This window comes from Oceanimonas baumannii (assembly GCF_002245495.1).
GTDB lineage: Bacteria > Pseudomonadota > Gammaproteobacteria > Enterobacterales > Aeromonadaceae > Oceanimonas > Oceanimonas baumannii.
In genome coordinates, this window is sequence record NZ_NQJF01000014.1 from 1 (window position 1) to 115,343 (window position 115,343).

At 56.6% G+C, this 115,343-nt stretch carries 106 protein-coding genes, 4 tRNA genes and 3 pseudogenes (1 of these 113 running past the window's edge); 43 read left to right on the forward strand and 70 right to left on the reverse strand.

Translation table 11 applies throughout. From position 1 onward, the window contains the following. The 22 genes from B6S09_RS15150 to ribH form a co-directional block, all read right to left on the reverse strand. On the reverse strand, positions 1–550 hold a 550-nt coding region (locus B6S09_RS15150), incomplete at its 3' end, for an IS3 family transposase (protein WP_141201992.1). Continuing rightward, on the reverse strand, positions 502–843 hold the full coding sequence (locus B6S09_RS15155; RefSeq protein ID WP_094279341.1) for a transposase: 342 nt from the start codon (positions 841–843) through the stop codon (positions 502–504). The genes B6S09_RS15155 and B6S09_RS15150, both read right to left, overlap by 49 nt. Positions 844–917: 74 nt before the next feature. Then, the gene (locus B6S09_RS15160; protein WP_094279342.1) at positions 918–1,313 is read right to left on the reverse strand and encodes a hypothetical protein; all 396 of its coding nucleotides are present in this window, start codon (positions 1,311–1,313) and stop codon (positions 918–920) included. 595 nt (positions 1,314–1,908) lie between these two features. Further along, on the reverse strand, positions 1,909–2,388 hold the full coding sequence (locus B6S09_RS15165) for a group I truncated hemoglobin (RefSeq protein WP_208321771.1): 480 nt from the start codon (positions 2,386–2,388) through the stop codon (positions 1,909–1,911). A 109-nt stretch (positions 2,389–2,497) separates the two neighbouring features. Then, positions 2,498–3,340, reverse strand: coding sequence for a F0F1 ATP synthase subunit gamma (locus B6S09_RS15170; protein ID WP_094279343.1), 843 nt, complete (start codon positions 3,338–3,340; stop codon positions 2,498–2,500). Further along, entirely contained in the window at positions 3,337–4,815 is a 1,479-nt protein-coding gene (locus B6S09_RS15175; RefSeq protein ID WP_094279344.1) for a F0F1 ATP synthase subunit alpha, read from the reverse strand. The genes B6S09_RS15170 and B6S09_RS15175 overlap by 4 nt, the downstream gene beginning before the upstream one ends. Next, on the reverse strand, positions 4,808–5,554 hold the full coding sequence (locus B6S09_RS15180) for a F0F1 ATP synthase subunit delta (RefSeq protein ID WP_094279345.1): 747 nt from the start codon (positions 5,552–5,554) through the stop codon (positions 4,808–4,810). Before B6S09_RS15180 ends, B6S09_RS15175 begins: the two co-directional genes overlap by 8 nt. A gap of 32 nt (positions 5,555–5,586) precedes the next feature. Next, a complete protein-coding gene (locus B6S09_RS15185; RefSeq protein ID WP_094279346.1) occupies positions 5,587–5,850 on the reverse strand; it encodes an ATP synthase subunit C-like protein in 264 nt (87 codons plus the stop codon). A gap of 4 nt (positions 5,851–5,854) precedes the next feature. Beyond that, positions 5,855–6,535, reverse strand: a complete 681-nt coding sequence (locus tag B6S09_RS15190; RefSeq protein ID WP_094279347.1) for a F0F1 ATP synthase subunit A — start codon at positions 6,533–6,535, stop codon at positions 5,855–5,857. 4 nt (positions 6,536–6,539) lie between these two features. Then, positions 6,540–6,809: an AtpZ/AtpI family protein gene (locus tag B6S09_RS15195; protein WP_094279348.1), complete on the reverse strand. Its 270-nt coding sequence runs from the start codon at positions 6,807–6,809 to the stop codon at positions 6,540–6,542. Beyond that, positions 6,806–7,219: a F0F1 ATP synthase subunit delta/epsilon gene (locus B6S09_RS15200; protein ID WP_094279349.1), complete on the reverse strand. Its 414-nt coding sequence runs from the start codon at positions 7,217–7,219 to the stop codon at positions 6,806–6,808. The genes B6S09_RS15195 and B6S09_RS15200 overlap by 4 nt, the downstream gene beginning before the upstream one ends. After that, positions 7,216–8,607: a F0F1 ATP synthase subunit beta gene (atpD, locus tag B6S09_RS15205; RefSeq protein ID WP_094279350.1), complete on the reverse strand. Its 1,392-nt coding sequence runs from the start codon at positions 8,605–8,607 to the stop codon at positions 7,216–7,218. Before atpD ends, B6S09_RS15200 begins: the two co-directional genes overlap by 4 nt. A 156-nt stretch (positions 8,608–8,763) precedes the next feature. Further along, a complete protein-coding gene (fusA, locus tag B6S09_RS15210; RefSeq protein WP_094279351.1) occupies positions 8,764–10,857 on the reverse strand; it encodes an elongation factor G in 2,094 nt (697 codons plus the stop codon). A 404-nt stretch (positions 10,858–11,261) separates the two neighbouring features. Further along, positions 11,262–12,599: a hypothetical protein gene (locus B6S09_RS15215; protein ID WP_094279352.1), complete on the reverse strand. Its 1,338-nt coding sequence runs from the start codon at positions 12,597–12,599 to the stop codon at positions 11,262–11,264. A 262-nt stretch (positions 12,600–12,861) separates the two neighbouring features. Then, positions 12,862–13,797, reverse strand: a complete 936-nt coding sequence (locus tag B6S09_RS15220; RefSeq protein ID WP_094279353.1) for an ABC transporter permease — start codon at positions 13,795–13,797, stop codon at positions 12,862–12,864. A 4-nt stretch (positions 13,798–13,801) separates the two neighbouring features. Continuing rightward, positions 13,802–14,776, reverse strand: a complete 975-nt coding sequence (locus B6S09_RS15225; protein WP_094279354.1) for an ABC transporter permease — start codon at positions 14,774–14,776, stop codon at positions 13,802–13,804. Between the two features lie 55 nt (positions 14,777–14,831). Continuing rightward, positions 14,832–16,385 carry an ABC transporter substrate-binding protein gene (locus tag B6S09_RS15230; protein WP_094279355.1) on the reverse strand — a complete coding sequence of 518 codons (1,554 nt, stop codon included), beginning with the start codon at positions 16,383–16,385 and terminating at the stop codon, positions 14,832–14,834. A gap of 33 nt (positions 16,386–16,418) precedes the next feature. After that, positions 16,419–18,146: a dipeptide ABC transporter ATP-binding protein gene (locus tag B6S09_RS15235; protein ID WP_094279356.1), complete on the reverse strand. Its 1,728-nt coding sequence runs from the start codon at positions 18,144–18,146 to the stop codon at positions 16,419–16,421. Positions 18,147–18,543: 397 nt separating this feature from the next. After that, positions 18,544–19,023, reverse strand: a complete 480-nt coding sequence (gene pgpA, locus B6S09_RS15240; RefSeq protein ID WP_094279357.1) for a phosphatidylglycerophosphatase A — start codon at positions 19,021–19,023, stop codon at positions 18,544–18,546. After that, positions 19,020–19,988, reverse strand: a complete 969-nt coding sequence (thiL, locus tag B6S09_RS15245; RefSeq protein ID WP_094279358.1) for a thiamine-phosphate kinase — start codon at positions 19,986–19,988, stop codon at positions 19,020–19,022. Before thiL ends, pgpA begins: the two co-directional genes overlap by 4 nt. 47 nt (positions 19,989–20,035) lie before the next feature. After that, positions 20,036–20,446 carry a transcription antitermination factor NusB gene (nusB, locus tag B6S09_RS15250; RefSeq protein WP_094279359.1) on the reverse strand — a complete coding sequence of 137 codons (411 nt, stop codon included), beginning with the start codon at positions 20,444–20,446 and terminating at the stop codon, positions 20,036–20,038. Positions 20,447–20,459: 13 nt separating this feature from the next. Then, entirely contained in the window at positions 20,460–20,927 is a 468-nt protein-coding gene (gene ribH / locus B6S09_RS15255; protein WP_094279360.1) for a 6,7-dimethyl-8-ribityllumazine synthase, read from the reverse strand. A 253-nt stretch (positions 20,928–21,180) separates the two neighbouring features. On the opposite strand from ribH, the gene B6S09_RS15260 reads away from it, so the two are divergent. Continuing rightward, on the forward strand, positions 21,181–22,083 hold the full coding sequence (locus B6S09_RS15260; protein WP_094279361.1) for a DMT family transporter: 903 nt from the start codon (positions 21,181–21,183) through the stop codon (positions 22,081–22,083). Between the two features lie 413 nt (positions 22,084–22,496). On the opposite strand, the gene B6S09_RS15265 is transcribed toward B6S09_RS15260, so the two are convergent. The 11 genes from B6S09_RS15265 to glyA form a co-directional block, all read right to left on the reverse strand. Further along, on the reverse strand, positions 22,497–22,844 hold the full coding sequence (locus tag B6S09_RS15265; protein WP_094279362.1) for a HopJ type III effector protein: 348 nt from the start codon (positions 22,842–22,844) through the stop codon (positions 22,497–22,499). An 8-nt stretch (positions 22,845–22,852) separates the two neighbouring features. Next, positions 22,853–23,512 carry an alpha/beta hydrolase gene (locus B6S09_RS15270; RefSeq protein WP_094279363.1) on the reverse strand — a complete coding sequence of 220 codons (660 nt, stop codon included), beginning with the start codon at positions 23,510–23,512 and terminating at the stop codon, positions 22,853–22,855. Between the two features lie 23 nt (positions 23,513–23,535). Next, a complete protein-coding gene (gene siaD, locus B6S09_RS15275; RefSeq protein WP_094279364.1) occupies positions 23,536–24,324 on the reverse strand; it encodes a biofilm regulation diguanylate cyclase SiaD in 789 nt (262 codons plus the stop codon). Continuing rightward, positions 24,317–24,691, reverse strand: coding sequence for a biofilm regulation phosphoprotein SiaC (siaC, locus tag B6S09_RS15280; protein ID WP_094279365.1), 375 nt, complete (start codon positions 24,689–24,691; stop codon positions 24,317–24,319). The genes siaD and siaC overlap by 8 nt, the downstream gene beginning before the upstream one ends. A 20-nt stretch (positions 24,692–24,711) precedes the next feature. Then, positions 24,712–25,254: a biofilm regulation protein kinase SiaB gene (gene siaB / locus B6S09_RS15285; protein ID WP_094279366.1), complete on the reverse strand. Its 543-nt coding sequence runs from the start codon at positions 25,252–25,254 to the stop codon at positions 24,712–24,714. 10 nt (positions 25,255–25,264) lie between these two features. Beyond that, positions 25,265–27,262 carry a biofilm regulation protein phosphatase SiaA gene (gene siaA / locus B6S09_RS15290; RefSeq protein WP_094279367.1) on the reverse strand — a complete coding sequence of 666 codons (1,998 nt, stop codon included), beginning with the start codon at positions 27,260–27,262 and terminating at the stop codon, positions 25,265–25,267. Positions 27,263–27,414: 152 nt separating this feature from the next. Continuing rightward, complete coding sequence (ribBA, locus tag B6S09_RS15295) at positions 27,415–28,524, reverse strand: bifunctional 3,4-dihydroxy-2-butanone-4-phosphate synthase/GTP cyclohydrolase II (RefSeq protein ID WP_094279368.1); 1,110 nt, start codon at positions 28,522–28,524, stop codon at positions 27,415–27,417. Positions 28,525–28,554: 30 nt separating this feature from the next. Continuing rightward, positions 28,555–29,208, reverse strand: a complete 654-nt coding sequence (locus tag B6S09_RS15300; protein ID WP_094279369.1) for a riboflavin synthase — start codon at positions 29,206–29,208, stop codon at positions 28,555–28,557. Beyond that, positions 29,208–30,323 carry a bifunctional diaminohydroxyphosphoribosylaminopyrimidine deaminase/5-amino-6-(5-phosphoribosylamino)uracil reductase RibD gene (gene ribD / locus B6S09_RS15305; protein WP_094279370.1) on the reverse strand — a complete coding sequence of 372 codons (1,116 nt, stop codon included), beginning with the start codon at positions 30,321–30,323 and terminating at the stop codon, positions 29,208–29,210. The genes B6S09_RS15300 and ribD overlap by 1 nt, the downstream gene beginning before the upstream one ends. After that, positions 30,324–30,773 carry a transcriptional regulator NrdR gene (gene nrdR / locus B6S09_RS15310; protein ID WP_094279371.1) on the reverse strand — a complete coding sequence of 150 codons (450 nt, stop codon included), beginning with the start codon at positions 30,771–30,773 and terminating at the stop codon, positions 30,324–30,326. It abuts the gene before it with no gap. 234 nt (positions 30,774–31,007) lie between these two features. Then, positions 31,008–32,261 carry a serine hydroxymethyltransferase gene (gene glyA, locus B6S09_RS15315; RefSeq protein WP_094279372.1) on the reverse strand — a complete coding sequence of 418 codons (1,254 nt, stop codon included), beginning with the start codon at positions 32,259–32,261 and terminating at the stop codon, positions 31,008–31,010. Between the two features lie 246 nt (positions 32,262–32,507). Here glyA and B6S09_RS15320 point away from each other — a divergent pair, with 246 nt between their 5' ends. The 5 genes from B6S09_RS15320 to B6S09_RS15340 are packed head-to-tail and all read left to right on the forward strand — an operon-like array spanning position 32,508 to position 35,564. Continuing rightward, positions 32,508–33,128, forward strand: a complete 621-nt coding sequence (locus B6S09_RS15320; RefSeq protein ID WP_094279373.1) for a molecular chaperone TorD family protein — start codon at positions 32,508–32,510, stop codon at positions 33,126–33,128. A gap of 8 nt (positions 33,129–33,136) precedes the next feature. Beyond that, positions 33,137–33,475, forward strand: a complete 339-nt coding sequence (locus B6S09_RS15325) for a DUF2956 domain-containing protein (protein WP_094279374.1) — start codon at positions 33,137–33,139, stop codon at positions 33,473–33,475. 19 nt (positions 33,476–33,494) lie between these two features. Next, positions 33,495–34,463, forward strand: coding sequence for an amidoligase family protein (locus B6S09_RS15330; RefSeq protein WP_094279375.1), 969 nt, complete (start codon positions 33,495–33,497; stop codon positions 34,461–34,463). Then, positions 34,451–35,140 carry a gamma-glutamyl-gamma-aminobutyrate hydrolase family protein gene (locus B6S09_RS15335; protein ID WP_094279376.1) on the forward strand — a complete coding sequence of 230 codons (690 nt, stop codon included), beginning with the start codon at positions 34,451–34,453 and terminating at the stop codon, positions 35,138–35,140. The genes B6S09_RS15330 and B6S09_RS15335 overlap by 13 nt, the downstream gene beginning before the upstream one ends. Then, positions 35,133–35,564: a YqaA family protein gene (locus B6S09_RS15340; protein WP_094279377.1), complete on the forward strand. Its 432-nt coding sequence runs from the start codon at positions 35,133–35,135 to the stop codon at positions 35,562–35,564. Before B6S09_RS15335 ends, B6S09_RS15340 begins: the two co-directional genes overlap by 8 nt. Positions 35,565–35,567: 3 nt before the next feature. On the opposite strand, the pseudogene B6S09_RS18670 reads toward B6S09_RS15340, so the two are convergent. From B6S09_RS18670 to B6S09_RS15365, 5 genes and pseudogenes are all read right to left on the reverse strand, one after another. Next, positions 35,568–36,686 (reverse strand): annotated as a pseudogene (locus B6S09_RS18670) (toxic anion resistance protein). Continuing rightward, positions 36,625–37,335 (reverse strand): phospholipase D-like domain-containing protein, encoded by a 711-nt coding sequence (locus B6S09_RS15350; protein ID WP_094279378.1) that lies wholly within the window; start codon positions 37,333–37,335, stop codon positions 36,625–36,627. The pseudogene B6S09_RS18670 and the gene B6S09_RS15350 overlap by 62 nt, the downstream one beginning before the upstream one ends. Further along, a complete protein-coding gene (locus tag B6S09_RS15355) occupies positions 37,332–42,239 on the reverse strand; it encodes a DNA repair ATPase (protein ID WP_094279379.1) in 4,908 nt (1,635 codons plus the stop codon). The genes B6S09_RS15350 and B6S09_RS15355 overlap by 4 nt, the downstream gene beginning before the upstream one ends. A 65-nt stretch (positions 42,240–42,304) precedes the next feature. Continuing rightward, positions 42,305–44,044: a flotillin family protein gene (locus tag B6S09_RS15360; protein ID WP_094279380.1), complete on the reverse strand. Its 1,740-nt coding sequence runs from the start codon at positions 44,042–44,044 to the stop codon at positions 42,305–42,307. Between the two features lie 197 nt (positions 44,045–44,241). Then, on the reverse strand, positions 44,242–44,841 hold the full coding sequence (locus tag B6S09_RS15365) for a hypothetical protein (RefSeq protein WP_094279381.1): 600 nt from the start codon (positions 44,839–44,841) through the stop codon (positions 44,242–44,244). A 191-nt stretch (positions 44,842–45,032) separates the two neighbouring features. Between B6S09_RS15365 and B6S09_RS15370 the strand changes: the two genes are divergently transcribed. The 12 genes from B6S09_RS15370 to fis all read left to right on the forward strand — a co-directional run bounded on the left by B6S09_RS15370 (position 45,033) and on the right by fis (position 57,985). Further along, entirely contained in the window at positions 45,033–46,823 is a 1,791-nt protein-coding gene (locus tag B6S09_RS15370; RefSeq protein WP_094279441.1) for a putative nucleotidyltransferase substrate binding domain-containing protein, read from the forward strand. Between the two features lie 123 nt (positions 46,824–46,946). Next, positions 46,947–47,564: a 3'-5' exonuclease gene (locus B6S09_RS15375; RefSeq protein ID WP_094279382.1), complete on the forward strand. Its 618-nt coding sequence runs from the start codon at positions 46,947–46,949 to the stop codon at positions 47,562–47,564. Between the two features lie 171 nt (positions 47,565–47,735). Continuing rightward, the gene (gene acs / locus B6S09_RS15380; protein WP_094279383.1) at positions 47,736–49,685 is read left to right on the forward strand and encodes an acetate--CoA ligase; all 1,950 of its coding nucleotides are present in this window, start codon (positions 47,736–47,738) and stop codon (positions 49,683–49,685) included. A 325-nt stretch (positions 49,686–50,010) separates the two neighbouring features. Next, complete coding sequence (aroQ, locus tag B6S09_RS15385; protein WP_094279384.1) at positions 50,011–50,460, forward strand: type II 3-dehydroquinate dehydratase; 450 nt, start codon at positions 50,011–50,013, stop codon at positions 50,458–50,460. A gap of 32 nt (positions 50,461–50,492) precedes the next feature. Continuing rightward, positions 50,493–50,960 carry an acetyl-CoA carboxylase biotin carboxyl carrier protein gene (accB, locus tag B6S09_RS15390; RefSeq protein WP_094279385.1) on the forward strand — a complete coding sequence of 156 codons (468 nt, stop codon included), beginning with the start codon at positions 50,493–50,495 and terminating at the stop codon, positions 50,958–50,960. Between the two features lie 10 nt (positions 50,961–50,970). Then, positions 50,971–52,311: an acetyl-CoA carboxylase biotin carboxylase subunit gene (gene accC / locus B6S09_RS15395; RefSeq protein ID WP_094279386.1), complete on the forward strand. Its 1,341-nt coding sequence runs from the start codon at positions 50,971–50,973 to the stop codon at positions 52,309–52,311. Between the two features lie 477 nt (positions 52,312–52,788). Further along, positions 52,789–53,154, forward strand: a complete 366-nt coding sequence (locus B6S09_RS15400; RefSeq protein WP_094279387.1) for a RidA family protein — start codon at positions 52,789–52,791, stop codon at positions 53,152–53,154. A 209-nt stretch (positions 53,155–53,363) separates the two neighbouring features. Next, positions 53,364–53,606, forward strand: coding sequence for a DUF997 family protein (locus B6S09_RS15405; protein WP_094279388.1), 243 nt, complete (start codon positions 53,364–53,366; stop codon positions 53,604–53,606). Continuing rightward, positions 53,596–55,047, forward strand: a complete 1,452-nt coding sequence (panF, locus tag B6S09_RS15410; RefSeq protein WP_094279389.1) for a sodium/pantothenate symporter — start codon at positions 53,596–53,598, stop codon at positions 55,045–55,047. The genes B6S09_RS15405 and panF overlap by 11 nt, the downstream gene beginning before the upstream one ends. 52 nt (positions 55,048–55,099) lie before the next feature. Next, positions 55,100–55,975 carry a 50S ribosomal protein L11 methyltransferase gene (gene prmA / locus B6S09_RS15415; RefSeq protein WP_094279390.1) on the forward strand — a complete coding sequence of 292 codons (876 nt, stop codon included), beginning with the start codon at positions 55,100–55,102 and terminating at the stop codon, positions 55,973–55,975. 718 nt (positions 55,976–56,693) lie between these two features. After that, positions 56,694–57,683: a tRNA dihydrouridine synthase DusB gene (gene dusB, locus B6S09_RS15420; RefSeq protein WP_094279391.1), complete on the forward strand. Its 990-nt coding sequence runs from the start codon at positions 56,694–56,696 to the stop codon at positions 57,681–57,683. 2 nt (positions 57,684–57,685) lie between these two features. After that, the gene (gene fis / locus B6S09_RS15425; RefSeq protein ID WP_094279392.1) at positions 57,686–57,985 is read left to right on the forward strand and encodes a DNA-binding transcriptional regulator Fis; all 300 of its coding nucleotides are present in this window, start codon (positions 57,686–57,688) and stop codon (positions 57,983–57,985) included. Positions 57,986–58,091: 106 nt separating this feature from the next. Here fis and B6S09_RS15430 read toward each other — a convergent pair whose 3' ends face one another. After that, positions 58,092–58,799 carry an inorganic diphosphatase gene (locus B6S09_RS15430; RefSeq protein WP_094279393.1) on the reverse strand — a complete coding sequence of 236 codons (708 nt, stop codon included), beginning with the start codon at positions 58,797–58,799 and terminating at the stop codon, positions 58,092–58,094. A 198-nt stretch (positions 58,800–58,997) separates the two neighbouring features. Between B6S09_RS15430 and B6S09_RS15435 the strand changes: the two genes are divergently transcribed. After that, a complete protein-coding gene (locus tag B6S09_RS15435) occupies positions 58,998–60,659 on the forward strand; it encodes a VRR-NUC domain-containing protein (protein WP_094279394.1) in 1,662 nt (553 codons plus the stop codon). 18 nt (positions 60,660–60,677) lie between these two features. Here B6S09_RS15435 and B6S09_RS15440 read toward each other — a convergent pair whose 3' ends face one another. The 6 genes from B6S09_RS15440 to B6S09_RS15465 form a co-directional block, all read right to left on the reverse strand. Continuing rightward, a complete protein-coding gene (locus B6S09_RS15440; protein ID WP_094279395.1) occupies positions 60,678–61,118 on the reverse strand; it encodes a c-type cytochrome in 441 nt (146 codons plus the stop codon). A 264-nt stretch (positions 61,119–61,382) separates the two neighbouring features. Continuing rightward, the gene (locus tag B6S09_RS15445) at positions 61,383–62,213 is read right to left on the reverse strand and encodes a glycine betaine ABC transporter substrate-binding protein (protein WP_094279396.1); all 831 of its coding nucleotides are present in this window, start codon (positions 62,211–62,213) and stop codon (positions 61,383–61,385) included. A 210-nt stretch (positions 62,214–62,423) separates the two neighbouring features. Beyond that, the gene (locus tag B6S09_RS15450) at positions 62,424–63,866 is read right to left on the reverse strand and encodes an NAD-dependent succinate-semialdehyde dehydrogenase (RefSeq protein WP_094279397.1); all 1,443 of its coding nucleotides are present in this window, start codon (positions 63,864–63,866) and stop codon (positions 62,424–62,426) included. Positions 63,867–63,998: 132 nt separating this feature from the next. Then, positions 63,999–65,495, reverse strand: a complete 1,497-nt coding sequence (locus tag B6S09_RS15455; protein ID WP_094279398.1) for an alanine/glycine:cation symporter family protein — start codon at positions 65,493–65,495, stop codon at positions 63,999–64,001. Positions 65,496–66,142: 647 nt separating this feature from the next. Continuing rightward, positions 66,143–68,302, reverse strand: a complete 2,160-nt coding sequence (gene pta, locus B6S09_RS15460) for a phosphate acetyltransferase (RefSeq protein WP_094279399.1) — start codon at positions 68,300–68,302, stop codon at positions 66,143–66,145. Beyond that, a complete protein-coding gene (locus tag B6S09_RS15465; RefSeq protein WP_094279400.1) occupies positions 68,299–69,513 on the reverse strand; it encodes an acetate kinase in 1,215 nt (404 codons plus the stop codon). Before B6S09_RS15465 ends, pta begins: the two co-directional genes overlap by 4 nt. Positions 69,514–69,805: 292 nt before the next feature. Here B6S09_RS15465 and yfbV point away from each other — a divergent pair, with 292 nt between their 5' ends. Next, entirely contained in the window at positions 69,806–70,246 is a 441-nt protein-coding gene (gene yfbV, locus B6S09_RS15470; RefSeq protein WP_094279401.1) for a terminus macrodomain insulation protein YfbV, read from the forward strand. Here yfbV and frdD read toward each other — a convergent pair. Genes frdD through frdA form a run of 4 tightly spaced genes read right to left on the reverse strand, consistent with a single transcriptional unit; the run spans position 70,233 to position 73,503 of the window. Beyond that, entirely contained in the window at positions 70,233–70,604 is a 372-nt protein-coding gene (frdD, locus tag B6S09_RS15475; protein WP_094279402.1) for a fumarate reductase subunit FrdD, read from the reverse strand. The two genes, yfbV and frdD, sit on opposite strands and share 14 nt — an antisense overlap. Next, positions 70,601–70,996, reverse strand: coding sequence for a fumarate reductase subunit C (locus B6S09_RS15480; protein ID WP_094279403.1), 396 nt, complete (start codon positions 70,994–70,996; stop codon positions 70,601–70,603). The genes frdD and B6S09_RS15480 overlap by 4 nt, the downstream gene beginning before the upstream one ends. A 9-nt stretch (positions 70,997–71,005) precedes the next feature. Next, positions 71,006–71,731, reverse strand: a complete 726-nt coding sequence (locus tag B6S09_RS15485) for a succinate dehydrogenase/fumarate reductase iron-sulfur subunit (protein WP_094279404.1) — start codon at positions 71,729–71,731, stop codon at positions 71,006–71,008. After that, positions 71,728–73,503 carry a fumarate reductase (quinol) flavoprotein subunit gene (gene frdA / locus B6S09_RS15490; protein ID WP_094279405.1) on the reverse strand — a complete coding sequence of 592 codons (1,776 nt, stop codon included), beginning with the start codon at positions 73,501–73,503 and terminating at the stop codon, positions 71,728–71,730. Before frdA ends, B6S09_RS15485 begins: the two co-directional genes overlap by 4 nt. A 199-nt stretch (positions 73,504–73,702) precedes the next feature. On the opposite strand from frdA, the gene tpx reads away from it, so the two are divergent. Both tpx and B6S09_RS15500 read left to right on the forward strand, forming a co-directional pair. Beyond that, positions 73,703–74,203: a thiol peroxidase gene (tpx, locus tag B6S09_RS15495; RefSeq protein WP_094279406.1), complete on the forward strand. Its 501-nt coding sequence runs from the start codon at positions 73,703–73,705 to the stop codon at positions 74,201–74,203. A 151-nt stretch (positions 74,204–74,354) separates the two neighbouring features. Next, positions 74,355–75,260 carry a TIGR01777 family oxidoreductase gene (locus tag B6S09_RS15500; protein ID WP_094279407.1) on the forward strand — a complete coding sequence of 302 codons (906 nt, stop codon included), beginning with the start codon at positions 74,355–74,357 and terminating at the stop codon, positions 75,258–75,260. A gap of 60 nt (positions 75,261–75,320) precedes the next feature. Here the strand turns inward: B6S09_RS15500 and B6S09_RS15505 are convergent, their stop codons facing one another. Next, the gene (locus B6S09_RS15505; RefSeq protein ID WP_094279408.1) at positions 75,321–77,744 is read right to left on the reverse strand and encodes an ABC transporter permease; all 2,424 of its coding nucleotides are present in this window, start codon (positions 77,742–77,744) and stop codon (positions 75,321–75,323) included. Continuing rightward, positions 77,737–78,423 (reverse strand): ABC transporter ATP-binding protein, encoded by a 687-nt coding sequence (locus B6S09_RS15510; RefSeq protein ID WP_094279409.1) that lies wholly within the window; start codon positions 78,421–78,423, stop codon positions 77,737–77,739. The genes B6S09_RS15505 and B6S09_RS15510 overlap by 8 nt, the downstream gene beginning before the upstream one ends. Here B6S09_RS15510 and B6S09_RS15515 point away from each other — a divergent pair. Continuing rightward, positions 78,422–79,018, forward strand: a complete 597-nt coding sequence (locus B6S09_RS15515) for an arylesterase (RefSeq protein WP_094279410.1) — start codon at positions 78,422–78,424, stop codon at positions 79,016–79,018. The two genes, B6S09_RS15510 and B6S09_RS15515, sit on opposite strands and share 2 nt — an antisense overlap. On the opposite strand, the gene B6S09_RS15520 is transcribed toward B6S09_RS15515, so the two are convergent. The 6 genes from B6S09_RS15520 to gltX form a co-directional block, all read right to left on the reverse strand. Continuing rightward, on the reverse strand, positions 79,015–79,686 hold the full coding sequence (locus B6S09_RS15520; RefSeq protein WP_094279411.1) for a DNA-3-methyladenine glycosylase I: 672 nt from the start codon (positions 79,684–79,686) through the stop codon (positions 79,015–79,017). The two genes, B6S09_RS15515 and B6S09_RS15520, sit on opposite strands and share 4 nt — an antisense overlap. Positions 79,687–79,785: 99 nt before the next feature. Continuing rightward, positions 79,786–79,861, reverse strand: a tRNA-Ala gene (locus tag B6S09_RS15525). A 19-nt stretch (positions 79,862–79,880) separates the two neighbouring features. Next, a tRNA-Ala gene (locus B6S09_RS15530) sits at positions 79,881–79,956 on the reverse strand. A 37-nt stretch (positions 79,957–79,993) separates the two neighbouring features. Beyond that, positions 79,994–80,069, reverse strand: a tRNA-Ala gene (locus B6S09_RS15535). 28 nt (positions 80,070–80,097) lie between these two features. After that, positions 80,098–80,173: transfer RNA gene (locus B6S09_RS15540), tRNA-Ala, on the reverse strand. A 205-nt stretch (positions 80,174–80,378) separates the two neighbouring features. Continuing rightward, the gene (gene gltX, locus B6S09_RS15545; RefSeq protein WP_094279412.1) at positions 80,379–81,791 is read right to left on the reverse strand and encodes a glutamate--tRNA ligase; all 1,413 of its coding nucleotides are present in this window, start codon (positions 81,789–81,791) and stop codon (positions 80,379–80,381) included. Between the two features lie 212 nt (positions 81,792–82,003). Here gltX and B6S09_RS15550 point away from each other — a divergent pair, with 212 nt between their 5' ends. Both B6S09_RS15550 and pcaQ read left to right on the forward strand, forming a co-directional pair. Further along, positions 82,004–82,552, forward strand: a complete 549-nt coding sequence (locus B6S09_RS15550) for a LysM-like peptidoglycan-binding domain-containing protein (RefSeq protein ID WP_094279413.1) — start codon at positions 82,004–82,006, stop codon at positions 82,550–82,552. Between the two features lie 384 nt (positions 82,553–82,936). Then, complete coding sequence (pcaQ, locus tag B6S09_RS15555) at positions 82,937–83,866, forward strand: pca operon transcription factor PcaQ (RefSeq protein ID WP_094279414.1); 930 nt, start codon at positions 82,937–82,939, stop codon at positions 83,864–83,866. Between the two features lie 117 nt (positions 83,867–83,983). On the opposite strand, the gene B6S09_RS15560 is transcribed toward pcaQ, so the two are convergent. The 6 genes from B6S09_RS15560 to B6S09_RS15580 form a co-directional block, all read right to left on the reverse strand. Then, positions 83,984–84,784 carry an MBL fold metallo-hydrolase gene (locus B6S09_RS15560; protein WP_279586675.1) on the reverse strand — a complete coding sequence of 267 codons (801 nt, stop codon included), beginning with the start codon at positions 84,782–84,784 and terminating at the stop codon, positions 83,984–83,986. A 138-nt stretch (positions 84,785–84,922) separates the two neighbouring features. After that, positions 84,923–85,831 (reverse strand): FAD-linked oxidase C-terminal domain-containing protein, encoded by a 909-nt coding sequence (locus B6S09_RS18565; protein WP_208321767.1) that lies wholly within the window; start codon positions 85,829–85,831, stop codon positions 84,923–84,925. Positions 85,832–85,870: 39 nt separating this feature from the next. Next, positions 85,871–86,494 carry an FAD-binding oxidoreductase gene (locus B6S09_RS18570; RefSeq protein WP_208321766.1) on the reverse strand — a complete coding sequence of 208 codons (624 nt, stop codon included), beginning with the start codon at positions 86,492–86,494 and terminating at the stop codon, positions 85,871–85,873. 14 nt (positions 86,495–86,508) lie between these two features. Continuing rightward, positions 86,509–87,147 carry a hypothetical protein gene (locus tag B6S09_RS15570; protein ID WP_094279416.1) on the reverse strand — a complete coding sequence of 213 codons (639 nt, stop codon included), beginning with the start codon at positions 87,145–87,147 and terminating at the stop codon, positions 86,509–86,511. Positions 87,148–87,149: 2 nt separating this feature from the next. Then, the gene (locus B6S09_RS15575) at positions 87,150–87,479 is read right to left on the reverse strand and encodes a c-type cytochrome (RefSeq protein ID WP_094279417.1); all 330 of its coding nucleotides are present in this window, start codon (positions 87,477–87,479) and stop codon (positions 87,150–87,152) included. A gap of 77 nt (positions 87,480–87,556) precedes the next feature. Then, positions 87,557–89,026: an aldehyde dehydrogenase family protein gene (locus tag B6S09_RS15580; RefSeq protein WP_094279418.1), complete on the reverse strand. Its 1,470-nt coding sequence runs from the start codon at positions 89,024–89,026 to the stop codon at positions 87,557–87,559. Between the two features lie 431 nt (positions 89,027–89,457). Here B6S09_RS15580 and pcaDC point away from each other — a divergent pair, with 431 nt between their 5' ends. From pcaDC to B6S09_RS15625, 9 genes are all read left to right on the forward strand, one after another. Next, entirely contained in the window at positions 89,458–90,636 is a 1,179-nt protein-coding gene (gene pcaDC, locus B6S09_RS15585; protein WP_094279419.1) for a bifunctional 3-oxoadipate enol-lactonase/4-carboxymuconolactone decarboxylase PcaDC, read from the forward strand. Position 90,637: 1 nt separating this feature from the next. Beyond that, on the forward strand, positions 90,638–91,336 hold the full coding sequence (gene pcaH / locus B6S09_RS15590) for a protocatechuate 3,4-dioxygenase subunit beta (RefSeq protein ID WP_094279420.1): 699 nt from the start codon (positions 90,638–90,640) through the stop codon (positions 91,334–91,336). Positions 91,337–91,339: 3 nt separating this feature from the next. Continuing rightward, positions 91,340–91,939 carry a protocatechuate 3,4-dioxygenase subunit alpha gene (pcaG, locus tag B6S09_RS15595; protein ID WP_094279421.1) on the forward strand — a complete coding sequence of 200 codons (600 nt, stop codon included), beginning with the start codon at positions 91,340–91,342 and terminating at the stop codon, positions 91,937–91,939. A gap of 127 nt (positions 91,940–92,066) precedes the next feature. Beyond that, positions 92,067–93,395, forward strand: coding sequence for a 3-carboxy-cis,cis-muconate cycloisomerase (locus B6S09_RS15600; protein ID WP_094279422.1), 1,329 nt, complete (start codon positions 92,067–92,069; stop codon positions 93,393–93,395). Between the two features lie 120 nt (positions 93,396–93,515). Then, a complete protein-coding gene (locus tag B6S09_RS15605) occupies positions 93,516–94,448 on the forward strand; it encodes an AEC family transporter (protein WP_094279423.1) in 933 nt (310 codons plus the stop codon). A 179-nt stretch (positions 94,449–94,627) separates the two neighbouring features. Continuing rightward, complete coding sequence (locus B6S09_RS15610) at positions 94,628–95,623, forward strand: TRAP transporter substrate-binding protein (RefSeq protein WP_094279424.1); 996 nt, start codon at positions 94,628–94,630, stop codon at positions 95,621–95,623. Between the two features lie 17 nt (positions 95,624–95,640). After that, on the forward strand, positions 95,641–96,165 hold the full coding sequence (locus B6S09_RS15615) for a TRAP transporter small permease subunit (protein ID WP_094279425.1): 525 nt from the start codon (positions 95,641–95,643) through the stop codon (positions 96,163–96,165). Beyond that, positions 96,162–97,490 carry a TRAP transporter large permease gene (locus B6S09_RS15620; protein ID WP_094279426.1) on the forward strand — a complete coding sequence of 443 codons (1,329 nt, stop codon included), beginning with the start codon at positions 96,162–96,164 and terminating at the stop codon, positions 97,488–97,490. Before B6S09_RS15615 ends, B6S09_RS15620 begins: the two co-directional genes overlap by 4 nt. A gap of 15 nt (positions 97,491–97,505) precedes the next feature. Next, complete coding sequence (locus B6S09_RS15625; protein WP_094279427.1) at positions 97,506–98,411, forward strand: SphA family protein; 906 nt, start codon at positions 97,506–97,508, stop codon at positions 98,409–98,411. A 40-nt stretch (positions 98,412–98,451) separates the two neighbouring features. Here B6S09_RS15625 and B6S09_RS15630 read toward each other — a convergent pair whose 3' ends face one another. Continuing rightward, complete coding sequence (locus B6S09_RS15630) at positions 98,452–99,360, reverse strand: helix-turn-helix domain-containing protein (protein ID WP_094279428.1); 909 nt, start codon at positions 99,358–99,360, stop codon at positions 98,452–98,454. A gap of 131 nt (positions 99,361–99,491) precedes the next feature. On the opposite strand from B6S09_RS15630, the gene pobA reads away from it, so the two are divergent. From pobA to B6S09_RS15645, 3 genes and pseudogenes are all read left to right on the forward strand, one after another. Further along, the gene (pobA, locus tag B6S09_RS15635; RefSeq protein ID WP_094279442.1) at positions 99,492–100,676 is read left to right on the forward strand and encodes a 4-hydroxybenzoate 3-monooxygenase; all 1,185 of its coding nucleotides are present in this window, start codon (positions 99,492–99,494) and stop codon (positions 100,674–100,676) included. A gap of 161 nt (positions 100,677–100,837) precedes the next feature. Then, a pseudogene (gene tatA, locus B6S09_RS15640) lies at positions 100,838–100,972 on the forward strand (twin-arginine translocase TatA/TatE family subunit); the annotation flags it as partial. A 293-nt stretch (positions 100,973–101,265) separates the two neighbouring features. After that, positions 101,266–101,553, forward strand: a complete 288-nt coding sequence (locus B6S09_RS15645; protein WP_094279430.1) for a hypothetical protein — start codon at positions 101,266–101,268, stop codon at positions 101,551–101,553. A 247-nt stretch (positions 101,554–101,800) separates the two neighbouring features. On the opposite strand, the gene B6S09_RS15650 is transcribed toward B6S09_RS15645, so the two are convergent. The 5 genes from B6S09_RS15650 to B6S09_RS15670 all read right to left on the reverse strand — a co-directional run bounded on the left by B6S09_RS15650 (position 101,801) and on the right by B6S09_RS15670 (position 107,477). Next, positions 101,801–103,060 (reverse strand): Zn-dependent hydrolase, encoded by a 1,260-nt coding sequence (locus tag B6S09_RS15650; RefSeq protein ID WP_094279431.1) that lies wholly within the window; start codon positions 103,058–103,060, stop codon positions 101,801–101,803. A 43-nt stretch (positions 103,061–103,103) separates the two neighbouring features. Next, positions 103,104–103,919, reverse strand: coding sequence for a FadR/GntR family transcriptional regulator (locus B6S09_RS15655; protein WP_094279432.1), 816 nt, complete (start codon positions 103,917–103,919; stop codon positions 103,104–103,106). Positions 103,920–103,966: 47 nt separating this feature from the next. Continuing rightward, complete coding sequence (locus tag B6S09_RS15660; protein WP_094279433.1) at positions 103,967–105,493, reverse strand: sodium:solute symporter family protein; 1,527 nt, start codon at positions 105,491–105,493, stop codon at positions 103,967–103,969. Positions 105,494–105,505: 12 nt separating this feature from the next. Next, positions 105,506–105,745, reverse strand: coding sequence for a hypothetical protein (locus B6S09_RS15665; protein WP_094279434.1), 240 nt, complete (start codon positions 105,743–105,745; stop codon positions 105,506–105,508). 247 nt (positions 105,746–105,992) lie between these two features. After that, positions 105,993–107,477 (reverse strand): M81 family metallopeptidase, encoded by a 1,485-nt coding sequence (locus tag B6S09_RS15670; protein WP_094279435.1) that lies wholly within the window; start codon positions 107,475–107,477, stop codon positions 105,993–105,995. A 425-nt stretch (positions 107,478–107,902) separates the two neighbouring features. On the opposite strand from B6S09_RS15670, the gene B6S09_RS15675 reads away from it, so the two are divergent. From B6S09_RS15675 to gabD, 6 genes are all read left to right on the forward strand, one after another. Next, positions 107,903–108,709 carry a spermidine synthase gene (locus B6S09_RS15675; RefSeq protein ID WP_134113995.1) on the forward strand — a complete coding sequence of 269 codons (807 nt, stop codon included), beginning with the start codon at positions 107,903–107,905 and terminating at the stop codon, positions 108,707–108,709. 85 nt (positions 108,710–108,794) lie between these two features. Next, positions 108,795–110,285 (forward strand): PucR family transcriptional regulator, encoded by a 1,491-nt coding sequence (locus B6S09_RS15680; RefSeq protein WP_094279436.1) that lies wholly within the window; start codon positions 108,795–108,797, stop codon positions 110,283–110,285. Between the two features lie 203 nt (positions 110,286–110,488). Further along, positions 110,489–111,895 carry an NAD(P)/FAD-dependent oxidoreductase gene (locus B6S09_RS15685; protein ID WP_094279437.1) on the forward strand — a complete coding sequence of 469 codons (1,407 nt, stop codon included), beginning with the start codon at positions 110,489–110,491 and terminating at the stop codon, positions 111,893–111,895. A 21-nt stretch (positions 111,896–111,916) separates the two neighbouring features. Then, positions 111,917–112,261 (forward strand): cupin domain-containing protein, encoded by a 345-nt coding sequence (locus tag B6S09_RS15690; RefSeq protein WP_166670335.1) that lies wholly within the window; start codon positions 111,917–111,919, stop codon positions 112,259–112,261. A 42-nt stretch (positions 112,262–112,303) separates the two neighbouring features. Next, positions 112,304–113,563 (forward strand): aromatic amino acid transport family protein, encoded by a 1,260-nt coding sequence (locus tag B6S09_RS15695; RefSeq protein ID WP_208321765.1) that lies wholly within the window; start codon positions 112,304–112,306, stop codon positions 113,561–113,563. Between the two features lie 64 nt (positions 113,564–113,627). Further along, positions 113,628–115,082 carry an NADP-dependent succinate-semialdehyde dehydrogenase gene (gene gabD / locus B6S09_RS15700; RefSeq protein WP_094279439.1) on the forward strand — a complete coding sequence of 485 codons (1,455 nt, stop codon included), beginning with the start codon at positions 113,628–113,630 and terminating at the stop codon, positions 115,080–115,082. Positions 115,083–115,163: 81 nt separating this feature from the next. Here the strand turns inward: gabD and B6S09_RS18675 are convergent. Continuing rightward, a pseudogene (locus B6S09_RS18675) lies at positions 115,164–115,343 on the reverse strand (IS3 family transposase); its annotated part runs 257 nt beyond the window's last position; the annotation flags it as partial.

Here is a 115,343-nt window from a genome sequence, read left to right on the forward strand (position 1 = left end):
ATGCTTGCGTCAGAGATACCGTTTTACGCTTGCCCAGTGACCATCCCACGACACGGCGAGAATACAGGTCGATGACGGCGGCAAGGTATAGCCAGCGTGAACCGACCCGGATGTAGGTCAGATCCGCAGCCCAATGTTGATTGGGAGCTGTCGGCTTTGGCAGGTCTTTACGTAGATTCACCGACTTCTGATAAAAACGATGCAATCCAGCTACCTTGCGATACACCCGGGCGACGCGCGCTTTCAACCCGGCTTCCCGCATCAGCCGCTCAACACGCTTTCTGCCGACATGAATACCTTGTCGCTTCAGAGCTTGATGAACCCTGGGGCTACCATAGGTTTCTCTGCTTGCGGTGAAAGTCCGTTTTATTTGCTCTATCAGTTCCTCATTGGCCTGGTCACGCCGGCTCATTTTACGTTGTTGCCACGCATAGAAGCCGCTGGCGGACACGTTCAGAAAACGGCACAAACGTCGTACACCATAGTGAAAACGGTGCTGAGCTACAAACCGGAACCGTTCTTGCGTTCCTCCGCGAGAAACCGTTGCCACTTTTTTAGCAGGTCGTTTTCCTCCTTCAGCTCAGCAACCTGTTTTTCCAGGTTACGGATCCGTTCGTTTTCGCTCAGAGCTTTCGGCTTGCTTTCCGCTTTCCTGCGTTTGTCCGCCACGATCTTTCCTTCTCGATACTCTTTGCGCCATCGTGACAACATGAAGGGATGAATGTCCAGAGACTCCGCTACGCCCTTCACACTTCTCCCGCTCAGGTACGTCAGCTTAACGGCTCTGACCTTGAATTCATTCGTGTATTGCCGAGTCTTCTTCTGGTTCTTGTACGCTGGCATTTCTCACCTCGTCTTCGTTTGACTGAGGTGTCCACTAAAACGGGGGAACTACATTGGTCCCTTGCTTGTGCTTGTTATGCGCCGACAACCTCTGGATCTCCGCCTGTGTCAGGTATTAAAACTAAGGGCCCGCACTTATTACAAATTACAGCTAAAACCTGCTTTATCAGGTGATCATGACCTTTTTCAAACCATATTTCTTGTAGCTCATTGTCGCCCGAATAGTTGGTGATGTTGAGCAAAGTCCATAACTCATCTGGCTTTGACTCCGACTCCAACCAAGCCTGCCATGTTGCCCCGACACCATAGTCTCGAATAGTAACTTTGACACCGCTTAGCTCGGCTATCGCATCTTTAACTTCACGGCCAGTCGGGAATCTTGATGGTGTTTTTGGATAGGGCACCTCAAGGGAGTCAAGCCACTCCGTCATTTCATCGTTCAGAGGATACGTTGTCCAAAGTACACCCATTACTCGATTCCCGGTTCCGCATAACAGTTGTATATTGACCCGGCTCAATAACCCGCAGCCAGACACCACATAAAAATTAAGATTAACACTCTGATTTAAAAAACAAAAACAGTGCCCAGCACGCTATTTGCGTGTGTGAATTCAAGACATCTCAATAACTCCGGACACACGTCCTGAATTATTTCAAGACCTGTTTATAAGCATCTGATTTATATACGTTAACTTTTCAGATAACTGCCAATCGAGACATCGGATGAGCAAAAATGAGAACAAAAGTGCTCAAAGTGCGGTTATCACTGGCCGGATACACATAAAAACCACACATTTTGCTAAACGAACAGGCACGCTACCGCCCGGGCGTTACAGGCCGCCGCTCCTGCCACCACAGGGCTGAAAGCATCTATTCTGGCTATCGCCGGCCCGGGTTGCAATTGCAAAAAAGGCGAACAGCGGTGCAAATTGCCAGGCAGGACCAATATGCCGCAGCAGAGCCTGGAGCAGGAACTCCCGCTTAACGGCAAATCATGCCCGGGAGCATAAAACATGCCCCGCACTTGCGGGGCATGGGTAACTCGGAACCATAACGCCGGTCTGCTTACGGAGCCATGACAATCTCGCCCTTGGTAGAGGCAACAATATCCAGCAGCTCCTGTCGCTCACGGGCCGGCACCTGATGCTGGTCGAGCACACCTTCAAACAGGGCAACCATGTGTGCCCATTCCGCTTCGGTAATATTAAGGTGGCCGTGAGCCTCTTTCATTGAGCGGCCCAGGTACTGGCAGGGGCCACCGGTTACGTAGCAGACCTGCGCGGTCACCTGATAGCTGAGATAAGGTGCCGGCGCCCTGGTGCGCGCAGCCTTTACCGCCGGGTTGGCGTTAATTATGTCATCGTCCACCACCACATCAATAAAGTCACTCACCACCACCGAGATCGGCACCAGACCACCAAGGCGCTGATAGAGGGATTCCGTTTGCTCGCCGGCGCTCTCCTGAGCAGAGAGGCTCAGGCAGGTCAGCAGTGCCAGAATGGACAACAACGGGACATGAAGGGATCGCATTGCATGAAACTTCATCGTTAATACTCCTCTGCTGGAGTTTAAGAAGGCGGACACTCATGCGGGCGTTCGTCGTGCGGGTGTTCTTGTTAAGCATAGTGCGCTCAACGCTATTAATACTCAGCAATCACTGCCTCCCCCCTTCCAGATTGGCGGCATTCAGCAGGATCACTTCAATTTCTTCGGTGATCTCTTCCTGGCGCAGGGCGTTAAAACGCAGCTTCAGCCGCTCGGCTGCTTCATCCAGGTGATTTACCGCCCCCTCCATATGGGTTACACGCTGATGGTTTTCAGCATACAGCGAGCCACAGAGCATGGCGTGCAGCAGCGCAAACAGATAATGCTCCGAAAGACTCGCCAGCAACGTGACGGGGGCCAGGTTAATCACCGGGGGGAAGGCATTGCCACAGGCCGGAGTGATGCCGGTAAAGGGCGGCAGCAATTGCCGTTGCACCAGCTCGCCGCTGGCGTTGTGATACAAAGCGTGCAACGCGAACGCACCTTCCTGCTTGAGGCTGGTCAGCCCGGTTGTCAGCCGGGTCAGCACCGCGGGAATTTCATCCGCAGTACTGGCCCCCTCAAGGAAAATACCATCGTACTGCTCCTGCTCCAGCAGCATATTCAGCTTGCGCCCCACGGCCACCAGGTGCGGAATTCTCCCCTTATCTTCGTCCAGTACCGGTGGCAGCCGCGCCAGCAGGGCATGATTGAAATCGCCGCAAAAACCCCGTTCGCTGCCCACCAGCAACATGACCGAGGCAGAGGGAGCCATGGCTGGCAACACGCCGGGGTAGCCGGCCATCACTCTGGCGGTGGCCCCGGCCATGCTGGTCACCACCGTCTGCTGGGCTTCAATCAGCCGGGCCAGTTTGCGGGTTTCCATGTAGGCCAGGGTTTTCATGGAGTTCATGATCTCCCTTATCTCTCCCAGACTGTGGCGGTGGTGCTCCAGCTCCCGGCGCAGGCTCATCCCCCGGGCTCCCTGAAAACGGCCTTCACCAGCGCCTGCCACTGTTCACGCGGACTGTCGAGGGTGAGCTCGCCACCTTCAACCACCTGCAGCAGGGCGGCCAGCCGCTCCCGGGCCTGCTCCGGCCCGGTATGGTCGAACGTACCGTCGTTAAAAGCTACCAGCCAGGCCATCTGAGCTGTTACCGGCAAGGGAGAAAGCCTCTCCTGCTTGAGAATTTCCCGCAATATCCGTCCCCGGTGAATGGCCGCTTCCATCGAGGCCTCCAGCCGGGCACCAAAGCGGGTAAACACTTCCAGCTCCATAAACTGCAGATAATCGAGCTTCATGCGTCCGGCCTCCTGCTTGATGCAGGCATGCTGGGCCTGGCCGCCAATGCGCGACACCGAACGGCCAATGTCGATAGCCGGGCGAAAACCGCCGGCAAACAGGGTGCGATCCAGATACACCTGGCCGTCGGTAATGGATATCAGGTTAGTAGGAATGTAAGCGGCAATTTCGCCAAGTTGGGTTTCAATCACCGGCAGTGCCGTCATGCTGCCGCCGCCATAAGCGGCATTGAGGCAGGTGGCCCGCTCCAGCAGCCGGGCATGCACCGAAAAAATGTCACCGGGAAAGGCTTCCCGCCCCGGTGGCCGGCGCAGCAACAGCGACAACTCCCGGTAGGTTTTGGCATGGCTGGAAAGATCGTCATACACCACCAGCACATCCCTGCCCTGCTGCATCCAGTATTCGGCCAGGGCGCAACCGGCAAAGGGAGCCAGGTGTTGCAGGCCGGGCAACGCACTGGCTTCCGCCACCACCACCACGGTGTAATCCAGGGCACCCTGCTCCCGCAATATTTCAATGGTGTTCACCACGGTAGATCGCTTCTGGCCGATCAGCACATACACGCAGTAAACATTCTGCTCCCGCTGATTAATCACCGTGTCCAGCGCCAGCGAGCTGCGTCCCAGCCCTTCATCACCAATCAGCAACTGACGCTGACCCCGGCCGATGGGGATCATGGTGTCGATAATTTTAATGCCGGTATACAGCGGCTGGTGTACAAACTCCCGGGCAATAATCGGGGGGGACGGCGGTTCAAGGGGCTGACGCCGGGTGTTGCCCGGCGGCGGACGGTCGTCCTGCGGCACCCCCAGCGGATCCACAATACGCCCCAGCAGTTCATCGCCGGCGGCAATGCTCAGGGTATGCCCGCTGCCCCGCACGCCAATGCCGGCGGTCAGCGCCGGTGTATCACTCAGCAGCACGGCACCAATCATGCTGTCGGTAATGTCGAATACCATGGCCCGGCTGCCGTCGGCAAACAGCAGCAGTTCATCAATGGCCGCCGAAGACAACCCGGCTACCCAGGCGATGCCGTCACCTACCGAGACCACCCGGCCCAGCTCATTAACCCGGAGTGCGGGGCGGTAATGGCGCAGCCAGCGTGCCTGCCGCTCCAGCAGGGAGTGATTGGGGAAATCATTCATGGCGGGCCAGCTCCGCAAAGCCGTGCAGTTCGTCCTGCACATTGGCCCCCAGCTGCCAGGCACCTACGGTAATACGCACGCCTGCCAGCAGGGCCGGTTCGGTATCAAAACGAAGGGACGTTCCGGCGGGCAGCAGCCCGTTCAGGGCCAGCTCCAGCGCCTGACGCTGCTCAGCGGAGAGCGGCAGCGCGCTGTGGACTAGCGCATCCCCTTTGCTCTCACCGTATTGCTGGCGAATGGCTTTGGCTGTTTCGGGCGGAAGTTCGTTCAGTTCATCCAGCAGCAACTGCAGCAGCCGGCACTGGGTGTCAGCTCCGGCTCCCAGCCGCAGCAGCCTGGCAGCAAAGGCCGCCCCCTGCTGCAGAGCGGTCACCTCCATGGTGCGCCGGGCTTCTGCCAGCCGCCGGGCATCGGCAACCTCAGCCCGCTGACGGGCGGCGGCCAGCTCGGCTTCCAGCTTTTGCAGGCACTCGTGACGTTTCGCCTCCATTTCACTGTTCAGCGTATCCCGTGCGGCCTGGCGCTCCTGCTCCCACGCATCCAGCCGCCCTTCGTATTGCCGGCGCATATTGGCAGCTTCGGTTTTCAGGGTGCCGGCTTCGCTCAGCGTCCTGTCAATGGCGGCTTTCCGGCGGGCGATGATATCGAGCACCGGCCGGTACAGAAAATGTTTGAGGATCCACACCAGCACCACAAAATTGACGATCTCAAGAATAAAGGTGCTCCAGCTCACTTCCATGGGCTCGCCTCCTGCGCATGACTACCTGGCCATTACGGCAGCACATATTCCAGCAGCGGGTTGCGGAACATAATGATCAGCACCACTACCAGTACATAAATGGCCAGGGATTCAATCATCGCCAGGCCAATAAACAGGGTACGCATAATGGCTTTTTCCGCCTCGGGCTGGCGGGCCAGGGCATCCAGGGCACGGCTGATGGCCATGCCCATGGCAATGGCAGGCATCATCACTCCCAGGGCAATGCCAATGGCCGCCACCAGGGTAGACGCCAGGCTAAAGGTACTCACATCCATGGGCTTACTCCTCGGCTTGTAAGGATGGTCTGGACTGAATGCTGCCGGCCACGTAGATCAGCGCCAGCATGCCAAAAATATAGGCCTGAACCAGCGCCTCTATCACGTGCAACATCAGGATCGGCACCGGAGCCAGAAAGCCGGCCACCATCAAAATCAGCAGCGCCGCCATTTCCAGGCTCATCATGTTGCCAAACAGCCGCACCGCCAGCGCCACGGTACGGGTAAGCTCACTAATGATATGAAACGGCAGCAATATCGGACTGGGGGCCAGATAGTGGCGTAAATAGCCCAGCCCGCTGATACGAATGGCAACCCAATGAGTGAACACAAACACCAACAGCGCCAGGGCAGCGGTAGCCGACAGATCCCGGGTGGGCGAATGCACCCCCGGGATCAAACTGCACAGGTTGGCCACCACCAGAAAAATCCACAAGGTGCCAACAAAAGGCAGCAACACCCGGTAATGCTTTGGCTCCACCTCTGCAATGGCCGCTTCCATGACCGACACCACGCCTTCCAGGGCGGTTTGCAGCGGCCCGGGTTCCAGTCTCAGCCGGCGCGACATCAGCCAGGCGGCCAGTGCCAGCACCGCCATAATCACCCATGTGGTGATCACGGTGCCGGTAATGGCCAGTGGCCCCAGGGTCAATACCGGCTCAATGGCAAGTTCATTCGCGGCCATAGGCTCACCTTGTGATAAAGAGATAAATGTTCACTGCCCCCATCACCACGCCCAGCACTATCAGGCTTACGGTCCAGCGTACCGAGTAGCCTTCCGCCAGGCCGTCAAGCCAGTGCCCCAGAAAAGCACCGGCCACCACTGGCAGCACCATCAGCAGCCCCACCGTGCCCATGTAAATGGTCTGCCCCAGCAGGGTGGGCCTGTCGCGTTCGGCCTGCTTCATGCGTCTGGCCTGGCGCTCCACCCGCTTGCGCAGATCCTTATGCTCGTTCATGGCAGCGGACCTCCTCCGTGCCGGCTCAGCTCCCACATGCGCTGCAGGCATTCGTCTTCCAGCCGGCGCAGGCTTTCCTTCATGCCGTGCAGGGCTTCTTCTTCCGCCAGCAGCCGTTGCTGCAAAGCTTCACTGATGCGCTGATAGTCGTCATCCATCAGATAACGCCGGGTGCTCAGCGTCAGTACATTGTGCTCAAAAAGCAGCACCGCACCGGGCAGTGCCAGGTAATGCCAGAGCTCCTCGCCGGTACGAAACCGGGCCAGCCCCACGGCCAGTACGGTCACCATGGGGGCATGGTGTGCCAGCAACGAAAAACTGCCGGAGTCGTCTTCCCCCACAAAACCGGTGACGTCCTCAAAGGTCTCGTCGTGACTGGCGTCCTGTACTATCAGGGTAAAGGGAGTCATGCCGCACCAGCCGGCATGGTGCCACGCATATAGCAGCTGGCCTCGGGCACCTCGTCAAAGCGACCGAGTAAAAAACCTTCACAGTCGTCAATGGTGCCGGCCACCGGCACGGTGACGCCGTCGATACCGGTGTGGGTCGACGCCGCCCAGAACGGCTGGGTCAGATAGTGCTGCAGGCGACGTGCCCGGGTTACCACCAGCCGGTCCCGGTTCGACAATTCTTCCACCCCCAGCATGGTGATAATGTCTTCCAGCTCCCGGTAGCGGGCCAGGTGCTCGCGAACCCCTTCGGCTATGTCGTAGTGACGCGCCCCGAGCGTATGGCGGTCCATCAGCCGGCTGCTCGACTGCAAGGGATCAACGGCAGGATAAATACCCTTGCCCGCCTGCTCCCGGGACAGAATCACCGTGGTGTCGAGATGGCTGAGAATGGCGGTCACCGCCGGATCCGTCATGTCGTCGGCAGGTACATACACCGCCTGTACCGAGGTAATGGCACCGTGGGCGGTGGACAGAATGCGATCTTCCAGCTCTGCCACCTCGGTGATCAAGGTGGGCTGATAACCCACGGTGGCGGGCATACGTCCGAGCAGGCTGGACACCTCGCTGCCCGCCTGGACAAAACGGAACACGTTGTCCATTACGAACAGCACTTCCTTTTGCATGACGTCACGCAAATATTCGGCATAGGTCAGCGCTGCCAGCCCTACGCGAAAGCGTACGCCGGAAGGCTCATCCATCTGGCCAAACATCATCATGGTTTGCGGCAGCACACCGGCATGACGGAGCTCATGCCAGAGCTCGTGTCCCTCGCGAATCCGCTCGCCCACCCCGGCAAACACCGATACCCCCTGATGCAGGGTAGCCACGGCGTGCATAAACTCCATAATCAGTACGGTTTTCCCTACCCCGGCACCGCCAAACAGGCCGGTTTTACCGCCTTTGACGAAAGGACACAGCAAGTCGATCACCTTGATGCCGGTAGGCAGCACCTCGCCCACTCCCACCGATTCGGTAAGGGGCGGCAGGTGCTGATGAATATTACGGTAGTCGTCGGCAGGAAGTGGCTCGCCACCGTCCAGGGGCTCACCAAAGGTATTAAGCAATCGCCCCAGGCATAGCGGCGACACCGGCACATGCAGGGGAGCGCCGGTGTCGAAGACGGCCATCCCCCGATGCAGACCGCTGCTGCGATGCAGGGTCACCGCACGTACATGATGCTCATCGAGATGCTGGTGCACCTCAAACAGACAGTTTTCCCGGCCAATGCAGGCGTACAACGCCTGACGCAGCGGCGGCAAGCGCTCGCAGGCCACCACTGCCACAGGCCCGTGCACCTCGGTAATAAATCCCAGGGGATCCGGCTGAGTAATTTGTGACACTGCCATTCATGGCTCCTGCTGGTTCGGCCCGGATTTTCCGGACAACTCTTATCAGTCTGGACAGCAGGGTGAAAACCGTCCATTTCGGCAAGAAAACAGCAGGCATAAAAAAACCGCTGCCGGAGCAGCGGTTTTTATCGAAGTAACCGGGGTTAGCCGAACTTACTTCTTGGCTTCAGCAGCCTTGCGCTCTTTCACCTGAGCTACCACTTTCTCGGACACGTTGGCCGGGCAAGGAGCGTAGTGAGAGAATTCCATGGAGAACTGGCCACGGCCAGAAGTCATGGTACGCAGAGAACCGATGTAACCGAACATTTCGGACAGGGGTACGTCAGCCTTGATACGTACACCGGTCACGCCAGCGTTCTGATCCTTGATCATACCGCGACGACGGTTCAGGTCACCGATAACGTCACCCACGTGATCTTCCGGAGTGAACACGTCAACCTTCATGATCGGCTCCAGCAGCTGCGGGCTGGCCTTCGGCAGAGACTGACGGAAGGCACCCTTGGCGGCGATTTCGAACGCGATGGCAGAGGAGTCAACCGCGTGGTAGGCACCGTCGATCAGTTCGAACTCGATGTCCAGCACCGGGAAGCCGGCGATGGTACCGGTGTTCATCATGCTGGCAATACCCTTTTCAATGGCAGGCCAGAATTCCTTCGGTACGTTACCACCCACTACGGAAGACTTGAACACCAGACCGGTGTTCGGCTCACCCGGACGGATGATGTAGTCAATTTTACCGTACTGACCGGAACCACCAGACTGCTTCTTGTGGGTGTAGCTGTCTTCTACCTGAGCGGTGATGGTTTCGCGGTAGGCTACCTGCGGCTCACCTACAGTCAGCTCAACGCCGTAGGTACGCTTCAGGATGTCTACCTTGATGTCCAGGTGCAGTTCACCCATGCCTTTCAGGATGGTTTCACCGGAATCTTCGTCGGTTTCAACGCGGAAAGACGGATCTTCGGCAACCATTTTACCGATGGCCACGCCCATCTTCTCGGAACCGCCTTTGTCTTTCGGCGCAACAGCGATGGAGATTACCGGCTCGGGGAACACCATGGCTTCCAGGGTGCAGGGGTGCTTCACGTCACACAGGGTGTGACCGGTCTGCACGTTCTTCATGCCGATGATGGCGATGATGTCACCCGCCTGGGCAGAATCCAGCTCAGTACGCTCGTCAGCCTGCATTTCTACCATGCGGCCGATACGCTCGGTCTTGCCGGTAGCGCTGTTCAGGATGGTATCACCCTTCTTCAGACGGCCGGAGTAAATACGAACGAAGGTCAGGGCACCGAAACGGTCGTCCATGATCTTGAACGCCAGCGCTTTCAGCGGGGCGTCGGCGTCAACAATGGCGAACTCGCCGGTCTCGTTGCCTTCTTCGTCGGTCAGCGGCTGCGGATCAACTTCGGTCGGGCTCGGCAGGTAATCGTTCACGGCGTCCAGCACCAGCTGCATGCCCTTGTTCTTGAACGCAGAGCCACAGTAAGCCGGGAAGATGGCCATGGTGCGGGTACCCTTACGGATACAACGCTTGATGTCTTCGATGGAGGGCTCTTCACCTTCCATGTAGGCTTCCATCAGGTCGTCGTCTTGCTCAACGGCGCTTTCAACCAGCATTTCGCGGTATTCTTCAACCTGATCAACCATGTCGGCCGGTACGTCTTCAACAACGTAGTTGTCGGCATCACCGGAGTCGTCCCAGATGTAGGCCTTACGGGTCAGCAGGTCAACCACACCCTTGAACTCGTCTTCACGACCGATGGGCAGTACCATGACTACCGGGTTGGCGGCCAGTACGTCGCGGGTCTGCTGAACTACGCGCAGGAAGTCGGCACCCAGACGGTCCAGCTTGTTCACGAAGATGATACGGGCAACGCCGGATTCGTTGGCATAGCGCCAGTTGGTTTCGGACTGGGGCTCAACGCCGCCGGAACCACAGAATACGCCGATACCGCCGTCCAGTACTTTCAGTGAACGGTATACTTCAACGGTAAAGTCAACGTGTCCGGGAGTGTCGATAACGTTGAAACGGTGACCTTTCCAGAAGCAGCTTACAGCAGCAGACTGGATGGTAATACCACGCTCAGCTTCCTGCTCCATGAAGTCAGTGGTGGATTCACCGTCGTGGGTTTCGCCCGCTTTGTGAATTTTACCGGTCAGCTTGAGGATACGTTCGGTAGTGGTGGTCTTACCCGCGTCAACGTGAGCAAAAATACCGATGTTTCTGTAATGTGATAAGTCAGACATGATGCAACTTTATATGGTTGATTAAAGAAGTAGACGGAGCATGCGAAAGAGTACCAGCACACCGCACCTCAGATTTCGAGGCGCACATTATGCAGTAGAACCCGCCCCTGCGCAAATAGCCAGAGCGGGTTTGCGTGTGTTTTTTGTGCAGAATACTCTTTACACTCCGGCCCCGCATTTTCTGCCACACTTTCCTTGCCATACCGCACCTTCAGCAAGTGTCGGCGGCCAGACCAGTGCATTCAGATACCGCCGTTGGCGACCTTGTAATACACCCAGCCAAACAGGCCGGCAAAGATCACCACGGTCAGCAACACCTTAAGCCAGATAAATTTCACGTTTATCTCCTGCAGGCTCCAACACAGCCCGATCTTCAGAACAGGATTGTGACACCCCAGACAGGGTTATACCAGCCCGAGCAAGCCGGCAAGCACAAAAATTGCCGCAACGACCAGCACCGACATCGTCACCGCATACCCTAGGTTCCAGCGCATAATACGGAACGAGTCCAGTCCGTATCGCCCCTGAAACGCCAGATTAATCCCCGACAGCGGCCCGGTGGAAGTACCCACCGCCCAGGACGATAAAAACACCAGCGCCAGTAAAGTATGGTTGGGCTCAAGCGGCATTAACAGCGCTCCTGCCAGCGAAATGCAGATAATGGGATGAATGCCGAGCAGCGACAGCACGATAGTAGCCAGATAAGTCAGGCTTGCCTCCCAGGCGCCAAAGTGAGTCAGTGGCAGGCTGCCCCCCAGGCTGGCAAACAGAACCTCCAGACCATATCCCAGCACGCCGGCCGCCAGGAACAGCACCAGCTCGTTGCCCATTTGTGGCAACCGGTTTTTTATCAGTCCGCCCACCGAGGCGACAGGTTGTTGCCGTTTAAGGGCAAGAATAACCAGAGTCAGTGCCGGTGCCATCAAGGTGATCACTGCCAGAATGGATAAGGCCGGCTGCCACTGATGTAATGCCAGTACTGCTGCTGCCAGCAACCCCGGTAACAGTAAACCACCGGCGTGCAGCGGGTAGCCGGTAAAATCACTGACCGGTGCATTGTCTTCATTTACCGGCTGATAACTTAACTGCCAGCCGGTCAGTAACAAGCTGCATAACGCCAGCGGCATGCTGACCAGCCATAACGTAGCCAGCCGGGCCTCCGGGGCCACACTCAGTGAGACCGCCATGGCGGCAAAAAACGGTGACCAGAATGCCGCTGCGGTAAAGCCACGGATCAATACCAGTGCCTGTTCCCGGGTCACGCTGCCGCGCTTTGCCAGTCGATCACCGATAATAAATACCGACGACAGATTAATCACCGAGCCAAACAGATGGACTGCCGCCAGAGTGGACGCCAGCGCTTTTTTACCTTTGGGCGCACGCCCGTCTTCAGTTTGCGGCCGGCTTACCAGGCTTAAAAAACTGACCGCCACCAGCATGGAGAGCAGGCCGCTGTTGCCGGCTACCAAACGCTGCGCATCAATGCTGGCCCCCTGCCCCGCACTCCAGAGCAGGCAGCCTCCCCCCACCAGCAACAATACCAGTGCCTGTGTGCGGTTACGTTTGGCCAGCCCCGGCCACAGCAACGCCGCCGCACACCAGTACGCCAGCCCCGCCCAGTGTGGTGCCAGTGGCAGCCCCAGCAGACCGGCGGCAATCATCATCATGGCCGCCAGAGTAAGTACTCCGGCCAGTTGCCGGCGCAAAAGCGGAGAAAACAGCGAAAACAGGGCAGCGAGCAAGGTAAGCTCCGGACAAAGTGTGAATATGGAGAAGGATCATAACCATAAACACCGCGAGCTGTAAGCCGTCAGCTGTCAGCTGTAAGCAGGTGTTGTTTACCGATGCCGCTTTAGCTGGCGCAGAGCTATCGGTGACATCTGCAGCATGGATTCCGGATCAAGTCCGGAATGACAAACACAAAAAAGCCGGCAGGTACAACACAGTGCCTGCCGGCCATAACGAACAAACTTATCGCTTAAAGCTGACGGCTTACAGCCTGTTTTACCCCTTGTAAATTTTCGGGTTAAACACATCCCGCAGCCAGTCACCGAGCAGATTTATCACCAGTACCAGCACCACCAGATACATGCCGGGGAAGGCAGTAATCCACCAGGAGCCGGAAAAAATGTAATTAAACCCCATGCTGATCAGTGAGCCCAGTGAGGGCTTGTCTACCGGCATGCCAAGACCAAGGAAAGACAATGCGGCCTCACTCATGATGGCATTGGCCACCTGCACGGTAGAAATCACCAGAATCGGCGACAGGCAATTGGGCAGAATATGGCGGAACATAATCCGCACGGACTTAAAGCCCATGACCCTGGCAGCCTCCACATATTCTTTTTTCTTCTCCGCCAGCACGGTAGCGCGAATGGTACGGGCATACTGTGGCCATTCGGCCAGACCGATAATCACCACCAGCATCAGCACTGCATACTGAGCATAAAAGTCACTGCCCAACGTGGCCTGAAACACCGCCGACACAATAATGGCGACCATCATGGTGGAGAAGGACAACTGCACATCGGCAATACGCATCAGAAAGTTATCGATACGACCGCCAAAATAACCGGCGCTTAGCCCCACCACAATCCCGATAGCCAGTTGCAGTGCCACCGCCCCCAGACCAATGATCAGCGAGACTCTGGAGCCATAGAGAATCGTGCTGAGAATGTCCCGCCCCTGCACATCCGTACCCAGCAGAAAACGCTCATCTCCCATGTCCTGCCAGCTTGGCGGCAGTTCTGAGTCAAGAATATCAATCGTGGCCAGATCATAGGGATTATGCGGAGCAATCAGCGGTGACAGAAAAGCCGCCGCTACCAGCGCCACAAACACCGCAAAGCTGAACATGGCGACCTTGTCGCGCAGAAAATAATAAAGAAAGTCCGACTGGCGAAAACGGGCCCAGCGGCTTTGAGAAAGTTCGGAACTCATCGGCTTATCCCTTTGCTGCCAGGTTAACAGTGGGGTTTACCAGGCCGTAGATCAAATCAACGACGGTGTTGGTCACCACAAAGATAAAGCCCACAAAAATCACATACGTTGTGATAAGCGGCGTATCCACCCGGGTAATGGCTTCCAGAAACAAAAAGCCAATGCCCGGCCACTGAAATACTTTTTCGGTAAGAATGGTGTAGGCCACCATGGTACCGATCTGCACACCACCCACGGTGATCAGCGGCAGCAGGGTATTTTTCAGGGCATGCACAAACCAGATACGGTATTTTCCCAGCCCCTTGGCCCAGGCAAACTTCACATACTCCGAGCTGAGCTGCTCCAGCATCTCCGAGCGCACCAGACGAATAAACAGCGGCAGCATAATGGAAGACAATGCAATGCTCGGCAAAATCAGGTTACGGAACCCTTGCCAGTTGAACAGGCCCGACTGCCAGCCCAGCGGACTGGTAAGCTCCCCCCGGCCATAGGCAGGCAGCCAGCCGAGCTCAATGGAAAATACATACATCAGCAAAATAGCGGTCAGAAATACCGGCACCGATATCCCGACAATACTGGTGCCCATAATCACTCTGGACAGCACAGCTCTGGGCTTGATCGCCGAATACACGCCCAGCGGTATGCTGAGTGCAACAATAAGGATACTGGCGCAGAAGACCAGTTCGAGAGTGGCCGGCAGTTTGTCGAAGATAACTTCCAGTGTCGGCTGCTTAAAGAAATAAGAAGTGCCAAAGTCTCCCTGCAGCGCATTGCCTACAAAGCGACCGTATTTCACCAGAAAAGGATCATTCAGACCCATTTCATCGCGCATCTGCTGACGCACATCTTCCGATACCGACTGACCCACCAGCTCACGCAGGGGATCCCCCAGGTTGTCCTGTATCGAAAAGGCAACCAGGCTGATGACAAACATCACCACCAGGGCCTGGAACACCCGCTTAAGTAAAAAAGTAAACATTCTGTCAGTTCCCACTGTGGGACCGGGGCTTATCCCCGGTCCCTAAGCCCCGGTTTTACTCGATGACCAGATCACCCAGATAAGGGAAGTCCATGGCGTTAACAATGGGCTCGGCCTTCACATTATTGCGGGCACCCCAGGCCAGGTCCTGCCAGTGCAGGGGCACAAAGGCGGCATCGTCATAAAGTATTTTCTCGGCCTTTTGCAGCATGACTTCACGCTTTGCGCCGTCGGTTTCAATATTGGCGGCTTCAATCAGCTGATCCAGCTCCGGGTTGGAATAATGGCCACAGTTGTACTGCCCCCGGCCGGTTTCCTCATTGCGGGTCATGGTGAGGAATTCCGAGAAGTTGGCGGTGTCTTCGGTATCGGCGTGCCAGCCAATCATCAGCATGTCACCGGCACACTTGTCGAATTCGGGCCAGTACTGAGCCACCGGCATGGTCTTGAGCTCCACATCAATGTTGATGCGCGCCAGCATGGCTTTTACCGCTTCGGCAATACGATAGTCGTTCACATAGCGGTTGTTGGGCGCAATCATGCTGATCTTGAAACCATCCTGATAACCGGCTTCCGCCATCAGCGCCTTGGCCTTGTCCAGATCATAGAGAGGCACCAGATCCGGGTTGTGACCTACATAGCCCGCCGGAGCCTGCTGGCCGGCGGTGGTGCCAAAACCACGCATAATGCGCTTGACGATCCCTTCCTGGTTAACGGCATAGTTCACCGCCTGACGTACACGTACGTCCTTGAAAGGCTCAAAACGGTCCTGATTCATCTGGAAGGTAATAATGCGGGTGCCGGGCTCGGTAACCAGTTTTACGCCATCGGCTGACTCAACCCGCTTGTGATCATTGGGCGATACCGGCTTGATAAAGTCCACATCACCCGCCAGCAGGGCTGCTACCCGGGTAGCATCTTCCTTAATCGGCACCAGCGTCATGTTGTTCACATTACCGGGTGAGTTTTTATCCCAGTAATCGGCATTGCGCTCATACTCCACCTTCACCCCTTGCTGACGGAACTTCAGCTTGAACGGGCCCGTACCGGAAGGGTTGGTTGAAGCAAAAGAACTGCCGTGCTTGACCACATCGCCCTTGTTCTTGCCATCCTCGGTGGTGCCGGAGTAGAACTTGCTGTCCATGGGGAACAGATAGGTAACGGTATTCAGTACCAGCGGGAAGGGTCCCTTGGTGATCAGATCCACTGTGTGATCATCCACTTTTTTTGCTTCGGCAAAGGGCTCAAAAATGGCTTTAAAGTCGGGAGATGCTTTCAGGCGGTTCACGGTCCAGACCACATCATCGGCGGTAAAGTCATTCCCGCTGTGAAACTTCACGCCCTGACGCAGATAAAAACGCATGGTGTTCTCATCCACCCGCTCCCACTTTTCGGCAAGACGGGGATCAAAGTTAAAGTCCTTGGTCCAGCGCACCAGGGGATCAAAGATCAGGTGAGACATTTCCAGGGTTGCACCGGAGAGCTGCTCGTGCGGATCCATGGATACCGGGTCAGCATCATAAGCAATGGTGATGTCGGCGGCCTGCACACCAAAAGCAAAACCGGCAGCCACCAGCGTGGCTGTAATCCTGTTGAGTCCTTTTTTCATGTCATGCTCCATTTACTCAGTTAATGATGGCCTTTAAGCCTGTTCCGAAATATCCAGCCCTTCCCGGGACATACCCTTGAACTCGGGCATCAGGGAGATCAGCGACCGACTGTAAGCATCGGTGGCATGCGTAAACAGCTGTTCAGTGGGGGCAACTTCTACCAGCGTACCTTTTTTCATCACCCCGATGCGGTCACACATTTGCCGGATCACCGGCAGATCGTGACTGATAAACAACATGGTCAGTTTCAGCTCCTGCTGCAGATCCTTAAGCAGGTTGAGGATCTGCGCCTGCACCGACACATCCAGCGCCGAAGTCGGCTCATCGCAGATCAGCAGCCGGGGACGGGTGGCCAGCGCCCGGGCAATGGAAATCCGCTGACGCTGTCCACCGGAGAACTCATGAGGAAACTTCACCCCCGCAGCACGGCCCAGGCCCACGTAGTCGAGCAAATCGGCAACAATACCGCGGACCTGGGCATCATCCGACGCCAGCTGATGAAAGCGAATGGGCTCGGCAATGATGTCTTCCACCCGCATGCGCGGGTTGAGGGATGAATAAGGATTCTGAAAAACCATCTGCATCTGCCGGCGTAACGGGCGACGCTCCTGCTCGGTTTTAATGGCGGTAAGCTCAATACCCTCAAACCAGATTTTTCCGGTGTCAGGCGGATACAGACCGGTAATGGAGCGAGCAATGGTGGACTTGCCGGAGCCCGACTCTCCCACCAGACCGAAGGTTTCCCCTTCCAAGATCTCAAAGCTGACATCGTTGGTGGCCTGCAGATATTCCCGCCGCGACGGAAAGATCGAATCCTTGGTTACAAAACGCAGATTACAGTGCTCCACACGCAGCAGGGCACCGTCGTAATCACGCTGATCCTGGCTCTGACCCAGCCAGTGAGTTTTCAGATCCAGGCAGGCCTTCTCTTTGGCGTCTTCAATATAAGACACCAGCGGAAAACGGCGCAGTTTAATGTCGGAACGGGGCACAGCGGAGATAAGGCTGCGGGTATAGGCATGAGACGGGCTCCCCAGCACCTGCCCGGTCGGACCGATTTCCATCAGCTTGCCCCGGTACATCACCGCTACCCGGTCAGTGACATTCGACACCACGCCCATGTCATGGGTCACCAGCATACAGCCGACATTACGCTCCTTGCACAAGCCCCGGATCAAATTGAGGATCTGATCCTGAATGGACACATCCAACGCCGTAGTCGGCTCGTCAGCAATGATCAGCTCCGGATCACAGGACAACGCAATGGCGATCACTACCCGCTGTCGCATGCCGCCGGAAAACTGGTGCGGATATTGTTTGATGCGCAGCTCCGGCTGAGGAATCCCGACCGCATCGAGCAATGAAATGGCTTTTTTACGGGCTTGCTCACGGCTGAGGCCGGTATTCGCCAGCAGGGTCTCAACCATCTGAAATTCCACGGTAAACAGAGGATTCAGTGAGGTCATGGGATCCTGAAAGATAAAACCGATACGCTTGCCCCGCACCGCACGCATCGCGGTGGGAGACAGCTCGGAGATCTTCTGGCCATCCAGGTATACATCGCCGCTGGCGATACGCCCGGGCGGGCTGAGCAAGTCGATCACCGCATTGCCGATGGTCGATTTACCGGCTCCGGACTCACCGACCACGCCCAGTATTTCGCCCTTTTCAATGTTAAACGAAAGATCTTCCACGGCAGCCATGACACCGTGACGGGACGGATACTCAATCCGCAGATGTTTTACTTCCAGTAGCGACATGCTCATCCTTAAACGGGGCTCTCCGTTGTTACCTGCCGACAGCCGGGGGTAAAGTGCCCTTTACTATAGCTTCATCTGGCAACAATCAAGATGATTTCGATTAACACACAATTAACAATAAATGGGATTCTAATATGGTATGGAGCCAAAAAGAAAGACCAATCGAGCAGATCAAGGTCAAAGTTTCAGCATAAATACTTGGTCATTAAAAAAATATGCAGAGTTTATGACTAGATAGATAAGTAAAGACGGGACAACTGAAAATACCAGGAAACAACGGAGCAAGCAGCGACAGGATATACGTAACAGAGAACGCCACCAAGCCTGGTGACGGTCTTTCGCCTGCAGCCACACTACGGTGGCTGCAGGCAAGGTGTGAACGGCTTACGACGCCGGATCAGAAATAAAATGCCAGCCCTTGCAGACAGATCAGCGCGAACAGGCCGGCAATAACGTCATCCAGCATAATACCGAATCCGCCATGCACCCGGCGATCGAACCAGCTGATGGGCCAGGGCTTCACCATGTCGAAAAAGCGGAACAGAACAAAGCCGGCAACGATCCACTGCCAGCCCGCCGGAGCCGCCAGCATGGTTACACCAAAGCCAATAAATTCGTCCCACACGATGGCACCGTGATCATGGCGGCCAATCGCGCGGGTGGCCGCATTGCAGATCTTGATGCCGGCGACAAAACCGAGCACCAGCAAGGCCACGTAAAGCCACAGCGGCAAGCCTGCGATCAGCAGGTAAAACGGAATGGCTGCCAGCGTACCCATGGTGCCCGGCATAACAGGACTCAGCCCCGAGCCAAACCCCAGGGCCAGCAGGTGCAGCGGATTAGACAGCTTCAGTGCTGCCAGCTCGGGCTTTCTCATATTCCGCTCCGGAAGTGATCCCAGCTCCTGGCGTCCAGCTGATAAGGCTTGCCGTCGGCCAGCAGCTCAACGCCGGCCTCACCCGCCACAATACGGCCAATACGGGTAAACTTGACGCCACAATGCGCCAATGCAGTTTCCAGCTGGCCCCGGTGCATTTCAGGTACGGTAAAGCACAGCTCATAATCGTCGCCGCCGGTCAGCGCCAGTTGCCAGGCCTGCTCCTGAGTGACCGAGTCGGTCATCGCTGTGCTCAGCGGCAGCTGTTCCAGCTTGAGCACAGCGCGAACATCAGAGGCAGAGGCAATATGAGCCAGATCTCCCAGCAAACCATCAGACAGATCCAGTGCACTGGATGCGATATCCCGCAGAGCCTGCCCCGCCAGAATACGCGGGTGCGGATGCTCAAACTTGGTTCGCACAAAAGCCTGGTGAAGTTCACTCACGGCAATATTGCCAAGCTGTTGCTGCAGCCCCAGCGCGGCATCACCCAGTGTACCGGTCACGTAGATACCATCGCCAGCCTTGGCCCCGTTGCGACGCAAGGCTTTGCCTTCGGGCAAAGAGCCATGCACGGTCACGGTGATCGACAGTGGTCCTCTGGTCATGTCACCCCCGACCAGCGCCACGTTGTAATATTCAGCCAGTTCAAAAAAGCCTTCACAAAAGCCTTTCAGCCAGGCTTCATCCACCTCCGGCAGGGTCAGCGCCAGCGATACCCAGCACGGATCGGCACCCATTGCCGCCAGATCCGACAGGTTCACCGCCAGTGCCCGGTGGCCAAGCGCCACCGGATCCATATCGGCAAAAAAGTGGATACCCGCTACCAGTGTATCAGTACTGACGGCCAGTAAGGTGTTGGGCGGTATTTGCAACAGAGCGCAATCATCGCCCGGTCCCATGATCACGTCCTTGCGACCACTGTGCCCCGTAAAATATTGTTTTATTATTTCGAACTCATTCATAAAAAATGAAAAGCCAGCGTCAGCTGGCTTTTTCCCGGTGCATCCCGTTATTTTTTTAACTGCTTGACGACCTTGTCGAGCACGCCGTTTACAAACTTGTGACTGTCTTCGGCGGCAAAGGCCTTAGCCAGCTCAATGGCTTCGTTAATCACGACCCGATAAGGCACGTCTTCACGCCGGGTCAGCTCATAGCAGGCCAACCTCAGCACCGCCTTGTCTACCATGTCCAGCTCAGCCAGTGGTCGGGACAGGTAAGAAGAAAAGACACTGTCCAGTTCATTAGCGTGAACCGACACACCAAACAGCAGATCACGGAAATAATCCATGTCCACGCCTTTGGTCTCTTGCTCCAGCGCAAATTGCTCAGCAATGCTGGCCACGTTGTCTTGGGTCATTTGCCACTGATAAATGGCCTGGGTAGCGAGTCGGCGGGCCTTACGGCGTTCAGACGGTTTCAATGCAGTACTCCTCTCAGTCCAGCTGTTGCAGGACGTTAATCATTTCCAGCGCGCTCAGGGCCGCTTCTGCGCCCTTGTTACCCGCCTTGGTGCCGGCGCGCTCGATGGCTTGTTCAATGTTTTCGGTGGTCAGTACGCCAAAAGCGATGGGCACTTCATAGTCCATCATCACACCGGCCATGCCTTTGCTGTTTTCGTTGGCCACCAGATCAAAGTGATAGGTGCCACCGCGAATAACGCAGCCCAAGGCAACAATGGCGTCGTATTTGCCGGTTTTAGCCAGCTTTTTACAGGCCAGGGCAATTTCTACCGCCCCCGGTACCCGCACCAGAGTAATATTATCATCCTTAACCTGCCCCTGACGTTTGAGCACATCCAGAGCACCGGCCACCAGGCTGTCGTTGATAAAGCTGTTGAAGCGGGCGACCACGATGGCTACGTTAGCCTCGGGTGCGGCCATCAGCCCTTCGATTACCTTCATGGGAATCCTTGTTTGCAGAAAAGTGCGCATATTCTAGCACAATCGGCGATTGACAAAAGCTTTCCGCTGCGAGCCTGCCGGTGACCATTCTGAGCGTTTGATGCCACCCTGGTCACAGGGTGAAACATCGCAGTGTGCAAACCTGCACAAATCTCTTACAGTAAGCACTCTCATACCAACCGTCCGGTTGTACGAAGCAACAGCGATTTCACTGCGTTGTCTGCCTTCGCCTTACACTTTTCAAGAGGTATTTATGCTGCCCGAACGGCGCGGTGACCTGCTAATTCTGAGCGCTACTTTGCTGGCTTCAGCCGGCTGGCTGTTTTCCAAGGAAGCGATTACCGCCCTGCCTCCTGCAGGCTTTGTGGGCTGGCGCTTTTTTCTGGCCGCACTCATTTTGCTGCCCTTTTGCCATCGCCAGCTGCGGGCGACCTCCCCAGCCAACCTGCTAAAAGCCGCCGCCATTGGTCTGGTGATGACCTTGAATCTGATCTTCTGGATCCAGGCCGTGATGCACAGTGAAGGCATTGGCGAAGGGGCTTTTATCATGAGCCTGGCCATGCTGATGGTACCACCTCTGGCCTGGCTGATGTTTCGTGAACGGCCCGGCCGCCAGTTCTGGCTGGCTCTGCCCGTTGCCCTGTTCGGTTTGTTTCTGCTGACCTCAGGCAACGGCCTGTCATTGTCGTTAGGACAATTGCTGTTTTTGCTGGCGTCGATCTCACTGGCATTGTATTTCTGCCTGAACAGCCGTTTTGCCCGACGAATAGACCCGATGGCGCTTACCTGTGTGCAACTGGCGGTCACCGGTATTATGCACCTCATTTACTCTGCGCTGTTCGAGCAGTGGCCGGAGCAAATACCGGATTATATCTGGGGCTGGTTTGCTGCAAGCGTACTGCTGGCAACATCACTGCGGTTTTTCTGCCAGAGTGCAGGACAAAAGTTCAGTAATATTGCTAATGCCGCACTGATCATGATGCTGGAACCGGTATGGACCGTGTTAATCAGCGTGTTCTGGTATCACGAGCCCATGCCTCCCCAGAAAATCATGGGCTGTGTACTGATCCTGCTGGCGTTGCTCAGTTTCCGCAGCCGTCCGCTGTATGAATGGTACCGGAACCGTCGCGCCGGGCAGGCATGGCGCAAGAGATAAGACAGGTGCAGAACTGTCATGCCCGTAAAAACGGGCAGATATAGTGCTAGATATAAGGCAGGATGAGAGCCGTCGATACTCAGCATTGACGACACTGTTACGTCTGCAGAGGCGCATGGCCCCCCGCCTGTGCGGAGGTGACGTATTATGAGGCCTCCGCGGTATAGGCCGTCATGCCCACGAAGGTGGGAATCCAGAACGTGGTGCTCAGCATTGACGACACTGTTACGTCTGCAGATACGTATGGCCCCGCGCCTGCGCGGAGGTGACGTATTATAAGGCTTCCGCGGTAAAGGCCGTCATTCCCACGAAGGTGGGAATCCAGAACATGGTGCTCAGCATTGACGACACTGTTACGTCTGCAGATACGCATGGCCCCCGCCTGCGCGGGGGTGACGAGCTTTTAAGTAACCTTACCCCTTGGCGCTCAGTGCATCACCATGAAACTCAATGCCGAGCCAGCCGGTTTTTATAAAATTGCGAATGTTCTGATGATCGTCACCATCAGGGTTGCCGAGCACATCGTCACGATAAAAAGCACCAAAGCAGGACAGGGTTTCCTGCTCATTCAGCCCCTGCAACCGGGCGAAAGCAAACAGTTTGCAGGAGCCATTATTCTGACCCGCCTCGTTATACTGGTCACCATTGGTAAAGGCCACCGGGTGAAATTCGTAGAGGGAATCGACTAACGCCATCACTTCGGCAAATTCAATGGCTTCCGGCGCATCAGCCAGTTTGGTTTGCAGTTCCTTAATGTTCATTTTCTTCCTTACTTCAGTGCCAGACAGCGGCATAAAAAACGGGAAATATCGGCAATTTCTTCGGCACACACAGCATGAGCCATAGGGTAGCGGTGATATTCCGGCAGATAACCGGACTGCTCCAGCTGGCGACATGCGCGCAGGCCCAGTTGCTCGCTGACTACCGCATCCTGCATGCCATGCAGCACCTGCACCGGCAGCTCGCGATTGGCCTCACTAAAGCGGATACTGTCGGCGGTAGCAAAATAGGTGGACATGGCAATCAGGCCGCCGAGCGGCTTATCAAAGCTCAGCGCAGCTTCATAGGCGACGGCTCCCCCCTGGGAGAACCCCGCCAGCACAATACGCCGGCTATCGATACCGGCGGCAATCTGCTGTTCCACCAACCCGGCCACTGCCGCAGCCGAATGGCGCAACTGGCTTTCATCTACCTTACGATCAATATCCATGGCCAGAATGTCGTACCAGGCAGGCATGGCCATACCACCGTTAATGGTGACCGGTATGGCCGGCGCATGGGGAAACACAAAGCGCACTGCCGCACCCGGCGGCAATTTCAGTTCGGGCACAATGGGAGCAAAGTCATGACCATCGGCCCCGAGCCCGTGCAGCCAGATCACGCAGGCATCAGGATTCTCAGCGGTTTCAGTCTGAAGACAGGTCAGCATGGGCGTCTCTTTCTCAAAGTAGCTTATTCGGGTAACTCAGCCATATTCAGCCGGTCACGTCCGCCTTGTTTGGCGGTCATCAATTCACTGTCAGCCCGGCGAATGGTATCTTCCAGTGACTCCTGGCTGCGGTACACCGTCAGGCCGGCACTGACAGTAAGGCGCAGATCCGGGATCGTTTCCAGCCGCAGCCCGCGCACTGCCGTTATTACCCTGCGGAGCAGAGCGCCAGCCTGCTCCAACCCGGTATGCGGCAGCAGCAACATAAATTCTTCACCTCCCCAGCGGGCGCACAGATCCTGCGAACGCAAAGGGGCAGAAATGGTCTCGGCCAGACGACATAACACAGTGTCGCCGGTATCGTGACCGTGGGTGTCGTTGATACGCTTGAAATGATCCACGTCCAGCATGGCCAGGGCAAAGGCAGGCTGGCCACGGCTGCAACGGGCCACTTCCTCCTGTAACCGCTCAGTCAGCTGACGACGGTTGGCCAACCCGGTCAGCGGATCCCGGAGCGCGGCATGGCGCAACTGCTCGTTCAGTTCAATCAGGTTACGCTGATACCGATCCGAAATACGGGTAATTTTATCAAGCCGTTTAAGCTGGCGATCATATTGCTGCAGCAGATCCTGAGTGCGCGAAACCGCAACCCCGTAACTGCTGTCAGAAATACGCAACAAGCGTTCAAGCCGGCTGCGCTGTTCACGATTGCGCTCAGCCAGCGCCGCTACCAATGGCAGCAGCGGGTTATGCTGATGCTCAGGATCCGACAGCAGCTGTTCCAGCTCCTCATCGGAGGGCAGCTCAGCCACGGGCCAGAACCTCAAACGGAAAACTGCAATCTTCCCGGAATTCTTCTGCCAGCTCTTCAACCCGTTCATTTTCAGGGTCGAAAAACCACTGTACCGCCACTGTCTGCTGTTTTTCAAAAGCGGCTTCGAGCATATCAAAAATATCCATCATGGCTTTGACGCTGCTGGTGTTCATATAGACCAGATGCAGCTGTACCTGTAGTGCCTTGTTGCTTTCAAGATACTGTTCAACCCAGGTAATAACATCATAAAAAAACTCAAAGGAGTTTTCCGGATAAGAATCTCCTTTCATGGTTACCGAACCCTGCTCCGGATCGCAAATAATCTCCGGAGTGGAATCGGTACCTGTAATTGTCAGTGTCTTCATTGCCAATTCTGCCTTCATACTTATACCACAGCCAAAATACTTAAAAAGCCACGATTCTCCCCGACTTCCACCAGCCGGGTGGTCATGGGCAATGCCGACTTCCGGGCAATATCCAGCAGTCCAAGACCGGCACCGCTGATCTCATCGCTTTCACGGGGACGGCGCAGCTGGGTTTTATAAGCAGCTTTCAGCTCAGCTTTATCCATAACGGCCAGTTCATCAATAGCTCTGCACACCGCTTCACCATCGGAGAGCTCGACCAGGTTACCGGCCATCACGTTGTAATGACCGTGACTGTCCCGTGCGACCACCACAGTGGCAGAGCCATCATACTCACTGTAATTCATGCGGTTGGCGTAATGGCGGATATTCTGGGTCAGTTCAATATAAACCCCGAACACGTCCATGGCGGCGCCAGGCTGAGCATTATCCGCCTGCAGATAATTACGCAGCGCCTTACCGATTTCTTCTATCAGACTGCGGGTAATCGGTCCGTTAAAACACAGTAATATATGGTTCTGATTAAACTGCTCACGTATCGACAGCAGATCGATGCCGTTCATCGGCTATTCCTTATAGATGGGTTTCCATACGAAATGCCAGCAGGGTGATATCATCCCGCTGGGCATGATTGCCCCGGTATTCATCCAGCGCCTGTCTCAGCAGCTCAGCCTGTTCACTCAGTGGCAGCTGAGCATGACTGCGCAGTAACTCCCGGAAACGGCTATTGCCAAGGCCAAAGCCTTTGCTGCCACCGGCTTGATCCAGATAGCCGTCTGTGGTCAGGTAATATACCTGATCATGCTGCACTGGCAGCGTGACATTTTCAAACTGTCCCGGGCGCCGGTCCAGCAAGCTGCGCCGTCCTCCCCTGCACTCTTCTACCACATCACCATCGCTGGCATACAGTGACATTTTGGCGCCGGAAAACACCAGGCTGCCGGCCGAGGGATCCACGTAAACAAGACCCGCATCCATGGTTGTGGCCATTCCCCGGGGCAGCTCAGTATCCTGCAGCATCCCCCTCAGTGTATGATCCGCCAGCTGCAGAATGTCCGCGGGAGACTGTATTCCGTGCTCACGTATGGCATGATCAAGTGCAGCCCGGCCCAGCATGGTCATCAGCGCTCCGGCGACACCATGACCGGCACAGTCGACCACCCCGACCAGGAAGCTTCCCTGATCACCTGGCTGAAACAGATAGAAGTCTCCGCCCACCACATCCCGCGGCTGCCATAACACGAAATGATGCTCTCCCAGCATTCGGGTAAGCTGGCGATCGGGCAGAATGGCCTTTTGAATCAGGCTTGCGTAGTCAATCGAGTCGTTGATTTGCTGGTGGGCCAGACGCATTTGCTGGTTGGCCTTTTCCAGATCCTCAGTGCGGCTTTGTACTTTTTGCTCCAGCTCTTCGGTATGATGACGCACCTTCCCCGCCATCACGGCAAACGCCCTGCTTAAATCGCCGATTTCATCACTGGATGGTGCTGGCAACGACACTTCGTAACTGCCATTGGCAATGGCACTGGCCGACCCCTGCAGCCTGCGCAAAGGAGTCAGCACCACCCGGTCTACTCCATAAACCAGCCCCAGCAACAGAATGGCCAGGATCAAAACCAGCCCCAGCAAGGCCGCATTAAACAAGCCCGGCTCAATCACCTGAGCCAGCCCCATATCCATGGCGGTCGTCAGATACCAATCGAGCTCGGGAATATAACTGACCGCCAGCAGCTGGCGCTTGCCTTCCAGCTCCACCCAGGCCATGGCCACTTTATCGGGAGCCCCCCTGGCGCTGCCGAGCAGGTCAGACAAGGTTTCATCATCCTGCGCTGAGTCCAGCATATCAAACAGGGTCACTCCGTCGCTGCTGATGCCGGCCGCCGAACCAAACGAGATAAGCTCAGTATCGGCATGGGCCTGAAACCGCCCTTCTCCATCCAGGATCATGGGCACAACCCCCTTTTTCTCAACGGCAATAAAGTCGTTAATAAAATCGGTCAGCTCCAGGCCCGTCCCCGCCATGCCAAGGGGCTTGCCATCCTGCTCTACCCGCACGTTAATCCATACCCGGGTGACTCCCAGCGTCTGGTCATGGTTGATGTTAATGCTTAATGGTGCGGGTGCAGACAGCAGATTAAAAAACCACTGATCGGCTTGCTTGTCAGGTTGCAGGCGATATTTGGGTAAGGCACCGAACGGTACCTTGGGTGCACGATAGTAATAGTTCAGAGAGTCGGCACTGACCAGAAACCAGGAGCCGCTGCTGAATTCCCGGGCAAAGCCCTCGGCCTCGCGCACAAACAGTTTCTGATGATTGCCGGTAGCAAGCCACTCCCGGGTCAGCACAGAATTAGCAAAGCGCTGCGCCAGCGCTAGCTCACGGGTGAGCGGCACCAGCACCTGCTGACGGTTAAGCCGGGTAAAGTTTTCTGCATAAGCACGGCCGAAATGCTCCTGAATACCACTCAGCAGCTGCCAGCCGATGCCCGTTGCCGGAATAAAGGCCAGCACGCATGCCAGCAGCAGCGCAAAAATAGATTTTGCCCGAAGCCCCTTTCCCCATATAGCCATGCCTGCGCTTACCTGCTTGATGAAGTCGATCCAATGAGGCCGGTATTGTTGACCTTTTTTCAGACAAACTCAATCCAAAGGCACATTTTGAATGTGTATAAAGCAGAGCAACAGCATGCCGGCGGGCCGGACGGCCCGCCGTAAGGAAAGACTTACTCGGTGACGTATTCAACCACTTCCAGGCCAAACCCGGACAGCGCGTGATACCGCTTGGGAGAGCTGAGCAAACGCATTTTACCTACCCCCAGCGCACGCAGAATCTGCGAACCAACACCGACCCGGCGGGAACTTCCCTGCCGCTTGGCGGCTTCCGGGCGCTCGCCCTTGTCGGCGGCTTCAAACATACGCACCACAGACAGCAAGTGATCCGGGGTTTCTTCCTTACCGAGGATCACCAGCACACCGCCTTCGTCGGCAATGCGTGCCATGGACTTGTCCAGGGGCCAGGTACGAGCAGCATGGCGGTCGGTCATCAGTACATCAGTCAGCATGTCATGAATATGTACCCGCACCAGCGCCGGCTGATCCGCCTTAATGTCTCCCTTACGCAAGGCAAAGTGCACCTGATTGTCGATGGTGTCCCGGAAGGTCACCAGCTCAAACTCGCCGTGTTCGGTGGGCAGTTTGCAACGGGCTACCTGCTCGATGGTCGTTTCGTTCTCATTACGGTATTCAATGAGATCGGCAATGGTGCCCAGCTTGATATCATGCTGTTCAGCAAACTTTTCCAGATCAGGACGGCGGGCCATGGTGCCGTCTTCGTTAAGAATTTCCACGATGACCGCTGCCGGCTCCACACCAGCCAGCCGTGCCAGATCGCAACCAGCCTCGGTATGACCAGCACGGGTCAAGACACCGCCATTCTGTGCCTTGAGCGGAAAAATATGCCCCGGCTGAACCAGATCGGCCGGCTTGGCATCCTTGGCTACAGCAGCCTGTACCGTACGGGCCCGGTCGGCAGCAGAAATACCCGTGGTCACCCCTTCAGCGGCCTCAATGGACACGGTAAAGGCAGTGGAGAACTGTTCGGTATTGCGGCTCACCATCTGGGGAATGTCAAGCTGACGGCAGCGGGACTCGGTCAGCGTCAGGCAAATCAGCCCCCGGCCATATTTGGCCATAAAATTAATGTCTTCCGGACGCACATGCTCGGCGGCAATGATCAAGTCGCCTTCGTTCTCGCGGTCTTCGTCATCCATCAGAATGACCATTTTGCCCTGACGAATATCGTCAATGATTTCCTGGGTACTGCTTAAAGCCATGATGTTCCCCTTGGTTAATTCGGTTAGCCGCTACTTCACAAAACCACTGGCGGCCAGGGTCGCCAGGGTCAGCCCGCCAGACATATCCGGCTTGTCTGCACTCAGCAGACGCTCCAGATAGCGGGCAATCAAATCGACTTCCAGGTTAACGCTGCGGCCAACCTGCCAGTCATTCAGCGTGGTGTTATTCAATGTATGAGGCACCAGCGTCAATTTAAAGGCCGCCCCCTGCACTGTATTCACGGTAAGACTGATGCCGTCCACGGTAATGGAGCCTTTTTCAGCAATATAACGGGAAAGCGCTGCCGGTGCTTCGATCCACAGCTCAATGGCAAAACCGGCCTTGGCTTTCTTGGTGATATGACCCACACCGTCCACATGGCCCGATACCAGGTGACCACCCAGCCGGGTAGTGGGCAGCAGCGCTTTTTCCAGGTTAACAGCCTGCCCGCTGCGATAATCCGCAAAACCGGTGCGGTTGAGTGTTTCAACCGAGACATCGGCACAGTAATAATCCTTGCCCAGTTCCGTCACGGTCAGACACACGCCGTTGGTGGCGATGGAATCACCGAGGGCAACGTCGGATAAATCCAGTGCCGGACAGTGGATACGGATCACCGAGGAGGCACCTTTTCGCTCGATGGCGGCCAGGGTGCCGGTGGCTTCAACAATACCGGTAAACATCAGTCAGTTACTCTTGCAGTCAGTTTGAGATCGTCACCTACCCGGCGGCAGTCCTGCCAGGTCAGTCTTGGAGGCTGACTCATGGTGGTAAACTCCGGCAATGCCAGCAAGCCTCTGCCCGGGCTCCCCATCAGCATGGGTGCCTGGTAAAGCACCAGTTCGTTAACCAGTCCGGCAGAGAACAAGGCCCCACCAAGGGTGGCCCCCGCCTCTACCCAGAGGTGATTCAGCTGTCGCCGGCCCAGCTCGTCGAGCAGCAAGGTCAGGTCCAGCTTGCCGTTGTGGCTGAGGGGCAGCACACATTCTTCCACTTCATCGTCAAAGCCGCCGCTTACCTTGCCACGCAGCAGCAGCACCGGGCCAGGCTGGGCAAATAACCTAAGGCCAGCATGCAGGCGATTTTGGGTATCAATGACAATACGCAGGGGCTGGCGTAACTTGGCTTCAGCATAGTGCTGACGCACCGACGCCGGCAGCTCGGACCAGCGCACATTCAGGGAAGCATTATCCATCAAGACGGTGTCAGCACCGGAAAGAATCGCACAACTATGAGCGCGGTGGCGCTGTACATCCCTCCGGGCGGCCGGGCCGGTAATCCACTTGCTTTCGCCGTTGGCCAACGCAGTCCGCCCGTCCAGACTGGCGGCCAGTTTGACGGTGACAAAAGGGCGGCCGGTACGCATGCGGTGCAGAAAGCCCACATTAACCGCTTCGGCGGCCTCGGTCATCAGGCCGGCTTCTGCCTCAATACCGGCCTCACGCAGCATGGCCAGGCCCCGGCCGGCCACCTGCGGGTTGGGATCCACCATGGCAGCCACCACCCGCGCCACACCGGCATCGATCAGCCCCCGGGCACAGGGCGGGGTACGGCCATGGTGCGAACAGGGCTCCAGCGTGACATAGGCCGTGCCCCCGCGGGCACGCTCACCGGCTTCCCGCAGGGCGAACACTTCGGCGTGGGGGCCACCGGCACGCTGATGAAATCCTTCACCGACCAGCCGGTCGTTGTTAACGACAACGCAGCCAACGGCCGGATTAGGGCTGGTAGTTAAGCGGCCACGACGGGCCAATTCAAGCGCTCTGGCCATCCAGCGCGCGTCTTCGGTTGTGAACACTTATTGCTCCAGGCGGGCTATCTCTTCGCCAAACTGACGCAGATCCTCAAAACAACGATAAACAGAGGCAAAACGAATGTAGGCCACCTTATCGAGTTGCTTAAGCTCATCCATGACCAGGTTGCCTACCAGCTCGGATTTAACTTCCCGCTCACCGGTCGCCCGCAGCCGCGACTTGATACGGCTCACCGACTGTTCAATGGCTTCGGTACTGACCGGACGCTTCTCCAGGGCCCGCTGCATACCGGCTTCCAGCTTGTCTTCGTTAAAAGGTTCCCGGATACCGCTGGTTTTAATAATGCGCGGCATCACCAGCTCGGCAGTTTCAAAGGTGGTAAAACGTTCCTTGCAGGCATTGCACTCCCGCCGCCGGCGTACCTGCAGGCCATCGCCCACCAGACGGGAGTCGATCACCTTGGTTTCGGTAGCATTACAAAAGGGGCAGTGCATAAAGCCTCCACAGGGCCTATTAACCGGCTGTTAGTGTAAAGAAGCGGGGGATGTTTTAAAAGCGGGGACTGGGGATTTGGGAATAGGGACTGGATAGCGCTGTCTTTAGGCCCGGGTTTATCCTGGCAAAAGTACCCATATGCAGCACGGCTTACCCCAATAAACCGGGGCCTACAAACAAAAAAGGGACCGGAGCACCAGTCTCCAGTCCCTTTTAACCCATCCCGTTAACGCTTACGCGTAAACCGGGTGGCGGCGACAGATGTCCAGCACCTGCTCTTTCACGCTGGCGATGGTATTGTCGTCGTTGATGTTGCTCAGCACATCACAGATCCAGCCGGCCAGCTGGCGCACGTCGTCTTCCTTGAAGCCTCGGCGGGTCACCGCCGGGGTACCGATACGGATTCCGGAGGTCACAAACGGAGAGCGCGGATCGTTAGGTACGGCGTTCTTGTTCACAGTGATGAAGGCGCGGCCCAGGGCGGCGTCGGCTTCCTTACCGGTGATATCCTTGTCGATCAGGTCCAGCAGGAACAGGTGGTTGTGAGTGCCACCGGATACCACTTTAAAGCCACGCTTCTGGAACTCATCGGCCATAGCCTGGGCGTTTTTAACCACCTGAACCTGGTATTCCTTAAACTCGGGCTCCAGCGCTTCTTTGAAGGCAACGGCCTTGCCGGCAATCACGTGCATCAGCGGGCCACCCTGACCACCGGGGAATACCGCGGAGTTCAGTTTCTTTTCCAGCTCTTCGTTATTGGCAGCAGACAGAATGATACCGCCACGGGGACCGGCCAGAGTCTTGTGGGTGGTGGAAGTCACTACGTGAGCATGAGGCAGCGGGTTGGGGTATACACCGGCGGCGATCAGACCTGCCACGTGGGCCATGTCAACCATGAACCAGGCACCTACCTTGTCGGCGATTTCGCGCATGCGGGCCCAGTCCACGATACCGGAGAAGGCGGAGAAGCCGCCGATGATCATCTTGGGCTTGTGCTCAACAGCCAGACGCTCCATTTCCTCATAGTCGATCACACCCTGATCGTTAATGCCGTAAGGCACTATGTTGTACAGGCGGCCGGAAAAGTTGGCGGGAGAGCCATGAGTCAGGTGACCACCGTGGGCCAGGTTCATGCCCATCACGGTATCACCGGGCTTGACCAGAGCCAGGAAGACGGCAGAGTTGGCCTGAGAGCCGGAGTGCGGCTGCACGTTGGCCCAGGTAGCGCCAAACAGCTCTTTAACACGTTCAATGGCCAGCTCTTCAACCACGTCGACGTATTCACAACCACCATAAAAACGCTTGCTCGGGTACCCTTCGGCGTATTTGTTGGTCAGCTGAGAACCCTGCGCCTGCATCACCCGCGGGCTGGTGTAGTTCTCGGAAGCAATCAGCTCAATGTGCTCTTCCTGACGCACAGTTTCATCGCTGATAGCCTGCCACAGCTGGGGATCATAGTCGGCGATATTCATCTCACGCTTTAACATCCGTTTCTCCTGACTCATGGGGGATTGTCACTGAAAGTCAGAGTGTACCTCCAAGCGGCTGCCCGGCCTAGTCCTGAAACCCGGCTTAACACGTTTTTTTTACCTTTACGTTGAAAAATTCACAAAAAGTTTAACACGCATTAACAAACATGGGGTTAATCCGGATATGAAGTTGGTCGTTAAACCCGATAGAATGTTAATTCGATTTACCGCCCGCCAAGGGCCGCAGATAAGTGAAAGGGGATTATGCAAGCGTTCAGAGTTACTTCCCAGCGCCGGGCCGAACTGTATCACTGGTTTACCGCCCTGTTTGCCGCCCCCCTGAGCGAAGACGATCTTAACGAGTTCGGCGGTTATGACATGCATCGCTTTCTCGACAGCCTGGCCACCCTGGATCCGCTGACCGAATCAACCGAGGCGTTTCGCCGGGAAGCAGAAAAAGCATTGCAGCAACCGGCCCCACAGCAACACCTCGCCCACGATTATCAGACATTAACTACTTCTCCTGCTCTGCTTAACACGCTCCACCTCAGTGAGGCCACTCAGGATAACTTACTGCTGATGAGCATGTTGCTGACACAACACGGCACCTGTCTTGCCGACGACGATCCGCTGCATGTCTGCAATCAGCTGGAAATGATGGGTACCCTGGCCATGGCCTCCGCCAGTGCCGGGGACGATGCACAACGTGCGCTGCTGATCGATCAACAGCGGGAGCTGGCCAACACCTTGCTGATCGACTGGCTGCCGGTGTTCAGCGTGCGCTGCAGGGAACGTGATACTAACGGCTTTTATGCCGCGGCGGCCCAACTGCTGCTGGCCGTATTTATGATGGATTTGCACTATCTCAATAATGTGGCGGAATAAGCTGACTGATGCGTTACAACAAACATAAAAAGCCCGCTGCTTCCCCGGAAACCCAGGCCGAAGCCGAGCAGGTGGCCAAGGCGACTCAACGCCCGGGGCAGACCAAGGAGCAGACCAGGCTGATAGCTCAGGGCATTCAGAAAGGCATAGAAGAATACAAGAAGCAGCAAAAAGCCAAAGCCCGTGCGGCCGACAAAGCCCGCCGGCAACAACAGCGCCAGCAAGCTGCCGACGCCGGCGAACCCGATACGCTGCCGCCACCGGTAATCCGGCACAGCCCGCTGCCCTGGTTATTACTGGGCATAAGCTGGGCCGGTTTTTTTCTATATTGGTGGATCACCCGCTAATCGCTGCAAAGGAGCTCTGATGCCACTGGCCATGCCCCCGCAACTGCATACGACCCAAGGTAATGAACGCCGGCTGGGCGTGGAACTGGAGTTCAGCGGTATCACGCTGGAGCAACTGGTGGCACTGGTGAGCAACACCCTTGAAGGCCATAGCCGGCCGGTGTCGGACTATGAAGTAGACATACTGACGGCAGATGGCCGCTTTCGTGCCGAACTTGACTTCGATTACCTCAAGCAGCTGGCCCGGGAGCAAAAGCAGCGCCCTCCCGGCGAGCTGGAGCAAGCCGTCACTGACCTGCTGGGCAGTGTCGCGCTTCAGCTGGTGCCCCTGGAGCTGGTATGCCCGCCCTTGCCACTATCGCGGCTGGACCGGCTCAATCACCTTTTTAACCGGCTCAGAGAGCAAGGGGCGCTGGGCACCCGCCACGCCCTGCATTACGCCTTTGGTCTTCACCTGAATCCCGAGCTTCCCGACACCGGCATTGACACCCTGTTGTGCTATTTCCGCGCTTATCTGTGCCTGCATGACTGGCTGGAAGCGCACGAAGATATTGTAGCTGCCCGCAAGATTTCCCCTTATATCCGCGCGTTTCCCAAAGACTATATCAAGCAGGTACTGGCACCGGACTACCGGCCGGACATAGCACAATTTACCCTCGACTACCTGGCCTGGAATCCCACCCGCAACCGTGCCATGGATTTGTTGCCGCTGCTGGCCTGGCACGATGAAGAAAAAGTGCAGGCAGCAGTGCACGACAGCAAGGTAAACAAGCGCCCCACCCTGCACTATCGGCTGCCCAACTCCGATATTGATAATCCACTGTGGTCACTGCAGCACGCCTGGGACGGCTGGCTGCAGGTAGAATGGCTGGCCGGCGATCAACAGCAGTTAGGCCGGGTATGCCAGGCTTACCTCGCTCATCTGGAACAGCTGACGCCGGACTTTATCGATCCCTGGAGCCTCAAGGTGCGCTCATGGCTGCGTTAATTGGCGTCACCGGCCCCAACAGCCGCCTGCCGCTGGCCTGGTGGGCCACCCGCCTGTCACTGTGGCTGGCCGGCGGCCACGGCATCAGGCTGACTCCGGCCAATATGCACCGGCACAAACGAGAGCGGTTACAGGGGCTGATTATCGGCGGCGGTGATGACATAGACGCCGCCCTCTACGGTGCCGATACCGGCCGTGCACCGGCAGATCCGGAGCGGGACGCCTTTGAAATTGAACTGATTGAGCACGCCCTCAATACCAATCTTCCGCTGCTCGGTATTTGCCGGGGCGCGCAGCTGATCAACGTGGTACTGGGCGGCTCACTGCATGCCGACATTCGCCCCCTGCGCCAGCACACCTCCAACCGGCGCACCCCCTTGCCACGCAAAACCGCCGTCGGTTGTGGTGCTGGCCGCCTTGAGCGCATTATGCAGCAACCACGATGGCGTATTAACAGCCTGCATCATCAGGCCGTCGATCGGATAGGCACCGGCCTGGCGGTGGTTGCAGAAGATCTCGACGGTTTTGTGCAGGCCATTGAAATGACATCAAACCACTATTTACTGGGAGTGCAGTGGCACCCGGAATATCTGCCCTATCTGGCGTGCCAGCGCCGGCTGTTTCAGAACCTGGTGCACGCCGCCGCCCACAGCAGCCCCGAAGCCCTCTATGATTGATTATTTACTGGTTTTTGGCAGCAGCCTGCTGGCCGCTACCATAGCGCCCTTTTATTCGGAAGTGGTGCTGGCGGCAGTGCTTACCCGCCAGCCCGATGCAGCCCTGCTGCTGTGGCTGATGGCCAGTGTAGGCAACACCCTTGGCTCGGTGGTGAACTGGTGGCTGGGCAAATATTTGCTGCACTACCGCCATAAACGCTGGTTTCCGGTCAGTGACAAACAACTGGACCGGGCCCAGCGCTGGTTTCAGCGTTTTGGCGTCTGGTCACTGCTGCTGGCCTGGGCACCGGTTGGCGGCGATGCCCTGACCTTTATTGCCGGCATTATGCGGGTGAGGCTGGCCCTGTTTACCCTGCTGGTGTTTATTGGCAAGGCGTTGCGCTATGCCGTTGTGCTCTGGTTTGCCGACACCCTGCTGCTGTAGCGGTTACAGCGTCTGGCGCAGCGCCTGTTTCAGCTCTTCCTCGGCCCGGCCAATTTCCCGCTCAGCTTCGGCACGCTGACGGCGACCTTCCCGGTAATGTTCCAGTGTACTGTTCAGGGTGTCGATAGTAATGCGGTTCACCTCTTTCAGTGACTCCAGATCCAGCACACCGCGCTGATAGTTGCCGGCGATATCCAGCTCCAGCTGCTGCAACTTTTCGGCGTTACGTACATATTGCTGGTTGGTGTAGTCCTTGACCGCCCGGGTGACCTTGAGCGCCTTTTCCTTTTCAAAGTTGGAAATGGCGATCAGGAACTGCCGCTTCCATAACGGAATCGTGTTGTGGCAGATATCCTGAATATCTTCCATCAGCATTTTGTTACCTTCCTAGGACAGCCGGATTTGCGGTGCCGTCTGCAGCGCCGCCAGCCGCACTCCGCCCAGATTGGCCAGGCGTTTCTCCAGCCGGCCCAGGGCCTGCTGCAGATCCCGCAGCGCCTGCGCATCTACCGGATCATTGCTGGCCTCGGCCTTGCTCTGCAGCGCTGGCACCGCCTGCAGCTGCAGCTCGGCCAGCTTGAGCCGGCCCGCTTCAATATACAGGTCCAGCTGTTGCAACAAGGCCAGGTTTTCATCATAAAGACCGTCGAGCCGTTCAATATCGGTGGCCAGCTGATGTTCATGGGCACGCAACTGTCCTTCCAGACCGTCGAGCCTGTCCTTGACCGACTCAAAGCCCTTCACAAAATTGCCAAAGGTCTGAAACAGCTCACCAATCAGCGGCAGCCGGCTTAAAAATCCGTCGGGGCGGATCTTGTCCAGCTCACAGCCTTTCATTTCGCTGATCATGGCATCGAGAATTTGCCCGGCCTCGCCGCTGTCCCGGCTGCGGATGTTTTCCAGCACCCGGTCGGAAAAGGCGGTAATGCGCTCCATCGCCTCCTTGCCAAAGGTAATGGTGGCCACCGAATCCAGCGGATCAAAAGCCTCGGCGATGGCCCGCACCTGCTGTTGCTCCGGCCCGGGTTGCTCCGGTTCGGCGGGCGTGGGTATTACGGCTTCATTGGGCATGAAAAACTCCTTTCCGGTGCTGCTGCCACAAACGATTGAACTCGCCCACATAGGCCGAGACCAGACTGTCGTTGTCGGTCAGCATCAGGTTTTCCTGGTTATATTCACTGGCGCTGCGGGTCCAGTTAAAGCTGCCGTTCAGCAGCCATTTACGGTCGAACAGCGCAAACTTGTGGTGCATATGATAGGGGCTGGTGTCGAGCAGCACATTGACTCCCTTGCGACTGAGGTAGTCTACGTCACTGCCCCTGTCGTTGGCCTTGTCCTGATCGCTCAGCACGCGCACCCCCACGCCCTTGTTATGGGCCGCCAGCACCGCCTGAGTCAGGCGATCATCAGACAGAGTAAACACGCAGATATCAATGTACGAACGGGCCTGCTCAATCAGCCCGATAATGGCTTCCAGGCAGTCACGGCCCGGTGAAAACCAGGCTCCGGAAGCCACCGGCTGCACCTGCATACGCGCCCGGTCCAGGGTCTGGATCACCCGCTCCAGCCAGATCACCACATCGGTCTCGAGCTGGCCGTCCCGGGAACGTTCCCGGGCCAGCTCAAAGGCCTTATTACGGGCAAAGGACAACAGCTCCGGCTGCATCACCAGATCATCAAACAGCTTGCCCAGATCCCGGCGCTCCTCCTTGGACAGGCGGCCGTCGGTCAGAGTCAAACGCAGCTGCATTTCCAGCTCTTGTTGAGTCATGATGTTTTTTCTTCCGCTGTGTCGGCACCGGTGGCCTGCATCATGGACCAGGCCAGATTGCGCAGGTGGCTGCCGATATATTTCATTTCATCGGCTATGATGCCGACCTTGTCTTCGGGCTGATGCTGCTGGCAGTAACGCTCACAAATGGCCGCCCAGCGCTGCTTTTGCTCCGGTGTCTGGATGCCGCGCAGCTCCGCAAGCTTGAGCAAGTTTTCTTCGGTGCCCTGGGTCAGGGTCTGCGCCTCGCCCAGATAATGGTCATCAATCAGCCGCTCCAGCTCCTGGTCGGTCATGACCGACACCACCTTTTCCGCCATCTTGTTCATATTGCGGTACGAGCCCTGCAGCTTGAATGGCGGCTCGGTGCGGTAATCATCCGCCGAGGCGGCAGAAGCGATGTATTGCTGGTTCACCTTCAGCACAACTTGCTGCACCCGCAGCAGACGCCTGAGCACACCGGTGATCTCCCGGGCTTCCTGAGCCGAGTAATTATGCTCCAGCTCGCTGAGGGCAATTTCCTCGCCCCGGGCCATGGCCACCAGCTGATAGAGATCGTTAAGGTTTCGGCTGGCCAGAGGGGCCAGCACCGGATTGGACGAGAGCGCGTTTTCCACATAGGACAGCTCAAAGGCCGCACGCTGATCCGACAGCATGTCCCCCAGGTTATAAATGTCGGCGCGGTTGGCCAGCATGTCGGGTACCCGGAATACTTCACCGGACTCGGTGTAGGGGTTACCCGCCATCACCAGCGCAAAGCGTTTGCCTTTCATGTCGTAGGTTTTAGGCTGGCCGCGCCAGACTCCGTCAACCCGCCGGGTGCCGTCACTGAGAGAGATAAACTTCTGCAGAAACTCCGGATGGGTATGCTGAATATCATCCAGATACAGCAGCACGTTGGAGCCCATTTCCAGCCCCAGGTTCAGCTTTTCTACTTCCCGGGCGGCGGTGGCATTGGGGGCATCCGCCGGATCCAGCGACACCACTTCATGACCGAGCGACGGGCAGTTGATCTTCATGAATACCATGCCCAGCTTGCCGGCAATGTATTCCACCAGTGTGGTTTTGCCGTAACCAGGTGGCGAGATCAGCATCAGCAGGCCCATCTGATCCGAGCGGCGGGCCGCTCCCATGGCCCCCAGCTGCTTGGCAAAATTATCTCCCACCAGGCCGAGATAAGACTCGCTGATCAGCTTGTTGCGCACAAAGCCGGTGAGCGGCCGGGCCTGAAACTGCTCCGGACTCAGCTCGGCGCGGGCAGCCTCCAGCACAGCGGCGCGACGGGCCTGAAACGCCTCAAAAGCCGGCACAACCCGCTGCTGATGAAACTCGCCCCGGGTTAAAAAATCATCCAGGCTGAGCGCCAGTCCGCCGTCCTGCAGCCTTGCATGCTCCGCCAGCAGGCCGGAAACCGTGACCGTCAGGGAGAAGTCCAGGGTACGCAGGGTAAGCGCGCTGTTGTCCTTGAGGCAGGCCAGTGCCGCCGCTTCCGTGACAAAGTCTTCGCTGCGGTTATGCTGGCGGCAAAAGGCCCGCACCCACAGCTCGTGCTCGGCCAGCTCGGCGGCAGCGGCCCCCGGCTCGGCGCACCAGCCCAGATCCCGGCGAAACGCCAGATAGTCACAGGCCAGTTCATCGGCGTCCCGGCTTACCTGAATGGCGTTGTCACTGGCGAGCTGACGCAGCAGATAATCTGCCGCTTGGGGGCTGTTGTCGTCTGCCGTCAGTAAACCATCCGCCTGCAGTGTACCGGCCAGTTGCTGTTTCAGTTGTTCATACAGGGCCGGTTGCCCCAGATGCTGCTGCAGCTGCAGCGCATCACGCCCCCGGCGCTGCCAGTGCCGGCGCTGTTCATCGGTCTGTGCCGCCAGCCACAACAGGCCCGCTGCCCGGGCCCGCTGACCAAAACGCAGCAGCCCCGCTTCCCGGTACAGTGGCCAAAGCGCCGTGATAATGCGTACCGCATCCTGATCATGTATGCCTTTGACATAGCCGTCGCGATAGCGGCTGGCGGCAAAGTGCTGCACCAGCCCGGACAATGTTTTTTCTTTCAGGGCCGTATCCAGCGCCTCGGGGGACAAATCGCCCTCGCGCCGCTCGGCACTGCGCAGCAGGCAATAAGCCAGATATTCGGAGCGGCTCAGCTGGTCGCTTTCCGAGGGCAGGGTCAGCTCACCAAATTTGCTCAGGGCATCCAGCTCGCCGTCTGCCACCGGCTGATAAAAATCGGTACCGGTCAGATGCAGCATCAGTCGGCCCTGGCGCTGCACCAGAGTGAGTGCCGTTTCCTGATTGTTGACCGCAAAGCGATGGCGACCCAGTTTAAGGACATTACCGCCCTGCTCAAAAATGTCCTGGTTGTCGCGCAGCGTGCTCATGGCCTGTTCTTTCAGGGTTTTCAGCCGGCCGCGCACAGACTCGGCGCGCATATCACCGCCCAGCTGCTCCATTTGGGTAGCCAGCTGGGCCAACTTATGCACCATGGCATCAGCGGCAAAATAACCATTCAGCTCTTCCAGGGTGTCAAACCGGCGCACCCGCTTGTCGATGCTGGCAAAGGTGATGTCGGCAGCCTGGGCCAGGTTATCGAGCCGTTTCTGCCGCGCCGCCAGCAATTGCTGCTTGCGCGACTCCAGACTGGACTGAATTTCATCCCGCTTGCCATAAATATCCGCCAGAAACTGATCAAACTCGGCAAACCGGCTTTCCAGCTTTTCCACCATGCTCATCAGCCGGGCCAGCTGCTCGTCGCAGCGCTCGGGGGTATCTGCCTGCCCAAGTGCAGAAGTGACCGCCTGCGTCAGCAGCTTGAGCTGAGCGTCAAACTCGGCTTCCGCCTCGCCCTGACGCAATTGCTGGTGGCGCTGGCGCAGCCGCGCCAGACAGGCGTTCAACCGGGCCACCACTTCGGTGGTCAACTCAAGAATGCGGGTAGACTGAATGGCGTCCTGCGTTTCTATCTCCGCCACTTCTTCGTTAATCAGCCCCAGGGCGGCATTGATCTCGTCGGCCTGCTCCCGCAGCCAGTCCAACTCATGGGTGGTTTCACAGCCAGGCAGCGCCTGCTCCAGCTCGTCAATCCGGCGCAAAAAGGGCGCATAGGCCTGCTCCTGCTGCAGCAGATCAAGCAGCCGCAGGTTGAGTTTTTCCCGGCCCTGTTCCAGCTGCTGCTCCAGCTCCTCAAGCCGGTCTTCATCGATATAGCGGCCGCCCCGCAGGCTGATCACCCGGCCCAACTGTTGCTTGATGCCCGCCAACAGCTGGATCATCTGGCTGGCGTCGTCGTCCGGGCACAGCTTGATGCGCCCCAGCAGACTTTGCTGCTCGCTTGCCAGACTTTCAATGGCTTCATCGTTTTGCTGGCGCAGCAGCTGCACCTTGGCAAACTCGTCCACTATCTGCTCGGCGGTGCCGGTAATTTCCCGCACCAGCCCTCCCAGCCGGCCGGCCTCTTCGTCATCCAGCCAGTGGTAGTTGTCCAGAGTGCGGCCGCAGAAGGTCACCATGATTTCATACAGAGAGCGGGTCACTTCCTGGGTGCGGCAATAGGACACTATGCTGTTGATCTCGGCAATGCCCCGCACCAGCTCGGCGTTGCCGATATTGACGAAAAACGGATGCTGCTGCTGATGCTGCCCCGCTTCATAATTTTCCAGGGTCATGAAGGGGGTCTGCCAGATCCGCAGCGGGTGCAGCTTGCTGGCCTCGGCGTTGTCGCTCAGCCGGAACATCAGCATGCGGCCGTTGTTATACAGGCTGTAACCGTGGTTGTAATCAGGCGGCGTTACCCGCTTTTCAATCAGGTTATAGCTGTAGTGCAGATAGGCCCCCTGCACCGGATCAAAGAAAATAAACAGCGCATCTTCGCCGTTGGGTGCCTGCTGGCGGTGAAAGTAACGCATGTTACGCCAGTCTTCATCAAACAGCCGGGCGTCGCCGTCGGCCAGCAGATAACCGTTGGCAAACAACAGACCGTGATCTTCCGGCAGCAGCTTGCAGCTCACGCCAATGGCATCGGCCCGCACCACTTTTTCGGTAAGCCGGTTATAGGCCAGATAGCGGAATTCCTTTTCCCGGTTGGGACGCACCTTGAGCACAATAAAGCCGGCGGCCTCGGCGTAGTGCACTTCGGCATCGGTCAGTGTCTGGTGGCTGTCTTCCACCGGCTCGCTGAACACCTGCCGGCCTTCCGGCGTGTTGTTTTCAATACGAATGCTGAGGCTGCCGTTCAGGCAGTCCACCGACAGCTGATCCCGAATCATCAGGTGAGGATGGTCACCCTGCACCTGATGATCACGCCCGGCCAGCCGCCATTCCAGATCCTGCTGGCGGGCATCACTCAAAGGCTCGTGGCCGAGATCGTCAATATATTCCACCCGGCCGTCGGCATGCAGCTGCCAGCGGTATACCTTGCGGTCTTCCAGCCGGGAGCCGATCTGAAAGGCCACATACAGCCAGCTGTCGCGCCGGCTTACCTGAATAAGACGGGTGTCTTTGTAGTAGGTGAACAGCTCGTTGAAGGAGTGGCGAAAGCGCGGGTCATCAAGAAAAGTGCCTTCCAGCGGCAGGGCTTCCACCCGGAACTGAGCATCGTTTTCCACCAGGCGGTACAGCCCCAGTACCTCTTCCACCGAGGGCACCGACTTGAGCCCCACATACACCCGGTAACCAAACAGCAAAACGCCGTTGATCTGCGCCATGTCGATGGGCAGACAACGGTGTTCAGTATGCACATTAACCTTGCCCAGCAGCTCCCGGGCACTGGCACCAAAAGCCTGCTGGCGAGCCAGGTTAAAGCGCTCTGCCGCCGTGGCCAGGGACCGGCCCTGTTCCGCCAGCCGGTTTTTCAGGATCTCGTAGGAGCCTTCTCCGGCCACGGCCTGATTAAGTTGATTTTGTTCCATGAAAGATTAATTCCGAAGCAGGTGAACGAACAGGGGGCCGCCGGCGCGGCCCCCTTCCTTGGGGATTAGTCCCGGTTGGCGTCACCTGTCACCAGCTGCTGCAGTTTTTCCTGCAGATTGCCGTTACCGTTGAGGTTGGTCAGCAGCTTGGCCAGCGCCAGATTACTGACCGAGCCGGTATCAATCTGGGAGTTTTCCAGTACGGCACGAATGTCATCCGACAGGCTGCGGCCTTCTTCGGTATATTCGCGCACCAGCGGCTTGAGCACCTCGCTGGTACCAATGCGGGTGTCGAGCATGGCGCTGTTCATCACAGTGCGGCGCAGCTCTTCCATGCCCTGACCGCCAAACAGCTTGATGTCAGCCGCCGACAGTGCCGTGGCCAGCGCCTTGGCGCTGTCCACCGACATGGATTTCTGAGCATCAATGCGGGCAATTTCCAGATCTTTCTTCTGCTGCAGCTCCAGCACCCACTTGTCGTGCTCGCGGGTTTGATCGTCAAACTTCTTGGCCGCCTCAAAGCGGGCCGTCTGGGCTTCGGCTTCCGCCAGCCCCTTGGCACGCAACGCCTGCGCTTCGGCATCGCCCTTGGCCTGATGACTCTGAGCTTCAGCCAGCCCCAGAGAAGATACCGCTGCGGCTTCGGCTTCACCGGTTTCACGAATGGCCTGAGCCCGCTCGCGATCCACTTCCACCTGGGCCAGACCTTCGGCACTGATCTCTTCACGCAGAGCATGGGCCATGCGCTCTTTGGCTTCGGCACGTTTGGTGTCGCGGATCAGCTCGGCTTCCGCTTCACGGGTCTTCACATGCAGCTCGTTTTCCGCCTCACGGGTACGGATCTTGATCTGGGCTTCACTTTCCAGAGTCTGTTTCTCTACCCATTCCGCGGCCGCCTGCTTCTCGGCGCGGGCTAGGGCTACAGTGCGAATACCTTCGGCTTCAGCACCGGCTTCCGCTTCAGTCAGTTTCACTTTCTTGTCGCGTTCTACCTGCTGAAAGGCCCGCAGGTTGGCAGTTTCTTCTTCTTCCCGGGCAATCTTGCGCTCAATTTCCACCCGCTGGGAGCGGGTTTCCACCACGGCCTTGCGGGATTCTTCCAGGGCCGCTTCCTTCTCCATGGTTTGCTGGGCAATTTCCCGTTCGGTACGTACCCGTTCGGTTTCCTTGGCGCGGTTCACTTCTTCCTGCTGAATGGCCACCTGGCGCTCGTTGCTGCTGCGGGTCAGCTCTACTTCCATCTGCATGGATTCCTGGCGCTTGGCCACGTTTTCTTCCGTTTGCAGACGGGCCAGCTCTTTCTGGCTGATGTATTCCTGACGCTTTTCTTCAGCCAGGGCTTCTTCCTGGGCGCGAATAATTTCAATCTCGCGTTTCACCCGGGCCTGGTTTTCCTGCTCCTGCTTGTCGAGCTGGGCACGGTTGTTTTCCGCTTCAACGTCTTTTTGCCTCATCAAGGTCTGTTCGTCCTGACGAATAGCATTGGTTTCAATATTTTTACTGGAGGTAATGGCGGCAATTTTGCGAATGCCTTCCACATCCAGAATGTTTTGCGGATCATGGGCATCGAAACTGGTCTGATCTACCTTGTCGATGACAACGTCATAAATCTTGAAGCCGTCCATTTCCGAGCCGATAACACCCACTACCGCATCGCGAAATTCACGCCGGTTGGTCAGCAGCTCTTCAAACTCAAACTGTTTTACCGCCGTTTTCAGGGCTTCGGAAAATTTGGGCTGGAAGTGCTCTTTCAGCCGGTCCAGCTGAGAGCCTCCCTGAGTGGTGAACAGCTTGGCCACCCGCACTATGTCTTCTTCTTCGTGATTGACACCAATATAAAAGTCGACTTTCAGGTCAGCTCGAATATTGTCTTTACAGTGCAGCCCTTCATATTCTTCGCCTTCCTGATCTTTACGGCCGCTGCGCGCCGACGAAATAGTACAGGGTGCTGACCATGAATGTGCTCCTGATTATTTTTATTGGTGTTTTAAATACTCCGGCATTATTGCCGGGTGATGAAATGACGCCGGGTGGCATCATTAAAGTTGAGAATACGGACTTCGTCGCCGTAACGCAGCTCTTCGCTGGCGTCACAGTAAACATCAATCTGATTTTCTATTCCGTCGCGGGTAACCACTACTTCGCCAAAACTCTCGTTCACACTGCCGGTACGAACCCTGCCGGTCATACCAATATAATTCACCCTGGCATATATGCGGTTACTGTCAAACAGCGGGGCCAGTGGACGTAACACCCAGGAAGCAAGGTAAAGACTAATGTAGCAGGAGGGAAAAATGGCCACAGTACCGGCGCTGTAGAAGAGTACACCGGTCAACAAAGGACTGACGATAAAGGAAAAAGCCAGCAACATGGCGGTGGCAAAAAAGAATATGACGGGCAGGCTGATCATCAGCGGCACCCGGGTAATGCCAATGGGCAGCAGCAGTTTGAGACCAGGCACCTCAGCCTCCGCATCCATGTCCGGAAAAATCTCACCAAAAAAGCCGGTAAGCACCGACAGCAGAAGCAGTATAAAAAGAATAAAAAAAGGTACCGCCGTCATAATAACGGGAAAGGCAAAAATCATTTGCCATACGTCCATGATAATTTCTCGTTTTTATGCCCGCTGTGCGAGCCCGTGCTGATTATTAGTTTTTTGGACATAAAATGCCGGCGACCAAATTAGCAAAGCCTCGTAACAGCGTCAAACATGTCATGTCACTTACCACACCAAAACAAGCTGGCATAAATGCTGACAAGGCTTAATACTCAGCAAAGCGCATGGAGGCCTTTATGCAGGATAAGTTTAACTTTGAACAACCCCCTTTCAATACCCTGACCAGCGAGCAGCGACAGGATCTGCTCGAGCGGATTGATATTGCCTACTTTTCCCGTGGAGAAAGCATTCTTGCACCCGGCCAGCTGATAGACAGCCTGCACATTATTCTGAAGGGCGTGGTGGAAGAGCGGCATAAAGAACGCAGCGAGGTACTGGCGCAATACACCACCGATGACTTGTTTGATATTCGCGGTCAGTTCGACGGCGACTGCCGCCACGACTATGTAGCTCTGGAAGAAACCCTGTGTTTTGTGCTTCCCACCCAGGCCTTTCTTACCCTGATGACCGAAAATCCCGATTTTGCCGCCTGGTTTCAACACGATCTCAAGGGCCGGCAGCAAACCGCCGCGCCGCGCAAAAACCTGTCGGAATTTATTTTAACCCGCATCGACAACGGTAATATCCAGCCAGCCATGGTGATTGACGGCCAGACCTCGATTTTTCAGGCGACTCAGCTGCTGAAAACCCATCACCTGGAATCGTTGATCGTGGCTCACGACGGCAGCTTTGGCATGCTTACCGGCACCGATTTGCTGTATGGGGCGGTACTCGACGCCCTGCCCGCCGGAGAGCCGGTGCACGTACTGGCCAGTTTTAATCTGGTGTCGGTACAAAAAGGGGACTTTTTATTTAACGCCCTGATGCTGATGGTGCAGAAAAAAATTGAGCGTGTGGCGGTAAAAGAAGGCGAACAACTGGCAGGCATTCTCGAAATGACCCAGTTGCTCAGCCAGTTTTCCACCCACTCCCATGTGCTGGGACTACGCATTTTACGGGCTGACAACATCGAAGAGCTGGCCGATGCCGCCGCTACCCTGGGCATGCTGGTGGAAAACCTGCACAACAATGGCGTGCGCCTGCCTTTTATCATGAAGCTGCTGGCCAGCCTCAACAGCCAGCTGATGCGCAAAGCCTTTGAGTTTGCCTTTCCGCACGGGCTTCACGACCGGCTGGCACTCATGGTACTGGGCAGCGAGGGCCGCAGCGAACAGGTGCTGAAAACCGATCAGGACAACGCCCTGATACTTGACAACGATCTGTCTCCCGCAGAAGTTATGCCTTATGCCGAACTGTTCAGTCACTACCTTGAGCAGCTCGGCTACCCGCCCTGCCCGGGTAAGGTGATGGTCAACAACCCCGACTGGGTAAAACCTCTGGACGACTGGCAGAACAACCTGAGCGGCTGGGTAAGCCGCAACACCCCGGAAAGCCATATGCAGCTGGCCATTGTGGCGGATCCGCACTTTATTGCCGGCCGGGAATCGCTGGTAAGGCGCTTTCAGAAGCATTTACTGACGGCAGTAACAGGCCGGGAGCTGCTGCTGAGCGAGTTCGCCGCTCAGGCACTGCGATTTCATACTCCCCTCACTTTCTTCGGGGACATTAAACAATCCGGCAAGGGGCTCGACATCAAACGCGGCGGTATTTTTCCGGTGGTGCAGGGAGTGCGGGCCCTGGCCCTGGAGCAAGGCGTAACCGAAACCAACACTCTGGAACGCATTCGCCGGCTGACGGATTTACGCATTTTTGAGCCCGAGCAGGCCGATAACCTGAGCGAGGCGCTGATTTTGTTCTGGCAATTACGGCTGGAGCAGCAACTTGCCCGGGGCGGTGACGGCATGAGTCAGCTGCTTGCCCCTGCAGCCCTGCCCCGTCATCAGCGGGACTTACTGCGCCATGCCCTGCATGTAGTGAAGAAATTCAAGCAGAAGCTGGAAGTCCACTTTCAGATAAGGAGTTTGTAGAGTGCCATCATTCCGGCCCCGAGCCGGAATCCATTCTGCAGATAATGGTGCAAACCGCCCTGGACTCCCGCTTTCGCGGGAGTGACGAGGCAGCAGACGCCACCGCATAAAACGGAGTAAAAAATGCTGCCACTGAAACGCCTGTGGCTGGCGCGTAAATTTGCCGACAGCCCCTGGAACCATCTGTTTGAGCCCTACCAGGGCGACGACATTATTGCTATCGACACCGAAACCACCGGACTGGATCCACGCCGGGCCGATGTGCTTACTATTGCCGCCATCCCCGTGCGCGACCGTCGGGTACTGACCAGCCAGCGGCTGGAGCTGACCCTTCAGCCCAGCCCAAGACTCACCGGTGAGAGTATTTGTATTCACGGACTGCGCCATCAGGATCTGCGTCGGGGGCTGCCCCCGAAAGAAGCACTGGAACGCTTGCTGGGGTTTATTCAGAACCGGCCACTGCTGGGCTACCATGTTCGTTTTGACATCGCTATTTTAAGCCGTCTTGTCCGTGCAGAGTTTGGCTTTGACCTGCCCAACCGGCATATTGAACTGGCACACCTTTACCGCAGCCGACAACTCAGAAAAAATCCCGAAATTGAGCCCCACCTGGGCTTTGAACAGATGGCTGGCGAGCTGAATATTCCCCTGCTGGCACGCCATACCGCCTTCGGCGATGCGCTGACCACAGCGCTGATGTATCTTGCCCTTACGCCCGTTCAATCTTTAAACAATCGTTAAAAAATGTGAGCCAAATGGGGATGGAATGCCGCTTTCAAGACCGTATACTGAACGGTGTACAAGGCATATTACATCTGGCTGAGCCAACACCGGCTAGCCGAAAGTCTAATTGAGCGTAACGGCCATCTGGGTCACCTTGTTAACCAATGGTTACAACCAAGGAGCGGAATAATGAGTGAAGTAAAGGTTCATCCGGTCACATCTGAATTTGCAAAGACCGCACTGCTGGATAATGACGGCTACCAGGCCATGTATCAGCAGTCCATCGACAACCCCGAAGTTTTCTGGGGTGAGCAGGGCAAACTTGTAGACTGGATCAAACCCTACACCAAGGTTAAAAACACCTCCTACGACCCGGGACATATCAGCATCAAGTGGTTTGAAGACGGTACCCTTAACCTGTCTGCCAACTGTATTGACCGTCATCTGGCAACCCGGGCCGACGAAGTGGCCATTATCTGGGAAGGTGACAGCCCCGAAGACGACAAAAAAGTGACCTACCGCGAACTGCATGAGCAGGTTTGTCGCTTTGCCAACGTTCTGAAAGAACAGGGTGTCCAGAAAGGCGACGTGGTCAGCATCTATATGCCGATGGTCGTAGAAGCCGCCGTGGCCATGCTGGCCTGTACCCGTATCGGTGCCGTACATTCCGTCGTATTTGGTGGCTTCTCTCCCGATGCTCTGGCCAGCCGTATTATCGACTCCAAAGCCAAGGTGGTCATTACTGCCGACGAAGGCCTTCGCGGTGGTCGTAAGGTCGCTCTGAAAGCCAATGTTGACGAAGCGCTGACCAATCCTGATGTCACCAGCATCAAAAGCGTGATCGTTTATCAGCGCACCGGTGGTGATGTTGCCTGGCACGACCAGCGTGATATCTGGTGGCATGAAGCCACTGCCAGCGTCAGCGCTGAGTGTGCGCCGGTGGAAATGGGTGCCGAAGACCCGCTGTTCATTCTTTATACCTCCGGCTCAACCGGCACCCCCAAAGGGGTACTGCACACCACGGGCGGCTATCTGGTGTATGCCACCATGACCTTTAAATACATCTTCGACTACCATCCCGGTGATGTGTACTGGTGTACTGCCGATGTGGGCTGGATTACCGGCCACAGCTATCTGATCTATGGTCCGCTGGCAAACGGTGCCACTACTCTGCTGTTTGAAGGTGTACCCAACTACCCGAAAACCAACCGCATGGCTCAGGTGGTCGACAAGCATCAGGTCAACATTCTGTATACCGCCCCCACTGCCATTCGTGCCTTTATGGCCAAGGGCGAAGAAGCCGTGGAAGGCACCAGCCGGGCCAGCCTGCGCGTGCTGGGTTCAGTGGGCGAGCCTATTAACCCGGAAGCCTGGGAATGGTATTACCGCGTGATCGGTGACGAGCGCTGCCCCATTGTGGATACCTGGTGGCAGACCGAAACCGGCGGTATTCTGATCACCCCGCTGCCCGGTGCCACCGATCTCAAACCCGGCTCTGCCACTCGTCCCTTCTTCGGCGTACAGCCGGCGCTGGTCGACGGCGAAGGCAACATCCTGGAAGGTGCAACCGACGGCAACCTGGTCCTGCTGGACTCCTGGCCCGGTCAGATGCGTACCATCTTTGGTGACCATGATCGCTTTGAGCAAACCTATTTCTCCACCTTCCCCGGCACCTACTTCAGTGGTGACGGTGCCCGCCGCGACGAAGACGGCTATTACTGGATCACCGGCCGGGTAGATGACGTACTCAACGTATCCGGTCACCGTATGGGCACCGCCGAAATCGAATCGGCGCTGGTAGCCCACCCCAAGATAGCTGAAGCCGCCGTGGTAGGTGTGCCTCATGAGATCAAGGGTCAGGGTATCTATGCCTACGTCACGCTCAATGCCGGTGAAGTACCGTCTGCCGAACTGCATAAAGAGGTAAAAGACTGGGTACGCAAGGAAATCGGCCCTATCGCCACGCCCGACGTGATCCACTGGGCGGAAGGTCTGCCCAAAACCCGCTCCGGCAAGATTATGCGCCGTATTCTGCGCAAGATCGCCACCGGTGAGACTGACTCCCTGGGTGATACTTCTACTCTGGCAGATCCGGGTGTAGTCGATCGCCTGATTGAAGAACGCAGCAAAGTAGCTTAAGGCCACTGTATAACTATGAAAAGCGCCGCTTAAAGCGGCGCTTTTTTATGTCCATTCCTTCCCGACACCGTCGCTTTTTGTCGTACCGGAAAAAGTGAAAGGAACTTTTTACCGTTACGCATGGCCACATGCAGCAGCAGGCGCAGCAACAACCAAAAAAATTCAGCTCATTAGACCAGTAATTTGCTGCCAATTTTCATGAAATCACTATAATTGAGCGCACCGGGCCAAAATGCATAATTTTATTTGCCTGCAACTGGCAAAAAGCGTTAGGCTCATCCCAAATCAACGTGAACACCGCAAGATTGACGAGGATTGCTGCACAATGGCCGACAAATACCGAATTCTGCTGCTCAACGGGCCAAACCTTAACCTGCTGGGCCGGCGCGAACCGGGCATTTACGGCAATAACAGCCTGAACGACATCGTTGCCCGTCTTACCGGGCTGGCTGCCGGGCACAATATTGAGCTCAGCCATGTTCAGTCCAATGCGGAACACGTACTGCTCGATACCATTCACCAGGCCGACGGCCGTCAGGATTTTATCATCATCAATCCTGCCGCCTTTACCCACACCAGCGTGGCCATTCGCGATGCTCTGCTGGGAGTTAACATTCCCTTTATAGAAGTGCACTTATCGAATGTGCATGCCCGGGAGCCTTTCCGCCATCATTCCTATCTGGCAGACAAGGCAGTCGGTGTTATCTGTGGCCTGGGTGCCGATGGTTACGAATTTGCCCTTGAGGCGGCGGCCCGCTACCTGGCCCGTCGCTGATTCATTTCAGCATTAACAAAAAGAGAACGCTCATGGATATTCGTAAAATCAAGAAACTGATCGAACTGGTTGAAGAGTCCGGCATCGCCGAGCTGGAAATCGCCGAAGGTGAAGAGTCCGTACGCATCAGCCGTTATGGTGCCGCCGCCCCGGCCCCGGTAATGCCTCAGTATCAGGTTCAGGCCGCTCCTGCCCCGGTAGCCGCTCCTGTCGCAGCACCGGCTGCTGCAGCACCGGCCGCTGAAGCCGCCGCCCCCGAAATGAGCGGTCATGTGATGCGTTCTCCCATGGTAGGTACCTTCTACCGTGCAGCCAGCCCCGGTGCCAAAAACTTTGTGGAAGTAGGCCAGAGCGTCAATGCTGGCGATACCCTGTGCATTGTTGAAGCCATGAAGATGATGAACCAGATTGAAGCCGACAAGTCCGGTGTGGTAAAGGCCATCCTGGTCGATAACGCTCAACCGGTTGAATTCGACGAGCCGCTGTTCATCATCGAATAAAGGAATTCCCATGCTGGATAAAGTAGTCATCGCCAACCGCGGTGAAATCGCTCTTCGCATTCTGCGCGCCTGTAAGGAGCTAGGGATCAAGACTGTAGCGGTTCACTCCACTGCCGACCGCGACCTCAAGCACGTTCTGCTGGCCGACGAGTCCATCTGTATTGGTGGCAATCAGGCCACTCAATCTTACCTGAACGTGCCTTCCATCATTGCCGCGGCCGAAGTAACCGACGCCGTGGCCATTCACCCCGGTTACGGCTTTCTGGCGGAAAACGCCGACTTCGCCGACCAGGTTGAAAAGTCCGGTTTTATCTTTATTGGTCCCCGCGGCGACACCATTCGCCTGATGGGGGACAAGGTGTCCGCCATCGAGGCCATGAAGAAAGCCGGTGTGCCCTGCGTACCTGGCTCCGACGGCCCTATCGGCGGCGATGCCAAGCGTAACGCCACCATTGCCAAGCGCATTGGTTACCCGGTGATCATCAAGGCCGCCGGTGGTGGTGGTGGCCGCGGCATGCGCGTGGTTCGCTCCGAAGCCGAGCTGGAAAGCTCCATAGCCATGACCAAAGCCGAGGCCGGTGCTGCCTTCGGCAACGATATGGTGTATATGGAGAAATTTCTGGAAAACCCGCGCCATATCGAAATTCAGGTACTGGCCGATGGCCAGGGCAACGCCATTCACCTGGCCGAGCGCGACTGCTCCATGCAGCGCCGCCACCAGAAGGTAGTGGAAGAAGCGCCGGCCCCGGGTATTACTGCCGAAATGCGCAAATTCATCGGTGAGCGCTGCTGCAAGGCTTGTGTCGACATCGGCTACCGCGGTGCCGGTACCTTTGAGTTTCTGTATGAAAACGGCGAATTCTATTTCATTGAAATGAATACCCGTATTCAGGTAGAGCACCCGGTAACCGAAATGATCACCGGCGTGGATCTGATTAAGGAACAGCTGCGTGTGGCCGCCGGCCTGCCGCTGTCCATCACCCAGGATCAGGTTGTGGTTCGTGGCCATGCCATCGAATGCCGTATCAACGCCGAAGATCCACGTACCTTCGTGCCGAGCCCGGGCGAAATCACCCGTTTCCATTCTCCGGGTGGTCTGGGTGTTCGCTGGGATTCGCACATTTATGCCGGCTATCGGGTACCACCCTACTACGACTCCATGATCGGCAAGCTGATCTGCTACGGTGAAAACCGCGATATCGCCATCGCCCGCATGAAGCACGCTCTCAGCGAGCTGGTGATCGACGGTATCAAAACCAATATTCCGCTGCACAAGGAAATCATGAGCGATGAGAACTTCCGCAATGGCGGAACCAACATCCATTACCTTGAGAAAAAACTGGGCCTGTAAGGCTCACGCGGACGAATAAAAACGGCGCCATCAGGCGCCGTTTTTATTTCCAGGCATCGCTCCCGCGCTTATATTGTTTCCCCCGCGAAGGAACGTCATCCCCGTGCAGACGGGGACGGGAGTCCAAGTTACAGCCCATGCCAGAGTCCAAGCCGTGCACATCTGCTCTGGATGCCCATTTTCATGGGCATGACGGCATTGGCAGCCCATCACTTACTTTGTTACCTCCGCGCTTATTTGGTTTCCCACGCATTTATTTTGTCTCCCCCGCGAAAGAACGTCATCCCCGTGCAGACGGGGACGGGGGTCCATGTTGCAGCCCATGCCAGAGTCCAAGCCGAGCACATCTGCTCTGGATGCCCATTTTCATGGGCATGACGGCATTGGCAGCCCATCACTTATTTTGTTGCCGCAACGGTTTTTCCCGGAGAAACCAACCGGTAAACTATTCCCTCAGCCCACTGAGACAATTCCATCATGAACATTCATCGTATCAACCCCTGCAAGCGCTGGTCCGACATTACCGTCTTCAACGGGATCGCCCACTTTGTGGAAGTGCCCGAGGGCGATTTGTCCCTCGGTATTCAGGCGCAAACCCGGCAGGTCATGGCCCAGGCCGAAGAGGCGCTGGCCAAGGTAGGCAGCAATAAAGGCCGCCTGCTGTCAGTCACCATCTACCTTACCGACTTTGCCAACCTCCCGGCCTTTAATGAAATATGGGACGAGTGGTTCCCCGAGGGCACCGCACCAAGCCGCGCCTGCGTGAAAGCCGAGCTGGCCAATCCCGGTTACCTGGTAGAAATGGCGTTTGTCGCCGCCGCCGGCGAAGACTATCTGAATTAATGCCATAGCGGGTGCCGGTTTAAGGCCGGAGTGACGGCTGCTTCTTTGATGTTGCCCCCACAGAGGCGGAGCCCATGTAATATGCCATGGTCCCCGCCTCCGCCAAGATAACGAACCGGCTCAGGGATGATGTGCCTGCGTTACTTCCCTCCATTTGTTCCCCTACTCACTCGCTGGTATGCTTCGCCCGATTCGAAGGAGCCCTTATCATGAATTCCATTGTATCTGTGGCCCGGCGCGAAGCGTCGCTCAGCGTACTGCTGGCCCTGCTTTACCTCGCGTTGTGGGCGGCCTGTGCCTGGCTGGTGCCGCCGGCACTCACCCTGTCCGGCTGGCCACTGTGGTTTTTGCTTAGCTGCCTGTTCAACCCGCTGCTGTTTATTGTGCTGTGCACACTGATGGTGCACTGGTGTTTCAGAGCAGTAAACCTGGACGCCCCCCATGAACCCTGAGTTGATTATTCCTCTGCTGATTTACCTGGCCGTGATGATTGGTCTGGGACTATGGCTTGGCCGCCGTCAGAGCACCAACGGCTTTGTGCAGGACTACTTTCTTGGTAACCGCTCCATGGGCGGGTTTGTGCTGGCCATGACCATGGTGGCTACCTACGCCTCGGCATCCTCCTTTATCGGCGGGCCCGGCGCAGCCTACCGTATGGGGCTGGGCTGGGTACTGCTGGCCATGATCCAGGTGCCGACGGTATGGCTGACACTGGGTGTGCTGGGTAAACAATTTGCTCACATTGCCCGCCGGGTCAATGCCCTTACCATTAACGACATGCTGCAGGCCCGCTATCAAAGCCCGCTGGTGGTACTTCTGGCAGGGCTGGGCCTGCTCGCCGCCTTTATTGCAACCATGGTGGTGCAATTTATCGGCGGTGCCCGGCTGCTGGAAACAGTTACCGGTCTGTCGTATCAGAGCGGGCTGATGCTGTTTGCCGCAGCCGTCCTGCTCTACACCCTGGTGGGCGGCTTTCGCGCCGTGGTAGTGACCGACGCAGTACAGGGCATCCTTATGCTGCTGGGTACTGTGGTGCTGCTGGCTGGGGTGCTGCAGGCCGGTGGCGGTGCTGCCAACATGTTTGTACAGCTTGAAGCCATCGACCCCGGACTGGTGCAGCCACAGGGCCCCGACGGCATCCTGGGCATCAGCTTTATGATGTCGTTCTGGGTGCTGGTGTGCTTTGGTGTGATTGGCCTGCCCCACTCGGCCGTGCGCTGCCTGGCCTACAAGGACAGTACCGCCATGCACAGAGGGATTATCATCGGCACGCTGGTGGGGGCTGTACTGATGTTTGGCATGCACTTCGCCGGTGCCCTTGGCCGGGTACTGGTGCCCGAACTCACCGTTCCCGACAAGGTGATGCCCACCCTGATGCTCACCGTGCTGCCGCCGCTGATCGCCGGCTTGTTCCTGGCCGGGCCCATGGCCGCCATTATGTCCACCATCGACTCCCAGCTGATCCAGGCCGCCGCCACCCTGGTAAAAGATCTTTACCTCAATCACCTGTGCAAAACCCAGCCGGCACCGGCCACCATCAAACGTGCCAGCAAGCTGGTCACCCTGGTGTTGGGTCTGATTGTGTTATGGGCCGCTCTGAGCCCGCCGGACATGATCATCTGGCTTAACCTGATGGCATTTGGTGCCCTGCAGGCCATTTTTTTCTGGCCGCTGGTGCTGGGCCTGTACTGGTGGCGGGGCAACAGCACCGGGGCACTGGCCTCAATGCTGACCGGTGCCGTCAGTTACAGCCTGCTGCTGCAGTTTGGTATCAAGCCACTGGGGCTGCATGCCATTGTCCCCAGCCTGGCGCTGTCCGGACTGGCCTATGTCGCCGGCTCCTTGCTGACGCCGCCGCCTTCAGCCGAAGTCCGCGCCTTGTTCGGCCGCTGACCAGTCAGCGGCTGTGATAGAATATTCCTTTTAGCCCATAACGAAGATCTCCATGCCCTGGATACAAATTCGCATTAATGCCACCGAAAAGACCGCCGACAAGGTCAGCAACATGCTCTCCGGCCGCGGTGCTCAGGCAGTGACCTATATGGACGCCGAAGACAAGCCGGTGTTTGAACCCATGCCCGGCGAAACCTTACTGTGGGACGACACGGTGGTGGTCGGCCTGTTCGACGCCGAAACCGACCCTGCCCCCATTATCGACTTTCTGAAAAAATTCTACCGCAAGGATCTGGTGTATAAGGTAGAGCAGCTGGAAGACAAGGACTGGGTGCGTGAGTGGATGGACAGCTTTCACCCCATGCGCTTTGGCCAGCGGCTGTGGATTTGCCCCAGCTGGCGTGACGTGCCCGATCCGGACGCCGTCAATGTAATGCTGGATCCGGGCCTGGCTTTTGGTACCGGCACTCACCCCACCACCGCACTGTGCCTGGAATGGCTCGACAGCCAGGACCTGACCGATAAAACCGTCATCGATTTCGGCTGCGGCTCCGGTATTCTGGCGCTGGCAGCGCTGAAACTGGGTGCCAAAAAAGTGATCGGCATCGACATCGATCCCCAGGCACTGCAGGCCAGCCGGGACAATGCCGAACGCAATGGTGTGGCAGACAGACTCAGCGTGTACCTGCCTCAGGATCAGCCCGAAGGACTGACCGCCGACGTCGTGGTGGCCAATATTCTGGCCGGCCCGCTGAAAGAGCTCTCTCCCATCATCAGCAGCCTGGTGCGCCCGGGCGGTTCACTGGCGCTGTCCGGCATTCTGGAAACCCAGGCCGAGGGGCTTAATCAGGTGTATGAGCAGTGGTTTGATATGGCCGAACCCGTCTTCCGCGAAGAATGGGCCCGGCTGAATGGCATCAAGCGCTAACAACCGCTGCTTCACTTTACCCCAAGACACGTCACCCTCGCGAAGGAACGTCATCCCCGCGAAGGCGGAAATCCATAACAGGGTGCAAAAGACTGACAACAACGCTGCGTCGGCAGAAACACATGGCCCCCCGCCTTCGCGGGGGCGACATATTTTGCAGGACTTCGCGGGGCGACGTGTTTTGAAGGCCTATGCGGGGATCGCGTGTTTTGCAGGCCTTCCCGCTGTTTGCCGTCATTTCCGCGAAGGCGGAAATCCATAACAGGGTGCAAAAAACTGACAACAACGCCGCGTCTGCAGAAACACATGGCCCCCCGCCTTCGCGGGGGCGACATATTTTGCAGGACTTCGCGGGGCGACGTGTTTTGAAGGCCTATGCGGGGGATCGCGTGTTTTGCAGGCCTTCCCGCTGTTTGCCGTCATTTCCGCGAAGGCGGAAATCCATAACAGGGTGCAAAAAACTGACAACAACGCCGCGTCTGCAGAAACGCATGGACTCCCGCCTGCACGGAGTGACAGAGTACAGGTCAAAGCCTGCCAGCACCTAAAAAGGCTCCCGATGGAGCCTTTTTAAGGCCCAAAGCCGCCTTGAAACTGCATAAAAAATGCACCAGAACCTTGACTTATAAAAATTTATGCGCCGGTCAATTTGTGAGCTTTTCAGCACCGTCAAAAATGCGTAAGATACGCGACCCTGAGCCAAGACAGCCTTAACCTCATGGAAATTGGTCCTTACAAACTGGACGCTCCCTTACTGGTAGCACCCATGGCGGGCGTAACCGACCGGCCTTTCCGCACCCTTTGCATGCGCATGGGCGCCGGCATGGCCGTCTCGGAAATGGTGTCGGCCAATCCCCGTTTGCGGGATTCCGACAAATCACGCCGGCGTATGGATCATGAAGGGGAAACCGGCATTCGCTCCGTGCAGATTGCCGGTGCCGAACCGGCGTTGATGGCCGATGCAGCCCGATACAATGTGGATCAGGGTGCGCAAATCATCGACATCAACATGGGTTGTCCGGCAAAGAAAGTAAACAAAAAGATGGCAGGCTCCGCCCTGCTGCAATACCCGGAGCTGGTACAGGACATTGTCAGCGCCGTGGTCAATGCAGTGTCGGTGCCCGTTACCCTGAAAATTCGTACCGGCTGGGATCTGGATCACCGTAACGGCGTGCACATTGCCCGCATTGCCGAAGACAGCGGAATCCGGGCCTTGGCCGTGCATGGTCGCACCCGTGCTTGTATGTATAAGGGAAACGCGGAATACGACACCATCAGGGCAATTAAAAAGGCCGTCTCGATGCCCGTTGTTGCCAACGGAGACATCACCAGCCCGCAAAAGGCGCGTTTTGTGCTGGATTACACCGGCGCCGATGCCATTATGATTGGCCGGGCTGCTCAGGGACGGCCGTGGATTTTCAGAGAAATCCGCCATTATCTTGAGCAAGGCACCATGCCCGCCCCACTCCCGAGGGAACAGGAGCAGGCAATGATTCGGGAACACGTTACCGCGCTGCATGAGTTTTATGGCGAGGTAATGGGTGCAAGGATTGCCCGTAAACATGTGGGATGGTACTTGCAGGAAAGTGAGGCGGGCCGTGACTTTCGCCGTAATTTCAACGCTATCGAGGATGCCGGGCAACAGCTCGACGCCTTGGAGCAGTTTTTCGCGAATAATAGCTTAACGAACAATAGAAGAGCCGACTGAATATGTTCGAACAAACTACGACTTCTGACGCACTGGTAACTACCACCAAATCTCCGACTTCCGAGCAGCCGACCCAGCGCCCGCTGCGTAACTCCGTGGATCAGGCCCTGCGCAACTACCTGTCCCAGCTCAACGGCCAGGAAGTCACCGAGCTGTATGAACTGGTTCTGTCCGAAGTCGAAGCGCCCATGCTGGACGTGATCATGCAGTACACCCGCGGTAACCAGACCCGCGCAGCCAACATGATGGGCATTAACCGCGGCACCCTGCGCAAGAAGCTCAAGAAATACGGCATGAACTGATATTAATCAGTCAACATACGGATTTTTTAAGGCGTTAACTCGAAAGGGTTAACGCCTTTTTCTTTGCCAGTCCCCGCACGCCCCCGCAAGGACAGTGCTGCACACCTTAGCGAGAACGCTCGAAGTGCTCGGCGGCAGCATCCAGTACTTTGCGGGCAGAATCCGCGTCTTCAAAACCCAGGCCTTCCATGCCGCCGTCCGGGCCTTTGTAGTTGGCAAACCAGACATCAATAATCTGGCTGGCTCCCGGATACTCCTTATCCAGTTGCGTCATGCTTTCGATATGCGCAAAGGGAGAGTCCTTGGCCAGCACGGCAATCAGCTTGTCGTCCTGCTCGCCGTCATCCAGCATCTTAAGTACGCCAATCACGCGCACGTCCACCACCTCACCCCGTGGCACCGCCTGGCCCAGCACAATCACATCCAGCGGATCCCCGTCGCCTCCCAGCTCCTTGGGCAGGGCAGTGCCGGGAATGGCGCCATAGTTGCCCGGATAACCCAGGTAGTTCACCACCCGCGGCTTGCCCTTTTTGTATTCCCAGTACACAGCCTTGGGATCTTCCTTGCTGACTTCCCACTTGGCCGAGGTGCCGGCAGGAATTTCGACAATGGCCTTCACGGTGCCATCTTCATTGATGGCTTTCAGCCCCATCAGCTCAGCCTTGCCGACAATGGTAAAGTCGTCTTTTACCGTCATGGCCGTGGTATGAGGTGTGGTGCCCGAAAAAGCCAGGCCGCCCAGGGAATTAGCATGGGCTGCACCCGACAACATAACAAGGCCGGCAACGGCAGAGAGGGTCAGGACTTTTTTCATGTAATTCAACTCCTTGAAAACAATTGAACCAATATGCGCATTAAAGGTGACGCTGATATTACAAGCCCTTCAGACCCTCTCCTTTCAGGCAGACAAAACTGACACTCTCGATAACCGCCATACTTTTATGATTCTGAGGCAATATGCCTACTGTCAGAACGGCTGCCCCTATTCAGATTTTCACCTTACAATAGCCCCATGACAACGCCTCACATCACCCCTTCCTCTCTGGAAGATCCCTTCTATTACCTGCGCAATATGCAGCAGGTAATACGTTTCTGCCTGACCCGTTATTCCGACTTGCTGCAGTCCGATGAACGCGGTCTGCTGGCCAATATGCTGAACCTGCACGAGCCGGCCCAGGGGCTGCTGGTACGGCTGATCATGCGCAAGGGTTGTCTGTTTCGCACCGACAAGCTGAGCTATAACGAAATTCCGGATTTGAACGAAGCTCTGGCCGAGCTGGCTGACGCGGAGCTGATTGAACTGACTCCGCCAGTCACATTAACGGAGCTGTGCGCCCTCGCCCGTCGTGAGGAGTGCGCGCAACTGGCTCAATACCTGTTACCCGAGCACTCTGTTCCCGCCTCCGCCCGAAAACGGGATCTGGAAACCATGTTACTGGATAAGCTGAGCCCCGGTGCTCAGCCACTGATGCAATGGTGGCCCGAAGCCTCATTTGACATTATCAAGCTTGCTTGCACCGACCTGTTCGACCGGCTGCGGCTGATATTTTTTGGCAACCTGCATCAGGACTGGACAGAGTTTGTGTTAACCGAGCTGGGCCTGCAGCAATTTGAGCCGGTACCGCTCAGTGAACACTCCCGTCCGTTTCACGCCAGAGCCGAAGTCGATGTCATGCTGGCGCTTTACCGGTTGCAGGAACGGCTAACCACCGAGCCGGTGTCTGAGCTGTGCCACCACCTGCCTGGACCGGTGGATTGTGAATGGATTGAGTACCGCCGGCACAAGCTGCTGTTTCAGCTGGGCCGGGAGGCGGAGCGCGAAGGTAACACGACACTCGCGCTTGCCCTGCACGAGCGAAGCCAGTACAGAGAGGCACCAATACGCGCCCTGCGCCTGCGGGAAAAGTCTGATAATCCGGCCCGGGTAGCTGTGCTGGCGCAACAGGCTCTGGCGCAAATCACGCAGCCGGAAGCCCGCCTCGGCCTGTACCGCATCTGGCAGCGCAGTGCCAAAAAAGCCGGCCTTACGGTACCTGCCTCTCCCGCTACCGGGGTGCCGGTCAGCCAGTTGCTGCTGGCAAGGCCCGAGCAGGACGGCGTGGAGGCGGCGGTAGCTGCGCACTTTGCCGGTAAGCACACCCGGCTTTTTCATGTAGAAAACCGGCTGTTTAACGGCCTGTTTGCCCTGTTGTTCTGGCCGGCGCTGTTTGCGCCGGTGCGCGGTGCCTTTTTTAATCCGTTTCAGGCAGGGCCGGCTGATTTATACCGGCCAGGCTTTATCACGGCTCGGAAGAGCATGATTAATGCCGGTTTTGCGGCGCTTGCCAATGATGAATATCAAACGCAGATCATTGAACGCTATCAGCAGAAACAAGGTATCAGCTGCTCGTTTGTGCACTGGCCAGGCCTGCCGCTTGAGCTGGTAGAGCTGGCGCTGGCAGTGATCCCCGCCGCACACCTCGAAATCGTGTTCCGTCATTTGCTGCTAGACCTGCGTCATCATCGCAGGGGTATGCCGGATTTGATTGAACTGAACGCTCAGGCAGGCCGTTATCGCCTGATTGAAGTAAAAGGGCCCGGAGACCGGCTGCAGGATCATCAGCGGCTATGGATAACAGCCATGCGGGACCATGGACTGCCGGTCAGTGTGTGCAAGGTTAGCTGGCAGGCTTAGTTCTGCCAGCGCCAGCACTTAATGACGAGTGCTGTAATCGGTGGGCTCGTACACTTCAAGCTCATACCTGGATTCCAAAAAGGTCACCAGATCGACCAACTCCGACACCGTCATCACATCGTTGTAGACCGGCATCACTGATTGCCCTTCTTCGTTCTGGATCTTCGACATGTCATAACCCTTGGCCAGCTTGTGGGAAGGGTGAATAACCGAGGTCACCAGCTCGCCATAGGTTTTAATGCTTTTCACCTTGCCGCCCAGAGCGATGGACAAATCTTCAGTATTTTCCGGACGCTCATAGCCTTCCATGGTGTGACAGCCAAGACACTGCATATTAAGGAAAACCTGCTCGCCCCGTTGAGTATCTCCCGGTGGCAGGCTGAAGCCGCGAGACTGGGGATCACAGCCGCTGATTCCCACGGCAGCCAACAAAAGAATGAGTGATTGAAGACGTTTCATGCCAATTGACTCCCTTTTTCATTCACAATTCCCTTAACAAGTGTAGGGCAAAAACAAACAACTCAGGTGCCGCTGGGACACGACAAGGAAAATGCCGGATTCACTTTAAACTGGCAGATATTTCAGCAGAAAGAAGAGTGTCAATGGCGGGGAAACCGGCAGTTCAAAAGCTCAAAGCAACGCTCAGGCCAGTTGGTTCCAGTGGTTACGACCCAGCTGAGGTTGCTGTGGCTTTGACTCCGTCCGCATAAAAAACAAGAAAGTTCAGTTTCCTCCTGATGCGGAAAATAACGTCGCCTCGGCTCTGCGCCACTCGTTTACCGCCAGTGTCAGATCCGCTTCGGTGGCCACCTGGTGCAACAGGCGGGTCATTTGCTCTCCATTCAGACGAATCTGCCTCAGCACCTCCATGGCCTTAGGAGCGCTGTCTTCCAGCCCACGGCGTACCAAGGTATGAGATCGCTCACCGGTAGCAAAATACGCCTGATCATCCTGAAGCCATTTGAGCTTGTCGTTAAGCATCACTCGGCTGGGTGACCAGGCAGCAATCAGCACTGGCAGTTGTTGCTCAATGGCAGTATTCACCAAATGTTTATAGGCTTCCCCCGAGCCTGACAGCAGTTGATAGTCATCCAGTTTATACCGGGCCAGGGCCTGCTCGGTTAGCACCAGACTGCCATGCCCCGGCATAATGCCCACAATACGATGGTCGCCATAGTCGCTGCCAACCAGCTCACTGATACGGGTAAGTGGAGCAGACGCCGGCACCGCCAGCCCAAGTTTAAGTACGGGACCATTGGGACCAAGATCGTGCAGACGGTCAAAAAAACGCTCCGCATGATGACGGCTACTGTCGGGTAACCAGGCCGACAGACTGGCGTCGCCTTCGCCGGCAGCCAGCCGCGACCAGATTTGTCCCGGCGCCACCTGCTCGACCGTTACCGCAAAGCCGGCCTGTTCCAGTTCCAGCCTGGCCAGCTCGGTAGTGGCCCGAGCCGTATCCCAATCGCCGCTGAGCAAACGAATATGCTGCTGCGGCTCGGGGGAGCAGGCGGACAGCAGCAGGGTCAGCATCAACAAAAGCCCGTGTTTCATATGGAAATGTCCTCTTGAACAAGGCTCCCAGCATGCCAAAAAATGGCGTATTTATCATGCCTGAACATCCGCTGCCGAGTACTTTTCACGGGTCTGGTTTCTTTTTATTCGGGATGTAGTGCCGGACTGACGGAGCAACACCCCGGCCACAGGCTCCGGGGCAAGCCCGGAGTAGCCGTACACATTCGTCCGTCATTCCGGCCCAAAAGACTACAGGTTACCCAGGTTGACGTATTTGGCTTCCAGAAATTCATCCAGGCCAATCTGGCTGCCTTCCCGTCCCAGGCCCGATTCTTTTACGCCGCCAAAGGGGGCAACTTCGTTGGAGATGATACCTTCGTTTACGCCTACCATGCCCGATTCCAGGGCTTCGGATACACGAAATACCCGTCCCAGATCCTGTGTGTAGAAATACGCGGCCAGACCAAAAGGCGTGTTGTTGGCCCGGGCGATCACCTCGTCTTCGCTGGCAAACTTAAAACAGGCAGCCACAGGTCCAAAGGTTTCTTCCTGCGCCAGCAGCATGTCTTCGTTGGCATCGGCAATCACGGTCGGCTGATAGAAAGTGCCGCCCAGTGCGTGTTGCGCACCACCGCATACCAGCCGGCCACCTTTGCTCAATGCATCGGCCACATGGGCTGCTACCTTATCGAGGGCGGCCTGGGTGATCAACGGGCCCTGCTGAGCACCTTCCACCCGGCCTTCTGCCACTTTCAGCGCGTTGGCAGCCTCGGCCAGCCGTGACACAAACGCATCATAAATCCCTTCCTGCACATAGAAGCGGTTTACACACACGCAAGTCTGGCCGGTATTACGGAACTTGGACGCCATGGCACCGGCCACAGCGGCATCGAGATCGGCATCGTCAAAGACGATAAAGGGGGCATTGCCACCCAGCTCCAGCGACATTTTTTTGACCGTGCCGGCAGCCTGAGCCATCAACTTTTTACCAATGCCGGTAGAGCCGGTAAAAGACAGTTTACGCACCAGCGGGCTGTGCATCAGGGTTTCACCAATCGGGCCGGAGTCGCCGGACACCAGGTTAAGCACACCGGCCGGCAGTCCGGCCCGCTCCGCCAGCACGGCCAGGGCGTTGGCACACAGGGGCGTCACACTGGATGCCTTGACCACGGCAGTACAGCCAGCAGCAATGGCCGGGCCCACCTTGCGGGTGATCATCGCCAGCGGAAAGTTCCAGGGCGTAATGGCTGCCACCACGCCCACGGGCTGTTTAATCACCCAGAGCCGGTTCTCCCGTTTAGGGCTGGGAATGGTACTGCCGGTGGCTCGCTTGGCTTCTTCACCAAACCATTCCAGAAAGCTGGCTGCATAAGCAACCTCACCCTTGGCTTCAGCCAACGGCTTCCCCTGTTCCAGCACCATCAACTCGGCCAGCTCATCCTGATGCTCCATCATCAGCTCAAACCAACGGTGCAGCACGGCGGTGCGTTCCTTGGGCGTGGTGCTGCGCCAGTGTGTGAAGGCTGCTTCGGCGGCATTGATGGCCTGTTGTGTTTCTTCACTGCCGCAGCGAGACACCTGCGCCAGCACCTGACCGTTGGCCGGGTTAACCACATCATAGCTGTCCTGGGTATTCCGCCACTGGCCATCACAATACCAGCCGGTTTGCCACAGAGGGTGATTAGTGTCCATTCTCTTTCTCCTGTGTTGATGATGGTTTATTTATGCCTGAGCCCTGCTCCCGAGTATAGGCACCAGCATGCACAAAGCACTGGATCCAAAAAGGCCGGAACATGTGTCCGGCCTGTTGGAAAATCCGTTGGATTATGAGCGATCTGCCTGCGGATTCAGCTCCGGCGTATCCGCGCTGGATGAGGGCCGGGACGAGGTGTCCTTGTTCACCCAGTGATCGGCATTTTTAATGCCTAGCTTGACCGGATCGAAGGTGGGATCCAGCCCCTGTGCTTTTTGCGCTTCGTAGTCTTTCAGCGCCAGCAGGGCCGGCTTTTGCAGCAGCAAGATGGCCACAATATTCAGCCAGGCCATCAGCCCCACGCCAATATCCCCCAGACCCCAGGCCAGACCGGCCGTTTTGACCGAGCCGTAAACCACAGAAGCCATCAGCACCAGCTTGAGTGCGAACATCAGCCAGGGGCGGTGCACCTTGCGGTTAATGTAGGCGATGTTGGTTTCAGCGATGTAGTAGTAAGCCAGAATGGTGGTAAAGGCGAAGAAGAACAACGCCACCGCCACAAAGATGCCACCAAAGCCGGGCATAACCGACTCAACAGCCGCCTGAGTGTAACCGGGACCAGCCTCTACACCGGGCAGTTTTTCCACTATGGCATCACCGGCCTTACCCATCACGTTATAGGCACCGGTGATGATAATCATGAAGGCCGTAGCGGAGCACACAAACAAGGTATCGATATATACCGAGAAGCTCTGCACCAGACCTTGCTTGGCAGGGTGAGACACCTCGGCCGCCGCGGCTGCATGAGGACCCGTGCCCTGACCGGCTTCGTTGGAATAAATACCGCGTTTTACGCCCCACTCGATGGCCAGCCCCAGAATGGCACCAAAGCCGGCCTTCATGCCAAAGGCACTGCCCACAATCAGGCTGATCACCTCAGGCACTTCGCCAATGTGCAACACCAGGATCACAAAGGCCACCAATATGTAACCCAGCGCCATAAACGGCACCACAATTTGCGTGAAGTGGGCAATACGCTTTACGCCACCAAAAATGATCATGCCAAGCAGGATCACCACCACTGCAGCAGACACAGTAGTCGGGATACCAAAGGCATGCTCAATACCGGAGGCAATGCTGTTGGCCTGCACACCGGGCAGCAGCATGCCACAGGCCAGCACGGTAGAGATGGCAAACACCCAGGCATACCACTTCATGCCCAGGCCTTTTTCTATATAAAAGGCAGGGCCACCCCGGTACAGTCCGTTATCGTCCTTTTCCTTGTAGATCTGCGCCAGTGCAGACTCCACAAAGGCCGTGCCCGAACCCAGAAAGGCAACCACCCACATCCAGAATACGGCACCCGGGCCGCCAAACGTGATGGCGGTGGCCACACCGGCAATGTTACCGGTACCTACCCGGCCTGACAAAGACAGTGCCAGCGCCTGAAACGAGCTGATACCCGCCGCCGAGGATCCGCCCTGAAACATCAGCCGGATCATTTCCTTGATATGGCGCACCTGTAAAAAACGGGTACGAAGGGAGAAATACAAGCCCACACCCAGACACAGGTAGATCAGGGGCAGGCTCCAGATATAGCCGTTAATGGCATTAACCAGTTCGTTCATGGTCACATCCTTTGTTGAACGGGGGATAACTACCCTCCTGGGCAGCACATCATCCTGAGGTTGATCGCCTCTACCAGACCTTATGGTCGGATCATCCGGCGAGTGCAGAGAAACTACTCCGCCACAGCGCTTTTAACAAGTAGGTAACACCATTTATAATATTTATTTTTTTTAACTCGACATTTAAATATCAAACAACAAGATCGAACATAAAATCATCACTCGTTTCCAATCATTCTTTTATATCTTATTTTTTATGATGTTAAGAATATTACGCTGTTTATCTTCAACGCAGAGCAAAACCGGGAAACAAGAAAAAGGTCAGGAAGAGCCATGGGCCTGAGAGGCGGCCAATGTTGATAAGTGTTAATAAAATCACATTTTATAGAAGAGACTCAGAGGTTACCGTCCATGCTCATCTGAGCCTTGCCGCACCTGGCCTGGCTTCGTTGCAAGCCATGTCGGGTCGACGTTCCTAGAAAAATTAATAAAACCGGCACGGGTGATAAGATGACGGGTAAGGTGCAGGCGGGAGCTGAGGGTATATACCCCCTCAGGTCACCGGCTTTGTCAGCTTTGGGTCGCTGTATGAAATGCTGGTAATCAAAGGTAATAAAGAAAAAGCCGGCTCAAGGCCGGCTTTTTTATCAGCTGTTGCCGTGCTGGCCGGCCTGAATGGCGGTCAGCGCAATGGTATACACAATATCATCCACCAGAGCACCACGAGACAGGTCGTTCACCGGCTTGCGCATGCCCTGCAGCATGGGACCGATAGACACCAGCTGCGCCGAACGCTGCACGGCCTTGTAAGTGGTATTGCCGGTGTTCAGATCCGGGAAGATAAACACGGTAGCCTTGCCCGCTACCGGTGAGTTGGGAGCCTTGGACTTGGCCACATTCTCCATAATGGCAGCATCGTATTGCAGCGGCCCGTCGATCACCAGATCCGGACGTTTTTCCTGCGCCAGACGGGTGGCTTCCCGCACTTTCTCCACGTCGGCACCGGTGCCGGAGCTGCCGGTAGAGTAAGAGATCATCGCCACCCGGGGCTCTATGCCAAAGGCACGGGCCGACTCTGCCGACTGAATGGCAATTTCCGCCAGTTGCTCGGCGGTAGGATCCGGGTTGATGGCACAGTCGCCATAGACCAGCACCTGGTCCGGCAACAGCATAAAGAACACCGACGACACCAAGGAAGATCCCGGCGCGGTTTTGATGATCTGCAGCGGCGGACGAATAGTATTGGCAGTGGTGTTGACCGCGCCCGACACCAGTCCGTCCACCTCGTCCCGCTCCAGCATCATGGTGCCCAGCACCACGTTGTCCTGCAGCTGTTCACGGGCCACAACTTCAGTAATGCCCTTGGACTTGCGCAACTCCACCAGACGCTCTACGTAGTTTTCACGTACTTCGCCGGGATCCACAATATCGACTTTTTCATCCAGAACCACACCTTGCTGGGCGGCAATGCGCATGATTTCTTCATGGTTACCCAGCAGCACCGGCCGGGCAATGCCTCGTTCGGCACAGATAGCGGCGGCCTTGATGGTGCGCGGCTCTTCCCCTTCCGGCAGCACGATACGCTTGGAGGCCCGGCGAGCCAGCTCGGTAAGCTGATAACGGAACGCCGGCGGACTGAGACGGCGGCTGCGGGCAGATTTGGCCGACAACGACTCAATCCAGTGTTTGTCGATATGGCCGGCCACATAATCCTGCACCGCTTCAATACGACCGGCATCGTCCACCGGTATTTCCAGGTTGAAGTGCTGCAGACTGACCGCCGTTTGCCAGGTGTTGGTGTTCACCATCAGAATGGGCAGACCGGTTTCAATGGCACGCTGACACAGATCCATGATCTGAGGCTCCGGGTGATAACTGCCGGTAAGCAGCAAGGCTCCGATTTTTACACCATTCATGGCCGCCAGACAGACGGAAACGATGACATCGGAGCGATCGCCCGACGCCACCAGCAGACTGCCGGGTTTGAAGTGCTGCACCATATTGTGCAGCGCCCGGGCACAGAAGGTCACACTTTGCAGCCGGCGGTTGCTGAGTGCACCTTCGTTGATGATGGTGGCATTGAGGTGGCGGGCCAGGTCTACCGCCCGAGGGGCCACCAACTGGGTATTCCAGGGGATACAGCCGAGAATTCGCAGCGGCGTTTTGCCAAACACCTGCAGCACTTCCAGGTTGGCGGTCACATGCTCGCCCTTGTAACCCGGATTAAACATCTCGGTCAGATCGGGGCGGGTGTTACCCTGCTCGTCTACCGGCGCGCCCACCTTGTTGATAATACAGCCCACAATGCGCTTGTTGAGCATGCCGCCAAAGTTGGCACAGGCCAGTTCCAGCCGTTCTTTCAGATATTGACTGCTGTCGCTGCCGGGCTGGGCAATAAACACCATGTCGGCGTCCAGTGCCTTGGCAATATCGTAGTTAATGCGGGTAGCAAAGGGCTGCTTGTCGGTAGGGATCAGCCCTTCCACCACCACCACTTCCGCACCGCTTTCGGTAACATGCTTTTCAAAACGGGCAACAATCTCTTCCAATAACACATCCAGATTGCCTGCCGAAATCATGCTCTCGGCATAGCTGAGGGCAAAGGGCTCGGGAGGAGTCAGGCTGGTGCCAGCCGCCACCACGGCGGTGGAATGGTCCTGTATTTTACGGCGATTACGTGGCTGGGATACCGGCTTGAAAAAGCTTACGTTTACCCCGTTGCGCTCCATGGCCCGGACCATACCGAGACTTACCGAAGTCGCACCTACGCCGCTGCTGACAGGCACCAGCATGATGGTTCTGGTCATTGCTTTTCCTCTTGTTGTTGCGCCAGCGTCATCGCGTCCTGAGCAATCACCCACTCTTCATTGGTGGGCAACACCCATACCGGCAGGCTGCCGGCCGCGCTGATACAGCCAGCCAGGCCAAAGCGGGCGGCCAGGTTGGCCTCTTCATCCAGTTTAACGCCCAGCAGGGCAAGCTTCGACAGTGTCAGCTCCCGTACCCGGGCAGAATTTTCACCGATACCGCCGGTAAATACGATGGCATCAAGTCGGCCATCCAGCGAGCAGGTATAGCCGGCAATATACTTGGCCAGACGGTAGGCAAAGATATCGAGCGCACGCTTTGCTTCCGGCAGTTGCTGGTAATTATCTTCGGCAAAACGGCAGTCACTGGAGGTCTCGGTCAGACCGAGCAGCCCCGACTCCTTGGTCAGCATAGTGTTGATCCGCTCCACACTGTAACCCAGGGCATCGTGCAGATGAAAAATAATGGCCGGATCAATATCACCGCTTCGGGTACCCATAACCAGCCCTTCCAGCGGTGTCAGTCCCATGGAAGTATCCACCGACTCGCCGTTTTTCACCGCACATACGGAGGCACCGTTACCCAGATGGCAACTGATAATATTGAGCTCATTTACCGGCTTGTTCAGTACCCGGGCCGTTTCCTGAGTAATGAAGTAATGACTGGTACCGTGCATGCCATAGCGGCGAACGCCGTGTTCCCGGTACAGTGAGTAGGGAATGGCATACAGGTAAGCCTGCTCGGGCATGGTCTGGTGAAAGGCGGTATCGAACACTGCTACCTGCGGTAAAGCCGGAAACGATGCTTGCGCCGACGCAATTCCCACCAGGTGTGCCGGGTTGTGCAAGGGAGCCAGGCTGGCACAAGCTTCAATCCCCTCAATCACCGACTCGTCAATCAGCACAGAGTGAGTGAATTTCTCGCCCCCGTGCACCACCCGGTGGCCCACGGCTACCAGTCCTTGCAACAGGTCGGGGTTCGGATTAAGCAACTGCTCGACAATAAAATCCAGCGCCTGCTGGTGAGCAGCTCCGGCGCCCAGTGCGGCTTCACCCTTTTCGCCGTTAAGTTTCCATTTGATGCGGGCATCAGCCAGGTAGAAGCACTCAGCAAGGCCCGACAGCTGTTCATTGCCACTGGAGGCATCCAGAATGGCGAACTTCAGCGAGGAACTGCCGCAGTTCAGAACCAGGACCAGATTGTTACTCATTGGAAACCCTTTCTTTTCTTTACAGAGTTGCGAAAACCACTTGTCCGTTATCAAAATCAGACAATAAATATCACTTTAAGCTCTATCCTTGAGAAAAGGCGATTTACCAATTACCAATGGGCAGTCAGGCCGCATGTCTTCCATGTACAAGACCCGCATTGTAGCTGGCCTGCATAATGGGAAATATTAGCCTTTTGTCTGTGGTAAAATAACCAGCAGTAGTCAGCGTTTTTTTGACTTTCGTCGTAATTTTCAAATTTTTTTGCATCGGTTTGTTGTTGCTGGAGGACACATGAGTCCCTTTACTCGTACTTTACATCGTGGCCAGCAGTACCTGGCCATCTGGCCTCAGGAGCGCAGACTGGCAGCCATGTTTCCCGAGAACCGGATGATGGCAGCCACCCGCTTCGGCATCAAAACCATGCCCGCGCTCATTACCCTGAGCCTGTTATTGCAGTTTCAGTTTGGTGCGCCCCAATACTGGCCGAGTGTCGTCGCCTCGGTGCTGTTCCTGGCCAGCCTGCCACTGCAAGGCTACTACTGGCTGGGCAAGCGGGCCGACACCCGGTTGCCACCGTCGCTCAGAGAATGGTATTTGCAGATACATGAAAAAATTGCCGCCGCCGGTGGCCATATCAGCGAACCGGTGTCCCGCCCCCGCTATTTTGAGCTGGGCGAGACCCTGAACTCCGCATTCAAGCAACTGGACAAGTCGTTTATCAAAGAGCTGTGAACAGCAGCAGCAGAGTCACCACCGACACCAGAGCCGCAAAGCCGTAGCACACCACCTTGCTCGCCAGACCGGCCTTAACGCCCAGATCGTGAATGCCATGATGTATTCGGTGCATGGCATGCCACAAGGGCAAAATAACAGTGCCGGCCATCACCGCCTTGCCCAGCCAGCTGCCGGCCACCACCTGCATACGCTCATAGCTCATGGCGCTGGCATCAATGACTCCCAGCGGCACCAGTATACCCGCCAGTAACACGGTAACCGGGGTCAACATGGCAAACCAGCTACCACCGGCACCAAACAGGCTCCACCAGACAGGCTCTTCCGAACGTCTGGGGTTCGGGTTTATCTTGTTCATAGCACCTCCACCAGCCACAGCCAGGCAAACAGGCTGATAACTGCAGTGATGGACCACTGGATAAGCGCCACATAGACGACCGGCAAGCGCTTGCCTGACCACTTCACCGGCATCACCCGGGGCATCATCAGAAAAAAGGTAAAGGCATGAAACAGGCTGGCCGCCAGCGCCAGCCCATTCAGCGCAATAACCACCGGACTGGCCATAAAGTTCATCCAGCCGGCCCAGGCCTCAGGCCCCTGCCCCAGCGACCACAAGCCGGCCAGCAAACACAAGCAGAAAAAAGTCAGCGGCAGTACCGTCGCTTCCCGCAACATGTAGCGACGAAACGGTGCTTTTTGCCACCACCAGCTCACTGGCATGGGTCTTTGATACGGTTTACGCAGACTCATATCTCCTCCTTACTCCCGCCGAAGGGCCGCCAGCAGATAGCTGATGCCGGAATCAATTTTGCCCTGGTTCACCGCTGCCGCCGGATCCACTTCTTTCGGGCAGACCTCAGAGCAATACCCCACAAAGGTGCAGCCCCATACACCGTCTTCCCCGTTCAGCAACGCCATGCGCTCTTTCTTGCCATTATCCCGGCTGTCCAGGTTATAGCGCCGGGCCAGCGCAATGGCCGCTGGCCCCACAAAGCCCGGCCGCAACCCTACCTGGGGGCAGGCGGCGTAACACAGACCACAGTTAATACACTGAGACAAGGCGTGATAGGCCTCCATCTCGGCCGGCGTCTGTACATTGGGGCCGTCTGCAACCGTTCGCTCATTGCCGACAATATAGGGTTTAACCGCTGCCAGCCGCTCCACAAAGGGTTCCATGTTTACCACCAGATCCCGCTCTATGGGGTAATGTTCCAGCGGCTCTATAGTCAGCTCGTCAAAGTCGCGCAAAAAGGTTTTGCAGCCAAGCTTGGGCACGCCGTTAATCATAAAACCACAGGAGCCGCAAATGGCCATGCGGCAGGACCAGCGATAACTCAGGCTGGCATCCAGTTCGTCCTTGATATAGTTGAGCGCATCCAGCACCGAAGTGGTGTCATCCCAGGGCACCTTAACGCGCTCAAAATAAGGAGCATCATCCTGCTCCGGACGATAACGCAAGATTTGCAGAGTTTTCAGTTGGTTCATTTTGTTCCCTCCTGCTCGGCGGCAGCACCATACTCCCGCCTGGCAGGCGGAGACCGGGTAATATTGACCTGGCTGTAGTCAATGCGAGGTGCCTCGCCGGCCCGGTAGAACGCCTGAGAGTGTTTAAGAAAACGTTCGTCGTCGCGTTCGCGGCAGCCGTCATCCAGACGCTGATGGGCTCCGCGGGATTCCTGCCGGGCCAGGGCGCTGTGCGCCATGGCTTCCGCCACATCCAGGCAAAAGCCCAGCTCTACTGCCGACACCAGCTCGGTATTGAATACCCGGCTGTGATCGGTCAGGTGCAGATGCTGGTAGCGGGCCTTCAGCTCCGCTACCCGGTCAACTGTGGCCTGCATGCCCATGGCGTTACGATAAATCCCGCAGCCCTCCTCCATGACCTGGCCCAGTTCATTGCGAATGTCCGACATCCGCTCTTCACCGCGCCGGCCTCTTAATGCTTCCAGATCAGCCACTATGTGTTCGGCTTGCTCCCGGATGGCCGCTTCATTGGGGCCGCTGGTTGCCATGGCCAGCGCCGCAGCTCCCTCTCCGGCCTGACGACCAAACACCAGCAGCTCTGCCAATGAGTTGGATCCCAGCCGGTTAGCGCCATGAATGCCACTGGAAGCACACTCGCCAGCGGCAAACAAACCGTTAATGGTGGTATGGCTGTGCTTGTCCACGGCGATACCGCCCATGGTGTAGTGCGCCGTGGGCCGAATGGGGATGGGCTGATGCACCGGATCCACATTCACATAGGCTTTGGCCAGCTCACAGATAAAAGGCAGGCGCTCTTTCAGTTTTTGCTCACCCAGATGACGCAGATCCAGATGCACCACCTCTCCCAGCGGATGCGGAATGGTATTGCCCTTTTGCAGCTCATGCCAGAAGGCCTGAGATACCCTGTCCCTCGGGCCCAGTTCCATGTGTTTGTTTTTCGGCTCGCCCAGGGGCGTTTCCGGGCCCAGGCCGTAATCCTGCAAATAACGGTAGCCATGGCGGTTAAGCAGCACGCCTCCTTCTCCCCGGCAGCCTTCGGTCATTAAAATGCCGGAGCCGGGCAGGCCCGTGGGATGATATTGCACAAACTCCATATCTCGCAGAGCCACCCCATGGCGGTATGCCATGGCCATACCATCGCCGGTGACGATACCGCCGTTGGTGTTATAGCGGAACACGCGGGCACCACCGCCGGTGGCCAGCACCACCGCATTGGCACGGATCAATACCGGCTCGCCTTCGGCCAGATGCAGCGCCACCAGGCCGCAGATCTGGCCTTGTTCCACCAATAAATCCAGTACAAAAAACTCATCAAAACGCTGAATACCGGCGTATTTGAACGACGTCTGAAACAGAGTATGCAGCATATGAAAGCCGGTTTTGTCGGCTGCAAACCAGGTGCGCTCCACCTTCATGCCCCCAAAGCGGCGCACGTTCACACTGCCGTCCGGCCGTCGGCTCCAGGGGCACCCCCAGTGCTCCATACGGATCATTTCTTCAGGACAGCGCTCTACGAAGAATTCCACCACATCCTGCTCACAGAGCCAGTCTCCTCCCGCCACCGTGTCATCAAAATGCTGTTGCAGACTGTCGTCATCGCGCACTACGGCAGCGGCTCCGCCTTCCGCTGCCACCGTATGCGAGCGCATGGGATACACCTTGGACAACAGGCCGATATTAAGCGCGGGATCCGCTTCGGCAGCCGCAATGGCCGCCCGCAGCCCGGCTCCGCCGGCACCGATGATGGCCACATCCAGGTTGAGTGTACGCACTGCATTCTCCTGAAATTAAAGAGTCATTTGGACACTCTACTGGCACGGGATGACAAATGCGTTGATAAGGGTCATGTCTCCCTGTAAAACCAGGGCTTATCGGCCGGATAAAAGCTGTGTCAACACAGGAAAACTGCTACCTTAGTCACTCATACTGATAACTAACTACCAACAAACCGCAATCATCAGGAGAGTCTCAATGTCTTCCGTCACTTTTCAGGGTAATTCCGTTGCCGTTTCCGGTCAGCTGCCGGCCGCAGGCCAGCCGGCCCCCGACTTCACCCTTACCGGCGCCGATCTGAGCGACATCAAGCTGGCCGACTTTAAAGGTAAAAAAGTACTGCTGAACATCTTCCCCAGCGTGGATACCGGCGTCTGTGCCACCAGCGTGCGCACCTTTAACGAAAAAGCGGCCGGCCTGAACAACACTCAGGTGCTGTGTGTCTCCATGGATCTGCCCTTTGCCAGCAGCCGTTTCTGCGCCGCCGAAGGCCTGGAAAACGTCCAGGTGGCTTCTGCCTTCCGTCATGCCGAGTTTCTGGCCGATTATGGCGTTGCCCTGAGCGATGGTGCGCTGCGTGGTCTGGCCGCCCGTGCCGTGGTATGCATTGACGAAGACGGCAAGGTTACCCATGTGGAGCGGGTCGCCGAGCTGACCAACGAACCGGACTACGACGGAGCCCTGGCGGCGCTGAAGTGATCCTGCCGGATCCCTGTACGCCTTTGATTTTTTTATAAAGATCAACCAGCTATCTTTAGAGAGCGAGGTAATCTACAGACTTACTCACAGATTATGTGGATAACCCCGTCTTCGCGGGGCCTGCCGGCCCCGCCTATTGAAGGAGCCTGTGATGAAGATACTGCTTACCGGAGGAACCGGCTTTGTAGGCAGCCGCCTGATGAGCCATTTGCGTCCACACCATCAGGTCTCTGTACTGAGCCGTTCACCCAATAAGGTGTATCAACGTTTGGGTCACGATATTGAAGCCCTTTCCTCCCTTGATGATTTACCCGATCTCGACCGCTTTGATGCGGTGATTAATCTGGCCGGCGAGCCCATTGCCGACAAACGCTGGAGCCCGGCCCAGAAAGAGCGCATTTGTCACAGCCGCTGGCAAATTACTGAAAAACTCGTGGAAAAGCTGCGGGCTGGCAGTCAGCCTCCCTCCGTGCTGATCAGCGGCTCGGCGGTAGGATATTACGGACGCCAGGGCGATACCCTGGTAGATGAAGATACCCACCCTCACTCAGAGTTCAGCCATGAAGTATGCGCCCACTGGGAAGAGCTGGCACAACGAGCGGAAAATGCACATACCAGGGTGTGCCGTATCCGTCTGGGCGTGGTGCTGGGTGCCGAAGGCGGTGCCCTGATGAAGATGCTGCCCAGCTACCGTTTTGGCCTGGGTGGTCCTATCGGCTCCGGCAAGCAGTATATGTCGTGGATCCACATTGAAGACGTGGTGAACCTGATTTTATTTTTACTGGAACACCAAGAATGCCAGGGCGTTTTTAATGCCACAGCGCCCGAGCCGGTCACCAATGCCCAGTTCAGTAAAAGCCTGGCGACCAGCCTGGGCAAACCACATTTTGCCCGTATTCCTGCCTGGGCGATGAAACTGCTCTTTGGAGAAATGGCCGATCTGCTGCTGACCGGCCAGCGGGTCATGCCGGTCCGCCTGCAACAGGCCGGTTTTCATTTTCGTTATCCCACCCTCGACAAGGCCTTGAAGGAAACCCTGAGCACGCCACGGCGTTAACCCATGTTACTCCGGTGTGCGAAGCAGCTGTGGGGTTGCCGGAGCCTGCGCTCGAAAGGGTTATCCCCATTGCCGTAACCGGGTGATTAACGCGCCGCTGAGCAGGCCGCCAGCCCGGCCGGTAAGCAGCAGCAACCCGGCCCCCAGTGCCGGCAGCACCAGCCAGAGCCAGGGGTGAGGCTGCCAGGGTAAATCCAGCCACCAGGGCAGCAATACCGCCACACACAACTCCACCGCCAGGGCGGCCGCCAGCCCGGCGACCAGCCCGGCTCCCAGCCATTCCCAGCGCAATGAAGCGCGAATTAACCGGTTTCCCGCCCCCAGGGTACGCAGCAGTACCAGCTCACGCCGCCTGCTTTCCAGCGTCGCTTCTACCTGTGCCAGCAGCACCAGCAGGCTGGCCGCGGTCACCAGCGCCATGATCACCAGCAACGCCTGACTCACCTGTGCCAGAACAGTACGCAATTGCTGCAACAGGGCATCCACATCAAACACGGTCATGGTCGGAAAGCTGCGGATAAGCTCCACTTCCACTGCCTTTTTGCTCTCCGGCAGATAAAAGCTGGCCATCCAGGCCGCCGGATAATCGGCCAGTACATCAGGACTCAGCACCAGATAAAAGTTGGGTTTCATGCTGTCCCAGTCGACTTCCCGAATGCTGCGAACCTCGGCGGATACCGTTTGCCCGGCCAGATCCAACGTCAGTTGATCCCCCAAAGCCAGTCCCAGCCGCTCGGCCAGCCCGCTTTCTACCGAGACTCCCCCTGCGCTCACCGACCACTGCCCGTTAATAATGCGGTTGCCTTCCGGCAGCTGACGACTCCAGGTAAGATTAAGCTCACGCCCCAGGCCACCGCCCCGCTCGCTGTTAATCTCCGTCACCGGTACATCGTTCACCTGTACCAGACGCCCGCGGACGATGGGATAAAAGCGGGACGAGTCCAGACCATTGTCACTCAGGGTGCCACGTACAGGATCCAGCTGATGGCTGGCAATATTGATCAGAAAGCGGTTGTGCGTCTCCGCCGGCAGCCGGGCCAGAAAGCCTTCTGTCAGTTCCCCCCTGACCACCCACAGCAGACTTGCCAGAAACAACGCCAGCGCCACCCCACCAAACTGCAGCAAGGTGCTCAGCCTGACCCGCTCCAGCCGGCTCAATGCCAGCCGGAAGGCAACACTGCCTTTGGGCAAGCGGGCCAGTGCCAGCAGCCCACGGCACAGCCCGCCCAGCAGCAAAGCCAGTGCCAGCAGCCCCAGCAACAGCCCGGCAGCCAGCCCCAGACTGCCGGCAAACAGCCAGCTGAGCACAACCGTGCCCGCCAGCAGAATGCCTCCGCTCAACCAGGGAGAAATCCGCGCTTCGGCCTCGTTACGCAATACCCTGAGTGGCGGTACCTGCAGTAACCGTAACATGGGCACCACCGACAGCATGACGGTGGTGAGCAGCGCCAGCCCGCCGGCAACCAGAAAGGGCATCAATGAAGGTGGTGGCAGCGGCACCGCCATGGCATCCCCTAATGCCCGTAGAATCAACTGGTGCACGCCATAGCCCACTGCTGCCCCCAGCGACGCTCCCAGCAGCATCAGGCCGGAAAGCAGGCGTATCAGCCAGCTCAGCAATTGGCGACGGCCAGCGCCCAGGGTCTTCAGTAACGCGATCCGGTCCTGTTCCCGCCGGGAAAAATAGCCCAGTGCAATGGCCATGGCCAGGATCCCCAGCAGCACACCAATCAGCGATGCCAGCCGAAAGAACTGCTCGGCACGGGTAATGGAACGGGCCACCGGCGTGTCGGCATTATTCGGTCCGCGCCAGCGCTGGCCCGTCTGCAGTTTTGGCTGCAGCCAACCGGCATAGTCTTCCAGTGCCTTCTCTTCGCCTTTAAACAGATAGCGGTAACGGCTGCGACTGCCTTCCATAAAAATGCCGGTAGCCGCCACGTCATTCAGGTGTATCAGGGCCCGGGGAGCGAGTAAAAAGGGAGAAAAGCCCTGATCCGGCTCACTCACCAGCTCCCCGGCCACGGTGAGCTCAAGATTACCCAGCTCTACCCGATCTCCCTGTGCCACCTGCAACAGGGCCAGCAAGCGGGACGACAGCCAGATTTGCCCCGGCGTTACCTTTTCTGCCGGGCTTAGTATCAGATCGCCGTAAAAAGGAAAGGCGTCATCCACGGCACGTATACTGGCCAGTTGCAGCTGTTCATTAGCGAACAATACGCTGTTAAAGGACTGGCCCTGTGATACCTGCAGACCCCGCGCTTCGGCCTCGTCCAGCCAGGCGGCATCGGCCGGCCGGCTGCCGGACAATACCCGATCGGCGGCAATATAGTCCCGTCCCGAGACCTGTAGCGCCCCATTGAGCCGGTCTGCTACCAGGGTCACACTGAGAATGCTGGCCACACACAAGGCCAGTGACAGCACAAACAACCGCAGCGGCCCGCTGGTGACCTCCCGCCGGATTAATCCCCAGCCCAGGCTAGTCATGCTGCTCCTCCAGATGACCGGCGGTCATCAGCAAACGCCGCTCACAGCGCCCGGCCAGAGACTCATCGTGAGTAACGATGACCAGGGTAGTGCCGTGCTGGCGGTTAAGTTCAAACAATAATTCGATAATGCGCGCACCGGTCTGATGATCCAGATTGCCGGTGGGCTCATCCGCCAGCAGGATGTCGGGTTCGGTCATAAACGCCCGGGCAATGGCCACCCGCTGTTGTTCACCACCGGAGAGCTGAGCGGGAAAATGCCGCACTCTGTCCGCCAGCCCCACCAGTTCCAGCAGGTGCATGGCCCGCTCCCGGTTACCGCTTTCTCCTTTCAGCTCGGCAGGCAGCATCACATTTTCCAGCGCAGAAAGGGTGGGTAACAGCAAAAACGACTGAAACACAAAACCGATATGCCGGGCCCTGAGCGCGGCTCGCTGTTCTTCACCCAGCTGATGCAACGGCTGCCCGGCAATATGAATTTCCCCCCGGCTGGCTGAGTCCAGCCCCGCCAGCAGGCCCAGCAAGGTCGATTTTCCCGAGCCGGACGCGCCAACCAGCGCCAGCCGCTGGCCGGCCTTGACTTCCAGATTCACACCCTGAAGGATGGTAATGTGCTCGTTGCCCAGGCCTACCCTGTGCTCGAGGTCCACTACACGAATAATGGGAGAAGAGGTGGTCATGCTGAGAATCCTTGTGCTGTTGGTCTCTTTGATGTCGCCCGCCGTACTGGCCGACACACTGCTTATTCTGGGCGACAGCCTGAGTGCCGGCTACCGCATGCGCTCGGAGCAGGCCTGGCCCCACTTGCTGGCCGAGCAGTGGCAGCGGGAAGGCCGGCAGGTGACAGTGGTGAACGCCAGCGTCAGCGGCGATACTACTCAGGGTGGCCTGCAACGGCTGCCGCCCCTGCTGCAACGCCATCAGCCCAGCATGGTACTGCTGGAGCTGGGTGGTAATGACGGCCTGCGCGGCCTGCCTCCCAAGCTGATTGAACGTAACCTTGCGCAACTGATCACACTGGCCGGTGACGCCGGAGCCCGGGTGGTACTCACCGATATTCAGCTCCCCCCCAACTATGGCCGGCGTTACCTGCAACAGTTTGAAGGCGTATTTAACCGGCTGGCCAGCGATCATCAATTGCCGCTGTTACCGTTTTTTGTGGCTCCGCTGGTGGGACAGAACGGCATGATGATGGATGACGGAATTCACCCCACCGCTGCCGCCCAGCCGCTGATTGCCGAACAGGTGAGCGAGTTTCTTGCGCCTTACCTTTAACCCATGGACAAGGCGATGGTCTTGCTGATCTCCCCCAGGCTCAAGCCGCTTTGCTCACGCCAGATGTTAAAAGCGGCCTGGGCCTGAGTCATGCCCTTTTTGGATCCCAGTGCGGCATCCACCACAGCATGGTGCCGCAAATAGGCACTGACATCACCGGTGAATATAAAGGTATCTGCTCCCAGCCGGCGCAGCGCATAAGGCGCAATATTGCCACCCAGCAATTTGCCGTGCCTGCGAATATGCTGCCAGAGCCCCACCATATCATCCGACGGCCAGCTTGCCACAAAAGCACCAAAGCCACCGTGCGCCTTGCCCGAATCCAGTATCATCTGTGCATTGACCGGAACGGCGGCAATCTTCTTTGCATGGCGTACTATGCTGGTGTCATTGTTCAGTCGTTCCTGATGCGGTTCATCCAGCAGCAGCACCTTGTGGGGATCAAAGCCGAAAAATGCCCGTTCAAAATCCGGCCACTTATCCCGGATAACTTTCCAGACAAACCCTGACTGAAACAGACTCATGGTAAAAGAGGACAACCAGCGATCATCAGCAATGGCGGCGAGCTCACCGGGACTGAGAACCGGCGTGGCAATCAGCTGGCGTAACGCGGCCTCGCCGCCATGGCGGGCGCTGGCGCGTTCAAATATATGATCGAAATGCTCCATAAAACAGTCTCGTTCGAGTTTGTTTTTATTGTGCGCAGCGGAAAGGAAAAAGGCCAGAACGAAAAAAGCCGCAGTGATTAACTGCGGCTTTTCGGAATTTGGTGGAGCTACGCGGGATCGAACCGCGGACCTCTTGCATGCCATGCAAGCGCTCTCCCAGCTGAGCTATAGCCCCGAATCGGGTCAGATTGTTTTGGTGGAGCTACGCGGGATCGAACCGCGGACCTCTTGCATGCCATGCAAGCGCTCTCCCAGCTGAGCTATAGCCCCAAAACAATGCTGTTTACTGGTGTTTGTTTCTGCCGCCTGGTGGAGCTACGCGGGATCGAACCGCGGACCTCTTGCATGCCATGCAAGCGCTCTCCCAGCTGAGCTATAACCCCATTTGGCAGAAACTGCTCTCGACTTAAGTGGTGGAGCTACGCGGGATCGAACCGCGGACCTCTTGCATGCCATGCAAGCGCTCTCCCAGCTGAGCTATAGCCCCGCTCAAGTCGTTGCAGAGACCTTGTCCCTGCGAGCGAGGCGCATAATAGGCACAGGGCCGTTCAGAGTCAACAAGCAAATAAAAAAAATCGTGTGAGCTGTCAATTTTTAAACAATGCGGTGGCAGAATGAACGGCCAGGGAAACCAAATAAAAAACGGCGTTGTACCTGACAACGCCGTTGTTGTTATCACTTATGGCTTTGTTTTAGCCTTTGGCACGTTCCGCCACCAAAGCCAGCGCCATATCGATGCGGGCCAGCACCTTGTCTTTACCCAGCAGCGCCATCACGCCATCGATGGCCGGGGACTGACCAACACCGGTCACCGCCACCCGCAGTGGCATACCCACTTTACCCATGCCCAGTTCCAGCTCGGCGGCCACGGCATTAATGACTTCATGAATAGCAGCAGGCTGCCAGTCGGCCAGCTCAGCCAGACGCACGCGCGCCAGCTCAAGCGGCTCGGCAGCCACCGGGCGCAGATGCTTTTTGGCAGCGCCGGCTTCAAACTCGCTGAAGTCTTCAAACAGGTAACGGCTCTGAGCCGCCAGTTCTTTCAGGGTATGGCAACGCTCGGCATAGAGAGCAATCACTTCGCTCAGCGCCGGCCCCTGTGAGCAGTCGATGCCCTGATCCTGCATGTGCCACTCCAGGTGGCCAGCAACCTCCCCTGCAGGCAGGGTTTTCATGTAGTGCTGATTCAGCCACAACAGCTTGTCGGTGTTAAAGGCAGACGCCGATTTGCTGATAGCATTGAGCGAAAACAGGGAGATCATTTCATCAAGGGTAAAAATCTCCTGATCGCCATGAGACCAGCCAAGCCGCACCAGATAGTTCAGCAACGCCTGAGGCAGGTAACCGTCATCACGATACTGCATCACACTGACCGCACCATGACGTTTGGACAACTTGGCACCATCATCGCCGAGGATCATGGAAACATGAGCAAACTCCGGCACCGGTGCGCCCAGGGCAAGGTAGATGTTGATCTGGCGAGGGGTGTTATTGATATGATCCTCACCGCGCACCACATGGGTAATCTCCATGTCCCAGTCATCGACCACCACACAGAAGTTATAGGTGGGTGCACCGTCGGTACGGCGAATGATCAGATCGTCCAGCTGATCATTGGTGATCTCAATGCGGCCACGCACATGGTCGTCGAAGATCACACTGCCTTCAGTGGGGTTTTTAAAGCGGATAACACAAGGAGCATCGGCGGCATGCTCATGCTCGCCATGACGACAGGTGCCGTCGTAACGGGGCTTTTCACCGGCAGCCATCTGCTGCTCACGCAGGCCTTCCAGACGCTCTTTAGAGCAATAGCATTTATATGCCTTGCCCTCTTCCAGTAATTGATCAATCAGCTGGTTATAACGGTCAAAACGCTTGGTCTGGTAATAAGGACCCTCATCCCAGGTCAGGCCCAGCCAGTTCATGCCTTCCAGAATGGCGTCTATCGCTTCCTGGGTTGAACGCTCCAGATCCGTGTCTTCTATACGCAATACGAACTCACCCTGCTGGTGACGGGCATAAAGCCAGGAATACAGGGCTGTGCGGGCACCGCCTACATGAAGAAAGCCGGTTGGACTTGGGGCGAACCGTGTTTTAACTGTCATTCTGTCTGCCTTGGTTGAGTGAGGGCCCGGGACGCAATGAGCCCGGCCTCGAAGAAGTGAAACGGCGGCTATTTTAGCACCCGCAAGGCACGGGGTGAAACGCCTTGTCGCATGCCACTGTTCTGCAGCCTTTCTTTTGTAAAAGAGCTTATCCACCGGCTTGTGGAGTGACAGGTGGCTGGATACACTTGTGGCCGCGAGGGAGGGGGATTATGACCAGATCAAAAAGCACCACGACAAATCAGCAGCATCCGTCTTTAGGTGCACGCTTCAACCAATTTACCTTGCCTGCCCGCAAGGGGCTGGGCCAATTGCTGACGGCACTGGGACGTTTTCCCCGGCTGCACCGCTTTGCTCTGATGATACTCATCCCGGCCTGGCTGATCTTACTGGGCTGGCAGCCAGAACCCGCCGCCCCCGGCATCCCGGTGACCGGCAGCCTGACGGTACCATTAAGTGATGCCGATAAACGGGTGATTGATGTGCCCGCCGGCGGCAAGCGCATAGATCATACCCTGGCTCCGGGTGAAACACTGTCCTCGTTGTTCCGGCAATGGCAATTGCCCGGCAAAGAGTTGATTGCCCTGGTACGCGCCGAACCGTCTTACAAGCCGCTCAGCCGGCTTCAGGCAGGCCAGCAGTTAACCCTGGTACTCAATGCCGACGGCAATCTGCATTATCTCGAGATCCGCGACAACGGCCTGGTACTGACGGCCTTTCGCCGGCTAGGTCAGGAGTTCACCTCGGTCAATACCCAATAACACGACAGAGGTAGGTCTTTCAGCACCATAATCAGCCTGCAATAATCTAAAGTCGCGCTCTGGCAGTACTCGTCCAGCACCAAATGCAGCCATCCTCTGGACTTAACCATAGTCTGTTCTTACCTGAACGCGCGCCACTCAGCATTCATTAATGGCTGACCCGCTCAGGCATGGAGGTGGCACTCACAGCGATCTCCCTAAGGTGAATGGAAGTTGCGGTAATATTCGCCATTGCCGCTGTAACATTCCGAATGCCCATCACTGCGCTCAAATTAGTAACATGATATCTTTTACTTGCCCCTGGAGTAACCATCGTGTCCTCAGACACCATGCCCCTTCCAGGTATTGATATTGCACCAGCTCCCAACATAACCTGAGGCCCAGATGATAGAGAACCGGATCAAGTTCCGTCACTTGCAATGCTTTATCGAGGTCGCCCGCCAGAACAGCGTCAGCCGGGCAGCCGATGTACTGGCGCTGACCCAGCCGGCCGTGTCCAAGAAGTTGAAGGAGCTGGAAGACATGCTGGAGGTGCAGCTGCTGAAGCGCAGCAAGAAAGGGGTTGAGCTCACCCAATTTGGTGAGGTGTTTCTAAGGTATGCTGGGGCCAGCATAACTGCTCTGCGCGAAGGCACAGAATGCATCGTACAAGCTCAGTTGAAAGGGAAAACACGGCTTAACATTGGCGTGCTGCCCACCGTCGCTGCCAGCGTATTACCCAAGGCCATCATGCATTTTCGCACTTCGGGCATGGATATTACCCTCAATCTTGTCTCCGGTCCCAATACCCTACTACTGGGGCAACTACGGGTAGGTGAGCTCGACTTGGTTGTCGGCAGACTGGCCGAGCCAGAGCTGATGACAGGACTGTCGTTCCAGCATCTTTATTCGGAACGGATTACTTTCGTAGTCCGGCCTGGACATCCCCTGCTGGCAACCAACCCCTTCAATATCCAGGATATTCATCACTTCATCGTGCTATACCCTACGAAAGAGTCCATTATTGCCGCCTCAGCCGAACGCTTCCTGATCTCCAGGGGCGTTGGCCTGCCACCTGATCGTATTGAAACCATCTCGGACTCGTTCAGTAAGGAATATATTCGCCAGAGCGATGCTATCTGGATCATTTCCCGAGGAGTGGTTGCAAGGGAAATAGAGGAAGGCGAACTGATGGAACTGCCTCTGGACACCCGAGAAACCCTGGGGCCCGTTGGCCTGACTATACGGGCCGATACCATCCCCTCCCCGGCACTTCAACTATTTATGAACAGCGTGCGCAGTACGGCAACCCCCATTGAGAAGAAAGGGAGTTAACAAAAACGTCGCTCCTGAGAATATCGGTAGTGAACCGACGTCAATCCTGACGGCTCACAACACTGAACGAACAAAGGGCGCAAAGCGCCCTTTTCTTCATCTCCGGACCAAGCCGGTTTATTCGTAGAGATCGAGATCCTGGGCCAGTACAAATTTGCCATCGTAGTGTCTGGCCAGCTCTTCCACCATGTCTTCGTCTGTGGTGCCGAAGAACAGCGGGTGGTTCATCACCAGCAGGCCGGGCTCGACCTCCCTGGCGATCTCGGCCAGCTGGCTCGTGCTGGTATGGGCATGATACATGTACTTCTGCCAGTCTTCCGGCATGCGGGATATGGCGCCCTCGTGCATCACTTCGTGGATCAGAATGTCGGCGCCTCGGAAGTTCTCGTAGTTGGCTTCATCCTTACGGGTATCCCCGCTGATCACTATGGTCTTGGTGGGGGGGTCTACCCGGTAACCGAATGACATGTCCGCATCCCAGCTGCCGTGGGGCACCCGGAACGCCTTGATGGTGACCTTGTCATCCTGGTGCACGATCTGGGTTTCGCTGATCTCGGTCACTTCACCCTTGTAACCATCGGCATTGGCCGGCTGGGTGCCATACAGACGGTGGTCGATATCATCCTGGAAGGCTTTCAGGGTGTTGTCGACCAAACCTCGGGTGCCTTTGGGGCCGATCACCTGCTGGGGCTGATCCCGGCCCAGCACCCAGGGCCGCAACAGCAACTCGGGCAGGCCCAGCACATGGTCGGAATCGAGATGGGTAATAAATACCTTGTTCAGGCCACCATACATGGAGTCATTGGTGAACATCACGTCCTGAGGCATAAAGTCCTTGCCGGACAGCGCCTTGAGGTTGCGCACAAAACCGGGGCCGGCGTCGAACAGGTACATTTTCTTGTCGACCACCACCAGAATGGCCTGGCCGGGATGCCTCCTTTATTGATGCTAACCAGTCCCACTGCAGGCATAAAAAGGCCGGTACAGCTCTCCACTCAAAGCGGGTAACGTACCGGCCATCTTTGTTCACAGGGTGTTATCAGGCCCCCTGCCAGCTTACCAGTCGTTGAACTTGTCCAGATCGATACCGGACTTGCCCGGGGCCAGGATATTGTTGGGATCAAGGGCCTTCTTCAGTGTGTGCTCCAGGCGACGCTTGACCGGGCCATAGCTCTGGGCCACCCGCTCCATAAAGCGGGTATTGACCCGATACACGGCGTAGCCGCGCTTCTCAAACTCGTCGAGCAGCTCGTTAAAACAGGCGTCGGCACGCTTGGTTTCTTCCGGATTGGTGCGGTCATAAAGCACGTCGATGACGTGGTGCATGTCGCGCCAGCCCACAATAAACTCACCCACGTAGTCCAGGCCGTGCTTATTGAGGATCTGTTTGGCCAGAGCATACTGCTTGTCGCACTCGCTGCCCCGGGCCTGACTGACCGGCGCAAACCACATGGAGCCACCGCCTCCGCGCCAGTTGTACAGGCCGAACTCCCGCAGGTTGGGCACACCGGACATCAGTTTAGCCCGATAGGTGAAGGGCTCGGTGCCGCCGGCTTCTTCCTCGGTGATGATCTTCCCCTTACCCAGTTGCTTCAGCGCCCCGGTCACTATGCTCCAGTTCACCTCCACCTGCTCAGGGGTGCCGTACAGGGCGCAGTAGACGTTCCAGGCCCCCAGGTGCTTGTCTTTCTGAATCTGCTTGAGAATGGCATCGGAGGTGGCTCCCGGTTCGCTAGTGTAGTCGGAACGCCGCACACCGGCGGTGGAAGCTTCCCACAGCACGCCGGCGATCACCACCGAGTTGGGGATCACCTGGTTGATACGCAGAGGACGGATGAACTCGACGATCTCGGCGATGTCGGTTTCTTCCTCAAACTGGATCTCAAAGGGCTTGATCACTGGCGGCTTGTGCATCAGCCAGAAACCCAGCTTGGTACAGATGCCATAGTTGGCCTGGGTGAACATGCCATCCAGGGTCGGGCCGTAGCCCCACTTGAATACCTGCTAGGCGTTATCGCCTTCTACCCCCCCCATGCCGGTGCGATATACCTCACCGTTGGCCAGGACCAGCTCCATGCCGCACTGCATCAGGAAGTGCTCGCCATACGGAGTGTAGCCCACGCCGCGATCCATGGTGTTGCCCAAGGGGCCGGCAATGGCGGACGGCGCCGAGAACGACAGCATCAGCGGCAGGTTATTTTCCTGCAGGTAGTCGTACAGCTGCTGGTAGGTCACCCCCGGCTCAACCAGGGCCGTGCCCAGCTCGGCGTCCACATGGATGATCTTGTTCATTTTTTTCAGATCAAGAATGATCTGGCCGCGATGGTGGGGGGCGGTGCTGCCGTAACCGAAGTTGCGACCGGTAGACACAGTCCACACTGGGATCTTGTGCTCGTTACAGATTTTAACCACGCCCTGCACCTGCTCCACCGTGGTGGCGGTAACGGCGGCGGACGGCGCGTGCTCGGCGTCTTCACTGGGCATCATGATCTTGTTGTAGGGCTTTAGCTGAGCTTCTTCCACCAGCACGTTTTCGTCCCCCAACAGGGCTCGAAACTTCTCGATGGCCTGATGGAACTCACCCTGTTCAACGTCGCGGGGCAATATCTTGTAGTTTTGTTCACTCATGAGATGGGTTTCCTTCAGATCTCAATGGAAAATGAAACATAGTGGCCGTTCGGAACAGCAGCCCGGGTCGGCGGCGCGGCACGCAGATAGCGACGACCCGGCTCGGGTGAAGTCAGAGCAAAGGCCAGGGCAGGCGCCCACTGAGGGCCGGCGGCCAGGATCTGCTCGCTCAGGGCGGAAGGCCGGTCGCACTCTTCACTCAGGGCGGCAAACTGACCGATGCAGGCGCCGGCGTCGGAGGTGACCGACAGACGGTGACGGGACTGCCCCCCCTCGGACACATGCTGACCAGACCAGTGCAGGCGGGCGCCGGCACTGCGGGCCAGGCTCAGGATCAGGGCGCCGCTGGCGTCATCCACCAAGCCGATAATGCGCTCATTCCGGGCACCGTGCAGTCGCTGCTGCAGGGCAGAAAGAAACTCCATACCGCTGTCGGTGCGCAACAGGATAGCACTCTGACCGGCCGGGTTGGCCCGTACGCCGGCCATGAAGGCGGCTTCGGCCTCGGCGCCGCTCACCAGCATCAGCAGAGGTTTTCCGGCGGGGCTGCCGGCCACCGGAGCGGCACTGGCCGACCCGGCTCGGCCCAAAGTCAGACCTGCCAGACCACCGAGAGCCATGCCCTTGAGAACGGAACGACGTTCGATACTCATGCTTACTCCTTGACCGGGGCCGGTAACTGCTGAATATATTCACCCACCAGCTGCAATGCATCATCATCGATAAAAGAAGCAGGGAAGGCCGGCATGGCCCGAAACCCCTGACGCACAATAGTAGTGATATAGGCCGGCGGCAGGCCGCGTCCGGCCAATACCGGGCCAATGTCGCCATTGGTGTCATGACAGTGGCCACAGACCTTCTGATAAACGTTCTCACCGCTTTTCCACTGACCATCGCCACTGGCGCTGACAGAAAAAGCGACCAGAGCCGGCAGTGCCAACACGACAACGGCGAGGGACCTTGCCTTGGAACGAATCACGGACATCTTGGATGCTCCTTGCTTTATTTGTTAGGTAAAGGCAGTTGTTCCCCCGGCACACCGGGGGAATGGTCTTTAGAAACTCAGAACGGATAGCGACGCGGTTCGTGCTGAACGGTGATCCAGTGATCAGTGGTGAACTCTTCAATGGCCCATTCACCGTTGAAACGACCCAGACCGGAGCTCTTTTCGCCGCCAAAGGCCGCGTTGGGCTCATCGTTAACCGGCATGTCGTTAATGTGGGTCATACCCGCATGAATGCCTTGGGCAAAGCGTACTCCCCGCTCCAGGCTGCCGGTAAACACGGCGCTGGACAGGCCATAGTCACTCCGATTAGCCAGCTCCAGGGCATGCTGCTCGTCGCAGGCCACCTGAATGCCCACCAGGGGGCCAAAGATTTCTTCTTTAGCGATGTCCATGTCTGCGGTCACATTGCCAAACACATGAGGCGGCAACACGTTACCCCGCGGCTCTCCGCTCACCAATACACTGGCGCCTTCCGCCTTGGCGGTTTCTATTTTGGCTAGCAGGCCCAGCAGCTGCTTCTGGTTGATCACCGGACCCACCACGGTGTCGGGCTTGCTTGGATCACCATAGGGCAACGCCTTGACCCGCTCGACGTAGCGACGAGTAAACTCTTCAGCCAAGGGCTGCTCCACGATGATGCGGTTGACCGCCATGCAGATCTGCCCCTGGTGCAGAAACTTGCCCACCACAGCAGCACTGACCGCCTGCTCTACGTCCGCATCGGCCAGCACCACGAAGGGACTGTTGCCGCCCAGCTCCAGGGCAACGTGCTTGAGGTGCTTGCCGCCACTGGCCAGCCGGCCAATATTGAGGCCGATCTCGGTGGAGCCGGTAAAAGAGATAAAGGCCGGCACCGGATGCTCGACAAAGGCATCGCCGATCTCTGCGCCGGAACCCACCACCACACTGAGCATACCGGCGGGCAGGCCGGCTTCTTCAAAAATGCGGGCAATCAGTAGGCCGCCGGTAACCGGGGTATCGCTGGCAGGCTTGACCACCACGGCGTTGCCCAGGGCCAGAGCCGGTGCCACGGAACGCTGGGTCAGATGCAGGGGGAAGTTCCAAGGGCTGATCACGCCCACCACGCCCAAGGGCTTGCGGTAGACCCGACTTTCCTTGCCCGGCACGCTGCTGGGCAGAATACGGCCGTGCACACGAGAGGGAAAGCTAGCGGCTTCAAGGGTAATGGCCCTGGCGGCGCCCCATTCGATCTGGGCCTTGATACGGGTACTGCCCGACTCACGAATAATCCAGTCGACGATTTCATCCTTGCGCTGATCGAAAATCGCAACGGCCTTATGCAGCACGGCCGCGCGTGCTGCCGGCGCCATGGCGACCCAGGCAGCCTGGGCCTGGCGGGCGGCCTGGAAGGATTCGTCAAGGTCTTCCCGGGTCGCTAGGTTCAACTCCAGCAGGGTTTCCTGAGTAAAGGGATTCAGCACCTGTAGCTTGCGCTCCGAGCCGCCCGCCCGCCAGTGGCCGCCGAGGGGCTGCTGGTCGAAGTTCTGATAGGAACCGGTAGTCATAAACAACATCCTTCTAAACGTATCGTTTATCGCGGGCAACGGATACCAAATGACCGAGTGCCCAGAACAATCAATGAGCCACATTATTTACCGAGGGATCATCCTTGCGCTCCGCTCCCTTGGTATTGCTCAAATGTTATTTCAATGTTACTCACAAAGGTAATGTTCCATTAACGATATTTAAAATGAAATTATTTCCTTCACACATATCAAATTGAATATAAAAGAGCCTTTTTATTCCTATCGGCTTTCAATCCACCTTGCCGGTCATACACTCGCCAGCTGAGTCATTTATTGGTCAATCTATAGTAACTGGTGCCCATACATTCCATTTTTGATATGGGTAACTCACAAATCCTTATTTTACATAACCATTACTTTAAGCAACATTGGAAGGCTAGCGCCTTAACTTGCCAATACAGGTCAACACCATGACACAGACACTGGCTATCAACGGAGTTCATCTCCACTACCAACTGGAAGGGCCGGCCCATCTGCCATTGCTGGTCTTTTCCAATTCACTGGGCACGGATCTGAGGGTCTGGGATCCCCTGCTACCCCTGCTGGCGAACCAGTTCCGCTTTTTACGCTACGACAAGCGGGGCCATGGTCTGTCTGCCTGCCCTGCCGGCCCCTACCGGCTTGATGACCATATCGACGATCTGATCGGTCTGCTCGATTCCCTGGGGTTTGAGCAGGTGGCGCTCTGTGGCCTGTCAGTGGGCGGCATGATCGCCCAGGGCGTGGCCGCCCGCCGACCCGGACTGGTCAGGGAACTTATCCTGTGTAACACCGCCCACAAAATTGGCCCTGCCCAAGGCTGGGAAGATCGTATTCAGGCCATTCGCCAGCACGGTATCGAAGCCGTTGCCGACGCCGTGATGGAGCGCTGGCTTGCCGCCGTTTTCCGCCAGCAGCGGCCCCAGGAGCTGGCGTTGTGGCGCAACATGCTGGTACGCACCCCGGTAGAAGGCTATGTGGCCACCTGTGCCGCCATTCGTGATGCAGATCTGACCGACAGCAGCGCCCGACTGACCCAGCCTACCCTGTGTGTGGTGGGCGATCAGGACGGCGCCACTCCCCCGGAGCTGGTGCAAAGCACCGCCGCGTTGATTCCCGACAGCCGCTTTGAAGTGATCGCCAACGCAGGTCACCTGCCCTGCGTAGAGCAACCCGCCTCCCTGGCTGCCCTGATCATCGATTTTCTGGGAGAGTACCGGCCCGGCCTTAATCGCCTTGATCTAGGAATGAAGGTACGCCGCTCGGTACTGGGCAACGCTCATGTGGATCGGGCTGAGTCTCGCAAGACCCCCTTTGACGAGCCCTTTCAGACCTTTATTACCGAAGGCGCCTGGGGATCTGTATGGAGTCGCACCGGCCTTAGCAAGCGAGATCGCAGCCTGCTGACCATAGCTCTCATGGCCGCCCTCGGCCATGAGGAAGAACTGGCCATGCACATTCGTGCCACCCGCAATACCGGCGCCAGCAAGGCCGAGGTGCTTGAAGTCTTGCTGCAAACCGCTGTATACGCTGGCGTTCCTGCCGCCAATACAGCGTTCCGCATCGCTAAGGACGTGTACAACGAATTCGAATCTCAAGAGGAGCAATAACATGAGCGACATGACCAAAAGGGACTGGTCTAGCCATCCCGCCTTTATCTGCCCAGAATACAAGTCCTCCGTGTTGCGGGGCACGTCTCAAAACCTGATCAGGATCGATCCCGAGCTGGCCGAGCTGACCGGCCCGGCCTTTGGCCCCGAGGTCGTGGGCCCGCAGGATCACGACCTGACCAAAAATGGCCAGGTCAACGGCGAGCCTCTGGGCGAACGTATCGTGGTCACTGGTCAGGTGTTTGACGAATTCGGCAAGCCGGTGCCCAACACCCTGATCGAAGTCTGGCAGGCTAACGCCGCCGGTCGTTATGTGCACAAGCGCGATCAGCACGACGCCCCGCTGGATCCCAACTTTCTGGGGGCCGGTCGCTGCCTGACCGACGCCGAGGGACGTTACAAGTTCTATACTATCAAGCCCGGCGCCTACCCTTGGGGCAACCACCCCAACGCCTGGCGCCCCAACCATATTCATTTCTCCCTGTTCGGGCCGTCCATCGCCACTCGTCTCGTGACCCAGATGTACTTCCCCGGCGATCCCCTGCTGCCCTATGACCCTATTTTTGAAAGCACCCCAGCCGGGGCCCGCGCTCGCCTGATCAGCGAGTTCTCCTTGGACGTGACCGAAGAGGGTTTCGCCCTGGGCTATATCTTCAATATTGTGCTGCGTGGCGTGAACGCCACCCCCGTGGAGGCCTGAGCCATGACCATGAAACAAACTCCTTCCCAGACAGTGGGCCCCTACTTCGCCTATGGCCTGACCGCTCAGCAGTATCATTACGACCATGGCCAGGTGGCCGGCAGCCAGCTGGTGCAGGGCGAAGTGACGGGTGAGCGCATTCGCCTCACCGGCAAGGTCTATGATGGCGAAGGTGTCGCCATCGACGACGCCATGATCGAAATCTGGCAGGCCAACGCTGCCGGCCGCTTTAACCACCCCCTGGATCAACGCGCCAGCCGCCCTTTGGCTCAGGGCTTTCTCGGCTTTGGCCGCTGTGGCACCGGCACCCGCGACGATCTGAGCTATGAGTTCAACACCCTCAAACCGGGGGCCGCACAGGACGGCCATGCGCCTTTTATTACCCTGGTGGTGTTTCTGCGCGGCCTGCTGAGCCATGCTTATACGCGCGTTTACTTTGAAGATGAAGCCGGTGCCAACGACGCCGACCCAGTGCTGAACCTGGTGCCAGCCAAGCGTCGCCATACCCTGATTGCCCGCCGCAACGAGACCGGCACTGGGGTCGAGTACCGCTTTGACATTCACATGCAGGGCGACAAGGAAACTGTATTTTTCGACGTGTAATCAGAGCAGGGGCCTGAGCCGGGCAAGGCTTCCGGCCTCTTTTCTACTCCGATGTCCCCGGTGCTGGCCGGTTGCCGGTATGCTGACATCTTGACCGTCCCATCACGATTGCGCAGCGAGACCATTCATGTTTAGCATTTCTCCGTTTGACTCTGCCCTATTCTGTGAACTGTTGTCCGATACCGAGGCCGCCCTCCTGCTGGGAGACGAAGCCCGCATCGACGCCATGCTCAGAGTAGAAAGTGAGCTGGCCCTGGCCCAGGCTGACTGCGGCTTGATCCCGGCCGAGGCCGCCACCGCCATCGCCAGGGCAGCCGCCGAGCTGCCCCTGTCCGCCATCAAGTTGGCCAGCGGCACAGGCGCCGCCGGGGTGCCTGTGCCGGCCCTGGTCAAGGCCCTGAAACAGGCCCTGTCAGCCGATCAGGCCCGCTGGGTACATTTTGGTGCCACCAGTCAGGACATCGTCGACACCGCTCTGGTGCTCAATTGCCGGGAGTTGATCGCCGTCTTTGAACAGCGCCTGTCAGGCATTGTCGCGCGACTGGCCAAGCTGGCTCGGGCCCATCGCCATACCCTACTCGCCGGACGCACCCGCACCCAACAGGCGGTGCCAATGAACTTTGGATTCAAGGTGGCCAACTGGCTGGCGCCCCTGTTGCGCCAGCAGGAGCGGCTGCAACAGCTGAAACCGCGCCTGCTCAAGGTGCAACTGGCAGGGGCCGTGGGCACCCTGGCTGCCATGGGCGAGCGGGCGCCGGCCATTGCCGAACGCTTGGCCGAACGGCTGGAACTGGCCCCCGGGCGCAACTGGCACACGCAGCGCGACAGCCTGGTAGAGCTGGCCGACTGGCTGTCCATGACCACCGGTGCCTTGGGCAAAATCGGCCAGGACTGGCTCTGGTTAAGCCAAACCGAAGTCGGTGAGGTCACCTTTACCAACGGCGGCGGCTCCTCCACTATGCCGCAGAAGTGCAATCCGGTGAACGCCGAAACCCTGGTGGCCCTGGCCCGCCACAATGCCGGCCAGGTGGGCCAGATGCATCAGGCCATGGTACAGGAGCACGAGCGCAGCGGCAGCGCCTGGACCCAGGAATGGCTGAGCCTTCCCCCCATGCTGATAAGCACAGCAGTAGCTCTGCGCCATGCCCGGGATGCCCTTGACCACCTGGTGGTGAACACAGCGCGCATGCAGGCCAACCTGAGTCTGTATCACGGTGTGATTTTTGCCGAGGCCGCCACCTTTGCCCTGGCCCGGGAGATGCCCCGGGATCAGGCCGACGAACTGGTCAAGGCCGCCTGCCAGCAAGCCCTTGGCGGCGAGCAACACCTGTTCGAGCTGATCCGGAAACGATGCGGGGTGGAGTTGCAGTTAGATGAACTGCAAGAACACCTGCTGGAAGGGGGGGCTACTGCGGCCTGGTTTGACGATATCCTGAACACCGCCGAACACACCTAACCCAAGCATTGCGTCGTGTCGTCATTCACTACCGGCGGCGCGGCGTCGGCTGGTAGCCAGCGCCTACAGGTCGGTACGCCCGGCCGGAAACCGCAAGTTACATAAAAAGAGAGTTGCCCCATGCTGGCCATCATGTCCATTACTGCCCCCATCTTTCTGCTGATAGGCATGGGTTACGGTGCCGTGCGCTGTCGTCTGATCCCTGCCGACACCATTCCCGGCCTGGGCCGTTTCGTACTTTACTTCGCCATGCCCGGCCTGATCCTCAGCACCCTGAGCAAGATGCGCATAGAGGAAGTTATCGAGCCCGGTTTCATGCTGGCCTATGGCCTGGGATCCTTATTGCTGATGGGGCTCGGATTGCTGCTATTTCGCCTGCAGCGGCAGGATCCGGTGCTGGCTTCCCTCAAAACCATGGGGATGGTGATGCCTAATACCCCCTACTTCGGTTTTCCGGTGCTGCTGCAGGTGGTGGATAGCATCGCCGGTCAGGCCCTGGCCATGGCCATGCTGGTGGAGGCCATGCTGATCATTCCCCTGTCAATGGCGTTACTGGAGTTCTACTCTTCGCGGGACAGCAGCCAGTCTCTGGGAAAAGTGCTGCTCACCCTGCCCAGACGAGTTTTACGCAACCCCATGATCATCGCCATTCTCGCCGGTTTGCTGATCTCTCTGCTCGAGTTGCATCTGCCCCATTCCCTGAGCACCACCCTGGACATGCTGGGCCAGGCCTCGGCGGCAGTGGCCCTGTTTGTGATCGGCGCTTCCCTGGTGGGTAGCCCACTCAAGAGCAAGATTGGCGCCATGTTGCCGGTGTTAGCGGGCAAGCTGGTAGTCCATCCGCTGCTGGTGGGACTGATGATCTGGCTGCTGCCGCCCTTTGACCCCGATCTGCAATTGGCGCTGCTGCTGCTGGCCGCCATGCCCATGATGAGCATCTACCCCATTTTTGGCAGCCAGTACGGCCATCGGCACTTCGCCGCCGGCACCCTGTTGCTGACCACTCTGAGCGCCTTTGCCAGTGTCTCATTGCTGCTGTTGTTTGTTCGCTGACTCCAATCCGGCTGCAAGGGCTTATTTATATTAAAAGCGATATAGAGGACGCCCACTTTTTCATTGTTCTATTCCCTTCCGGTGACTTAATTTTGTTTCACTGATGAAAATAAGTTGTAACTCAACAGAAAACACACTGTCACCGAAATAACAAGACAACACGACCTGGGAGGGATCCTATGAAAAAAGTTGCAACCTTGCTCCTGAGTACTCTGCTCGCCAGCCCGTTGGCCATGGCCGCAGACTACACACTACGCTTCTCCCATTTCTGGCCGGCCAACTCCGGCATTCACCAGGGCTTTGAGGAATGGGGCCTGTCACTGAAGGCTGCCTCCGGCGGACGCCTGCAGGTGGAGTTTTACCCGGCCCAGACCCTGACCAAGGCGCCCCAGAGTTATGACGGGGTCAAGATGGGCATCGCCGATATCACCGCCACCGTGCAGGGCTATACCGCCAACCGCTTTCCCCTCACCCAGATCATGGAGCTACCCGGTATGGTCGACTCGGCGGTACATGGCTCCTGCGTGCTGCAGTCGCTCTTTGACGAAGGCCTGATCACCAAGGAATACGACGACACCCAGGTGCTTTATCTCTTTACTCACGGACCCGGCTACCTGCATACCCGGGACAAGGCCATAGCCAGCCCGGACGATCTGGCCGGTCTCAAGATCCGCCGGCCCACCACGGTCGTGGCCCAGTTGCTTGAGTCCCAGGGCGCCCAGCCGGTGGGCATGCCGGCTCCGGAGACCTATCCGTCCCTGCAGCGGGGGGTGCTCGATGGTGTGGCCTTTCCCTGGGAAGCCATGAAGGTGTTTCGCACTAATGAGCAGGCCGATTATCACACCGAGGTCAACCTCTACACCCTGTCATTTATGGTCACCATGAACAAGCGGGTCTACAACGGCATGCCGGAAGATCTGAAAGCCGTGCTGGCTGAGCATTCCGGCAAAGAATGGTCACAGAAGCTGGCTCAGGTATTTGACGAGCTCGACCGTGCCGGCCGTGCCGAGGCAGTTGATGCCGGCCACCAACTGGTGCCGGTGCAACAGGCCGACTGGCAGCCGGTATTTGAGCAGTCCAGGCAGGCATATTTGTCGGGCCTGGAAAAGCGCCGCCTGCCCGCCAACCAGGTCTACCAGCGGGCCCTTGAACTTGCCGACGCCTGTCGCACCTGATTTGGGGAGATCACACCATGAATAGCCTGACCCGATTGACGGACAGGGCAGCCCTGCTGCTGTACTGGCTCGGAGGTGTGCTGATCGTCGCTATGATGCTGATAGTGATCGCCGATGTGGCCGCCCGGGGGCTCTTCTCCCTGACCGATGGTCAGCTGGATCTGACCTTTGTGGGCGGCATTGAGCTGGTCAAGTTCAGCCTGCTTTTTTCCATGTTGCTCGCCTTTCCCCATGCGGTGGACAAGGGGCAGATAGTGGTGGACTTGTTCACCCAGCAGATGAACGCCGCCCGGCTGCGCTTTTTTACCGGTGGCTACACCCTGGGCTTTGGTCTGCTCGGTGCCGCCTGGTGCTGGCGTTTCACCGAGGCCGCCCACTCGGCCCGCCAGACCGGTGAGCTGACCCAGGATCTGCTGCTGCCGATGTCCGCCATCTATCAGGCTGCGTCCCTGGCCTTGGCGGTGCTGGCCCTGCGCGCCCTGCTGGTGGGAGTAAATATCGTAATGGGCACCCATGCCCCGGAACAGGAGCGTCACTCATGAGCCCCGCCCTGCTTGGATTACTGTGCCTGGCCGGCATGCTGGTAATGATCGCCCTGCGCTGCCCCATTGCCCTGGCCATGGCCCTGACCGGCCTGATCGGTTTTGGCCTGATCGTGGCCTTTGAGCCGGCCCTGGCCCTGCTGGAAGCAGGGCCTTTTGAAACCCTCAGCAATTACAGTTTCAGTCCCATTCCCATGTTTTTGCTGATGGGGGTTCTGGCCTCCAAGGCGCGCATGTCCCAGGAGCTGTTCAGCGCCGCCCGCTCTCTGTTTGGCGGCTGGCGCGGCGGTATGGCCATTGCTGCGGTGTCCGCCTGCGGCACCTTTTCCGCCATCTCCGGCTCCTCGGTGGCCACCGCCGCCAGCATGTCGCGGGTGGCGCTGCCGGAAATGCGCAAGCACGGCTATGCCGACTCCCTGGCCACCGGCACCCTGGCCGCCGGAGGCACCCTGGGCATAATTATTCCGCCCAGCATCGCCCTGCTGTTGTATGCGCTGATCACCGAGCAGTCGGTAGGCGACATGTTTATCGCCGGCCTGCTGCCCGGCCTGCTGGGACTGGTGCTGTATTGCGCCACCATCGCCCTGCTGGTGTTCCGCTATCCGCACCTGGCCCAACCCGGTAGCGCCACCGCCTGGAACCAGAAACTGAAAGACATGCGCGGCTTTTTGCCCTTTATGCTGGTATTCGCCCTGATCATCGGCGGTATTTACAGCGGTCTGTTCACACCCACCGAGGCTGCCGCCATCGGGGCCGGTATTACCCTGGTTATCGCCCTTGTGCGCGGCATGCGCTGGCGCGGCCTGATCGAGGCGGTGTCGGAAACCCTGGCGCTGTCGGCAATGATCTTCTTTATGATCGTCGGCGCCGAGATCTTCGGTTATTTCCTGTCGGTCTCCCGTCTGTCGTTTTTCCTGGTCGAGCTGGTGGCCGACTGGCAACTGCCCCCCTATGCGGTGCTGTTCGCCGTGCTGCTGTTGTTCATGGTGCTCGGCTGCGTGATGGACAGCATCGCTATGTTACTGCTGACGGTGCCGGTGGTGATGCCGCTGGTTATTAATGCCGGCTTCGATCCCGTGTGGTTTGGCATTGTGGCGGTGATCACCGTGGAACTGGGGCTAATGACGCCGCCGGTGGGCATGAACGTGTTCGTGATCAAGAGCGTCTCGCCCGAGGTGCCGATAGGCCAGATTTACAAGGGCGTCCTGCCCTTTGTGTTGTCGGATCTGGTGCGACTGCTGCTGCTCATCCTATTTCCGGTATTGGCCCTGGGCCTGCTCCGATCATCATTCACCACCGGCGGGCCACCGCCCGCCGTGATTTAACCAAAGGACTGCTGTATGACTTGTGTAACTGTCCGGACTGCCTTCAACCCTAGCCAGGCGCTGACCCTGGCCGCCAGTCTGCTGCTAAGCTCGCCCGCCACCCTGGCGGTCACCGGCCACTATGTGCCCGGTGTGGAAGGCGTCAAGGGCTCCTCGGTGCCCCCCGCCGGCACCTATTACCGGGGCTATGGGGTACATTACGATATAGACCAGCTTAACGATGACAACGGCGACGCCCTGCCTGGCAGCAACACCGGCACGGTAAGCGCCCTGGCCAACCGCTTTATTCATATCACCAATAAACAGTTTCTGAACGCCGACTACGGCTTTGAAACCATTATTCCCGTCCAGCACACCTCCCTGGACTTTGATCTGCTTGGCATCGACAGCAGCGAAACCGAAGTGGGTGATATTTTTATCGGCCCGGTGGTGCTGGGCTGGCACGGCCAACAGTGGGATGCGGTGTTCGCCTCCGGGATCTGGTTCGATACCGGAAGCACCTCAGAGCCTTCCTCCGCGGGAAAGGGCTACAAGAGCGCCATGATCACTCTGGGCGGTAACTACTATATAGACGCCGCCAAAAGCTGGTCGTTTTCTGCCCTGTCCCGCTACGAGATCAACTTCGATGACGACAACGGCGTAAACCGGGGAGACAGCTTTCTGGTGGAATGGGGCTTGGGCAAGCGCCTGAGCAACGGCGTAGAGCTCGGCCTGATTGGCTACGATGGCTGGCAGCTGGAAGAAAATACCGGCGGTGATGCCCTGCCGGGCAAGGTGGAGAAACACGCTCTGGGCCTGGAAGTAGGCTATTTCTGGCCGAACCAGGGTTTTGGTGTGACCGGTGCCTACCTCAATGAATATCGGGTAGACAATGCCACCGAAGGTGATCTGTTCCGTATTGGCCTGACCAAGATCTTCTGACCCTCACACGCTGATATATTCTGCCTGTAGGGCCACTCCTTCATCGGAGTGGTCCTTCTTTCTCCCCCTCGGAAACGGAATCGAACTGCGCTATCCCCGCCTGTCGAAAAGTGTTGGGCGAGGTCCCGGCCAGACGACGGAAAAAACGGGAAAAATAAGCCGGTTCACTGAATCCCAGTAGATCGGACACCTGGCTGACCGTCATGGCGGTGTAGAGCAAACTGCGTTTGGCTTCAAGCAACAACCGTTGATGGATAAACTGCAATGCACTCTGCCCGCCCAAACGACGACAGAGTGTGTTGAGGTAAGTTACAGAAATCCCCAGCGTATCGGCATACTTCTGCACCGGCCATTGCTGTGCGTAGTGCTCTTCCACCAGCCGGGAAAAACGAAAAAATATTTTGTGCTTTTTGGTAACAAGCTCTTCGCCATTGTCCCGTTCCAGACTTTTACGCTGCAACCAGGTCAGCAACAGGTTAACCCAGGACGCCAGCGCCAGTTGCCGCCCGGGCAAGTGATGATAGTACTCCCGGGCCAGCCCTTCAAACAAGGAACGCAACAAAACTGCGTCTTCTCCTAACTCCATGCAAAGCGACGCACTGCCAAAGGCCAGGGGCATATTCAGTGACTGTTCAAACTGGCTGACCAGCGGCACTGCCAGGGTCAGGACACCACCGGTCACGTCCGGAGAGAAGCGAAAGCCATGCACGCACAGGGGAGGCACCCATTGCAACGCCCCCTCTCTCATGAGCCAGATATCACCTTCAATATTCAGCTCGACTTCCCCCTGGTGTACATAAAGCAACTGGTAAAGATCACCGTGCCGGTGGGGTTTGATCTCCCAATCATGCAAGCGGCTGCGCTGAGCAATCGACTCATAGTGCAGCATATCGGGGGCCGCCCAATGGGCCTGTTCACCATACAGCTGGAAAATCGGGATCTCGCTCACAAGAGCTCCTCTTGTTTTAAAAAGTCCAATTATAAACTTATTACGTCCCTTCTTGTTCACCTTTGAATAACCAAAAATACAATTTATCAACATTACAAGGAGAAGCCGCCTTGCCGGCTGTGGAGGAAGTGATGAAAACCCAGGTTGCCATTATTGGAGCCGGTCCGTCCGGTCTGCTGCTCGGTCAGCTGCTGAGCAAGGCAGGGATCGACAACGTCATTCTGGAACGCCAGACGCCCGAATATGTACTGGGCCGCATCCGCGCCGGCGTTTTGGAACAGGGAATGGTAGATCTGCTGCGTGAAGCCGGTGTCAATGAACGCATGGAGCAGGAAGGACTCATACATGAAGGCTTTGAGCTGGCGTTGGACGGGCGTCTCGAACATATCGATCTGAAAACCCTGACCGGTGGCAAAACTGTCATGGTTTATGGCCAGACCGAGGTCACCCGGGACCTGATGGAAGCCCGTAACGCCGGCAAGGGTAAAAGTTTTTACCAGGCCAGAGATGTAACACTGCACGATCTCAAAAACAGCGCTCCCTACGTGACCTTTGAACACAATGGTGAGAAGCATCGTCTGGACTGTGACTACATCGCCGGCTGCGATGGTTTCCACGGAGTTTCCCGCAAGTCTATTCCCGAGGGGGTACTGACCGAGTTTGAGCGGGTCTATCCTTTTGGCTGGCTGGGATTGCTGGCAGACACTCCCCCGGTACACCATGATCTTATCTACGCCCGTCACGAGAGCGGCTTTGCCCTGTGCAGCATGCGCTCGCTGACCCGAACCCGTTACTACCTGCAGGTTCCGTCCACCGAAAAAGTGGAAGACTGGTCAGATGAACGATTCTGGAATGAACTCCGTAACCGCCTTCCCTGCGAACAGGCCCAAAAGCTGGTCATAGGTCCTTCACTGGAAAAAAGTATTGCTCCCCTGCGCAGTTTCGTCGTGGAGCCCATGCAGTATGGCCACCTCTTCCTGCTGGGGGATGCCGCTCACATCGTCCCCCCCACCGGCGCTAAGGGACTGAATCTGGCCGCCAGTGACGTTAACACCCTGTATCGCATCCTGCTCAAGGTCTACCAGGAAGGTCGCACCGATTTACTGAAAAAGTATTCGGAGATCTGTCTGCGACGCATCTGGAAGGCGGAACGCTTCTCCTGGTGGATGACCAGCATGCTGCATGATTTTCCGAATAACGATGCCTTTACCAAACGCATGCAGCAGACTGAACTGGATTACTTTGTCGGCTCTGAAGCCGGCCGCAGAACCATAGCGGAAAATTATGTCGGCCTGCCCTATGAAGACATAGAGTAAATAACAGATGAAAGTGGTCAGAATGATAGGGGAAAGTTCTGACCGCTGACATCATTACCTATCGTCGTCTGATACGGTATCAATAAAGCACCTGGGTCATACTCCCCGTTGTATGGCCTGAGATTAACTCTCGACTATTTAGACGGAGATAAATTATGGGACTGGGAGGCATCAGTATATGGCAACTCCTCATCGTGGCATTAATCCTGGTGTTGTTATTTGGTTCAAAAAAATTGCGCAGTTTGGGTAATGACCTAGGCAGTGCCGTACAAGGGTTCAGAAAAAACATGAAGGAAAATAGCGAATAAATCAGCCTGCCAAATCAAACTTACCGGTACACGCTTTGACAAAGATGCTGGCCTGTACCCACAGCTCCACCAGCCGGATCTTGCCCGAACGGGCGCCACCTAAAATAAGTTCATGAAAGGCCAGTCCCGAATGTGGGTTGCAGCTCCCCCCTGCTTTCCTGTTATAAAGGTGTTTTGCGGAGCATTGTACCCGTCGCCGCCACGATATCCTGTTCAGAAACTGGCTGTGATAAACTGTGATCCTTATCAAGCTTTGACAACATCCGCAGGGAGCCAGACGCATGAACTTCAAAGCCTTTCACGCCTCACTCAACCAGTCCAAGCCACCCGCCGGCCTTTCCGATGCCCTTACCGCCCTCTGGCTGGATGCCAATGGCCAGTGGGAACAAGCCCATGAATGTATACGTGATAACAGTGATCGGCCTTCCGCCTGGGTACATGCCTATCTGCACCACGTAGAAGGCGTATTATGGAACGCCGACTACTGGTATGGCCGCGCCGGCAAGCAACGCCCGACATGCTCCACCCAAGAAGAATGGCAGCAGATAGTGCAGGCACTGCTGGACTGATTCACCAGAACCATCCTGGCCATAAAATTTTTGCCCCGTTATTCCGGGGCAAAACGCCGAGGTGCAAGCAACGTACCGTTTAATGGTAAGAAGTAACCGACATCACTATTTCAGCTTTTTTTGTAAAGAGTCAAATCAGAAAATATATAAACGGTTTAAGACCTGACGGTGAACCAATAGCCGGCTCACCGTCAGGCCAGGAGTGAATAACCACTTCTCAACATAAACCATATTTAATCATTATTTTTTATACTATTATTGCCTGCTCCAGCATGGCGTGCAGCAACACATTACACCCATCATGCAGGTCGGCCGGAGCTGCATTTTCTATCTCATTGTGGCTGATACCCTTTTCGCAAGGGACAAATATCATGCCGGCGGGAGCAATCCGCCCAATAAAAATGGCATCGTGGCCAGCTCCGCTGACAATCTCCATGTGTGAATACCCAAGCTGATTTGAGGCATGGCGTACCGCATCGATACAGTTATCGGAGAAGTGCTCGGGAATAAAATCTGCGGTTGGAGTAAGCTCGGCACACAGCCCATGGCGCTGACTGACGTCTTTCACCAGTTCAACCAGGCTGTTCGCCATTGCTGTCAGCGTATCAGCATCAAAGTGCCTCAGATCAATGCTCATGTTGACCTGACCCGGAATAACATTGCGCGAGCCTGGATGAACCTGCATTACACCAACTGTGCCACGGCCATGGGGCTGATGCTCATTGGCAATACGGTTCACCGCCTGGGTTATCTCGGCAGCCCCCAGCAGAGCATCTCGTCGTAAACGCATGGGAGTAGGACCAGCGTGAGCTTCCTGACCGGTAAGCGTCAGGTCGAACCACTTCTGCCCCAAAGCCCCCACCACCACTCCTATCGTTTTACCGCATTCTTCAAGTATTGGGCCTTGTTCAATATGAACTTCAAAGAATGCCTTGATATGGTCACTGCTCACCTGCGCCTTGCCACTGTAACCAATATTGGTCAGGGCATCACCGACACTAACCCCATCGGGGTCGGTCTGGGCCAGCATTTTTTCCAGTTCAAGCTGTCCTGTAAATACGCCTGAGCCCATCATGCAAGGAGGAAAACGACACCCTTCTTCGTTGGTCCATACAACAACCTCAATCGGCGCTTTCGTCTGAATATTATGCTGGTTGAGGGTGCGAATTACCTCCAGCCCGGCCATCACGCCATAACATCCATCAAACTTTCCGCCTGTCGGCTGAGTATCGATGTGACTGCCGGTCATGACCACTGGCAGCCCGGGTTCCTGACCAGGACGTTGGGCAAAGATATTACCTATCGCATCAACACGAATGGAGCAGCCCTCCGCCCGGCACCATTCGACAAACAAATCCCGGGCCTGGCGATCCAGGTCAGTTAACGCTTGCCGGTTAACACCCCCTTTTGGCGTCGCTCCCAGTCTGGCAAGCTCCATCAGGGAATCCCAGAGGCGTTCACGATCGGTGTGTAATGTCACAACAGGGTTAAGTTGTACCGTGTTCATCAAGGTCCCTCTTTTTGATTAACTTAGGAAATATGGGGTCGCTTCAACGAGTTTGATTAACAAGCTTCAGCAAAGGTGAAACATCAACTGCCTGACTCCGCTCACCCGGAGTAATTAACATCTGATCACTCATTTCCGCTTCCAGTGCAGACATATGCTGTTCTGCGTCACGCATATGTTCCTCCATCAGTCGCCGTACACTTTCTGCATCCTCAGCCCGGAAAGCAGCAACAAGATCATGGTGATATCTGTAATTAGCGTTATCAAACTGCTTACGCTCCGGTACATAGGCTTTTTTGACCACGACCAGATCGCGCAACATGTCGTTCAGAAAGCGGCACATAAATGACAACAACGGGTTAGGACACGCTTTTGCCAGCAAATTGTGGAACTCCAGCTCCAGGAACCGCTGACGCCGCTGATCTTCTTCTCCTGATTGATGACATTCACACGCCAACATATTGGCCTCCAGACTTGCCAGCACGCTTTCGCTTAACAAGCCAACCACGGAAACGGCCATTTCCACTTCCAGCAAGCGCCGGATCTGGTAAACCTGATAGCCGTCTAGAGAACGAAAGTGCAGAAAATTGCGCAGCATTCGGCTCGCCGGCTCCATACCGGGCGTGCTTAGAATGGCTCCTCCACCGGGACCCGTTTTGAGGATAATAAGACCTTCCACCTCAAGGATTTTAAGCGCCTCACGAACAGTGCCCTTGGCGCAGCCATAAAGCTCTATCAGCGTCTTCTCATTGGGTAGCCGATCTCCCTCACTTAGCCCTTCGGTTGCAATCCAGCGCTTAATATTATCGCTGATAAGCTCGGCCAGTTTTTGACGACGAGGTGAGGGTTGCTGATTCATATCTGGCTCCTTACCGGGCAGGGCCTGAACAGACCCTGCCCTCGAGGTTAACGAACAGAGGCGGTATTGCCTGTCGGCCGGGCCTCATCTTCCAGGTTTTCAGGATGATACTCTGCATCATATTCCTGACGTGCTTGAACAAACCGTTCGACCACATCGGTATCACTGCGCTCAAGCGCCAGACTCAGCCCGACAAACAAGGTGCCATTAACCAGCAGCCCCCAGATACCGGCATGCAAACCGAGAGGATTACTGACACTGGCACCGTAAGTAAGGAGCAGCACCGTGCTCACCCCGCCAAGTAGTCCCCAGAAGGCTGCTTTCGGATGAGCTCTCTTCCAGGTAATGGCTCCAATGGTGGGCACGATCAACTGGGCTGTGCCGGCCAAAGCGGCGATGCCGATGGTAACCAACAGACCGGGCACGGTCAGCGCCATAATGTAGGCGGCCAGGGAAAACCCGACTAATGACCAGCGACCGATGGCCACTATCCGAGCCTGCGTGGCGTTAGGGTTGAGGTAGCGCTGGTAGATATCCATAGTGACAACCGTAGACACAGCATGAATCTGAGAATTGGCTGTGGACATCGCCGCTGCAGCACCAGCAGCCATAATGAGCGATGCCAGCAAATACGGCGCGTAGTTCATCAGCATCACCGGAAGAATCTGATCCGGGTTCTCCAGATTGGGCTCCAGCAACACTCCGGTATACCCCGTCAGTACCGAGCCGAAGTAAGCAAACGCCGCAAGACCAAGGAGAAAGGGCATCAGATTAAACAGCCGGCCGCTCTTTACAGCGTACATCCGCAACCAGATCTGCGGCCCCATAAACGCCCCAATTGCCACAATGACAAACAGCGAGAACCACATACTGTATCCCATATTGCCATTCGGCCCTGGCATGGTCAGGTGCTCGGGTGAGCTCTGTTGCAGCTGAGCGAACAATGCAGCGGGCCCTCCGACTATCGTCGAAATATAGTAACCGGCAAACATCATTCCAAAGAATAACAAGGCACCATAAATAACATCTGTCCATGCAATGGCACGAATACCACCCACCCACACATACACAATGATAATGAAATAGAACAGCAAGGCTGCCAGCCAGAATGGCACAACACCACCTGACGCAACTTCAATCAGGTAGGCACCACCAGTCAGCTGTATCTGTAAATAAGGAACGGTAAAAACCAAGGTAATGACAGCAACCAACACCCGCAGAGACTCACTATTATAGAAATCGCCCATCAGATCGGAAGGAGTAAGGTAATTAAATCGTTTACCCAAAAACCAAACCCGCTTTCCCACCCAGTAGTACATAAAGCCGAACAGGAGGTTCCATGCCAGTGCGGTTAGGTACACTGGCCCGCTGGTATAGAAGGTGGCATTGGAGCCCAAAAAGGCAAATGCACTCCACCAGGTGGCAGCGACGGTAAAAAATACCGCAACGCTTCCCATCGCACGTCCCTGTACAAAAAAATCTTCACTGGTATCCTGTAATTGCCGTGAAGAGATAATACCTACCATCAGGGGAATAATCATGAAGGCGGCGATAATCAAAATGCTACCGGTCATAGCAAAATCTCCTTAGGCTTTACGCAAAGATGAGGAAACGCGGCTGCTGCCCCAATCAGTGACATAAGCAACAAGAAATAAGATAGTAATAAAAGCCCACCAGCCGAGATTCCATAATAAGAAAAATGGAATATTCATAATCATGGGCTCAACCTGATTAGCCACCAGAATCATAGGGCTTTCGAGCATGACAAAGCCCAGGATCATCAGACTATAAATAACAAACTTCCGAGAATAGAGAGTCCTTCTCATTTTATTTCCCCTTGTATTTTGGATGGGGCGGGTGGATCCCGACACTGGCAAGTTGCCGGGGATGATCACATCGGAAATCAGCGAAAAACTAATTTATACTAATAAATATAATTAATAGAAGGCTTTCAGGGCATCGTCAAGAAACAAACGAGAAATATATTTCTATTAAAATCAGTCACGCAAAAAGCCCTTGGCAATATAAATTACCAAGGGAATAAAATGATATAGAACTGAATATTAAGTCAGTTCATCCCCAAGAAAACCCTGCATCTAGCGGGTATACCGGACGTTCCAAGTGGATATATTTAAAAAGCTCATAATTCGAGCTGGTTACACCAGCGCTGGCACATTCGACTAATGCTTTTGCTATCGGCTCAAAAACAGGACGGCAGTACATTCGTGATTTCATGATCAGATAATCACAACTCTGAGGCTCCAGACCGACACTTTGGTAGACTCCTATATCCCAGGGCTCATGCGATTTTTCAGTAATTAATATTTTTATATCTCCCGCGTCCAACACTGCAGCCCTTCCCATAGAGCAGACCATGCCAGTATACGTCGGGCCTGTAATGGTATATTTACCGTCGGTTAATGACATGACTTTACCTGTTATTTTCAGACCAGGCCCTGCCTTTTCATTTCCAAAAAGTGGCACCACATTACCAATGGAAAGAGTGAGTTCTTTTCCGACCCCGGCCTGATACATTCGTTCAACAGTAAAAGGATCACACACAGGTCCGGCAATAATATCAGAGAGCCCCTGCCTTAATGCTTCGGCTATGACATCCATAGTGTCACAAGTACCACCTGACATGCAGTTGTCACCATGGTCAAGCAACAAAACGGGACCAGCACCCGGCTTTTCTTTAGCCAGCATGGCCTCTGATATGGACGTTACAAGGGGACTTTCATAGTAAATAAACCGTTCTCTTTCGGACCAAAGCTGAGCCTTTAACTTACCTTTAATGCTATCAGCAAGCTCCAGTGAATCAGCGAGGACGACAACGGACATTCCCGCCTTTTCTACATCAGCCAAAGGAAAGCCACCAAACACAGAAACAGCATAAACACCCTGTTGTTTCTCGAACGCTACTGCAGCGTCTATAATCTCCTGCATTGCACCCGGCACATTCGTATTCATCATCAGTGTATGTGCTAATTGGGGAGGGTGCACCCATGTTTTTTCGGGTTTGACATTAGCTCTCAGTATATCATCAATAATACCAGCGACATGAGCCCCGGTTTCTTCCATATCTACATGCGGGTAAGTTTTGAAACCAATCAAAACATCACTGTTATTAACCATCTCATCCGAAATATTGGCATGAAGATCTAATGCAACACCTACTGGGACATTTTTATCTATTTTTCTTATACGCTTAAGTAATTCACCCTCTCCATCCTGGTAACTTTCGGTCACCATGGCACCATGTAAATCCAACAAGACAGCATCACAACCACGTTCAACGGCTGATAAAATCGCATCACTCATCTTTTTCCAGGCATCATCCGTCACCCGCCCACTTGGATTTGCGGTTGCGAATACCGGTGTTACCACTTCTGCTCCTACCTTGCTGGCATATGCAAGAAAGGCCCCCATTGCAGTACAAGAGCCCTGAGCCACTCTTTCGGCATCCTCCCCCCACGCAGGCTCAAAAGCCGCAAGCGGAGTACTTACAGGTGAGAAGGTGTTGGTTTCATGGTTCATCCGAGCAATAACAAAACGCATTCAGCCTCCATAAATCGGTCCCTCTCTACCTTTAAAGCTGGATGAGGAAAAATGTAACGCCAGTTGCCCGGGAAAGTCCTCCAGGCACCAATATTGAGCTCCCGCTGCTCTCTTGCAGCCAAGGATAATCACCTTGTTGCTCCGAACTTCAGGTTGATGAGACCTCTTCGCGTAGCATTACCAAGACAATGCAACAGGTTAACAAAATGTTAAACACCAGTCTCTTTAACTTGGGTTAAGCGTTTACTTAACTTTCCGGTTGCACCTTCCGAGATCTCAGGATGCCACTATGCCTCAGGCAGTAGCATGAGCGCCCTCTCCCCTTTTCTTACAGACTGGATGTCATGTTTCTCCCGCAGACAAGTCAGCTTCAGCACCACGGCTGCACTGAGTTACAATGGCGTTTTGCCCGGCAAAGGTGTGTTATGGAACAGGAAATTTTCAGTGCTCAGGATCAATATGGCCAGATCCGGGTGCTCGAAGATAACGGGGTGCGTACGCTTAACTTTGGCGGCCCGGATGCCCAGAGCAGCTGGCAAAAAAGTGAGCCTCATGTGCCACAGCTGGAGTATGTAAGAGCAATGCTGCTGGTGCTTTTGTTCAACACACCCAAACAGACCCTGACCCTGGGGCTGGGGGCCGGCACACTGAACAGCAGCCTGCATGCCGGCATTGCCGGTTTAAAGCAGCAGGTCGTGGAGCTGCGTCCGGGGGTGATTGAAGCCGCACAGCGCTTCTTCCAGCTGCCACAAGGTAAACGGATGCAACTGCACCAGGCCGATGCATTCGAGTTCATGCGTAGCTATCAGGGCAAAAAACTGGATGTCATTTTCAGCGATCTGTATAACGCGGATGATGCAGAAGGTGAGCAGTTCTCAGCCGAATTTCTGGAGAACTGCCGCCGTCAGCTCAAGGTCGGTGGCTGGCTGGTGCTTAACTGCTGGGATTGTCATCAGAGCGATGAATTTATGCAGCTTCTGCATACACACTTTTGTGATGTGCGCTCTTGTCTGCTCAGCAGCGGCAACTGGGTAGTACTTGCCGGTACTAATCCCGCCATCAATAATGCAAAGGCCTTGAAAGATCAGGAGTGGTCGCTCAGCAAACAGCTAGGTTTTTCACTCTCCCCCTACCTGGGGCGGCTTGTCAGCCACGTAAACATCATGTTAGCTACTCCGTCGTCACTAGAGTCGAGTAATGTGATGAAACAGCTGTATAAAAACCAGCCATGATAAAGAGCTGTTGGAACCTGATAAATGAGCCCGGACAAGTCATCCACCTCATGAAAGCCTGTCATTAAAACCGGAAGCATTCACTATGCAGTTCACCATCAACGACATCATCAAGACGGCCGAATTACGCACTCGCCTGTTATCTGGTAGCGGGCTGGAGCGGCCAGTACGCTGGGCACATGTCTGCGAACTGGACGACCCCACTGAATGGTTGGGAGAAGGTGACTTGCTGATGACCACGGGTCTGGCGATTCCTTCCACTCCCGAGGCACAACGATGTTACCTGGAGCGCCTTGTATCGGCAGAGCTGGCCGGTCTGATGATTGGTGAACACATGCAGGCACCGGACAACCTGCAAGCATTGTGCGAAACAGCCGATACGCTTAATTTTCCGATTTTGTTAACCCATTACGGCGTTCCCTTCGCTGCCGTCACCCACGCTATTGTTGAAGCCAACCGCCAGCAGGACTTCGAACGGCGCAACCTGATTACCCAGATATACGAGAACGCCCGGCTCGGTCTGCAAGGGCTGGGACTGAGTCGTCTGATATCGCGACTTGAGAAAGACACCCGCGCTACTCTGAGCCTGCTGGAAAGTAACAGTCTGGAGCCCTGGCTGCCCAGCCTGAAAAGACTGGAAGTCGACCAACTCATCCTGTTACAGCATAAACGTAGTAAAACACCGCGCCAACAGTGGATCATCCAGCGCTACCGGCTAAATGAAAGCCGCCAATTAATGCTGATGGAAATACCATCACAACGCAACTGCCTGCTGGTTGCAAACAGTGATGGCCTGCTCGACTATAGCTTGCTACACCATGTAGTAGCCGTATTGGGCATTGAGTTAGAGCGACTGCAAGTCGAACATGAGCGTCAGCTGCGGCTGGGTTCCGAGTTACTGGACGACTTATTACAACACCGCTTGTCACCACGGCTGCTTGAACAGAGACTAGCCCAGTTTGATATCACACTGGAGCAGGCACAACTGGCCGTTACCTCCCTGGCAAACGACCCCGACTTCTCCGATATCCTGCTGCGCCGTGGGATCATGCCGTTATGCCGTGTCCAGGGGGAGGAATTAATCTTTCTGGTTGAACAAAGTCAGGCGATTGAACTTCAGCACCAACTGGGCGGCCCCATGGGATTAAGCAATATTCTGGAACATCCTGAGCGTGCCACAGAAGCGTTGCGTGAAGCGCGCCTGGCCCACTCCTGCGCCACCCCAGAAGCTCCGTTTCAGCAGTATGCTCACAGCGATCTGACGCCTTGGCAACCCAGAAACCTGGACGAGGCCAGACAGGTTTTTCAACAGGTGCTGGGCCGGCTGGCGGAGCACGATGTACAGCAAGGTTCGCAGTTGCTGATGTCCCTGAGAACCTTTCTCGAGCACAACCGCTCCTGGCTGGGAGCTGCCCAGCAGTTACATATTCACAAACAAACGCTGGTTTATCGTATCCGTCGTATCGAGGCAATCACCGGCCGCTCACTCAGCAATACAGAGGATGTAGCCATACTCTGGTTTGCACTGCGTGCTGGCAGCTTGGCAAGCATTAACCTCAACGCTCCCCGGCTGTGATCCCGCCCGCATAACACACACTTTTCCCTTCATTGCACCATCTCAGCACAATAACCAGCCAACACTTGCCCTGACTGCCTTTCGGGTCGGGGTTTCATACGATCGAACAAACCACCCCGTCCGTTCTTTACCTTTGAAACATTGTTGCAACCTTTAGGTAACGCAAGAATATGTCGGTAATATCTGAACAGGATTGATACCGAATGAAACTTGCACTCACTCCCCCTCTTAAGCACAGCTACTGGCTCGAGCAGGCTGAGCCAACAGCACTTAATCCAGCCGCTTTGCAGGGACACCATCAGGTCGATGTCGCCATTATCGGAGGTGGCTTTGTCGGACTCTGGACGGCACTGACCCTGAAACAACATGAACCGGATATCAGGGTCATGATTCTGGAGCAGGACATTTGCGGCGGAGGTGCGTCCGGCCGCAATGGCGGCATGGCCATGTCCTGGTGGCCCAAGATCGGCACCCTGTCCTCTTTTTGCAGCCAGGAACAGGCCCTGTTTCTCGGGCACAGTGCCGAGCAGGCCATCAGCGATCTGGGTGAATTCTGCCGTCAGCATAATATTGACGCCCATTTCCAGCAACGTGGCTGGTTATGGACCGCCACCACACCGGCTCATGTCGACAGCTGGAATACCACCCTAAAGGCCTGTGAACGCCTGGGCGTCATGCCATTTGAGCGCGTATCAAAAGCAGAGATCGCCCGTCTTACCGGATCAGATGTTCACCTTGCCGGCGTACTTGAGCGCAGCAATGCCACCATTCAGCCCGCAGCCCTGGCCCGCGGGCTGCGGCGGGTCGCAGAGCAGGTCGGAGTCGAGATCATGGAGCATAGCGGTGTCACCGAACTGCAGCCAGGTCAGCCGGTGATCCTCAAAACAACACAGGGACAGGTACTGGCCAATAGCGTGGTGCTGGCCACCAATGCCTGGGCGGCCTGCCTGCCCGAACTGGCCAGATTGATAGTACCGGTTAACAGCTCCATCGTGGTGACCGAGCCGATCCCGGATCGCCTGCAGCAACTCGGGTGGACCGGCAATGAAGCCATCACCGACTCCCAGTTGATGGTCGACTATTACCGGACAACCACCGACGGCCGTATTGCCTTCGGCAAGGGTACCGGCGCGCTCTCCTATGGCTCTCAAATCGGTCCCCTGTTCAGCGAAGACAACAAGGGGATTGCCATGACCGAAGCTGACTTCCGCCGGACTTACTCCACTCTGGAAGATGTGGAATTCAGCCATTCTTGGTCGGGCCCCATCGACCGTACCTACGACAGCCTGCCGGTTTTCGGACAACTACAAGATCAGCCAAACATTCATTACGGCATTGGCTGGAGCGGCAATGGCGTCAGCCCCAGTCGCATTGGTGGACGGATCCTGGCCAGTCTGGCCCTGGGCAGACAGGACCAATGGAGCCAGTGCGCCCTGGTAAACCGGACCTGCAAGCCTTTTCCTCCCGAGCCATTTCGATATCTGGGGGGCACCCTGGTGCGCAACGCCGTGATTCGCAAAGAGCGGGAAGAGCTGGCCGGCCGCCCGGGCAGAGCACTGGATCGCATGCTGGCCAGTCTGGCGCCATCCGGACTTGAAGACAAATCCTGAAACAACAAAGGAAACATAATAATGACCGAGATTATCCGTTTGACCAACGACACTCTTTTCAGCGCAGCCACTCCGGTGGCCGAGCCCATCGGCCTGCCGGTGGCACAAACCCGCACAGCCCTGCATCGGGAACTATCCGACACACAAAACACTACGGGGATCTGGGAGTGCACCCCCGGCAGCTGGCGTCGTCAGGTATTACTGGCTGAGTACAGTTACATCATCAGCGGCACAGGCCGGTTTACTCCCGATGAAGGCGAGCCCGTCGATTTTCAGGCTGGTGATGCCATTTACTTTCCGGCCAACACCTCAGGCACCTGGGAGATCCGTGAAACCGTTCGTAAAACATATCTGCTGCTGGGATAAGGCTGCACCGACACCAACGATGTCTATAAGGAGAACAGAACAATGAGTGTGATGGAAAAGGATTTGACGACGTTCGGCAAAGTCGAGGCGGCTGAAAAAGGGGATTTAAAAAGTCATCGACTGAGCTCGATGGAAACCATCGGCATCATCGTCGGCACCAATATCGGTGCCGGTATCATGGGCATGGCCTATGCAGCCCGCAATGCCGGCTTTCTGCCACTGCTGGTATGCCTGGCCATCGCCTGTATATTCTGCATCATTACCATGCTGTACGTGGCAGAAGCCAGCCTGCGCACCCAGGGTAACAAGCAACTTAGCGGATTGTCCAAACGCTACCTGGGCCCCATTGGCGGCTGGTTAATTTTCTTGGCGGTGGCCGCCAACAGCTATGGCGCACTGGTTGCCTACATGACCGGTAGCGGCAATATTATGACCGAATTTTTCGGCAGCTACGGCATGACTCGCGAGCTGGGCAGCCTGCTGTTTTTTATTCCTTCGGTGCTGGTACTGTACCTGGGTCTGAAGGCCCTGGGGGCTGGTGAACGACTGGTCAGCAGTGGCATGGTCGTGCTGGTCCTGGTGCTGATTGGTGCCACCCTCGTCCACCAGAACACCGAACTGAACCACCTGTGGCAAACCCAGTGGCAGTATATGGTTCCCGTGTTCAACCTGGCGGTGTTTGTGTTTGGTGCCCAGTTTCTGGTTCCCGAACTGGTACGGGGTAACCGCACCACAGCGCACAAGCTACCCCGACTGATCATCATCGGTATGGTGATTACCTTTGTATTGGTCGCTGCAGTACCGGCCTCGGTCATTACGCTGGTCGGCCAGGAAAACCTGACTGAAGTCGCCACTCTGAGCTGGGGCAGCTCTTTGGGCAGCTGGGCCTACTATGTGGCCAACACTTTTGCCCTGATGGCCATGTTGACTTCCTACTGGGGGCTGGGTGGCTGCCTGTTTACCAATATGTTCGATCACTTTCGACTGGGTGACGGCACTAACAAAATCAGACGTGCCATGGTATTGGCGGCGGTTTCTATTCCTCCCTTTATTTTGGCTTACTCGGGTATCGGAAGCTTTGTAAACGCCCTGTATTTTGCTGGCACCTTTGGCGGTGTACTGATGGGAATTATCCCCATTCTTTTGCTGCGCGTTTCCCGACGACACGGGGACAAACAACCCGAGTTCGTCTGCGGCTGGTACGCTCACCCACTCATTCAGGCCGTTATCATCTTTATTTTTGCCTCCAGTGGCGTCTACGCCATTGCCTCCGTACTGGGCCTGCTCCCCAGCAGCTGGTAACCCACTCTTCCCCCTGAATATACACAGTGCCGGTGGCTTAACACCGGCACTGTAGGAGACTTTTATGAAACTCAATGATCTTTCCTTGTTTCGCCAACAGGCCTACATTAACGGCCGCTGGTGCGATGCCGACAATGGCGAACATACCCTGATTTACGATCCGGCCAACGGTGAATGCCTCGGCTCGGTCCCCAATACCGGACTGCAGGAAACACGGCGCGCCATTGAAGCAGCCAAGGCGGCTCAGCCCGCCTGGCGCGCCCTGACGGCCAAGGAACGGGCCGCCCGACTGGCCGGCTGGGCCCGATTGATGATGAGTCATCAGGACGACTTGGCCATGATCATGACTCGCGAACAAGGCAAGCCGCTGACCGAAGCCAAGGGAGAAATCGCCTATGCCGCTTCCTACCTCGAATGGTTTGCCGAAGAAGGCAAACGGGTTTATGGGGACATTATTCCCGCCCATGCCCCTGACAAACGCCTGCTGGTACAAAAGGAGCCGGTAGGCGTGGCGGCAGCCATTACTCCCTGGAATTTTCCTTCAGCCATGATCACCCGCAAGGCCGGGCCGGCACTGGCTGCCGGATGCGCCATGGTGCTCAAGCCCGCGCCCCAGACGCCCTTCTCTGCGTTGGCATTGGCCCATCTGGCCGAACTGGCGGGGATCCCTGCCGGCCTGTTCAGTGTGTTGCCATCCGATACAACACGCAGCCTGGAAGTGGGTAAAGAGTTATGTGAAAACCCCATTGTACGTAAACTCAGTTTCACCGGCTCCACCGGTGTCGGCATCAAACTGATGCAACAATGTGCTGCCGGAGTAAAAAAGCTATCGCTGGAGCTGGGCGGCAATGCCCCCTTTATCGTGTTTGATGATGCCGATCTGGATGCCGCTGTTGAAGGCGCTCTGATGGCGAAATATCGCAATGCCGGCCAGACCTGTGTCTGTGTAAATCGCTTTTACGTACAGGACAGTGTTTACGATGCCTTCATCGACAAGCTGGCGGTAGCTGTTGGCCAACTGCAGGTCGGTAACGGCCTGACCGATAGTGTCAGCATAGGGCCACTGATCAATGCCGAGGCCGTCAAAAAGGTCGCGCAGCATCAGCACGATGCACTGAGCAAAGGAGCCAGGTTACTCACCGGTGGCAAATCACTGGGTGGAAATTTCTATGCTCCTACCCTGCTGGCGGATGTGACCCCGGATATGGTGGTAGCGCGGGAAGAAACCTTCGGCCCTCTGGCTCCAGTTTTTCGCTTCAGGGACGAAACCGATGTCATTAGGCAAGCCAATGACACCGAATATGGTCTGGCCTCCTACTTTTACGCACGGGATCTGGGTCGAGTGTTTCGCGTTGCCGAGGCGCTGGAATACGGCATGGTTGGCGTGAACACCGGGTTGATTTCAACCGAGCTGGCCCCCTTTGGCGGGGTCAAGGCATCAGGGCTCGGCAGAGAAGGGTCAAAATACGGTATTGATGACTATCTGGAAATCAAATACGTATGCCTGGGCGGACTCTGAGTCTCTTACTCTAAGGCTCCCATACCTAGCGACAGAGCAGAACAATTTCTGCTCTGTCTTGGCGCTACAAACGTGTAATGATCAACTAATCCCGGACAGTAAATTAGACCGGTATTCGGCCTGAACCGATGGTAATCCCCCATTGTGCTGATGGGACGCTGCCGGTTGTAGTAGTTCATCAGATAATCAACGATATCTCTTTTGGCTTCAGCCATAGACGGATAGCCGGTCGCTGGTACCCATTCCGTTTTCAAACTGCGG

Bases quoted from the DNA above. Each gene is read 5' to 3' on its own strand.
- B6S09_RS15155 (WP_094279341.1), bottom strand. From the start codon at position 843: ATGCCAGCGTACAAGAACCAGAAGAAGACTCGGCAATACACGAATGAA.
- B6S09_RS15160 (WP_094279342.1), bottom strand. From the start codon at position 1,313: ATGGGTGTACTTTGGACAACGTATCCTCTGAACGATGAAATGACGGAG.
- B6S09_RS15165 (WP_208321771.1), bottom strand. From the start codon at position 2,388: ATGAAGTTTCATGCAATGCGATCCCTTCATGTCCCGTTGTTGTCCATT.
- B6S09_RS15170 (WP_094279343.1), bottom strand. From the start codon at position 3,340: ATGAGCCTGCGCCGGGAGCTGGAGCACCACCGCCACAGTCTGGGAGAG.
- B6S09_RS15175 (WP_094279344.1), bottom strand. From the start codon at position 4,815: ATGAATGATTTCCCCAATCACTCCCTGCTGGAGCGGCAGGCACGCTGG.
- B6S09_RS15180 (WP_094279345.1), bottom strand. From the start codon at position 5,554: ATGGAAGTGAGCTGGAGCACCTTTATTCTTGAGATCGTCAATTTTGTG.
- B6S09_RS15185 (WP_094279346.1), bottom strand. From the start codon at position 5,850: ATGGATGTGAGTACCTTTAGCCTGGCGTCTACCCTGGTGGCGGCCATT.
- B6S09_RS15190 (WP_094279347.1), bottom strand. From the start codon at position 6,535: ATGGCCGCGAATGAACTTGCCATTGAGCCGGTATTGACCCTGGGGCCA.
- B6S09_RS15195 (WP_094279348.1), bottom strand. From the start codon at position 6,809: ATGAACGAGCATAAGGATCTGCGCAAGCGGGTGGAGCGCCAGGCCAGA.
- B6S09_RS15200 (WP_094279349.1), bottom strand. From the start codon at position 7,219: ATGACTCCCTTTACCCTGATAGTACAGGACGCCAGTCACGACGAGACC.
- atpD (WP_094279350.1), bottom strand. From the start codon at position 8,607: ATGGCAGTGTCACAAATTACTCAGCCGGATCCCCTGGGATTTATTACC.
- fusA (WP_094279351.1), bottom strand. From the start codon at position 10,857: ATGTCTGACTTATCACATTACAGAAACATCGGTATTTTTGCTCACGTT.
- B6S09_RS15220 (WP_094279353.1), bottom strand. From the start codon at position 13,797: ATGAGTTCCGAACTTTCTCAAAGCCGCTGGGCCCGTTTTCGCCAGTCG.
- B6S09_RS15225 (WP_094279354.1), bottom strand. From the start codon at position 14,776: ATGTTTACTTTTTTACTTAAGCGGGTGTTCCAGGCCCTGGTGGTGATG.
- B6S09_RS15230 (WP_094279355.1), bottom strand. From the start codon at position 16,385: ATGAAAAAAGGACTCAACAGGATTACAGCCACGCTGGTGGCTGCCGGT.
- B6S09_RS15235 (WP_094279356.1), bottom strand. From the start codon at position 18,146: ATGTCGCTACTGGAAGTAAAACATCTGCGGATTGAGTATCCGTCCCGT.
- pgpA (WP_094279357.1), bottom strand. From the start codon at position 19,023: ATGAGAAAGCCCGAGCTGGCAGCACTGAAGCTGTCTAATCCGCTGCAC.
- thiL (WP_094279358.1), bottom strand. From the start codon at position 19,988: ATGAATGAGTTCGAAATAATAAAACAATATTTTACGGGGCACAGTGGT.
- ribH (WP_094279360.1), bottom strand. From the start codon at position 20,927: ATGAAGGTAATCGAAGGGCTGATGGCCGCACCCGAGGCTAACGTAGCC.
- B6S09_RS15260 (WP_094279361.1), top strand. From the start codon at position 21,181: ATGCTGCCCGAACGGCGCGGTGACCTGCTAATTCTGAGCGCTACTTTG.
- B6S09_RS15265 (WP_094279362.1), bottom strand. From the start codon at position 22,844: ATGAACATTAAGGAACTGCAAACCAAACTGGCTGATGCGCCGGAAGCC.
- B6S09_RS15270 (WP_094279363.1), bottom strand. From the start codon at position 23,512: ATGCTGACCTGTCTTCAGACTGAAACCGCTGAGAATCCTGATGCCTGC.
- siaC (WP_094279365.1), bottom strand. From the start codon at position 24,691: ATGAAGACACTGACAATTACAGGTACCGATTCCACTCCGGAGATTATT.
- siaB (WP_094279366.1), bottom strand. From the start codon at position 25,254: ATGAACGGCATCGATCTGCTGTCGATACGTGAGCAGTTTAATCAGAAC.
- siaA (WP_094279367.1), bottom strand. From the start codon at position 27,262: ATGGCTATATGGGGAAAGGGGCTTCGGGCAAAATCTATTTTTGCGCTG.
- ribBA (WP_094279368.1), bottom strand. From the start codon at position 28,524: ATGGCTTTAAGCAGTACCCAGGAAATCATTGACGATATTCGTCAGGGC.
- B6S09_RS15300 (WP_094279369.1), bottom strand. From the start codon at position 29,208: ATGTTTACCGGTATTGTTGAAGCCACCGGCACCCTGGCCGCCATCGAG.
- nrdR (WP_094279371.1), bottom strand. From the start codon at position 30,773: ATGCACTGCCCCTTTTGTAATGCTACCGAAACCAAGGTGATCGACTCC.
- glyA (WP_094279372.1), bottom strand. From the start codon at position 32,261: ATGTTAAAGCGTGAGATGAATATCGCCGACTATGATCCCCAGCTGTGG.
- B6S09_RS15320 (WP_094279373.1), top strand. From the start codon at position 32,508: ATGCAAGCGTTCAGAGTTACTTCCCAGCGCCGGGCCGAACTGTATCAC.
- B6S09_RS15325 (WP_094279374.1), top strand. From the start codon at position 33,137: ATGCGTTACAACAAACATAAAAAGCCCGCTGCTTCCCCGGAAACCCAG.
- B6S09_RS15330 (WP_094279375.1), top strand. From the start codon at position 33,495: ATGCCACTGGCCATGCCCCCGCAACTGCATACGACCCAAGGTAATGAA.
- B6S09_RS15335 (WP_094279376.1), top strand. From the start codon at position 34,451: ATGGCTGCGTTAATTGGCGTCACCGGCCCCAACAGCCGCCTGCCGCTG.
- B6S09_RS15340 (WP_094279377.1), top strand. From the start codon at position 35,133: ATGATTGATTATTTACTGGTTTTTGGCAGCAGCCTGCTGGCCGCTACC.
- B6S09_RS15350 (WP_094279378.1), bottom strand. From the start codon at position 37,335: ATGACTCAACAAGAGCTGGAAATGCAGCTGCGTTTGACTCTGACCGAC.
- B6S09_RS15355 (WP_094279379.1), bottom strand. From the start codon at position 42,239: ATGGAACAAAATCAACTTAATCAGGCCGTGGCCGGAGAAGGCTCCTAC.
- B6S09_RS15365 (WP_094279381.1), bottom strand. From the start codon at position 44,841: ATGGACGTATGGCAAATGATTTTTGCCTTTCCCGTTATTATGACGGCG.
- B6S09_RS15370 (WP_094279441.1), top strand. From the start codon at position 45,033: ATGCAGGATAAGTTTAACTTTGAACAACCCCCTTTCAATACCCTGACC.
- B6S09_RS15375 (WP_094279382.1), top strand. From the start codon at position 46,947: ATGCTGCCACTGAAACGCCTGTGGCTGGCGCGTAAATTTGCCGACAGC.
- acs (WP_094279383.1), top strand. From the start codon at position 47,736: ATGAGTGAAGTAAAGGTTCATCCGGTCACATCTGAATTTGCAAAGACC.
- aroQ (WP_094279384.1), top strand. From the start codon at position 50,011: ATGGCCGACAAATACCGAATTCTGCTGCTCAACGGGCCAAACCTTAAC.
- accB (WP_094279385.1), top strand. From the start codon at position 50,493: ATGGATATTCGTAAAATCAAGAAACTGATCGAACTGGTTGAAGAGTCC.
- accC (WP_094279386.1), top strand. From the start codon at position 50,971: ATGCTGGATAAAGTAGTCATCGCCAACCGCGGTGAAATCGCTCTTCGC.
- B6S09_RS15400 (WP_094279387.1), top strand. From the start codon at position 52,789: ATGAACATTCATCGTATCAACCCCTGCAAGCGCTGGTCCGACATTACC.
- B6S09_RS15405 (WP_094279388.1), top strand. From the start codon at position 53,364: ATGAATTCCATTGTATCTGTGGCCCGGCGCGAAGCGTCGCTCAGCGTA.
- panF (WP_094279389.1), top strand. From the start codon at position 53,596: ATGAACCCTGAGTTGATTATTCCTCTGCTGATTTACCTGGCCGTGATG.
- prmA (WP_094279390.1), top strand. From the start codon at position 55,100: ATGCCCTGGATACAAATTCGCATTAATGCCACCGAAAAGACCGCCGAC.
- dusB (WP_094279391.1), top strand. From the start codon at position 56,694: ATGGAAATTGGTCCTTACAAACTGGACGCTCCCTTACTGGTAGCACCC.
- fis (WP_094279392.1), top strand. From the start codon at position 57,686: ATGTTCGAACAAACTACGACTTCTGACGCACTGGTAACTACCACCAAA.
- B6S09_RS15430 (WP_094279393.1), bottom strand. From the start codon at position 58,799: ATGAAAAAAGTCCTGACCCTCTCTGCCGTTGCCGGCCTTGTTATGTTG.
- B6S09_RS15435 (WP_094279394.1), top strand. From the start codon at position 58,998: ATGACAACGCCTCACATCACCCCTTCCTCTCTGGAAGATCCCTTCTAT.
- B6S09_RS15440 (WP_094279395.1), bottom strand. From the start codon at position 61,118: ATGAAACGTCTTCAATCACTCATTCTTTTGTTGGCTGCCGTGGGAATC.
- B6S09_RS15445 (WP_094279396.1), bottom strand. From the start codon at position 62,213: ATGAAACACGGGCTTTTGTTGATGCTGACCCTGCTGCTGTCCGCCTGC.
- B6S09_RS15450 (WP_094279397.1), bottom strand. From the start codon at position 63,866: ATGGACACTAATCACCCTCTGTGGCAAACCGGCTGGTATTGTGATGGC.
- B6S09_RS15455 (WP_094279398.1), bottom strand. From the start codon at position 65,495: ATGAACGAACTGGTTAATGCCATTAACGGCTATATCTGGAGCCTGCCC.
- pta (WP_094279399.1), bottom strand. From the start codon at position 68,302: ATGACCAGAACCATCATGCTGGTGCCTGTCAGCAGCGGCGTAGGTGCG.
- B6S09_RS15465 (WP_094279400.1), bottom strand. From the start codon at position 69,513: ATGAGTAACAATCTGGTCCTGGTTCTGAACTGCGGCAGTTCCTCGCTG.
- yfbV (WP_094279401.1), top strand. From the start codon at position 69,806: ATGAGTCCCTTTACTCGTACTTTACATCGTGGCCAGCAGTACCTGGCC.
- frdD (WP_094279402.1), bottom strand. From the start codon at position 70,604: ATGAACAAGATAAACCCGAACCCCAGACGTTCGGAAGAGCCTGTCTGG.
- B6S09_RS15480 (WP_094279403.1), bottom strand. From the start codon at position 70,996: ATGAGTCTGCGTAAACCGTATCAAAGACCCATGCCAGTGAGCTGGTGG.
- B6S09_RS15485 (WP_094279404.1), bottom strand. From the start codon at position 71,731: ATGAACCAACTGAAAACTCTGCAAATCTTGCGTTATCGTCCGGAGCAG.
- tpx (WP_094279406.1), top strand. From the start codon at position 73,703: ATGTCTTCCGTCACTTTTCAGGGTAATTCCGTTGCCGTTTCCGGTCAG.
- B6S09_RS15500 (WP_094279407.1), top strand. From the start codon at position 74,355: ATGAAGATACTGCTTACCGGAGGAACCGGCTTTGTAGGCAGCCGCCTG.
- B6S09_RS15505 (WP_094279408.1), bottom strand. From the start codon at position 77,744: ATGACTAGCCTGGGCTGGGGATTAATCCGGCGGGAGGTCACCAGCGGG.
- B6S09_RS15515 (WP_094279410.1), top strand. From the start codon at position 78,422: ATGCTGAGAATCCTTGTGCTGTTGGTCTCTTTGATGTCGCCCGCCGTA.
- B6S09_RS15510 (WP_094279409.1), bottom strand. From the start codon at position 78,423: ATGACCACCTCTTCTCCCATTATTCGTGTAGTGGACCTCGAGCACAGG.
- B6S09_RS15520 (WP_094279411.1), bottom strand. From the start codon at position 79,686: ATGGAGCATTTCGATCATATATTTGAACGCGCCAGCGCCCGCCATGGC.
- gltX (WP_094279412.1), bottom strand. From the start codon at position 81,791: ATGACAGTTAAAACACGGTTCGCCCCAAGTCCAACCGGCTTTCTTCAT.
- B6S09_RS15550 (WP_094279413.1), top strand. From the start codon at position 82,004: ATGACCAGATCAAAAAGCACCACGACAAATCAGCAGCATCCGTCTTTA.
- pcaQ (WP_094279414.1), top strand. From the start codon at position 82,937: ATGATAGAGAACCGGATCAAGTTCCGTCACTTGCAATGCTTTATCGAG.
- B6S09_RS18565 (WP_208321767.1), bottom strand. From the start codon at position 85,831: ATGTTCACCCAGGCCAACTATGGCATCTGTACCAAGCTGGGTTTCTGG.
- B6S09_RS18570 (WP_208321766.1), bottom strand. From the start codon at position 86,494: ATGAGTGAACAAAACTACAAGATATTGCCCCGCGACGTTGAACAGGGT.
- B6S09_RS15570 (WP_094279416.1), bottom strand. From the start codon at position 87,147: ATGAGTATCGAACGTCGTTCCGTTCTCAAGGGCATGGCTCTCGGTGGT.
- B6S09_RS15575 (WP_094279417.1), bottom strand. From the start codon at position 87,479: ATGTCCGTGATTCGTTCCAAGGCAAGGTCCCTCGCCGTTGTCGTGTTG.
- B6S09_RS15580 (WP_094279418.1), bottom strand. From the start codon at position 89,026: ATGACTACCGGTTCCTATCAGAACTTCGACCAGCAGCCCCTCGGCGGC.
- pcaDC (WP_094279419.1), top strand. From the start codon at position 89,458: ATGACACAGACACTGGCTATCAACGGAGTTCATCTCCACTACCAACTG.
- pcaH (WP_094279420.1), top strand. From the start codon at position 90,638: ATGAGCGACATGACCAAAAGGGACTGGTCTAGCCATCCCGCCTTTATC.
- pcaG (WP_094279421.1), top strand. From the start codon at position 91,340: ATGACCATGAAACAAACTCCTTCCCAGACAGTGGGCCCCTACTTCGCC.
- B6S09_RS15600 (WP_094279422.1), top strand. From the start codon at position 92,067: ATGTTTAGCATTTCTCCGTTTGACTCTGCCCTATTCTGTGAACTGTTG.
- B6S09_RS15605 (WP_094279423.1), top strand. From the start codon at position 93,516: ATGCTGGCCATCATGTCCATTACTGCCCCCATCTTTCTGCTGATAGGC.
- B6S09_RS15610 (WP_094279424.1), top strand. From the start codon at position 94,628: ATGAAAAAAGTTGCAACCTTGCTCCTGAGTACTCTGCTCGCCAGCCCG.
- B6S09_RS15615 (WP_094279425.1), top strand. From the start codon at position 95,641: ATGAATAGCCTGACCCGATTGACGGACAGGGCAGCCCTGCTGCTGTAC.
- B6S09_RS15620 (WP_094279426.1), top strand. From the start codon at position 96,162: ATGAGCCCCGCCCTGCTTGGATTACTGTGCCTGGCCGGCATGCTGGTA.
- B6S09_RS15625 (WP_094279427.1), top strand. From the start codon at position 97,506: ATGACTTGTGTAACTGTCCGGACTGCCTTCAACCCTAGCCAGGCGCTG.
- pobA (WP_094279442.1), top strand. From the start codon at position 99,492: ATGAAAACCCAGGTTGCCATTATTGGAGCCGGTCCGTCCGGTCTGCTG.
- B6S09_RS15645 (WP_094279430.1), top strand. From the start codon at position 101,266: ATGAACTTCAAAGCCTTTCACGCCTCACTCAACCAGTCCAAGCCACCC.
- B6S09_RS15650 (WP_094279431.1), bottom strand. From the start codon at position 103,060: ATGAACACGGTACAACTTAACCCTGTTGTGACATTACACACCGATCGT.
- B6S09_RS15655 (WP_094279432.1), bottom strand. From the start codon at position 103,919: ATGAATCAGCAACCCTCACCTCGTCGTCAAAAACTGGCCGAGCTTATC.
- B6S09_RS15660 (WP_094279433.1), bottom strand. From the start codon at position 105,493: ATGACCGGTAGCATTTTGATTATCGCCGCCTTCATGATTATTCCCCTG.
- B6S09_RS15665 (WP_094279434.1), bottom strand. From the start codon at position 105,745: ATGAGAAGGACTCTCTATTCTCGGAAGTTTGTTATTTATAGTCTGATG.
- B6S09_RS15670 (WP_094279435.1), bottom strand. From the start codon at position 107,477: ATGCGTTTTGTTATTGCTCGGATGAACCATGAAACCAACACCTTCTCA.
- B6S09_RS15675 (WP_134113995.1), top strand. From the start codon at position 107,903: ATGGAACAGGAAATTTTCAGTGCTCAGGATCAATATGGCCAGATCCGG.
- B6S09_RS15680 (WP_094279436.1), top strand. From the start codon at position 108,795: ATGCAGTTCACCATCAACGACATCATCAAGACGGCCGAATTACGCACT.
- B6S09_RS15685 (WP_094279437.1), top strand. From the start codon at position 110,489: ATGAAACTTGCACTCACTCCCCCTCTTAAGCACAGCTACTGGCTCGAG.
- B6S09_RS15690 (WP_166670335.1), top strand. From the start codon at position 111,917: ATGACCGAGATTATCCGTTTGACCAACGACACTCTTTTCAGCGCAGCC.
- B6S09_RS15695 (WP_208321765.1), top strand. From the start codon at position 112,304: ATGAGTGTGATGGAAAAGGATTTGACGACGTTCGGCAAAGTCGAGGCG.
- gabD (WP_094279439.1), top strand. From the start codon at position 113,628: ATGAAACTCAATGATCTTTCCTTGTTTCGCCAACAGGCCTACATTAAC.